Here is a 115,343-nt window from a genome sequence, read left to right as displayed (position 1 = left end):
CGCCCTCATCTCGGTCTTGGGTCAACAGGTCACCGATGGACGCCCCCAGCGGACGAGTGACAATGTATGCGATCCAAAATGCAAGTACAGCATTGAGTTTCAGGCCGAAGTGAGCGGCAGCCACTACGGCGATCACGACGCCGAACAACAATGCAGACTTCGCATATCCCAGGTCCACCTGTTCGGCAATCAAGTCTCCTGCCGCCGTTCCGAGTGAAAATGTGAACAGGATGGCGAACCAGTAGAACGCTTCGCGCTTCGGTGTGCGAATGCTGTGGATGGACAACGTCCGCTCACTGGCAAACCAGATCCCGAACGTAGCGGCCAGCGCAACCGCAAAGATTCCCGTACTCACTTCGAGAGGTACACCGAGATTGTCGGTCAGAATGTCGGTGATGAGCGTTCCGACTACGCTGATCAGAACTACCACCAGCCAATAGATCCACGGTACATACTGTTTCCGCGTGAACTGGATGATCAGCGCGATGACCAAGACCACCGAAGTCAATGCAGCGGTGCCGATCAGCCCGATGCCGAGATCCGCGTTGAGTGAATCCGCGGCAGTCTCCCCCACCGTCGTGCCCAAAATCTTGATCAGCCAGAAGTACAGTGTGACCTCTGGGACCTTGCTCGCCATTTCACGCGTGAACGCCATGTCGGCCAGCGTGGCACGCGGTTGTTGAAAGGAAGCTGAGAACGTTCGCCGCGATTGCGCCGGAGAGTACAGACTGGACGTCATGGAGCATCTTGCCTCGTCGATACTGCACCCGTCCCGGTGGAGCGTGCGCGCTCGGTCGACCGTGGCATCGACGCTCGTGATCGCCTTCTGCCTGGTGATCGCCGGGCTTGCACTGGTTTTCGTACTGGCGAACTCCCTGCATCTGTCCGCACTGAACAGCTCCGAAGCTCGCGCCACGCAGTTGGTCCAGCAACTGAACGGAAAGAGCCCGGCAGATCTCGACCCTTCGCTCCTGTCCACAGACAGTCAGATCGGAATCGTGCAGATCGTCGACGCCGATCACCGAATAGTCGCCCAATCACCGGGAACCGACAGCAGCCTCCTGTCCGAACGTATTCTCGGCCCTGACCAGTCGGACGCCTTCGGAAGAGTCAAGAAGTCCGACGACGAGGACTACTGGCTGATCGGGCGAGGCGCTCAGACACCGATCGGACCGGTCACCGTCTTCGTCGGCGCCGACCGCGAACCTGTTGAAACCGTGGTGACGACCGTTGCCGTTCTACTCGCCATCGTCGGACCGCTGGTACTGGGACTGGCGGCGTTTGCCACCTACCGCCTCGTCGGATCAGCCCTCGCTCCCGTGGAACGCATCCGCGCTCGGGTAGCATCGATTTCGAGTGGGCGTCAAGGTGAACGAGTGCCCGTCCCGGCGGGGAACGACGAGATAGCCCGACTGGCAACAACAATGAACGACATGCTTGCGCGTCTCGACGAGGGCGCGCTGGCTCAGCAACGGTTTGTCAGCGATGCCTCACACGAACTGCGCAGCCCATTGTCCACGATCACGACGGCTCTCGAACTAGCTCACCGGCGCCCGGATCTCCTCGACGATGCGTTGATCGAAGACGCACTACTTCCCGAGGCGCGCCGCATGCGGCAGCTGATCGAGGATCTGTTGATTCTCGCGCGCTCGGACGAAAGCGAACTCGAAAAGATCGGTACCTCCGTCGATGTCGACCTGGACGACATCTTGTTCGCCGAGAAGAAGAGGATCGACGGTTTCTCCGAGGTGGCGGTCACCGCCACCGTGGCGCCGGTTCGCGTCTCCGGAGACCCCCGAGCGTTGACACGAATGGTGCGCAACCTGGTCGACAACGCAGTACGGCACACCGAGACCCTAGTGCATCTCGAATGCTCCGAGGCGGGCCACGATGCCCATATCGTGATCGAAGATGACGGCCCCGGAATCCCTGCAGCAGAACGCGAACGAATCTTCGGGCGCTTCGTCCGCCTCGATCAGCCACGGTCGAGGCAGGGAGGTGGGTCCGGACTTGGACTTGCCATCGCGTCGGAAATCGTTGCGGCGCATCGCGGAACGATCACCGTCAGTGAGAGAGCGGGTGGCGGAAGTCGATTCGAGGTGACAATTCCGGTACCGAACGGATGAAGATCAGGCGGTCCCGACAAACCGGTACCCGACACCTCGGACGGTCTCGATGCTGTGAGTTCCGAACGGCAGGTCGACCTTCTTACGTAGGTAACCGATATAGACCTCGACGATGTTCTCGTCACCCTCGTAATTGGTGTCCCACACGGACCGAACGATCTCGGTCTTCGTGACCACAACTCCGTTGTTGCGCATCAAGAACTCGAGCACGCTGTACTCCCGTGGCGTCAAGGTCAATTCGTTTCCCGCTCGGCTGACCAGATGTTTAGCCGGGTCGAGAGACAGGTCGCCTACGGTGAGTATCGCCGGACGTTGCGGAGCGCCACGACGCACCAATGCGCGCAGCCGAGCGAGAAGCACGACAAACGAGAAAGGCTTGACCAGGTAGTCGTCGGCACCGAGGTCGAAAGCATCGGCGAGGTCGTATTCACCGTCCTTCGCCGACAGCATCAGGATCGGCGTCCAGATCTCCCGGGCGCGTAGGTCCCGAACGATGTCGTATCCGTGTTTGCCAGGCAACATGATGTCGAGGACGATCACGTCGAATTCCTCGCTGCTGGCCGTCGCGAATCCGTCCTCTCCGTTGTGCTCAACGGCGGCCACGAACCCCTCGGCGACTAATCCCCGCCGGATCGTCTCGGCCAGGCGCACTTCGTCTTCGACCACCAGTACTCGCACCACCGGCCCCGTTTCGTCGACACACAGTTGTTCGGATGCACCCAGTAGAGCAGACGGTTGGCCCAAGACCGAGTTCCGTTCAGCGTTTCTTCAGCTTCGGCTCGTCACACTGCATTCATGCCTGCAACTGTGTCGACCGTGCGAAACGTGGTCACCGAAGTCCTGACCGAGAGCACCACCGCGGAAATTGCGGTTGCCGCGATGGTGGTTGCCGCTGCGCTATTCGTATTCGGTTCAATCTATCGAGCTTCCAGCGTTCGGTCTACGGTCCTCCGCGCTTGTGGACTCGTGCTCGCACTGGTGACGCTCTCGATCCAGGTGTATCGAGGCGGGTGGTTGACGAGCTTCGACGGACCGGTGACCGATTGTATGGTCGATCACCGGAGCGGCACCCTTGATCAGATCGCAGTGGCAGTAACAGATCTCGGCAGTCCCCTCGTCACCGCACTTCTGGGGATCGCGTGCGGTGTGCTCATCTCGTGGCGAGCGCGTTCGGTAGTTCCAGGCTTGATCGTGATCGGAACCGTTGGCGGTGCAGCGGTCGGCAGCACGGTCATCAAGGCACTGGTCGGTCGCGAACGTCCGCCGACCAACATCCAAGTTCTCCTCGAGACCGACCACTCGTTCCCGTCTGGTCACGTCACCGGCACCGCTGCGCTGTTCGGCATCGTCGTCCTCGTGCTGAGCGCGCATGCCACACCCGCCGTCAAGAAACTGCTGATGCTCGTCGCCGCGACAGTCACAATCGTCGTAGCCCTGACTCGCCTGTATTTGGGAGTTCACTGGCTCACCGATGTCATCGCCGGGGCCATTCTCGCGACGCTTGCGGTCACCGCGGGCGGCGCCGTCTTCCGGTTCGTCGAAGGCCGCTCCAAGACGACCGACCGCACTTCCTCTGCCTCTCGCGATCGGGCGCTCGTATGACGCTCGCACTCACCAGCGGAATTCTGAACCCCGATACCCTGCTCTCCACGTTCGGTCTGATCGGTTTGCTTGGGGCGGTATTCATCGAAACCGGTCTTCTGTTCGGGTTTTTTCTTCCCGGCGATTCGCTCTTGTTCACAGCTGGTGTCCTCGTCGCACAGGAGCAGCCATTCATTCCGCTATGGGTTCTCCTCGTGACCATCCCCATCGTCGCTGTGATCGGCGACCAATGTGGCTACCTTGTCGGACGCGCAGCGGGCCCTGCGGTTTTCGATCGACCTGGAGCCAAGCGGCTTGGTCCCGATCAACTTGCGCGGGCAGAAGCATTCTTCGAGAAGCACGGACCTCGTACCGTCGTCCTTGCGCGATTTGTTCCCGTCATCCGAACCATCACCCCAGTAATGGCGGGTACTTCACGGATGCCGTATCGAACCTTCCTGACATACAACGTCATCGGAGGACTCGCTTGGGGAGTTCTCGTTCCGGTACTCGGCTACATGCTCGGAGGAATCGAGTTCGTTCGCGCCCACATCGAAATTATCCTCATCGCTGTCGTCGTCGTCTCGATTCTGCCTATCGCTGTGAATTACTTGCGCTCTCTGCGAGTACCGACCATCCAGGCTGAACAAATCGAGATTCCCGAGTAATTACTGCCGCTGCAGTGAGCTCTGCAGAACTTTCAGCACTTCACGAGCCGCAGTCGGCCCGGTATTGAGGTAGAAGACGTCGTCGTCGACAGCAACGGCGTGGTTGGCAACAACACCATGTAGCTGCGCCCACAACGGCGCGTTCGTCAACGTCGCCGGGTCCCCGCCCTGCACTCCGTAGAAGATCCAATCAGCGTCCGCCACGTTCAACTCCTCCTCACTGATGTCTCGGGAAGTGTCGTCGAACTGCTGCGATTCCGGACGGGTCAGGCCGGCATCCTGGGCGATACTGCCGGTGAACGAAGGAACACCGAAGATGCGCAGCCGATTTCCGTTCTGGCGGGTGAACGACACCGTCGGCGGCGACGAGAGGGAAGCACCGAGGGTTGCAGCATCCGCATTGAAGGTGTCCAGTAGTGCCGTCGCCTGCTGTGTCTTGCCGATTCCGTCCGCAACGAGCAGGAAGTCCTGCTTCCAGAAGACACCGGTCCCCTGCGTTGCCACCGTGGGTGCGATTGCCGAAAGCTGGTCGTACAGCGAATCAGCATCCTTCCCTGCAACATTCATCAAGATCAGGTCTGGATCGAGCTTGACGATCGCTTCGAAGTTCGGTGTGAAGCGCCCACCTGCGTCGACGACATCACTTAGCTGAGTTCGGAATTCGGGGTATGCGGCCAACAGGTACGGCGGCACCAGATCCGCACCGTCACCACGCGTCGAACCTGCCGGCACGACACCGAGCGACAGGAGCGCATCGGCCTGTCCGGTCGAGATCACCACAACCTTCTGCGGCTGTGATTCGATCGTGGTGTCCCCTTTGAAGTGTGAGACGGTGCGGGGAAATTCGCCGTCCGACTTCCCGCTCCCCATGCCGGCCGGGACTTCTCGCGGAGCGACAAACGCAGAGTCGGTCGGCGCCGACGCTCGGATCTCAGTATCTGCGGTCGAGGCGTCCTCACTCGAGCAGCCACTGAGAATCGCCACCAAGGCCAGTGCGCCGATCAGCAGTGCACTGCGTGACTTCTTTCGAAAATTCATGATCGTGTCCCGTACGTCGTGATGCATGACAGAGTCGTCCTCCGTCACGGTTAGGTGACCCTACCCTTTGGGGAACTGTAAACTATATCTGTGTCAGATACAGTTCCAGGGCGCGGATCAGACGGGATTGATCGCTACTCTGATCGCGTGCCCACCGCAGAAGAAACATCGAGATCAGTCATCGCTGCGGCCTTCGAATTACGTCGGGCGCTGCGCGAATACATGGACGCATCGGGCACCGACGCGACGTTGCCCGAGGCACAATCCGAAGTACTTCACGATGTTGCGCACCATCCAGGCACTCGCATCGGGGCTGTCGCAGATCGCCTCTCCAGACGCCCGAACACCGTCAGCACACTGGTGCGCACACTCTCCGACAAAGACCTGATCGAGCGACGGCCAGATCCCACCGACGGCCGAGTGAGCACGCTTTACGTGAAGGACGAGCGAAGCGCGCGACGGGACCGTCGGTCCGAACTACGCATCGGTGTCCTCGCCGAAGAACTGGAGTCCCTCGACGAGGGCGACCTCGACACATTGTCCGCTGCCATCGACATCCTCGACCGAGTCAATCGAGCATTGCGAGATCACGCACCGCGGTGACGCTGCTCAGGTGACTTTTCCGCTCTTCTCGTAGACGTCGGCAAAACGCTTCATCTGCTCCGTGATGCCCGTCAGGCTGTACCCCGTACGAAGTTCGACCGACGCAACCTGACCCGAAACCACAGCCGGAAGCCTGGTGAAAGTCGGCGAATTGAGCTCCGGTGCATCCGACCAAGTCGGCGGAATCAGGAGGAGATCAGCCGGAAAGACGCCCGGCTCTTCCCAACTCGCCGACGCCCAGAAACCGTCCTCGCTGTCGAGTTTCGCAAATTCGACACCCATCGTTTCGAGAATACTTCCGAGCGGAGTCCATCCAGGCACCGCGTAGTCAAGGCTCGACTCCAACGGAATCACGTATGCAACAGAGATATTCGACCGCGAAGTGGCCAAGTCGCGCACCCGATCACCGAGCGCACTCAACTCTTCCCGCTTCGCCGCGTAGACCGGCGAGGCGTCGGTGCCGCCGATACCCTGGACCAACGAACTGAAGCTGTCCAGCGCCGCTTGCGCCCCGTCGGTGATCTTGACGCCGGCAATGGGGGCAACCTCTTCGACGCGAGCGATATCGTCACCCCAGATGCTGCCGAAGTTTCCACCGTTGTACGAACTCCAGATGTCGATGACGAGATCCGGGTCCACTGCCAGGAGTTTCTCGGCACTGATATCTGTGTCAGTCTCGCTGACATGGGCGATTCCGCTGAAGTCGAATGCATTCAACGTGGATTCGTCGAGCCTGGAGAATCCGATGATGCCGACCGGAACGACGCCGTATTCGAGTAGTACCGGCGCGGTGTCCGCCGTCGCCACAATGCGTTCAGGGACCTTGTCGAGCGAAATCTGCTGCCCACGCGCATCTACATACGTCCACGCTTCACCGTCGGACTTCGTGTCGGTCGTCGAGGTGCCACACGCTGCCAGCACCGTCGAAAGTGCCACTGCCACAGCCATGAAGATGGCCCTGCTACCGCGTTGGGAACGCGGCGCAACAAAATCGTTCACTTCTGCCCCATGCTGTCGAGCGGGTTTCGGGAGAACCCTGAACCCGGAAAGTAAAGTAAGCCTCGCCTACATGGCTAACGGTAGAGCGGATCAGGAGTTGACGCAATCGCGGAGTTTTGTCAAAGAATGTCGAAATCCGATCAGCGGTCCGCGTTCTTTCGAAATGCCATCGGCGTGACACCTGTGGACTGCTTGAAGGCGGCGACGAAACTGCTGGGCGTCGAGTATCCGATCTGCTCTGCCACATCGGCCACCGCAATGCCTTGGCCGAGCAGGGACATCGCCACGTTCATCCGAAGCAGTACGCGCCACTGGCCGAAACTGACGCCGGTATCTACTTTGAATCGACGAGCCAAAGTGCTGGTACTGACACCGATCTCGTTCGCCCAGTCTTCGAAACTGCGTGGATCGTCCGGTTGGGACAACAGGTCGCGCGCAATCCGGCCGACCGGCCCCGAATCGGGAATCTTCATCGCTCCGCGCTCGTCGCCGGGAACAACGAGGTCGAAGAACACTCGCTCGGCGCTGCGCCTCGCATCGTCCGTCATCTCGCGAGCACTCAGATGAAGAAACAACTCGTACAGAAGCGGCGTGCCGTGCACCGCAACCGGGTGATCACCGAGCGAAGGTCCCTGCCCTACAGCGCAATACACGGTCAAGAATTTCGCACCCGCGGCAACGCGCACCGAGTGCCGAACCAGTGCCGGTATCCACAGCCCTCTGCCCGGCAGCAACGTCCACATCTGAGCGCCTGAGCGTACAACCACAATGCCGGAACGAGGAAACAGAATCTCGTTCGATCGGTGTGCGTGGGTTTCCCACGTCACCGGCTGATCAGCACTCGACGCACCACCCCACAGAACCAAATCCTCGGGCTCGTCGTCCAATTCGTGTTCGGGTACCACCAACTCGTCGTTCGACGGCACGCCCCACCGGAGCCAGTCACCGTCGATCTCGGATTTTGTCCGCCTCACGTCCACATCCCTGGATCGAGCGTCGTCTGTCCAGGTGACTGTAACCGCTACCCACGCCGAACAGGTGCGGTGGAAGTCGATCCCACCGCACCTGACCGCGAGTTGCCGCTCTAGTTCATGTCGTTCGCAATGATGTTCTCGATATTCCGTTCGGCCAGAGCGGTGATGGTGACAAACGGGTTGACTCCGACGTTGCCCGGAACGAGGGATCCGTCCATGACGTACAGACCCGGGTACTCCGGCAGACGACCGTAGCCGTCTGTCGCCTTGCCGAGCACACAACCGCCGAGGGGGTGGTACGTCAGCTGGTCGCCCCACGTCTGCGTCGGGCCGAAGAGGTCGGTCCGGTAGATCGTGCCTTCCTTCTTGTTGATCTTGTCGAAGAGCTTCTTCGCCATGTCGATCGACGGCTGGTTCTGCGAGCGCTGCCAGTTCAAGCCGACTTTGCCTGTTGCCGAGTTGAATTGGAACTGCGCACGTTGCGGATTCTTGGCAATCGCCAAGTACAGGCTGACCCACAGTTCCGTGCCGGCCGGGAAGGGTGCGATTTCCGCAAATACGGGAGCGGATGTGTCGGCCCAGTTGTCGATACCCATCACGGGGATCGCCGACTGCTTCGCACCGGTGGCATCCCACATGTGATTGGCGCGGCCCACCATCACGTTGCCGTTGTGACCCCATTCCTGTCCAACTGCACCCGGCAAATTCGCCAGCTGCCCTTGCGCTTTCATCGCGACCAGGAGCTTGCTGGTCCCGATACTGCCGGCCGCGAAGAAGACCTTGTCCGCCGTCACTGTCTTGGTGCCGACGGTATTGCCCTGCTCGTTGATCTGGTTCATCACCACTTGATAGCCACCGCCGGTCGCGGCCGGGGCAACCGAGGTCACGACGTGCAGAGCTGAAATGGTGAGCTTGCCGGTGGCGGATGCCGCAGCGAGGTACGTCTTGTCCAGAGATTTCTTTCCGGCATTGTTGCCGTAGATGACCTCACTGACCAGAGCGGACTTGGTGACCTGGCCGGCAGCTTCCTGCTTCATGTAGTTGAAGTCGTAGACATTCGGCACGAACGTTGTTGTGTAACCGGATCTCTCAGCGGTCTTTCGCCCCGTCCGCGCGAACTTGTAGTACTCGGTCGATTCGAACCAGGCCGGGTCGATGTTGTTGACTCCGAGCGCAGCGTTCGCGCGCGGGAAATACGTCGAGTACATCTCGTTGGAATCGACACCGGGCAGGATCTCTTCGAAATAGTTGCGCTTGGGTGTGACGGCCATACCGCCGTTGACCAGCGACCCACCGCCGACCCCTCGGCCCTGGTAGACCTTGATCCCGCCGAAGTCCTCGGCGTCGAGAACACCGACGTAGCGGCTGATGTTCTTGTCCACCGAGCCGCCGGAGAAGTGTGAAACCGGTTGAACTGTACGGTCTCTGAGCCAGAAGGACCGGCCGTCGGGCGAGAGCATCGGGCAGAAGATCTTGCCGTCGGACCCTGGTGTGGTCCACGACTTCCCCATTTCGACCATGTGTGTGTCGATGCCGGCCTGCGTCAACCGAAGTGCCGCAACGGCCCCGCCGTATCCGCTCCCGATCACAAGCGCGGGGACACGGTCTCCGTCGTTCAATGCTCGCCTGGGCGCAGCGGCCGCCGTAGTCCACGAGGACGAGAGCGCAGCGGCGCCCACAGCTAATCCTGTTGCTGCCAAGAAGTTTCTACGCGAGAGCGTGGAATTGGTACGTGCGTGCCGTTCGTTGGATCCAGCGCGAATGCTCAAGTGTGCCCTTCTCTTTCCGTGACCCCCGCGCTGAGATATACCGGGAGAAACCGAACGAGAAGTCCATACTCGTGGGTAACTTCGAGGAACCGTTGATTTTCCACGAAAAGGGCCGATGAACAGAAAGTTCACCGGCCCTCCGAAAGAACGAGTCAGGGAATTGAGATGCGACCTTCGACGGCGCCGAGTCCGATGTCCTTGCGGAAATGACCGCCGGGAAGCTTGACGTCGGCGATCTTTGCGTAGGCGTCGTCACGAGCTTCGGTCAGATCCTTGCCCACTCCGACAACACTCAGCACACGTCCACCGGCCGAGACGACGGCTCCGTCTTCACGCTTCTTGGTACCGGCGTGCAGGACTCCGTCGGCGTCTGCTCCGGTGATCACGTCGCCGGTGCGCGGGGTTGCCGGGTAGTTCTCGGCAGCAATCACGACCGTGACGGCGGAACCGTCGCGCCACTGCAACGGGCCGACCGAATCGAGGGTTCCGGTCGAGGCTGCATTGAGTAGACCGCCGAGCGGCGTTTCGAGGAGAGCAAGCACGGCCTGAGTTTCGGGGTCACCGAACCGGCAGTTGAATTCGACCACGGCCGGGCCGTCGACGCCGATCGCGAGACCAGCGTAGAGAAGGCCGGAGAAGCTGCTACCGCGCGCCACCAACTCGGCAGCGACGGGCTTGACCACGTCGTCGACGATCTGCGTGATCATCTCGTCGGGCAGCCACGGCAACGGTGTGTATGCGCCCATGCCGCCGGTGTTGGGTCCGGAATCTCCGTCGCCGACGCGCTTGTGGTCCTGCGCCGGGAGCAGAGGGATCACGGTTTCGCCGTCGACGAGGCAGAAGAGCGAAACTTCCGGACCGTCGAGGAAGGACTCGAGGAGCACCGGGTGTCCGGTCTCGAGCAGTTCAGCGGCGTGATCGCGCGCGGCGAGACGATCCGTCGTGACGACAACACCCTTGCCTGCAGCCAGTCCGTCGTCCTTGACCACCCAGTTCGGTCCGAAGCGGTCGAGCGCGTCGTCGAGCTTTGCCGGATTGTCGACGATCTCGCTGTGTGCGGTCTTGACGCCGGCGACAGCCATCACGTCCTTGGCGAAAGCTTTCGAGCCCTCGATGCGGGCGGCGTCGGCCGACGGCCCGAAGCAGGCGATACCTGCTGCGCGCACCGCATCTGCGACACCGAGAACCAGGGGAACCTCGGGTCCGATGACGACGAGGTCGGCCTCGACTTTCTTGGCCAGCGCGGTAACCGCGTCACCCGAAGCAACGTCGACGGGATGCTGCTCGGCGATTTTTGCGATCCCGGCATTGCCAGGCGCACAGATCAGGGCCGTGACACCTGGATCGCGAGCAAGAGAGAGAAGGAGGGCATGTTCACGGGCTCCGGAGCCGATTACTAGTACGCGCACGGGGAACAGACTACGGCCCGCGGTAACAGCGCTCTCGGAGTGCTACGGGTGGGGCCAAGGTCGCAGGGTTCGGCCTTTGTGCGAAATATCCGTTTCGAGATGAGATCATATGAATACCTGAATAGGTGAACAGATGTTTTCGGACACCTGTCCACCGAGGAAAGGACTCCCGTGAAACTCCACAAACCAGGCGTTCTGACGCTCACCGCAACCGCCGCAATCGGCGCACTTCTGATCACGTCGTGCAGTAGCCCGACTGGCACCAACTCTTCGGGCAACAACGACGGCCTGGTCTTGGCCGACGGCTACGAACTGGGCGGCTACAACCCGGTCGCAGGCTTCGGCGCTGCCGGTGAAGCCAAGATGTACGACGGTCTCGTCCGGCTCACCGGCGGCACCGGCATGCCTGGATTCGAGCCGTCTTTGGCCGCGGAGATGCCGACGGCCAACGCCGACGCGACAGTCTGGACGGTCAAACTCCGTGACGGGGTCACCTTCTCCGACGGATCGACCTTCGATGCCGCCGACGTGGTTGCCACGTACCAGGCGATCCTCGATCCCGCTTCCGCCTCGGAGGCACGGTCGTCGTACGACATGATCAGCGATGTCGTGGCCGTCGACGACAGCACAGTCGAGTTTCGCCTCGCCTACTCGTATGCGCCGTTGCTGACGAAGATGCTGATCGGCATGGTTCCGTCGGAGTCCCTCGCGACACCCGGGCTCGCCGCCGAGTCACCGTTGAACACTGCGCCCGTCGGTACGGGTCCGTACACACTCGTCGACCTCTCACCGGATCGAGCGGTCTTCGAGGCGAACGAGAACTACTGGGACGGAGCGCCGGAGATCAAGAAGCTGACTCTTCTCTACGTTCCCGATGACAACACCCGCGCCCAACGAATGGTGTCCGGTGAGATCGACGGAACCAATCTCCCTCCACTGCTTGCCAATACGTTCTCGAGCAAAGACAACATGTCCGTGACAGCCCATCAGTCGGCAGACTGGCGCGGCCTCTCACTCCCCACGAACAATCCCGTCGCGGGCGACAAAGCCGTGCGTATGGCGCTCAACCTCGCCGCCAATCGCCAGTCGATGATCGACAACGTCCTGGGCGGACACGGCAGAGTTGCCGCCACTCCGATCCCCGAGGTCTACGGCGACTCGTACAACCCGAACGCGACCTTCGCCTACGACCCGGCCGAGGCCGAGCGAATTCTGACCGAGGCCGGCTGGATCGAAGGTGCCGACGGAATCCGTTCGAAAGACGGCCGGCGCGCGCAGTTCACGATCATGTACAACTCCGTCGACACCGTCCGACGTGATCTCGCTCAGGCATTTGCCTCCGACGCTCTCGCCGTCGGCATCGAGGTGGATCTCGAAGCGCTCTCCTGGGACCGCATAGACCCTCGCATCAACCAGGATTCGACACTTCTCGGCGGCGGAGACGAACCTTTCGACCCTGACACACAGGCGTACGACGCGCTGAACTCGAAGTACATCGCACCCGGGGTCGGCAGCATCTACGACAACGCCAGCGACTACTCCAATCCAGCAGTCGACGCAGGCTTGGAAGTAGGACGCCGCAGCCTCGATCCGGCAACGCGTGACGCCGCGTATCGCGACGTTCAGCAGGCGTACGTCGAAGATCCCGGATTTGTCATCCTCGTCTTCCTCGACCATACGTACGTATCGAAGGATTCCGACTGGCAGATGTCCGGACCGGTACTCGAGCCACACTCACACGGTGTGACCTGGGGCCCGTGGTGGTCACTGCAGACGTGGGCCCGAGGGCAATGACAGCGGTCGACGTTCGGGCAGACGCACCGACGTCGCGGGGCCACCGTGACAACTCCCGCCGAAAGGCCATCCTCACGATGGTCGGTCGGCGGGTGTTGTTCATCGTGCCCGTGATCGCCGTGGTGTCCGCGGGACTCTTTGCCGCCGCCGCGATTTCACCGTTCGATCCACTGGTCGGCTATCTCGGCACGCGATACATGACGACCAGCGACGCGGACAAAGCGTTGATCGCCGATCAGATGGGTTTCGACAACCCCTGGTACAGCACGTACTGGAATTGGCTCCAGGGTGTGTTCACCGGCGATCTCGGGATCTCCAGATCGTTCAATCAGCCTGTTTCCCAGGTTATCTCCGAGCGTCTGCCGTGGACCCTGCTGCTGGTCGGCATCTCACTCGTCATCGCGATTCTCGCCTCGCTGGCACTCGGTGTTCTCGCCGGAATCCGCAGTGGAGGATTCCTGGACAAGATCGTGTCCGGGCTGAGCGTCGTCGTTCAGGGACTTCCGCCGTTTGTCTTGTCACTGGGGGCCATCGCGCTCTTCGCTTTGACTCTTGGCTGGCTCCCGGTCGCCGGACTGACCGACGGGGGTGCCGATCCCACACCGGGACAGGTCGTCCGACACTTGGTCCTACCGGTGACGGTGCTCGCCATTTCGCAGATGCCGTGGCTCCTCCTCGCCGTCCGAGAATCCGTCGTGGGATCGAAAGGCGAAGGGTTTGTCGCGGGCGCAGTAGCGCGCGGAATCCCGACGCCGACCATTACGAAGCGCCACATACTGCCGACGTCACTGGCGCCCTTCGTGAACATCGTCGGCGTGCGATTGCCCGAGCTGATCGTCGGGGCGGTGCTGGTGGAAGAGGTCTTCAGTTGGCCGGGGATCGCCGGCGCCATCGTTTCCTCTGCCCGTGACCTCGACATGGCCCTGCTCGCATTCCTCACCGTCGGTACAACATTGACGGTGATGCTCGGCTCACTACTTGCCGACGTCCTGGTTGCAGTACTCGACCCGAGAGTGAGTACCGATGGCTGAGCGACGCTTCAAGATCGCCCTCGGCGTGCTGATCCTCGTTGCGCTGTACGCGGCGCTGGTCCCATGGTTGGCCGACGTCGACGACCGAGTCACCGACTTCTCGGCGGCCCGCCTGGCTCCATCCTTCGATCACCCGTTCGGAACGGACTCTGCGGGACGAGATCTGTTCGTGCGCATAGCTGCAGGCATTCGAACCTCACTACTCATCGCACTCGCCTGCGCGCTGCTCGCCACGGTGATCGGCGTCGCCGTCGGTACCACGGCTGGGCTGGTCGGCGGCTGGGTGGACAGGTTCGTCATGCGCGGCACCGACGCCGTCAACGCGCTCCCCCACCTGTTGCTCGGCATCGTCATCGTCGCGATGTTCCGCGGAAGCATTGCCGCCATCGTGCTTTCGATCGCACTGACCCACTGGACCCAAGTGGCCCGGATCATCCGCTCCGAGATCTTGAGTCTGCGCGAACGACCGTACATCGACGCCGCCATTCTGGCGGGGGCAAGTCGGCGTCACGTGATCATGCGCCACCTCGTGCCGGCGACGGCGCCGCAGGCCTTGATCGCGGTTGTTCTCCTCTTACCCCACGCCGTGTGGCACGAATCGACGTTGTCCTTCCTGGGTTTCGGCCTTCCCCCGCACAAGCCCAGTCTAGGAACGCTTCTCGAAGAGGCACGCAGTTCTCTGCTCCTCGGCGGTTGGTGGACGCTGGTATTCCCCGCCGCAGTCCTCGTGATCGCCACCGTCGCAGTTGCAGTCGCCGGTTCGGCCCTGCGGTCGATGCTCACTCCCCCACGACCTTCGGAGTTGCGATTGTGAACCACGGCCTACGCATCGAATCCCTCACCGTCAGGATCCCTCTACCCGGAGGATCCGTAGTCCACGCTGCGAGCGACATAGACCTCTCGGTCCCGGCCGGCACGGTGACCGCACTCGTCGGCGAATCCGGGTGCGGCAAGTCGATCGTCGCCACATCGGTCATGAACATGTTGCCGCCGACAGCTTCTCGAACTGGAACGGTCACCGTTGGCACCCCCGATCAGGAGATCGATGTCTTCTCCGGCACCGCGTTCCGGGGGCGGTATGCTGCGCTCGTTCCGCAATCTGCCGCAACACATCTCACCCCCGTTCGAACTGCGAGATCGCAACTGCAAGAAACCATCGACGCGCTCGGCAGCGATCACACCTGCGACGCCTTGGCACTTCGCGTCGGACTCGAGCCCTCGACTCTGGACTGCTACCCGCACGAACTGTCGGGTGGCATGGCGCAACGCGTCGCCATTGCCGGTGCGTTGGCCGGGAATCCGTCGGTGATCGTGGCTGACGAACCCACCGCCAATCTCGACCGCGAACTCACCGACCACGTCATGAGCCTACTTCGCGAGTGCGCGGACGCCGGGGCGGCAGTCCTGCTCATCACCCACGACCTGACATCCCTTACCCGCAGCGGCGTCGCGGATCGACTTGCCGTCATGTACGCATCACGCATCATGGAAACCGGTCCGGCTACTCTGGTGTTCCAGGATCCACTCCACGACTACACCCGAGACCTACTCGGCGCCTTACCTTCCCGCGGTTTGAATCCGATCCCCGGCTCGCCACCGCAACTGACCGATCTCCCCGACGAGTGCGTCTATCACCTACGACGCCCGGAGTCGAAACAGTCCGGTGGACCGACCGAGTTGGTAACCCTCGGCGAACGCACGTACCGAACATTGCGGAAGGTGGGCTGACATGAGTCTGCAGGCATTGGGAATCACCAGTGGGTACCACCGAAACCGACCGGTGCTCGAAAACATTTCCCTCGAGATTCCGTCGGGAAAGTTGATCGGCCTGACCGGGCCGTCGGGAACCGGAAAGTCCACACTTGCAAGAATTCTCGCCTCACTGGACGCACCATGGTCAGGTGAGGTGCGGATCGACGGATCACCTGTCGTGGGTACCAAATTCTCGGTACCTGCGGCGTTACGCGGCACGGTATCAATGCTGTTTCAGTCGCCTCGTGCATCGACCGACCCTCGGCAGACGCTCGCCTCGATCATCGGGCAACCCGGTGATATTGCCGGCAGGACAATCGATGTGGTCACGCTGGCTGCAGAAGTGGGCCTCACCCCCGATCTCTTGTCCCGCAGACCACACCAGGTCAGCGACGGCCAACTGCAGCGCGCCTGCCTCGCGAGATCGCTGGCACAACAGCCGAAATACCTCATCTGCGACGAGGCGACGGCGATGCTCGACGCTGCCACGACGGCCGCGCTCATTCGGTTGATCGAGAGTCGCGCCGCCGAAACCGACGTCGGCGTACTACTCATCAGCCATGATCGCGAATTACTCGACGCCTGCTGCGACACGGTCCACGACCTCGACGGCATTCGCGCTTAACCCTGCCTATTTCCCCCTTGACTCGAACTGATGTTCGACTATCATTAAGGGTGGGGATCGGGGGATTCAATGAGTGTCTATCTGTCGGACGTTGTTTCGGGTTCTGCGGTGGGGTTACGCGGACGGCTGTGGCAGTTGTCTGCCGCGGAGTTGCGCGCTGCTGCGGTGTCGGCGAGTGCGGAAATTCTGCGCCTGGAAGCCGTGCGTGTGGCGGTAATCGACGAGCTCTCGATGCGCCCCGATGATCAGGTGATTGCCAGCCGCGGGGTCGGTGCGTGGTTGGCGGCCAACACGATGCTGCAGGTTCGGGACGGGAAGAAGATCGCCGCGTTGGGTGCGGCGTTGCGGCCGTTTCCCGCGGTAGCAGCGAGATTCGATTGTGGGGATTGCTCGTTCGATCACGCAGTGTTGATCGTGGCGTTCTGCGAATCCCCGCCGAAGGGGATGCCGGACGAGGCGTTACCTCGCTGTATCGACCTGCTACTTGCGGCAGCCTCGGGTGTGGAGGCGACGACAACGAAGGTGCGGCACGTCATCGCGACCTTGGAGCGGCTGTTCGAATCCGATGAGATTCCACCTGCCGAAGATGTCGACCGCAACGAGCTCCGTATCGCATCGACACTCAACGGTCGCGTGGTGGTGCGAGGCGATTTCGACGCCCTCACCGGCGAAATGCTGTTATCGGCCCTGTCGAATCTGACGATGCCCACCCCAGCACCCGACGGAACTCCCGATGCCCGGTCGGCGGCGAAGCGGACCGCGGACGGGTTCACCGAACTGATCCGCCGCTACCTCGACTGCGCCAAGACCGGTACCGATGGTGGTCAGCGTCCGCATGTGAACGTGCACATCAATGCTCGGGATCTTGCCGAGCATCGGGACTGCGCCGCTGCACCTTCTGATGTGGACGACGAAGGCTCGCTCGATCTGGACCTGTCAGATCTTGATGTCGGGCACATGCCGTGGCTCGGGCCTCTGTCGGTGTCGCAGACGCGGTTGTTGGGGTGCGACTGTTTCCTCTCGACGGTGTTGCTCGACGCTCACGGCGCGCCGTTGGATGCGAAACCCGGAAAACGATTGGTCAACGCCGAACAGAGAGTGGCGTTGATCGCCCGAGACAAGGGCTGCGCCTTCCCCGGCTGCACATGCGTACCGGCGTGGACCGACGCACACCACATTAAGCACTGGGCCAACGGCGGCCCGACAGTAATGAACAACCTTGTCCTACTATGCCGTTCGCACCACCGGTTGATGCACCGCAAATCCGGGTTCGTCGGAAAATGGGAAATCAGAATGGGCGTCGACAACAAACCGTGGTTCATCCCGCCGCCCTCGATCGACCCCGGGCAGCACCCGAGGCCGGCGAACACCACCTTCAAAACCTGAGAACAGCTTCTCGGGCACAACAGAACACGGCCAGGTCCGCATCGGAAGTGCTCCTCCGATGCGGACCTGGCGTGCGCTCTTGCTGGTCAGCCCCCAACCGTCAAGTCGTAGAGGGTAACTCCGTCCACTGTTGTGGCGGTGAACTTTTCGGTCACCCACGTCGAGATAGCGGTAGCGGTGCCCTCGGCGTTCATACCGCCACCCATCCCGCCGCCGGCGATGAAGAAGTGAATCTTGCCCTCTGCAACGTACTGCTGGAACTGCACGAGCGTCGGGGACGGATCGCTGCCGTTGAACCCTCCGATAGCCATGACCGGTGATTGCGTCGCAAGCTGATAGCCCGAGGCGCTGTTGGACCCGATTGCCGCGGCTACCCACGTGAACTGGTCGGAGTTCACTTCAAGTGTGGACACAACAGCGGCTCCCGGCGTGCTGCCCTGAAGTAAACCACCAGCGCCGCCTCCCATTGCGCCTCGCGTTCCGTCAGTGGTCGATGTGGTGGTACCTGGAGCTGTTGCACCACCGGGCATCTGACCCATTCCTGCAGGCGGCGTTCCGTCCATCCGACGGTTGCCTCCATCAGCCGTGCCACCGAATCCGCCGAATCCACCGAATCCACCGCGGCCGCCGCCGGGCCCACCCATTCCACCTTCGACGCTCGGTCCGGCCGAAACTATGGAACCGGTATGCGGAGTGTTGATCGTGTCGATCGCGTAGGCAGTCGGACCCGCCAAACCGGTGAAGATCGCCGCGAGAATCACTGCCACAGCCAATCGACCTCGCGTCACTGCCGGAATCAGCAATGCCACGGCAGCGACAACGCCGACTACCAGAATGGCCCACCGGAGCCACGGTACGAATGAAGGCGAGCGTCCGAGCAGTACCCACGCCATCGCGACGGTTGCGGCCACGGACACCGCCAGAATGATGCGAACCCAGAGGACGTCACGGTGACGCCACGCCACTACGGATCCTGAACCGATCAGTGCGGCGATCGCCGGCGCCAGCGCAACGGTGTAGTAGGCGTGGAAGATTCCCGCCATGAAACTGAAGGTCAGTCCGGTCACCAACAGCCACAGGCCCCAGACGATGAACGAGGCGCGCTGTGTGTCGACGCGCGGAGCCCTGCCTCGCAGCACGATTCCAGCCACCAGAAGTATCAGTGCGGCAGGAATCAACCAGGCAATCTGCCCGCCCTGGGCAGATTCGAACAGTCGGGTAATGCCGGTACTCCCCCACATACCGCCGCCGGCTCCACCACCTGGTGCCATACCGCCTGCTGTCATGCCACCTGCTGCCTCGCCCATTCCCGGGAAACCTCCCGCAGCAGCGCCGGCCGCAGCATCACCAGCACCGCGCATTCCGCCGCCGCCGACGCTTCCGGTCTCGTTGCCGCTCAAGCGTCCGAGCCCGTTGTAACCGAGCGTCAGCTCGAGAATCGAATTGTTCTGCGAACCACCGATCCAAGGACGTGAGTCGGCCGGCCACAGTTCGACGATTGCCAACCACCATCCGGCGGAGACGATCAACCCGCCCAGTGCAGCAAACAGTTGAAGGACCCGCTTACCCAGTTTCGGCGGTCCGGCGATCAGATAGGTGAGTGCCAGTGGCGGAACCACCAACATGACCTGCAATTGCTTTGTCAGGAAACCGAATCCACAGAAGACGCCGACCAACACGAGCCAGCGGGTTCGGCCGTCCTGCACGGCGCGCATCATCGCCCACACTGCTGCGATCATCAGGAGCACCAGCAAGGCATCCGGGTTGTTGAACCGGAACATCAGCGCTGCTACGGGAGTAAGCGCCAGCACCAAACCGGCGAGGAGTCCGGCAGCGGCACCGAAGTAGCGTCGAACCGTTCCCCACAACAGCGCTACGGATCCGACCCCGAGGAGTGCCTGCGGCACCAACATCGCCCAGGAGTTGAGTCCGAAGATGCGAACCGACAGCGACATCAACCACAGGGACATGGGCGGCTTGTCGACGGTGATCGAGTTGGCAGCGTCCGAAGAACCGAAGAAGAAGGCCTTCCACGACACCGAACCTGCCTGTACCGCAGCGGCATAGAACGAGTTGGCCCATCCGGATGCACCCAGACCCCAGATGTAGGCGACTCCGGTCCCCACCAACAGCACTCCGAGCGCCCACGGTTCCCAGCGCACCCGACGCTGCGGTTCCGGCGCCGGCACCGACGCGGCGAGTCTCTCTGCAGTGGCGGTCATCGATTGGCTCCTACGGGTTGTGCGGTGCGAAACACCCAGCGCAGTGCGATGAATCGACTCACTGTGGCAACAAGATTGGCAATGACAAGTACTGCAAGCTCGACGTGTTTGGACGCATCGGGTGCCACAACGTCGAGCACGAACAACGATCCGCTGGTGAGCAGCAAGCCGAACCCGAATACGAGCAGGCCCTGCATTTGGTGACGGGCGGATCCTTCCGACCCCCGGATCCCGAAGGTGAAGGCGCGATTGGCGGCGGTGTTGAACACCGCGGTCACCAGCAATGCGACGGCATTGGCCCACTGCGCACCCATAATCGAGTGCAGTGCGAGATAGAGCAGCGCGTACGCAAGCGTAGAAATGACTCCCACCACTGCAAAGCGTGAGAGCTGCCCGACCATGCCTCGCGGAACACCCGGAACCAACGGTTCACGTCCGAAACTCGCCCTGAGCTCGGCCAGTGGGAGTGAGCCGGTCGAGAGTGCTCGCCCGACGCGCACCACACCTTTGAGGTCGGCGACTGCCGTGGCGACGATGTCTACCCGACTGTCCGGATCGTCCACCCAGTCGACGGGGACCTCGTGAATTCGCATCCCGGCCCGCTCGGCCAGCACCAACAATTCGGTGTCGAAGAACCATCCGGTGTCCTCCACCAGCGGAAGTAGTTGTCGCGCAACGTCGACGCGCATGGCTTTGAAACCACACTGAGCGTCGGAGAAGCGAGCATGCAGTGCGCTTCGGAGAATGAGGTTGTAACTACGCGAGATGAACTCACGCTTGGGGCCACGGACCACGCGGGACGAACGTGCCAACCGAGAACCGATGGCGATGTCCGAGTGCCCCGAGAGCAGCGGAGCAATCAACGGCATCAGGGCGTTGAGATCAGTCGAGAGGTCGACGTCCATGTACGCGACCACGTCCGCGTCGGAATCGCTCCACACCTGCCGCAGTGCTCGGCCGCGGCCCTTGGCATCCAGGTGCACGACCCGGACGTCGTCGAATTCTTCGGCGAGGGAACGAGCGAGCGCCAACGTACCGTCGACACTGGCGTTGTCCGCGATGGTAATTCGGGCAGAAAATGGCACCTGCGTGCGTAAATGATGGCGCAAGCGGCGCACGCACGTCTCGAGGCCCGCCTCTTCGTTGTATACCGGGACGACCACGTCCAGCACTACAGTCGTCGCGGAGAGCTCCCCTGCGTCCGTGCTGCCCGCGGTCTGCATGGCTTCTGTCGTCATGCGTCCTAGATTTGTCGGGCCGGCTCCGACGAACCTGCATCCAGCCTGGGAGTTTCCTGGCAACCGGACGCGGGCTAATCTCGGGGTATGCCTTCAGTCTTCAGCGCCATCATCAATGGGGATCTACCAGGACGTTTCGTGTGGGAGGACGACGACGTTGTCGCGTTCCTGACCATCGCACCGGTAACGCAGGGTCACGTACTTGTCGTACCGCGCGCCGAGGTCGATCAGTGGCAGGACGTAGATCCTGAACTCTTTGCCAAGGTCACCGCGGTTGCCCGCACCCTGGGTCAGGCTGTGAGGAAGGCGTTCGACGCGCCTCGGGCCGGTCTCCTCATCGCAGGTCTGGAAGTTCCGCATCTTCACGTTCACGTCTTCCCCGCATACGACATGGGGAACTTCGACATCAGTGGCGCCGACACTTCGCCGTCACCCGAATCTCTCGACGAGGCACAGACCAAACTCAAGTCGGCACTACGCGACCTCGGCTTCGAGGCAACTGTCTCGACTCGTTGATCGCGTACCTTCGACCGAATTTCGCTGGCCGATAACTGGACTCTCCGCCGCAGCCTCCAACGGAGGTTGCGGCGGTCGCATTTGTCGCTCCTACCGACCGTGACCTGCGATTGCACACCGAACAGTCCGTTTCGCGCTGTCGCGCGAGCACGAGTTTCGCTGCTACCGTGGGGCGCTGGTCCGGGACCTAGGGCCCTAAAACTAGTTCACGTGTTAACAGTCGGAGGACAAGGGAGCAATGCAGGAACGTGCCAAGATCAGTCGGCGTCAGATTCTTCGTGGCGCTGCCGATCGGTTCGAAGTCACGGGGTACGGCAGCACGAGCATGAACGACATCGTGTCCGCGGCGCAGATGACCAAGGGCGCGGTCTATTTCCACTTCTCGTCCAAAGACGAATTGGCTCAAGCTGTCATCGAAGAACAGCACCAGATCTCGATCACCGCCTTCACCGCAGTTGCAGCCACAGGCGCACCGGCACTGGAACAGCTCGTCATGGTGTGCCACGAGATGGGCCGCCAACTTGTCGCGGACCCGATTGTTCGTGCGGGAGTCCGGCTTACCCTCGAATTGGCCTCTGCCGACGGTTCGCAAGGTCCGTACCTCGCGTGGATTCGCGAGCTTCGAAAACTGGCCGACGCTGCGAAGCGCGAAGGCGATATCCGCGACGCCGTGGAGCCGGAATCTGTGGGCCGCGTGGCGATCTCGGCATTCACCGGCGTCCAACTGGTTTCGAACGTACTCACCAGGCGAAGCGATTTGAACGACCGCATCGACGAGTTGTTCACTCTCCTGTTGGCAGGCATCGTCTCCGACAAGCGCCGCGGGGATCTCGACAGCCTTGTCCGCTGCCGGCTCGAAACGTACGCCTCCTGATCTGGAGAACACCCCGACGCCCGGACGATTCGGCGTATCAGCACCGAACCGTGGGCCAACCTTCGTCGATTCGTACAAGACCCCCCGGCACCGACTCACTATCGTCAGATCCACGAATAACCCAGATATACGGATACCGACGAAAGGGCTTCTCGAATGACCGACACCGCCACGTACGTTGAGAGCGCACAGCAGGAGATCGCTGCTGTACTGGCCGAAGCGAAGACAGACGCGTTCGTCCACGCGCGCGACATCGATTCCGGCGAAGAGTTCGGCTACGGCGCTGACGAAGGTGTCATCCTCGCCTCCGTATTCAAGATTCCTGTCGTACTCCAGTACGCACGTGAAGTAGCGGCAGGCACCCTTGATCCGACCGAGCACGCCACGGTGACCGCCGAGTTCCGCTCGGGCGGCATCGGTATCGGCGGTTGCGCCGACGATGTCACCGCCAGCTGGCGAGATCTCGCTCTGCTCATGATGAGCTTCAGCGACAACGCCGCCACTGATTTCTTGTACGAGCGTCTCGGACTCGACAACATCGTCGCAACGCTGCGCGGGCTCGGTTTGGAGAAGACCAACCTGGTACGTGACTGCCGCGGTCTCTTCAAAACAGTCTACGAAGACCTCGGAGTCGACAAGGAAACCTTGCTGGAATACCCCCCGATCGAAATTCTCCGGACGATTTCCATCATGGATCCGGCCCGCTCCAACTCCAGCACTCCGCGTGAGATCACAATGTTGCTGGCTGCAATCTGGCGTGACGAAGCCGGCCCTGCTTCGGCCTGCGAAGAGGTCCGAACGATCATGAGCAAGCAGGTCTGGCCGCACCGCCTTTCATCTGGCTTCCCCGACGAGGTCACCGTCGCTGCCAAGACCGGAACGCTGGGACTGGTACGAAACGAAGCCGGCGTCGTGGTGTACCCGGACGGCAAGCGCTACGCCGTCGGTGTCTTCACCAAGTCCCACGAGCTCACCCATCGCGCCCCGAAGATCGACGCTTCCATCGGAACCGTCGGCCGCATCGCTGTCGAAGCACTCCGCAACAACAGCTGATCTGAACCCACCGACGAAAATGCGGGTCGCGCCGAGAAGCCGGCGCGACCCGCATTTTTCGGATTTCGAACTAGCGTGGACCGCGCAGACGAAGATGCACCATCAACCGGAAGCGGACGTTGGGGTCGTCGAGATCCAACGCGGCCATACCCTTCAACTTGCTGAGGCGATACCGAAAGGTGTTGGGGTGCACGTGCAATGACGCCGCGGCGTCACCGACGTCGCCGAAGGCGTTGAGCCACGCATCAAGGGTGTCGACGAACGAGGTCGCATGGGCAGCATCGTGGCTGGCGATCGCCTCGATGGGCCCGAGGTCCGAGAATCCTTCGGCTGCGGCTTCCGACGCGATCTCCAACAGAATGGCGTCGACGTGGACGCTGCTGAAAGTGGCGACGCTGCCCGACGCTCGTCCCGCCAACAACACTTCGAGGGCATGTTCGGCGTCGCGCTTCGATCGGCTCAACTGAGCCGGTCTGGTCACGACCCGGCCGATCCCGATGATCGTGTCGCCGGACGCTCCGGTGCGGTCCAGGAAATCCGAGGCCACACGGAATGCCTGCAGCTCGGCTTCTGCGGGGGAATGCCCTCGCACAGACAGCACAGCGTAGCCGGTTCCGTTGACCAATGCAGCCGCCGACTGCGAGTGGACGGCGCCGAGATGCATGGCCAGAGCGTCGGTCAGCCGCACCACGTGGGCGGCGTCGTCCGGTTTCGACGATCCCTCGAAAGACCTACGGCCCAAGGCCATCACGAGTGCGGGACCGGTCCCGAGGCCGAGGCGATTCATCGCGTCGACCGCACCGGACCCACCGTCGAGCAGGGTTGCGATCAGGTCTGCGCGCAGTCGACGCTCGGCGTCGGCGCCGCCGCGCAACCGCAACATCTGCAGCGCGATCAACCCGGCCGAATCGCGCAGTGCACGCATCCGGTCCTCGGACATCGGCTCACCGGTTGCCACCCACATGGAGCCGAGGAACTCGTCGCCGGCTCGGATGGACACGGCGATACGTCCCATTTTTGTACCGAGGGTCTCGGCAGAGACCCACACCGGATCGTCGCTGCGATAGAGCCGGTCGAAGACCCCTGCCTCTTCGAGCACTCGAATGTACTGGTCAGGAACCTGCCGCTCCAGAACGGTCGCGATACGTGGACCGTCTCCTTCTTCCTGGCGGCCGGAGAAGGCGATGACCCGTGAGCTTCGGTCCTCGATCGTGATCGGGGCATCCAAGAGTGCGCTGACGGCGTTGGCGAAGGCGAACAGATCGCCGGCCGGTCCACCTCCGCGTGAGTGGATGTGCCCGACTTCGTTTCGGGCGGAGAGCACCGAATGAAGCAGGCTTGTCAGCTGAACCCACGAAACTCCACGCGACAGAGCCAACAGGACGACACCGGAAGAGATGACGGATTCGCGGTCCGCATCGCTGACCTCGGTGGTCACCCGCGCGACCACCACGCGCACTCCGCGCTCGGCCAGGCCGGCCACGGCCTCCGCGATACGTTGACCGCCGGTGATCCCGACCAGCAGCACCATGGAGTCAGCCGTCGAGGGTGAGTCGTCGTCGGGGTCGTGAATGACCACCGAGGCGATCTCCTGGACCGCCTCCGGGGCGCCGACAACCGGATTCAGCACCGTAGTTCCCACGTCTTCGAGAAGCCGCACCAAACTGATGCGAGGTCGTACGGTGCCCACGTCTATCACTCCTTCGTCCTGTGAACGAAGTGTGTCATAGTGATTCGTCAAAGCCGATCCATACCGATCCATTCGACCGACGTGGTAATTGCTTCGAGCAGGTCAGGGATCGGTTCGACGCCGATGCCCGGTCCTTCCGGAACTTTCACGTAACCGTCGTCGAGCACGAACGGCTCAGTGATGTCTTCGGCGAAGTACCGGTCGGAGGCTGACGTATCGCCTGGTAGGACAAATCCAGGGAGCGCGGCAAGAGCGACGTTGGCGGCCCGGCCGATTCCGGTCTCGAGCATTCCGCCGCACCACACGGCAATTCCGTTGGCCTTGCAGACGTCGTGGATTCGACGCGATTCGAGATAACCGCCGACACGTCCCGGTTTGATGTTCACCACGCTGCACGCGCCGATGGCCAGCGCGTCTGCAGTGACCTTGGCGGAGGTGATCGACTCGTCGAGACAGACGGGCGTCCGCATCATCTCGGCCAACCTGGCATGGCCGCGCAGTTCCTCTTCGGGAAGCGGCTGCTCGATCAGCAGGAGGTCGAAGTCGTCGAGCCGCTGGAGATGGCGCGCGTCAGCCAAGGTGTACGCGGTGTTCGCGTCGACCTGGAGGAGTACGTCGTCGCCGAACCGCTCGCGGACTGCGCGAACCGGCTCGATGTCCCAGCCCGGTTCGATTTTCAGTTTGATGCGTAGGTATCCGGCGTCGAGGAAGTCGCCCACCTCGTCGAGCAGTTCGTCGATCGAATTCTTGATACCCACCGAAACACCCGCGGGTACCCGATCGACCACTGCGCCGAGATACGAGGACATGCTCGTCCCGGCGGCGCGCAATTCGGCGTCGAGGAAGGCGGTTTCCAGGGCAGCTTTGGCCATCGGGTGCCCGGCGAACTGTTCCATCGTCGCGCTCAGTGCGTGCACGTCGGGATCGGTGAGTTCACCCAGAGACGGAATCAGGAACTTGCGAAGGACTTCGGCGGCGCCGTCCGTGTATTCGGAGCAGTAGCGAGGATCGGACATCGCTACGCACTCGCCCCAGCCCTCCGACTCCGAGGTGACGACCTTGACGAACAACACGTCCTTGGTGGTCTCCGTGCCGAACGAGGTTCGAAACGGCGCCTTCAACGGCATTGCTGCCCGGCGTAATTCAACTCCGTCGATCTTCACGATGTAACCTCCGCTGTTGTCCTGCCTGCCTGTGTTCCCGGCGCACGGTCCAGCACGTACTTTCCGGTTCTGGTAACTGCGAGAACCACTCCGTTCTCGGCGAGCACGCCCCCGAGAGTTTCGCGGACGGCCAGTCGCCAATCGTTCGCCGCCACCGGGTCCGACTTGCGCAGTGCGTACACGTCATTCGGTGTAGCCACCGTGACGAAACGATTCTTCGTCGACTTCAACACGGGCAGGCCGGCTTCGGAGACGGACAGCAGTTCGCTCGCCCCCAAGGACTCGGGAGTCGGGACTTCTCCCGAACCGGCGACGACGTCGGAAACCTTGCTGCTACCGATCTCCCAGTCGATCAACAACCGGTCGCTGTCTGCGCCGCCGTTGAGACTGTCGTTCATCGGCGCGTAGAAACGCGGCAGATACTGGACCGGAAACGCACCGAGTTTCGAGACGTTGAAATAGGCATTGCGCGCGACGAGCGGGTCGAAAGTCCACCGCACGTGGAGGATTCCCCGTTCCAGTGCCCACGCCCGCTGGAACAGTTTCAACGCCAGGCCGATGTGCCCGTTCTGCACGTTCGGGAGAATCCCCGTGATGTGAGAATGCAACGAACGATGTTGTGGCTCTTCGAAGAAGGCGACCGAGCCACCGATCAGGTCTCCGCCACGAAAAGCACCGGCGACGTAATTACCGGAGTGCGAGAGTGCTTTCATCATGTCCCGGTGTACGGGCGGATTTCCGCTCTCCGGCTGCCATACCTTCTCGAACAAGCCGAATACCTGTTCCAACTCGGCATGCCCGGTGACGGTTTCGATGGTCACACACGCAAGCAGAGCGGCCTGTTCGGCTTGGCTGATCGCCTGACGCATCCGCGAAGGCGAAACACCTCCCACCGGTTGAGCAATCTTGCGTTGGACATTGTTCGGCGACGTCATCGTCACAGTCCTCCCTCCAGGACTCGAGTCACCAGACCGGCCAGCAACGTGGCGCGCGGGATCATCTGATCTATCTCTACGTGTTCTGTGGCTGCATGGGCCCCACCGCCGACGGCACCGAGGCCGTCCAACGTCGGGGTTCCGACTGCAGCGGTGAAGTTTCCGTCCGAGGCACCGCCGACGGCGCAGTCGCGCAGCATCCCCAACCCGCTCTCACTGCTGACCTGATGAGCGAGAAAGTACAGCTTCTCCGACGACGCGGATTCCAGGGGCCCACGGTTGGGTCCTCCGGTCACCGAAATTCGACTTTCGGCCAGCACCGGCACCAGCGCGCGGATCGAACGATCGATGCGTTCCTGTTCCTTCGCCGACCACATTCGAACGTCACACCACAGTTGTGCTTGCGCTGCAACGGTATTGGTGGTGGTTCCGCCACTGATCACCGACGGCACCACCGATGTTCCCGCCGACGGATCCGCGAGCTCCACAACCGCCTGAATCTGATGCGCCAGTTCCACGACAGCGTTCACACCTCGCTCCGGTTCCAATCCGGCGTGCGCAGCGCGTCCCTCGATGTCGACGCAGTACAGCGACATACCCTTGCGCGCGGTCTTCACCGCGCCGTCGGCGGCGGCCTCGAGGACCAACACAGCGTCGACCTGACGCGCTTGCTCCTCGATCAGTGCGCGCGAGGTCGGGGAGCCGATCTCCTCGTCGGAATTGAGGAGCACGACCACTCCGTCGAGCGACGGAAGCGATGCGAGCGCATGAAAGAGCTGGACGATGCCGGCCTTCATGTCGAAGACTCCGGGTCCGGTGGCGATGTTGTCGGTGACCGACCAGGGCAACTCCGCGAGCGTTCCGAGCGGCCAGACAGTGTCGAAATGGCCCAGGAGCATCACCTTCGGTTCCGTGCCGAAGGACCAACGCAAGTGCTGACGACCGTCGATGCGAATACGTTCCGGTGCGCTCCCGAGATGGCGTTCACCGATCTCGGCCACCACGTCCGCACATGCATCGACTGCGCTGAGGTCGGAACTGGGCGACTCGGCGGTTACCAGTGCCGCCAGGTCCGCCACCATTGTCTTCTTGTCCACTCCGACGCTCTCCTGTCACCGACTTGCAACTTCGCAAGTTCAGCTTGGTCGAACCACCCCGGTCGGATCTTGTCGAAGACTCCTGTCCTTCGGGCCGGGATTCGTCGTGTGCCACGAACGGCTGTCTGTAATAGGCAGCCGTGTCATGAAGCAGGTGTGTCAGGTTCCGATCTCGGTTCGAGCGGCTAACAGCTCGGGGAAGAAGCTCAACTCCAACGCACGTTGCAGGAACCCGGCACCACCACTCGATCCGCCGGTCCCCTTCTTCATGCCGATCACGCGCAGCACCGTCCGAAGGTGCCGGAACCGCCACAACTGGAAGCTCTCCTCGAGGTCGACCAACTCCTCGAATGCCTCGTACGCCGTCCAGTGCTGTTCGACGTTTTCGTAGATCGCCTTGACCAGCGGAATCAACTCGTCGTTGCGCACGTAGGGCGCGCTGACGTCTCGTTCGAGAGCCGACGCCGGAACGTCGTAGCCCTGCCTGGACAGGTATCGCCAGAACTCGTCGTACAGTGTCGGCTCCCCGAGCAGGGTCTCCAACAATCGATGGGCGGACGGATCCGATTCGAACACCTTCAGCATGCCGGCGTTCTTGTTTCCGAGCACGAATTCCACGGCGCGGTACTGGTACGACTGGAACCCCGACGAGTTGCCGAGAACGCCTCTGAACTCCGCGTACTCCGCCGGCGTCAGTGTCGCCAACACCGACCACTGCTCAGTCAGTGTGGCCTGAATGTGTTTGACGCGCGCGATGCGCTTGAAAGCGACCCGGATGTCGTCGGCAGCTATAGCTGCTCTGGCCGCCCGTATCTCGTGGAGAAACAGCTTGAGCCACAACTCGCTGGTCTGGTGCTGAATGATGAACAAGAGTTCGTCGTGGTGCTCCGGATCGCTCACCGGATGCTGCGAATCCAGGAGTGTATCGAGTCCGAGGTAGGCCCCGTAACTCATCTTCTCGGAAAAATCGGTGACGACGTCGTCTTCGATCTTTCGTGTGCCGTCCGTTGCCGACATCTTCGGTCTCCTTCTCAGAATTTCGCCGGGGTCTGCGGAACGATCATGGCCACCAATGCGGCAGCGCTCGTCGCTCCGACCAGGACTCCGAACGCAGCCATGTACGAGAACTGGTCCACCATCCATCCCATCACGAGCGGCGTGACGAAACCGGCGAACTGACCACAACCGTTGATCAAACCCATTCCGGAACCGAGGAATTCGGCAGGAAGTGCCCTCAACGGCATCGCGAAGATCGACATCGAACACAGACCGCTGATTCCTAGAGCCAAGGTCTCGTAGAACGTGAACATCGCCACGGTGTCGGCGGTGGTCATCAGGAACAACAGGACTGCCGACGTGGCCATACACGGAACCAGAAGAATCCGGGCCCGGTCGTGGAAGTACTTGTCCACCAATCGCCCGCCCAGAATCGTGGCCAAAGCCGTGACGATGAAGGGGATCGCGGCGAAGATCCCCGTGTCGATCAGCGAGAACCCCTTGTCGTTGAGCAGATAACTCGGCACCCAGGTCATCAGCCCGTACGCGGACATGTTGCTCAGACAGAACAGAATCGCAAACTTCCAGACGGACGCGGACTTGAACACCGCGGCGCGCGAGTGAGCACTCGCCAGCGGTTGCAGCGCAGCCTCGGGATCTTCCGAGATCTTCGTGTCCAACGGTGCCGGCAGCACCAACCACACCACCGTGCCGATCGCGGCGCCGACGATCGCCACCAGCCAGAACGCGTCACGCCACCCCACCGCCATGAGAACCGGTGCGATGATCAGCGGTGCGACGCCAGGGCCGAGATTGTTGGCGCCGAGCATGAAACCCATCGCGGTTGCTCTGGTTTTCGGACGCGTCCGCTCTGCCAACGCCTTGAACGACGCAGCCGGAAAGAGCCCCTGGCTGATGCCGAACATCGCACGCATGACCATCAGCGAGACGAGACCCCACGCGAACCCTGTCAATGCGGTGAACACCGACCACAGGATCAAAGCCACGATCAACAGTGGCCGGGGTCCGTAGCGGTCGGCCAGCATGCCGCCGGGGACCTGCCCGAGCATGTAGAAGATCGCGAAGACCGAGACTACTCCGCCCAACTGTGTACTGCTGAGGGAGAATTCGTCGCCGATCATCGGAAGCGCAAGCCCGATCATCACACGATCCACCATGTCGATCAACCAGATCGTACTGAGCAGTCCGACCGTAACGGTGGTTGTGCGTCGAATCGACTTGTTGTCCATCATTGTTCGAACCGCTCCACCACTTGTGTGCGATGGTTCTTCGACTGTGACGCGTTCCGCCTTCATCAAGCCTCCCGGATTGTCTTGTGCCGCATGGACTAGAACATTGAAAGCCTGATGAAGTGTGACAGCGAACACGTCTACCGCATTGGTTCGTCCCACCAATACCCGAAGCAACGTTTGGTCGATCGGAACATGTTCTGCCCCAACAGATGACAAATGCCGCCGACACACACGGTGTCGGCGGCATTCGAGGTCGAGTCGTTACTGCATTACGTGCGATTGGCGACTGCCACGATCGTCGAGACGCCTGCGGCCGCGAGCCGAGCATTGACAGTGATCAGACCGAGAATGTCGTCGACGCTGCCGAGTGTGTGCGAAATCGTACGATCCGAAATCCGTCGCGAGCCGGGAACAGCCTCGGCCAGTTCAGCTCCCGTGGTGGTGGGGTGAACGATCTCGAGGGTCCATTCGTCACGCAGCTCGACCGGCTTCAGTGTGTCGGCCTTGCGCACTGCACGCTCGGCGCCTGCTCGGATCTGCTCGCACGCCAGCGACGGCGGCAGCGAATTGGTTGCCGACCAACCGTGCGCCTTCTTCACCTCGACGGTCTCCGTGGTCGGCGAGGCCGCGTCCACCAGGCCGCAGATGATGTCGTCACCCGTCACCAGGCCGACGGGAACGCCTTGCGTCGCAGCGTAGAGAGTGTTGACGTCGGTCTCGGAGACGGACTTACCGTCGAGGCGGACGTCCGCGAACAAACTCGAGAACGTGTGAGCCAGGACGCCGGGGCCACCGGCGGGTGCGTGGTAGCCGACGAACAGGGCGACGTCGTGATCGGACGTCAGTCCCTCCGCCATGCACTGCATCTTCGGTGTTCCGAAGATCAGACGCGCCCGTGGATCCAGGTCGGCGTGAAGCAGATTGTCCATCGTTCCGTGGCTGTCGTTGACCAGGACGCTCGTCGCACCGGCGTCGAACGCACCGGCGATCGCAGCATTGGTCTCGGCGGTCATGAGCATCTGCGCACGGTGGTAGCCGCCACCGCCGCGGATCGTCTGATCGAGCGTCGCGATACCCGCGATACCCTCCATGTCCACCGAAATATAGACGTGCATTCCTGTCCTCCATCGATCTCAATCGGCTGAATTGATAACTTCGCTTTCACCTTCACACTCGAGCGCATCCGTTTCTTGTCCGCTCGAACGGTGAGTCGGCCTCCATTTGGGACGTTCACACCAGAATCCGATACCCGAGCCGTGAAACCATCGGGACATTCGCCGGGCCAGGCGGTTCGACCAACGACAGGAGTGCAGCGCTGATGCAGGTCCACGACATCGTGTTCACCGGCGGCCGCGTCGTCGATCCCGCATCGGGAACCGACGACGTTCGGGGCATCGCGATCACCGGCGGCAAGGTCTCGGCGTGGGGTCACGACGCGATCGAAGCCCGGCAAACGATCGACGTGACCGGTCAGGTGATCTGCCCCGGATTCATCGACCTGCACAGCCACGGACAGGAAATCGCCGAGCAGCGACTTCAGGCGTTGGACGGAGTCACCACGGCCCTCGAACTGGAAGCCGGTGTCATTCCTGTCGCGAAAGCATATGCGCGGGCCGGCGCCGAGGGCCGCCCGATCAACTACGGCTACGCGACGTCGTGGGCTCACGCCCGAATGATCGAACTCTCGGGAGCCGATCCCGACGGCGACATCAGAACGCTCCTGCACCATCTCGGTTCCCCGAGCTGGCAGGGCGAACCATCTGCCTCGCAGCGTGCACACATTCTCGAACTTCTCGAAAACGATCTGGCCGCAGGCGCTCTCGGTATCGGAGTGGTGGTCGGGTACGCCCCGAAATCCGATCCGACCGAGTACTTGCAGGTGGCGAATCTCGCGGCCCGCGCCGGTGTTCCCACCTACACCCATGCGCGCCCGCTCATCTCGGCCGATCCGTCGAGCCCGGTGGACGGTGCCGTCGAAATCGCCTGTGCAGCAGCCGAAACCGGCGCACACATGCACTACTGCCACGTCAACAGCACCTCGGGAATGCACGTCGACCATGCACTGTCGGTGGTGGCACAAGTTCAGGCTGCCGGATCACGCGTCACGACGGAGGCGTATCCGTACGGTTCCGGGTCGACGGCCGTCGGCGCTGCGTTTCTCGATCCCGACAAACTTCATCTGATGAATCTGACACCACGATCGCTGACATTCGTACCCACCGGTGAACGTATCGCGGACCGCAAACAGCTGGAACACCTTCGGGCAACCGACCCCGGTGGACTGGTGCTGGTGGAGTTCCTCGACGAGAACGACACCGTGCAGCGTGAGTTCCTCGAAAGGGCGATGACTTTCGACCGCGCCGCCATCGCGAGCGACGCGATGCCACTGACCTGGCCTGGCCGTTCGTCTGCCGATGCATTGCAGTGGCCGTTGCCGGAGAAGGCACTCGGCCATCCCCGCGGCGCCGGTACCTATGCGCGTGCGATTCGCACCCTGTACCGCGAGCGCCAACTGCTGTCGCTGTCGGAGATCATCGCGCGCTGCTCGTTGATCCCCGCGCAGATTCTGGAGGAGTCGGTTCCCTCGATGGCGTCGAAAGGTCGGATCAGCCCCGGTAGCGACGCGGACATCCTCGTTTTCGACCCCGAGCGGATCACCGACAACGCCACCTACATCGACGGCACTCGCCCCTCCACCGGAATCAGCCGCGTGCTCGTCGGCGGAGTACCCGTCGTCGAAGGCGGTGCCGTGGTCGAGGACGCGTTGCCCGGTCGTCCGGTACGCCGCTCGTAGCCCGATTACGTTCTGACCTGCATAGTTCTGACAGAAAGTCACTACACATGAACACTTCGTCTGCAATCAACGGCACAATCGATGCCATGACGGATTTCGCGAACCCCCCGATCGGTTGGCAGCACAAGGCATTCGGCACCGACCTCGAAGGTCGCGACGGCTCCGACCTCGAGCCACTGGCGATCTCTGCACTCGACGGCAACCTCCTACTACCCGTGATGACACTCAATCGTGCAGCGATCGAGCACAACGTCGACCTCATGGCGCAGTTCTGTTCCGATCACGACGTGGATCTGGCGCCCCACGCGAAGACCACGATGAGCCCCGAACTGGTTCGTCGCCAACTCGACGCCGGTGCTTGGGCGATGACGGCGGCAACCGTTGCGCAGGCACGCATTCTGCGTGAATTCGGTGTGGACACGATCATCATCGCCAGCCAGGTTCTCGATCCCGCCGGCATTCGGTGGATCTGCGACGCTCAGGCCACCGACCCTGATTTCTTCGTCACCACCCTCGTCGACTCCGTCGAGAGCGTCCGGCTGATGGAACAGTTGATAGCGAAAGTATCACCGGCCAGCCGTATCCGGGTTCTCGTCGAACTCGGATACGACAGCGGACGCGCGGGTGCTCGCACTGTCGAGCAAGCTCTCGACGTTGCACGTGCGGCGGCGCAGGCTCCTTCGTTGACAGTCACCGGAGTCGAGGGATTCGAGGGCATGATGCCCGGAGCCTCGGTGGCCGCCCGTCGCATTTCCGTCGATTCATATCTCAAATCCGCGCGGGTGTTCACGGAAATCTGTGTCGCCGAGAACCTGTTCGAGAACAACTCCGCGAAGGCTCCCAGGCCACTGGTCACGTTCGGCGGCAGCGCTTTCCACGATCTTGTGGTGCGCGAGCTGGCCGGCCGCTGGGCACTCGACAACGGTGTACGCGTCGTCCTGCGCAGCGGTTGCTACATCACCCACGATCACGGTCTCTATGCCGAGACTTCGCCGTGGGCGGATGGTCCGCGAACCCTGCAGGGAGCCGCTGAGGTCTGGGGCGTAGTGCTCTCCATACCTGAGCCCGGCCGCGCGATCCTGGGCTTCGGTCGTCGCGACGTCGGATCCGACGCAGGCTTCCCCATAGTCCTGTGGCGCCGACGCGACGGATCCAACCGATCGGCGCGAGAGCTGACGATCACCGCCCTCAACGACCAGCACGCGTACGTCGACGTTCCAGCTGACTTCGACGTGAAGGTCGGCGATCTGCTCGGTTGCGGAATCTCGCACCCCTGCACCACGTTCGACAAGTGGTCACTGATTCCCGAGGTGGACTCGGACTACCGCGTCGTCGGTACGGTGCACACCTACTTCTGAGAGACCGGTTTCGGTAGTTCCTCGTCAGTCGTCCTTCGAATCACGCGGCAATTCGACGCGGAACGTCGTCCCTTGCCCGAGGGCCGTCTCGACGCTGACGGTTCCGGCGTGCGCGGCAACCAAGGCCGAAACAATGGACAAGCCGAGACCGGCGCCTCCGGTCTCGCGGGTGCGAGAGGTGTCCGCGCGGTAGAAACGCTCGAAGATCCGCGCGGCATCCTCTTCACTCAGGCCCTGACCGGTATCCGAAACCTCGACCACCGCGGAGTTCCCGGTTGTACCGACACGAACTGTGACCTGTGCATCCGACGGCGTGTGTTTGATCGCGTTGCCCACCAGATTGGCGACTACCTGACGCAGTCTGGCCTCGTCGCCGTGCACCTCGGGTAGGCCTGGGCCGCCGGTCATCTGCAGTTTGACGATTCGATCCGGTGCGATCGCTCGCGCCGCCTGTACCGAATCCGCCGCAACTGCAAGCAGATCTACCGGCTTGTTCTCGAGCGGTCGCTGTTCGTCGAGTCTGGCCAGCATGAGTAGGTCCTCGACCAGAAGACCCATCCTCGACGCCTCGCCCTCGATTCGGTTCATCAGCGTTGCCGTATCCGTCATCGCGCCTTGGCGATACAACTCGGCGAATCCACGGATAGTCGTCAAGGGTGTGCGCAACTCGTGGCTGGCGTCGCCGACAAATCTACGCATCTTCTCCTCGGAACGCCGTGCTGATTCCTCCGAAGCCTCGGTCGCAGCAAATGCGTGTTGAATCTGCGCGAGCATTCCGTTGAGTGCCACGGACAATCGGCCGACTTCGGTGCGGTCGTCACGCTCCGGAACTCGTCGATGAAGGTCGCCGGCGGCAATGGCAGCGGCGGTTTCCTCCACCTCGACCAGGGGACGCAGGCTCCGGCGAACGACGAAATACGCTCCGCCGCCGAGGATCAGCAGAACAACCAGACCGATGCCGAGTTGCAGCCCGACCAAGTCGTCGACGGTCTGCTCGTTATCCGTCAGTCGCACACCGATAGTCGTGGTCGTGCCTTCGCGGACCGTCGTGAGAACTCGCCAGTTCACGTCGGAACCATCGCTCGATCCGACGGTGATCGGACCGTTGGTGGAATCTTTGGACAGGTCGGGTTCGGTGGTCGTCGACTTGTCGTTCAGGACGATCACCCGACCGTCCGGGGTCACTGTCCGGACGAAGAAGGGGCTGGGTGGGCGGGTGCCCGGGCCGACGTCACTGGGCGGCTGTAGATCTCTTGTGTGCGGCTTTGCCCAACCGTCGACCGCCTCGTACAGCGTTTTGTCGGTTCGCTGGGTCAGTGAATTCTCGAGCGCCGAAGTGACCGCCACGCCCGACGCCAACAACCCCAGCGCCGCCAACACCAGCAAGGCCGCAACCAGGGTGAAGCGCAGCGGCAGTGAGTGGAGACGGAAACGACCCCGCTTCGGAAGCTGATCGTTTTCCGCGGCGGCGATCATTGCCGCGGTTCACGCATCACGTAGCCGACCCCACGCAACGTGTGGATCAGCGGCGTCTCCCCCGTATCCACCTTGCGACGTAGGTAGGACACGTAGGACTCGACAACTCCGACCTCCCCGCCGAAATCGTAGTTCCAGACATGGTCGAGAATCCGAGGCTTGCTGAGAACAGTCCCGGCGTTGACCATGAAGTATCGGAGCAATGTGAACTCGGTGGGCGAGAGTGCAACCAGTTCGCCCTTCTTCCAGACCTCGCGGGTGTCGTCGTCGAGTTCGATGTCGGCGAACTTCACCCGCGGCGACTGCTCCGGCGCGACACCGCGGCCGGCGCGGCGCAGGATGACCCGCAACCTCGTCACGACCTCTTCGAGGCTGAACGGCTTGGTCACGTAGTCGTCCGCGCCGAGGGTCAGGCCGCTGATCTTGTCGTCGAGCGAATCCTTCGCCGTCAGAAACAGGACCGGTGCGTCCACACCGTCGGCACGGAGGCGTCGAAGCAGACCGAAGCCGTCCATCCCGGGCATCATGACGTCGAGAACAATCGCGTCGGGACGGAATGTCCGTGCGACGTCCAGGCCTTGGGCGCCGCTCGATGCAGTTGCCACCTCGAAGCCCTGGAACCGGAGGCTCACGGAGAGCAACTCCACGATGGTGGGTTCGTCGTCGACGACGAGGATGCGGGCTTCAGGGGTCTTGTCGGTCACGAGAACTATCTTCTCCCCTGCCACTGGATTCTCGCTGTATGTTCCCTGGGAGCTTCCTGTGAACGGCTGGGTGCAGGTGAATGGCCGGGTGCAGGTGAAATGCTGGGGGGCAGGCCCACGAACCGGAAGGATGCGGCATGTCACTACCTCCACTGTGGAACATGGAATGCTTGACCTGGCGTATTCCTCTGTTCACCAACAACTCCGATCCCGGCGAGGATCCCGGCTTCGCGGCGCCGGAGTCTTGGGCACAAGCCCTCGCGGCTGTTGCCCAAGATCTGCGTTGCCTGCGATTCGGACCTGAAGTTGTTGTCGATCGTCTGATCTGGGAATTTTCGATAAACAGCGACTACAACGTCACGATCGGCTGGCAAGGCGCACGTGACATCAGCGGATTCAGCTACTTCAACGCACTGTCGATGGATACTGAATTCGCGGACGCTGCGGTGTGGGTCGCCGATATCGTTCAGACCAAATTGGCCGGATACGACTTCGTTCAGTGGCCGAGCCGAGGGCGCCATCTGCTTCTTCCTCGACTTCGAGACGGGGAACCGGTGTGGATGGATCCGCACGGCGATGTGACGATCAGTCGTATCGGCGAGTTGTGCGAAAATTCGACGAATTATGCAGCAACGTAGCCCAGTTCAAATCGCTCAGCTCTACGGTTCGGTGGCGTCCGCGCTGGTCGGCGGTGTGGTGGCCGCGTACGCAGTGGCCGAGTCTCGAGTTGACGACTTCTCGTTCTCCGACGGCCTCACCTCGGTGGTGATCACGCCGCAGTGGGCGGGAGCAACCGCCGCTGTGGTTGCGGCGGTCGGTGTTGCGCTACTACATCGCTGGGGACGTGGCGGACTCGCGACCGTCTTCGCTGCAGTTGGCGCCCTCGTCATCGCGCTACCTGCATTCGTCCCTGTCTCCGCCTCGATATCGGTGACCCTGAACGCAATGGGAGCCGGCATTTTCCTCGCGGCGGCGGCATATCCGACGAAGAGTCACCGCGCAGCACAAATTGCTCTCGCACTCGGGGTGACCGCGACGACCCTGTACTTCGGCGCCGCAGACTTGTGGCGCGATCGCGTCGCCAGGTGGTCGCTCACACTTCCGGGCGATTCCTACCCCGCGCCGTCCACGGTTCCCGTCTGGATCCTGCTCGCTGCAACCCTTCTCGTGGGTGGAGTCGCCGCAGTCGCACGACCGCCTCAGGAGCCTGGCGACATCGACACACGCCTGGTGACGCTGGGAGTTGTTCTGCCCCTGGCATTCACGGCTCTCTATGTGTCGTTGGGCTCGACGTCGACATCACCTGGGTCCTGGGTGACTGCAGTGGCGATCGCGGTTGCCGTAACGGTCGCGCTGGCTTGGCGCTTGTCGCCACACGACGACCGTTTCATACTCGTCGGACTGGCAGTCAGCGCGGTTTCAATCAGCACGACCCGCTTTTCGTCCGACTGGACTTGGGCGATGCCCGCGGGCGCTGCTGCCCTGGCGCTCGGTGTCGTCGTCGGCTGGAAAAGACCGATGCCCCAACTCGGGCTGGGACTCCTTGGCGTGACCGCACTCTCGGGATTGTCGGACAGCCCCCTGACCACGGTTTCGTACGTCGTTGTCCTGCCGCTCGCATTGGGATTGGCCGTCACGTCTTGCCTGCCTGTTGCCGTCGGTGCAGTCTCCAGCGGGGCGGTACTGCCCTTCACTCTTACGCTGTTCTCGGTTTCAGCGACCTTCTTGGAGCCGGCCGCGCAAGATTTCGGGTGGTCGAACGGTCCGCTCGTCGAACACGGCCCTGTCACGGTGAACACGCCGATTCCTCTGGCTGTTCTCACTGCAACGGCGACGATCGTGGTGGCCATGGTGGCCATCCATTTGAAGCGGGTTCGACCGGCGGTGGTGACCTAAATCGCCACCTGATCAGGTCGTAGCGCAGAATTCTGTTGCTATGGTTGGTTGGTCAACGACGACATCCGGACGAGCGCACCGTACCCGGCCAGCGAAAAGACGGTGCCTTGGGAGTTGTTCACCATGGCATGGATCGTGCTCGTCATTTCCGGACTATTCGAAGCTGTCTGGGCTACCGCACTCGGCAAGTCCGACGGATTCAGCAAAATGTCCCCCACCGTCGTCTTCATCCTCGGCCTGATCGTCAGTATGGCGGGCCTCGCGTATGCAATGCGCACCCTTCCCATCGGGACTGCGTACGCGGTCTGGGTCGGCATCGGCGCCGCCCTGACCGTCGGATATGCGATGGTCACCGGCGCGGAGTCCACGTCGATCGTCAAGATTCTGCTGATCCTGGGAATCGTCGGTTGTGTCGTCGGCCTGAAGGTCCTTCACTGACCGGCGATCCAGGTGAGTGTTTGTGTGTTACCGGTTACAGTTAACGCATGAAACTGCTGGAGATGCTCACGCTTCCCCTACGTGCGGGCATTGCAGCCGCAGAGATCAGTTTGGGGATCGCCGAGCTGACGGTGACGACAGTTCGTATCGCCGTCAGTAATACCGGTGCTGTGACGGCGGGCGCTGCCACCTTGGCGAGCCCCCGCGGACCCATGCAGATGATCCAGCAGTTGTCATCGCTTACTGCAGACGATCGGCCCATCGGGCAGGCCTTGGCCCCCGGTGGGCCGCTCGACCGGCTGCTCTCACCTGGTGGTCCGGTCGACAAACTGACTGCACCCGACGGCACACTCGAACGACTACTCGCTCCCGGCGGACCACTCGAAAGACTTCTGGCCCCGGGCGGACCGTTGGATCGAGTGCTCGCCGAGAACGGCGCTTTGGAGCGGTTGCTCGCCCCGGACGGACTCCTCGACCGAATGATGGCCGAGGACGGCCCACTGGAACGCCTGACAGCACAGGACGGTGCCGTCGAACGCCTGACTGCCAAGGACGGCGTCATCGATCGCGCACTTGCCGAGAACGGCATCCTCGAAACACTCTTGGCGGAGAACGGTGCCTTCGAACGGCTCATCGCCGAAGGCGGCCCGCTTGACCAGATCGTTGCACTGTCCGACACCTTGACTTCGCTTGCGCCCAACCTCGAGCGCATGAGCGCGAGCATCGAGGTACTTCAGGAAACAGTCGGAATCCTCAGTGCTGCAGTCGGTCCACTCGGAGAACTGGCCGGCAAGCTTCCCAATCGATGGCTCAAGAGCCGAAGCGATCGCCCAGGGCCGGACCTTCCGATCGAATCGGCATAACAAACGGTTACTCGCCGATTACGCGGTCAGTTGTTGATCACGATATTGAGATTGATGATGATTCCGCCGAAAGTCAGGATCGTGTTGGCCAAGCCGACCGTCATTCCACTGTTCAGAGCCGTGATCAGTCCGTTCATCGTCGTATCCCCTTCACTGTCTACGGGTTACGCGTACAAGATTGTGCGCTGGCGCTGACAATAGGCCAAGTTCGCGACCTGCGCGCCATTGCGGAGAAAACTTGTACTTCGGTCGCAGTTTTCACGTTAACTGTTGCAGGACAACATAATTCCGAAGTTGGCGCACTACCCGCTAATGGCCGAATCAAACATCACGATTGGGCATACGTGGCGCGCCCCACATAACCGTCCGGCCCATCAGGCACTTGTCCACCGAAACAGAGTGCACAACAGTTAGTCCGGTGCAACAATGAGACGAATCGGACATGCCTGCGACGTGATGGGGAAGGGTGGTTGAGACAATGACGGCGCCGCGCATTGCCAGAGAACACCGCGCCCCTGCCGGGGGCCGAAATTCCGCTGCGCAAGACAGCTTGGACGCTGCCTCGGACGCCTTGCAATCGCTCTACGCACACCTCGATCCGCATGCCCAGGCAGAGCAATTCCTCGAACAGGTCTGCAAGCATGCCGTCGATCTCATCGCCGACGCCGACATGGCCGGCATTGCCATCGGGGGTTCGGATTCGACGTTTCGAACCGTAGCCGCCACCCACCAACTTGTTCGTACCGTCGACTCGATCCAATTCCGACTGGATTACGGACCGAGCGTGACGTCGTCACGCACCGGCACGGTTGTACGCGCACATGCCAGCGAAGCCCACAGCCGGTGGCCTCAATTCGCAAGCGCGGCAAAGGCAGTCGGCGCCGTCAGCTTCTTGTCGATGCCGCTACCCGGTAGAGATCGCCCGCTCGGAACTCTTAATCTCTACAGCCACGACCTCCGAGGTTTCACCGGAGCCGACGCGGCATTGCTCCAACTCTTCGCCGTCACCTCGGCCTACGCGCTGCACAGCTCGCAGCGCCTCGACATGGCCAGAAAGCACGCGATGGACCTCGAGCGTGCACTCGAATCGCGAGGCGTCATCGAACAGGCCAAGGGCATCATCATGGGCACCCACCGCGTCGACGCCGACCGAGCCTTCCGCATCCTCATCCAGGACTCGCAGCGAAGCAACGTCAAACTGCGAGTGATTGCCCAGCAGTACATCGACGGCGCGATCGACCCGCGCCAGGCTTCGAACAAGCCTGAGACCAACTGAACCTGGCAGGCAGCCGAGAGACCTGGCAAACACAGCGTCTCGGCAAACGCAGCGTCTCGGCAAACGCAGCACCCGAGCAAACACAGAGGCACCCACCAAATCTTCGGTGAGTGCCTCTGAGTTTCGGAGCCTCCTGTCGGGATTGAACCGACGACCTTTCGCTTACAAGGCGAGTGCTCTACCACTGAGCTAAGGAGGCGAAGACCGACGCGTTGCCGCGACTGACTTTGCGGAGCCATCATATCCAAGCCGTCACGGTGGCCGCGCCCGGGTCACGTTAGATAGCGTGGGCCCCATGCGCAACTCCCACTCCGCCCCCTGATGGCGAAATTCACCGAAGTACTCACACGCCTGACGGGAAACCGGCAAGCCACCGTCGACACGGTCACGTCGGCTCCCGCGCCGCTTCAACCGATCGACCTGACAGACGACGCCGTCGTCGCAGAGGTCCTGGACCTCGCGGTTCGAGTCGGCGAAGTCCTCCTCGCATCCGGAACCGCGGCCATGGACACCGCTGAGCAGGTGCAGTTCATCGCCGCCACGTACGGCCTTGCCCAGTGTGACGTCGACGTCACGTACAACTCGATTGTGCTCTCTGCCTATCGCGGTCCGACGCGACCGCCGGCGAGCACGATGCGCATCGTCCACTACCGGTCGATGGACTTCACGCGACTGGCGGCTGTCGACCGTCTGACGCGTCGCATCCGCCGTGAGGCGATCACCCCGGACCAAGCGCACGACGCTCTCACAGCCATCACGACGGCGCCGCACCCGTACAACCGGTGGACCGCGACAATGGCCTGGGCGGCGATGGCGGCTTCGGTCTCCGTCCTGCTCGGGGGCGGGTTCCTCGTTGCCACAGTCGCGTTCTTGACGACGATGGTGATCGACCGCGTCAACCGTGTGCTGAACCGGTTCGGGCTGCCGTTCTTCTTCCAGCAAGTTGTCGGTGGTCTCATCGCGGCTGCACCCGCTGCCACGCTCTATACATTTCAGGACCAGCTGGGGATCAGTATCCGGCCGTCGTTGGTCATCGCGGCCGGAGTTGTCGTCCTACTGTCCGGGCTGTCGTTGGTGGGCTCGGTTCAGGACGCGATCATGGGTGCACCCATTACAGCTGTCGCTCGGTTCTTCGAAGTGGTGATGATGACGGGCGGCATCATCGCGGGTGTCGCAATCTCACTGCGGATGACCGGGATGTTGGGTTCGACGCTTCCACCGATCAACGTCGAAGTATCGACCATCACCCAGTTGCCGATCCTCATGCTTTCCGGCGCCTGTGCGTCGGTCTTCTATGCACTCGCCTGCTACGCCGAGCGTCGTGCACTCACCGCGGCGTTCCTGGGCGGTGCGGCAGGCAGTGGTGTGTCGATCTTCGTGCAGACACTCGACGTCGGCCCCGTGATCGCGGCCGCGATCGCAGCGACCGTCGTCGGCCTTGCCGGCGGTCTGATGGCTCGCCGCGCACTGACGCCTCCGCTGGTTGTCGCGGTCGCAGGCATCACTCCGCTGCTCCCCGGTCTTTCGCTGTACCGAGGCCTGTACGCGCTGCTCAACGACCAGGTACTGATCGGGCTGACCGCCTTGCTGTCGGCCTTCGGTATCGGCTGCGCCCTCGCCGCGGGCGTGACGCTCGGCGAATGGGGAGCGCGGACGCTTCGTCGTCCGCGGATTCTGATGCGCGTGGACTCGCTACGTCGACCGATGGTCCGCAAGCGAAGGCGTCGAGTTCCCGTCACCGAGAAGTAAGCGTCGTTCAAGCAGAAAGAGCTGGGCACCTGACGGTGCCCAGCTCTTTTCTGTTCACTCGGAGGTTGCCGAGCGGTGAGAGAATCAGCTCTCGACTGCGTGCTTTCCGCCGGCAGCCTGATCGGCTTCCATGGCTTCGCGCAGGCTCTTCGGACGCATGTCGGTCCAGTTCGCCTCGACGTATTCGAGGCACGCCTTGCGGCTGTCTTCACCGAACACCACGCGCCAGCCGGCGGGGACCTCGGAAAACGTGGGCCACAGCGAGTGCTGGTCCTCGTCGTTCACCAGCACGTAGAAGCGGCCGTCTTCGTCATCGAAAGGGTTAGTGCTCATCTCGCCTCACTCGTTACGTACGTGTCTTGTGCGCCCAGACTAGCAAGCGCACCAGTTCGGTTCTGGTGGCTCAGTACCGACGCCAGAATCTCCCCCGCCCGCACTGCCACGTTCGACAGCAGCGACGACGTCAATCCGTGAGTCTGTTCTGTCCCACCCTGCAGATAGATACCGCCTGTCACGTCCTCCGTTACAGCCAGTCGATAATCCCGACTGACGTTACGCGGAACGGACGAATCCGGCACGAGTTCACCCAACAAATTGTCCAGCGGTGCCGGGGTGAAACCGGTGGCCAGAATGAGTGCGTCGCACGAGAGCGTGTCGGTCAAGCCGTCGAGATTGCTACGAACAGCCAGTTCGATGCCGGATTCGGTCTCCACGGCACTCGTGATCTCCGAGGCCCGGCGCATGAACAGTCGCCGCGGCCCGCGGACCATCTCCTGGTATTCGGTGGCATAGAGCTTGTTGATCAGTTCGATGTCGACGACCGAGTAATTGGTACTGCGGTGCAAATCGAGAAGTCGACGTCGTTCCGCGGCGTCGGCGCCGTGCAGTTGGTCGACGGCTTCGGGATCGAAGATGCGATTTGCGTAGGGGCTGTCGTCTGCCGGGCTGTAGCCGTAGCGGGCAAAAACACTGTGGACTTCGGCGTTCGGGTAGTTCGCATGCAGGTAGTCGACGATCTCCGCGGCACTCTGACCGGCGCCGAGAACGACGAACCTGTTGTGCACGGGCTCTGGCATTGCTTCGAGGTGGAAGAGGAACTGGTGATTGTGGAAGCACCGGGACGACGGCGTTGCCCACTCCGGGATCCGCTCTTTCAGTCCGGCGCCGACGACGATGTTGCGCGCGATCACCGTTTCACCGTCGGCCGTGCGAACCGCAAAGCGATCCACCGCGCCGTCGGAATTCCTGATGCCCTCGACCCCGTCGACGGTCGTACCGAACTGCACGTCCGCGTCGACTCGTCGAGCTGCCCAGCACAGGTAGTCGTTGAACTCGTGGCGCGTGGGAAAGAAGGTCTGGTGGTTGACGAAGTCGACCAGACGCCCCTGCTCGAACAGATACGAGAAGAAGCTGTATCCACTCTGCGGGTTGCGGAACGTCACCAGGTCCTTCGGAAACGCGATCTGCATCGTGGCACCGTCGAGCAGCATCCCGGGATGCCACGCGAACTGAGACTGCTTTTCGAAGAATCGCGCGTTCACCCGATCAACGGCTGCACAATTTGCATTGTGTTCTTCGACAGCGATGGCCAACGCAAGGTTGGCCGGACCGAACCCGACGCCGACGATGTCGACCACTGCGGGTTCGGCGCTGGAGTCTCTCGGTGATTCACTCATTACAGGTAGTCCATCCCCGACGGGACGACCTGGTACGGCCGCCAATCGATGTCCCGAAGTAAGTAGCAAAGGCTACCCTTAATGAGGTGAGGGTATCAACACTGCGAGCCCCCGTATAGCGGTCCACCCCGCGGAGGGATGCGACGTATGTCATAGTTTCGCCCCCTCGCTCACGTCATCGCCTTCGACGAGCGCCGCAGCCTCGATCACGTCGACCAGCTGACCTGCCCATTCACGGACCGCGCCCGCATCGACGCGGTCGGCACGGAACCCGAGAGTTGCAAAAACAGGCCCTTCGCCGACCGGCTCGTAAAAACTCAACGTCAGATCCGCATCGGGCACTCCCACCGGAATCGGTACGAGAGAACCGAAGTCGCCGAGCCCGTCCAAATCGGCCTGTTGGTGATGGATCACCATCACCTGAGGTCTCATGGACGCCGGATTACCCAGTGCCTGCTCGACATACACATATGAGACGTCCTGATTGCTCAGCGCTTCCAGATTGTTTTCCCGGATGCGAGCCAGCAATTCTGCAAACGTCGGACTACCGGACGTATCCGTGCGCAGGAGAACAACATTGAAGAACGATCCGATCATCGGTTCAAGACGGGGATCCGACCTGCCCGCAACCAATGAACCGATGGGAAGATCGGTACCCGCGCCGGCCTTCGTGAGAACGCTGGCCAGTGCGGCCTGCAGGACCATGAACATACTAGTGCCGGTGCGCGCAGCCAGGGTGTCGATTTTGGCGTGCAGATCCGCGTCGATGTCGACAGCGACCACGTCACCTCGCGGCTCCGAGTCACCTTCCGGCAACGGAAGATTCACACTGGTCGGTATTCCGTCGAGCGCATCCTGCCAGCACGCAAGTTGCTTCGACGCACGACTGGTGCCATCAGAGGGGTCACCCAACAGCTCATCGGACCACACGGTGTAGTCGGCGTACGTCAACGCCAACTCGTCCCAGATCGGTTGATCTCCCTGCGACCTGGCCGCATAGGCCGAGACCAGATCTCCCAGCAAGGGCACAACGGACCACTCGTCGACGGCAATGTAGTGCATGACGAGAAGCAGTGTCCGAGAGCCGTCTTCACCGAGCACCAGATGAACCCGCAATGGCGATTGCTCACGCAGATCCATCGGAAGTTGAGCCAGTTCGAACACCACTCGACCCACATCGCCGGCGCCGACATCGACCACATCGACAGTCGGCCGCACCGATTCTCTTGCCACGACGATGCCGTCGACCTCGACGAAGGTTGTCCGCAGTGGTTCGTGCCGCGACGTCACATCGTCCAAGGCGTGCCCGAGAATCTCCGGATCGATCTTCGATTTCAGGGTCAGCGCCAGAGCGTGGCTTGCTTGCGGGTGCTCGCCGGCCGAGCGGAACAACTCCCACTGACGACGTTGCGGCGCAGACAGACCCATCGTCTCCGGACGTTTCACCGCCGGCGCCAGGATCGGACGCCCACCTTCCGAACGCGCAACGACGGCGGCCAACTCCGCAACACTCGGCGCGTCGAATACGTCGCGAATACTGACGTCCACGCCGAACGCTTCGCGAATGCGACCGACCAGTTTCATCGATGCCATCGAATGCCCACCGAGTTCGAAGAAACTGTCGTGGACTCCGACGCTCGGGAGTTGCAGTATCTCCGCGAAGGCAGCCGCGACCGTGGACTCCACCGCCGTGCGAGGAGCAACATCACCCGCCAGCTCCGACCAGTCCGGGGCAGGCAGCGCCTTACGGTCGAGCTTTCCGTTGGGCGTCAGCGGCAGCGGACCGTCAAGGGCGACAACCAAGGTCGGAACCATGTAGTCGGGCAACGACACTGCCGCGAGGTTCCGCACTGCCGTCGTGTCGACGACAACACCGGGTTCCGGTGACACATACCCGACCAGGCGCGTGATTTCGCCCTGTCGATCCGCGACGGCCGTCGCCTGCTTCACCGACGGATGGGCACTGAGTGCGCCTATGATTTCACCCAATTCGATTCGGAAACCACGGATCTTGACCTGATCGTCCACGCGGCCGAGGAAGTCGATGTTCCCGTCCGAGCGCCATCGCGCGCGGTCCCCGGTGCGGTACATACGATCGCCCGCGCCGAAGGGATCTGCGATGAATCTCTGTGCCGTCAGATCGAATCGGCCCAAGTACCCTCTGGCCAGGCCGCGGCCTGCAATGTACAGCTCGCCGGATACTCCCGGCGGAACCGGACGCAGTTGATCGTCGAGCACATACGCCTGTTCGTTGGGATCGGGGATTCCGATGGGCACAGCACCGTTCCAACCGGGCTCCGCCTGCCACAGTGTGTTGTTCACCGTGGCTTCGGTGAGGCCGTACGCGGCAAGCAAATTCAGCCGTTCCGCCCATCGCCCGATCAGCTCCGGCGGCACCGTTTCGGTTCCGACCAACACCGTGCAACCCTGCGGTACTTCGCATCCTGCCGGCAGGGCGGCCAGCAACGAGGGAGGGATGATTGCGTGGGTCACGCGATTGCTCGTCATGAAATCCGTGAGCGCCGGACCGGCAACGCGGGCGTTCTGCGGCACGATCACCAGGGTGCTGCTCGTGCACAGAGCCATGGCCAACTCGAATACCGCAACGTCGAAGCCGACCGAAGCGAACTGCATCACCACCGAACCCGGTACCAGTCGCATCCGAACTTCGGCTGTGGCAACAAGGCTCGGGATACCGTCATGGGACAGGACAGCTCCCTTCGGCTTGCCGGTCGATCCCGAGGTGTAGATGACGTACGCCGCGTGGCTGACGCCGACTGGTGGCCTGGGGGTCTCGACGATCACTGCCTCGTCCAGTTCCCTCCGGATCAACGGATCGTCCAGGAGGATTCGCTCGACACCGACCACATCGTCGATTCGGGAACTCTCCTCGGAGGTGGACAGCAGTAGCGAGGCGCGGGAATCGGTGAGCATGTACGTGATGCGTTCGCTCGGGTGACTCAAGTCCAGGGGAAGATACGCTGCCCCCAGCTTGAGCACGGCGAGGACCGACGCGACCATCTCCACCGACCGCGGGACGGCAAGTCCCACCACGTCTTCGACCGACACTCCGCGGCGATACAGCAGACCGGCTATCCGGTCACACTGCTCGGAGAGCTCGCGGTAGGTGACTTGCCCCGCCTCGTCGCGCACAGCGATCGCCTCGGGTGTAGCAGCGACCCCACGCGCAAAAGCGTCGTAGAACGTCTCTTCCGGCACGTCGACGGCGGTGTCGTTGAACGAGGTGACAACCTGTTCGAGTTCGCCTGGCAAGAAGATGTCGATGTCACCGATCTCGATGTCGGCCGATTCCACGACTGCCGCGATCACCGATTCCAATCGATTCGAAATTCGCTGTGCGGTTTCGCGATCGAAGAGGTCGCTGCCGTATTCGAGCCGGATATCGATGCAGCCTTCGTCGCCGAGATACTCGGTGAAGTTGAAGACCAGATCGAACTTGGCCGTGTACTCCTCGAGTTCGAACGGATCCCCGCCCATCTCCTCGCGGCTGTGATAGCCGACCATGACCTGGAACAGCGGGTTGCGTGCCAAAGTACGCGACGGGTTAAGACGCTCCACCACAGTTTCGAACGGAACGTCGGCGTTTGCGAAGGCCTCGAGATCTCCCTCGCGAACACGATCCACCAACTCCCGGAACGTCGGGTTACCCGACGTATCCGTGCGAAGCACAATGGTATTGACGAAGAAGCCGACGAGTTCGTCGAGCCCCTGTTCACTACGTCCGGCCACGGGAGCCCCGAGCGGAAGGTCTTCTCCCGCTCCGAGCGCGGTCAGCAACGCCGCCGACGCCGCGTGCAAAACCATGAACATCGAACTCTGGCTCTCGCGCGCCAGATCTCGCAGTGCAGCAGTCGTCTCCACGCCCAACCGTGTCACCACTGCACCACCGGAGAAACTCGGTCTGGCCGGTCGGCTCCGGTCGGCGGGGAGCAGCAGTTCTTCCGGGGCTCCGTCCAAACTTTTCGCCCAGAAGTCCAACTGCGTACTCAGGACGCTCGACGGATCGTCGGCGCTGCCCAGCAATTCCCGTTGCCACAGGGTGTAATCCGCGTACTGAACGGGAAGCGGTTCGAAAGCTGGTTCTTCGCCCTGAATTCGAGAGGAGTAGGCAGACATCAGATCCCGAAGGAACGGGCGATCGGACCATTCGTCGGTGGTGATGTGATGCAGGACGATCACGACGACTACGGCATCGTCTACCCGGATCAGGCGTGCGCGGATCGGAATCTCGTTCGACAGGTCGAACGGACGACCCACTACCACTGCAACTTCGCCGGCGATGTCGGATTCCGCTGAAGGAACTGTCTCGAGATGAACTGTCTCGACCGGAACCGTCGCCGATTGGAGAATGATCTGTTCCGGTGTTCCGTCCACCAACCGGAACACCGTGCGCAACGATTCGTGTCGTTCCACGACGTCATCCAGCGCCGCCGCGAACACATCCGCGTCCAGAGCACCGTCCAGGCGGAGCACGATCGGGAAGTTGTAGGCCGCGGAGCTCTCCTCCATCTGTCCGATCAGCCACAATCTCTGTTGAGCGGCAGAAAGAGGAAGGTGATCCGGTCGAGGCTTCGCCACCAGCACCGGTCGCGTCGATCCCTGCTCGGCCACAATACGTTCCGCGAGTTCCGCGACAGTCGGCGCTTCGAAGAGATCACGCATGGTCAGACTGTTGGGAATGGCGATCCGCGTCCGACTGATCAGTTTGGTGGCCAGAAGCGAGTGGCCACCGAGGTCGAAGAAGTTGTCGTCGACACCGATACTGTCCACGTCCAGCACGTCCGAGAAGAGTTCGCACAGGACCTCTTCCGTGTGGTTCCGGGGCGCGATCGCTGTCCCACTCCGCTCCCCCAGCACCGAATCGGCCGTGGGCAGCGCCTTGACGTCGAGCTTTCCGTTGACAGTCATCGGTAGTGTCTCCACTTCGATCACCACAGCCGGAACCATGTAGTCGGGTAGGAGAACTCGTGCTCGCGCACGGTAATCGTGCGCGACGCCCAGGCGCACCGGTGTCACGTAACCGACGAGCCTCTTGACTCCACCCGCCCCGACGTCGACCACCACCGCTGCTTGACGCACGTGTTCGTCGGATTCGAGAACGGAGACGATTTCGCTCGGCTCGATCCGATGACCTCGGATCTTCACCTGGTCGTCGGTGCGGCCGAGGAAGTCCAGGTTGCCGTCACCGCGTCGCCGCACCAGATCGCCCGTGCGGTACATGCGTTCTCCGGTCCCGGCAGGATCGGCGACGAAGCGCTCGCACGTCAGCGCGAAGCGTCCGAGGTAGCCGCGAGCCAAACCGGCTCCGGCAATGTACAGTTCGCCGGCAACTCCGTCGGGAACCGGACGCAGCCAGCCGTCGAGAATGTGCGCAGTCGTGTTCCAGATCGGCTTGCCGACGGTCGGGGTGTCACTGTCGGACGTTCCGCCGCCGAGGGTGTTGATCGTGTATTCCGTCGGTCCGTAGAGGTTGTAACCCACGGTTCCTTCGGTCTCGCGCAGCTTGTTCCACACCGAATCCGGAACGGCTTCACCCCCGAGCAGGACAAGCGGCGGGCGGTGTTGTCCCACACCGTCGTCGAGAAGTCCGCTCTCGATCAGGTGCGTCGCGTAGGTCGGCGTCACGTTGACGACGTCGATGTCCTGTGCGTCGCAGTACGCAACCAACGCCTCGGCGTCACGACGCAGATCCTCGTCGCAGATGTGCACCTCGTGGCCTTCCACAAGCCACAGCAGTTCCTCCCACGACATGTCGAAGGCGAAGGACACGGTGTGCGCGATCCGCAGGCGTCGGCCCGCCGCGGCGATCGCCGGTTCGAAGATCGCCTCGCGGTGGTTGAACTGCATGTTCGTCAGGCCGCGGTAACCGGTGACCACGCCCTTGGGCTTGCCGGTCGAACCGGAGGTGTAGATGACGTACGCGGGGTGGTCGAGTCGATGCGGTGTCCCCGGGGCGAATGCTCCGAGTTCCGACGCGGAGAGCGCCCGCGCCGAGATCGTCAGTCTCCTTGCCGCTGTGTCCGGCTCGTCGATCACGATAGTGCGGACGTCCGCTCCTTCGAACTTCGATGCGGCGGCAACGGTCGTCAGCAACACGACAGGATGCGCGTCGTCGATCATCACGGCCAACCGCTCGGCGGGGTGGTCGAGTTCGAGGGGCAGGTAGGCGGCACCGGTCCGCAGTACGGCGAAGAGGGCGACGACCATGTCCACCGACCGTGGTAGACCGAGAGCCACGATCTTTTCCGGGCCGGCACCGCAGTTGATCAGCAACCGCGCCATCCGGTTGATCTCGCCGTCGAGATCGGCGTAGGTCATCCGGCGCTTCCCGAACACGAGTGCAGTGTCGTTCGGTTGCGCCGACGCCGCCTCTTCGAACAGGTCGGCAATGGTGCGCTCCGGCAACTCTCGGCTCTGCGTCTGTTGCGCCACTGCGGGAACCGGTGTCGCAACGACCGAACCTGTCATGTCCTGCGACCAACTCTGCAACAGTTCGACGAAGTGACCCAGTAGGTCCTCGGCTCGACGCGCGGTCACCAGATGCGGATGGAACTCGAACTTGACGTTGACGGTGGTGCCCGGTGTGACCACGACGGTCAGCGGATAGTGCGTGTGATCGATGCTGTCGCTGCCACTGACGTCGTGGGCGGCATTAAGGGCGTCTACTTGCTTCTCGTCCACGAAGTTCTGCAGGACTATCAGCACATCGAACAGTTGACGATGCTCGGAGACACGTTGGATCGATGCCAAGCCGAGGTAGTCGTACGGCATCAGCGAGAGACGATCCGCCTGCGTGCGACGAAGAAGTTCCTCGACGCTCTCGTTCGGATTCAATTGCAGCCGAACGGGAACCGTGTTGAGGAACATTCCCACCACGGTGTCGATTCCCGGCACCTCGGGTGGCCTTCCGGCAACGGTGGAGCCGAATACGACGTCCTGTCGACCGGTGGCCGACGCCAGCACCAGGGCCAGCGCTGCGTTCAGTACCGTGTTGAACGTGACGCCGGACGCGGCAGCGCGCTCACGCAATGCACGCGAAAGCGATTCCGACAGAACCACATCACGGCGATCCGGAAGCTGACGTTCGGCGCCCGGCGCCGGCTCGGCAACAAGCGTCGGCTCTTCGAGTCCCGCCAGCGCTCCGCGCCACGCCTCGTCGGCGGCTGCACCGTCGCGGCCGGCCAACCAGGCAAGGTACGTCTCGAACGACCCCTCGGGTTCGCCGAAGGCGCTGTCGTCGCCACCGGTGTCGTAAAGCGCCAGAAGCTGGCTGACGACAAGGCCGTTGGACCAGCCGTCCCACAGCAGGAACTGCCTGTTGATCACCAGGCGATCGTGTCCGCCAGGCAGATGCAGCACGCTCATACGCCACAGCGGCGGCGCGGTCAGGTCGAATGGAGTCACTCTGTCTTGGGCAGCAATGCCGTCGGCGCGCTCACGCGCAGTCGAGTCGTCCAGTTCACGGAGATCGTGGACGGCAACCGGAACGTCGAGTCCCGCGCTGAAGAACTGCACCGGCTCGTTCAGACCTTCGCTCACGAATCCCGCACGCAGGGTGGGATTTCGTCGTTGAAGTGTCCGGGCGGCCGCAGCCAACCTGTCTACATCGAGCATGTGTCCGAAGTCCATCGAGAACTGCGCCGTGTAAATGTCCCCGCCAGCGCTGTCACCGCTGTCTGAGTATCCGGCCTGGAAGTACAGGCCCTCTTGCAAGGGTGAGAGCGGGAGGATGCTGCTGACGCCCGCCGGGCTCGCGTCGGCTATCGCGTCGATCTCGGCCTGACTCAGGTCGAGCAACCCCACATCGGACGGAGTCAGGATGGGAGGCCCGTCGTGCTCCGCAGCCGCGATCGACAGATCACCGAGCGCCGAAACCCAGCCGTCGGACAGTGCCCGCGCGTCCTCCTCGGACAAATCTTCACTTGCCCAGGCAAAGTCGGCGCGAAGCTCCGAATCCACACTGACGACATTGACGATCAGCCGGTACGGCCCTCCCATGTCCGCGTCGGGATCGGTGGACATGGCTTCGGATTCGCCTGCCAAGGACCATGCGGTCGATCCAGCAGCCGCCGAACGTCCGAGGTAGTTGAACAGGACCTGAGATTCCGATCGCCCCGCCAATGTCGCTGCCGTGCGGGCGTTCACGTACCGCAACATTCCGTAGCCGATACCGCCGTCCGGTGCACTGCGCAGGCTCTCCTTCACCCCGCGCAGTGTGGCTACCGGGTCGGTCCCGGCGTGCAGTCGCGTGGGCGCGATGGTGGTGAACCAGCCGACTGTTCGCGACAGATCGGTTCCCGGTACCAATTCCTCGCGGCCGTGCCTTTCGAGATCGACCAGAAGTTCACGCTCGCTACGGCCGGTGGAACGACGCCAGCGATCGACGGACATCGTCAGTGCTGCCAGCAGAACGTCCGTTCCCTCCGCACCCACCAGTGCCGCAACCGATCCAAGTGCCGCCTCGGAGATTGCTCGGTCCACCGTGACCGTGCGCCTCGAGCCTCCGGATACAACGGCATAGCCCTCGACACCGGGAATCAGATGCGCTCCCGGAGCGGTCACCGTCAGCCAGTGATCGAGTTCGGCAAATCGATGAGCCGAGTGGGCGTGTTCGGCCACCGTGCGGGAGAAGGTGCGCAGCGAAGTTCCGACACCATCGAGTGCGGCGGGCTCTCCGGCCTCGACCGCCACCCAGGCCATCGCCAAGTCCTCGAGCAGGGTTCCCCAGGACACGCCGTCCACGACCAGGTGATGCGCAACTATGGCGAGCCGCCCGAGATTCTCGGCACCACAATCGAACCAGACCACCGAGATCATCCGCCCAGCAGACGGATCCAATCGACTGGTCGCTGTTTCGGAGTGCTCAGTGACGAGTGTTCGCAGCTCGGCGTCGCCCAGTCCCCGCGCGTCGACTCGTTCGACGATGTCCGCTGCCCGGACGCTGCCGGGTTCCTGCACCCGCGCCGACCACATTCCGCGGTCGTGTCGGATCAAGGTTTGCCGAAGTCCGTCGTGGTGATCGAGTACGGCCTGCAACGCGCCGGTGATCGATTCGAGAGATGTTGCCGGAGAATGGATCAGAACTGACTGATTGAAGCGATCGGTATTGCCCGTCCATTCGGACAAGCGGTGGACCACCGGCAGCGGAACCAGATCACCCACGCCGATGTCGGTCGTGACAGTAGTTGCCGAGGTGACAACATCACCCACTGCTGCGGCGATCGCAGCGGGAGTACGCAATTCGAAGATCTGCCGCGGGGTCAGTACTACCGAATCCCGACGAGCCAGGTTGACCAGTCGGATCGCCAGAATACTGTCGCCGCCCAGCGTGAAGAAGTCGTCGCGCACCCCGACTCGGGGCAGTCCGAGAACCGTCGCGAAATGCCCGGCGAGGAGGTCTGCAACACCCGAAGAGACACCTCCCACCGTTTCGCCCACCTGTGCCGCGAAATCCGGGGCAGGCAAGGCCTTCCGGTCGAGCTTGCCGCTCGGACTCAGCGGCAGTGACTCCAGCCGCACGAAGGCGCTGGGCACCATGAACTCCGGAAGCACCGACAACAACTGCCCTCGCACCGCAGCTTCGTCAACGTCTCCGACCAGGTAGGCAATCACCTGTGCGCGGTTACTCGGACCGTCGGAGCGGACGATCACGGCACTTGCGACGACTCCGGGGCACAGCGCCAACTGAGCTTCGATTTCACCGAGTTCGATGCGGAATCCACGAACCTTCACCTGCTCGTCGACGCGGCCGAGGTACTCGAGAACTTCGTCGGCATTCCAACGCACGATGTCACCGGTCCGGTACATCCGCGAGCCGGCATGTCCGTACGGGTTCGCCACAAATCTCTCGGAGGTCAATCCCCCACGTCCGTGGTAGCCACGCGCCAGTTGTGGCCCTGCCAGATACAGCTCACCGGTGGCACCGGCCGGAACGTTCTGAAGATACGGATCGAGAACGAACAGTCCTGTGTTGGCGGCGGGTGCGCCGATCGGGACGCTGACGGCGTCGGCCGGAGTGTCCTGCACCGACGGCTGCCAACTGACGTCGACTGCAGCTTCGGTGGGGCCGTAAAGGTTGTCCACCAGAGCATTCGGCAGGATGTCCGCGACCTTGCGTGCAACGTGAACGGGCAGTGCCTCACCGCTGCAGTTGACGATTTCGAGGGACGTGCACAGTGCCGCTTTCGGCTCCGCGAGAAACACTTCGAGCATCGACGGAACAAAATGCACTCGGGTCACGGACTGTTCGACGATGACGTCGGCCAGATAGCCCGGGTCCTTGTGCCCGTCCGGCTCGGCCATCACCAGAGTTGCGCCCACCAGGAACGGCCAGAAGAATTCGGGGACGGAGACGTCGAAACTCGACGGGGTCTTCTGCAGCATCCGGTCAGAGGTGTCCATCGGACGTATCTGCTGCGCCCAGAGCAATCGGTTGACCACCCCCTCGTGCGTGACCACAACACCTTTGGGGCGACCGGTCGAACCCGAGGTGTAGATCATGTACGCGGCATCCGCGGGCGATCCCGGAACACTCAGCGGATCGGCGGGGAACTGCGCGGACTCCGATACCGTCACCCGCGGAACCGAACCCGAATCGAGTGAAGAATCCTCCGACACCACGACGCACACCGGATCTGCGTCGCCCAGCATGTACGTCAGCCGCTCCGCCGGATAGCCGGTGTCGAGGGGAACGTATGCTCCCCCGGCCTTTCCGATGCCGAGTATCGCGACCATCAGCTCGATCGAGCGCGGCAAGGCAACGGCCACCAACGATTCGCGTCCGACGCCCCGTTCGCGCAGCAGGTGTGCAAAACGATCGGCGCGAGAGTGAAGTTCGGCGTAGGTCAACACCTCGTCGCGGAAGATCACAGCGGTGGCTTCGGGCGCGCGCTCAGCTTGCTCCCGCAGCAGCTCGGTCAGCGTTGCACGCGGCTGGTCCAAGCCCGTGCCGACGCTCCCCGGCTGGGCGGGTGCCAGCGCGATCCGGCCGATCACCTGTTCGAGATCGCGGGAAAGCTCTGTGAGCACGACTGCGAGAGCTTCGGCCAGCGCCTTCGCGGCGTTGCCGTCCACCTGAGCGGCGTCGTACTTCAGCTCCAACGCCAACCGATCGCCGGGGACGACGATCAGCGTCAGTGGGTAGGCCGGTCGCTCGTCGAACCGAATTCCCGTCAGTCGCACCGAATCCGTGGGATCAGCGATTGCCGTGTCACCGAGGGGATAGTTCTCGAACACGACCAGTGATTCGAAGTTCTGCTCCAGTCCGCCGGTCCGTCGCAGTTCGGGCAGCCCCACGTACTGATGGTCGAGGAGTTCCGATTGTTCTTCCTGCCAGCGAGAAAGTGCTTGCGAGGCAGGCTCCGCCGGGTCGAAGCGCAATCGGGCCGGCACAGTGTTGATGAACAGGCCCACCATGGTCTCGATACCGGGTAGGTCGCCGCCGCGCCCCGATACGGTCGAGCCGAACAGCACGTCCGTTCGGCCGGCCATTCGGCCGAGCACCAATCCCCAGGCGCCATGCACCAGTGTGCTCAGCGTCAGTCCGTGTGAGCGTCCGTTGGTCGTCAGTGCGCGGGTGTCACTGTCGGTCAGTTCGACCCGAGTTGCGCGGATTCCGCTGCTGCCGGCACTCGGGGCGGGCAGTTCGACGGCGGGACCGGGAGAGTTCAGTGCCTTCTTCCACACTGCTGCCGAAGCCTCGTGATCGTGACCGGCCAGCCATTCGAGATAGCTGCGGTACCGCGCCGGCGCCGGGAACACGACGCCGGAATCGCCGACGCTGTACGACGCCATCAGTTCCCGCAGCATCACCGGGACCGACCATCCATCTGCAACCGCGTGGTGAATCGACTGCAGCAGAAGATATTTCTCCGAAGCTGCACGGACAAGCGTGTAACGGACGAGTGGCGGTTGCGCGAGGTCGAACCCACGCGCACGGTCGGCGGAGAGCAGTTCATCGACATCGGCGCCGGCCACCTCGACTACCGCCATCTCCACGACAGCGCTCGGGTGCACCACCTGCACCACCCGGCCGTCACCCAGGACCGAGAATCCGGTGCGCAGCGCCTCATGCCGATCGACGACGGATTGAAGCGCACGGTGCAGCGCCGCACTGTCCACGGCGCCGGTCAGCTCCACAACCTGTTGCACGACATACTGATCCGCCCCCGGATCGGCAAACGCCGAATGGAAGTAGATCCCTTCCTGCAGCGGAGTGAGTGGGAGAATCTCTTCAGCCTTCGGCAACTCGTCCACATCTGCCTGAGCGAGCGCCACCAGAGGGTAGTCCGAGGGTGTGGCTCCGCCGAAGGCTGCGAGTCCGGACACGGCCTTGAGCGAGTCCAGCCACAGCCGCGCAAACCTGTCGATGTCGCTGCGCAGGAAGATGTTCGACGCCCAGGTCAGAGTGGCTCGCAGGCGTGGTCCACCGGCGGCGTCCTCGGCTACGACGTCGACAGACAACGCGTGTCCCAGCGGCATGGACGGATCGGCAGCGCCGTCCATCGACACCGGGAACCAGTCCCCCTTCGCCGCGGCCGTGCGTCCCAGATAGTTGAGCACCACCTCGGGCGCCGCGAAACTACGCAACTGATCCGAGCCGCCGAGGTATCGCAATGCTCCGTACCCGAAGCCGGCGTTCGGAACCCGTCGAAGTTGCTCCTTGACGCTCTTGAGAACCCCCGCCAGATCGTCGGTCGCGTCGAGATCCGGAGCGGCTGTGCCGATCTCGAGCGCAACCGGGAACACCGTGGTGAACCATCCGACAGTTCGTGTCAGGTCCACGTGCGCAGCGCTGTCGCCGCGAACGATGTCTTCGTCGCGTCCGTGCCCCTCCAGGTCGATCGTCACCGATCCGGCCCCGCTCCAACGGGTCAGCGCCACGGCAAGTGCGGTGACCAGCACTTCGCTCACATCGGCCCCGAACGCCCGTGGGACACTGCCCAACAGCTGTTCTGCAAATTCTGGAGGTAGGGTGATCGACCGCGCCGCAGCGGTGCGCGCGATGTCGATCGCCGGGTCGAGTGCCCGACGCCCGAGACGCGACTGTTGTGCGGCCGTCACCGAGTCCCAGAATTCGATCTCGGTGTCCAGTCGCCCTGCTCCGACCGCTTCTGAAACGAGTTCGGCGTATCTCCTCACCGACGTGCCGACCGGAGCAAGTTCGGGTTCGTCGCCATTCATCGCTGCGATGCCGGCGCGCGCGAGGTCCTCGAGAATGATGCGCCAGGAGACTCCGTCGACCACTGCGTGGTGGACGACCAGCAACAGTCGTCCGGGACCGGTCACGGTGCGGAACAGAACAGCACTGACCATCGTGCCGGCGGCCGGACTCAGACGACCGACGGCTCGCTCGGTCTCGGCGAGGATCAACGGTCCGCATTCTTCGAGAGGTGCCGGCAGTGCACAGGTCTCGAAGACCACAGCCGCTTCGTTTGCCTCCGGAACAAGCAGCGTTCCTTCGGAAGTCAACGTCGCACGAAGTGCATCGTGGCGCGCCACCAGGGCGTCGAGCGCCGCCTGGACATGCTCGGACGTCAAGGCTGACGGGGTCTGAATCAGCGCACGCTGGTGGAAGGTTCGTACTGCATCCGACACTCCGAGAACCCTGGCGGCAATCGGCGTCGTGGCTACGTGGCCGATCGGGTGGTCCGCGTGGTCGACGATCTCAGCCGTTCGGTCGGACTGGGCACGCGCCATGGCCTCTGCAGTGCGCAGTTGGAACACCTCGCGTGGACTGATCGACAAACCGGCCGCACGAGCTGCGGTCACGAGTGAGATCGCGACGATGCTGTCGCCGCCCAGTGCAAAGAAGTCGTCGGTCACGCCGACCGAATCGAGTCCGACTGCCGACGCGATCAACGTGCAGAATTGTTGTTCTACTTCGTTTCTCGCGGCGACATGCGCACTCAGTTCGGCGAGATCGGGCTCGGGAAGTGCGCGGCGGTCGAGTTTGCCGTTGGCCGTGAGCGGAAACTCGTCGAGGACGGTGACGGTGGTCGGGACCATGTAGTCGGGGAGCTTGCTCGCCGCCCACTCGCGAATGTCCCGTGAGTCGATCGCGAGGTTCGTCCCCGATGCTGCACTCACGTAAGCGGCGAGATACTTTGCGCCTGTGGGTGCTTGACGCACCAGAACTGCCACGTGACGCACTTGGGGGTGCGAGATCACGGCGGCTTCGACATCCTCGAGTTCGAGACGCATGCCACGGATCTTCACCTGGTTGTCCGTGCGTCCGAGGAAGTCGAGGGTGCCGTCCGCGGTCCATCGGGCCAAGTCACCGGTGCGATACATCCGCGATCCGGCCAGATCACCGGAAACAAAGGGATCCGCGACAAAACGAGACGCGGTCAATGCCGACGCACCCACGTATCCGCGGCCCAGCAGGAAGCCCGCCGCATAGAGTTCGCCGCCGGTGCCGACCGGAACCGGTTGCAGGTCGCCGTCCAATACGTACAGGCGAGTGTTGGGGTTCGGGCGCCCGATGGATGTGGCAATTCGTTCCGCATCCTCGCGGTAGATCACATGGGAGACACCGATGGTCGCTTCCGCCGGCCCGTAGCCGTGATACAGCGTCGTGGACAGTTGGGCGCGGAACCGATCGAAGAGTTCAGGCGTGAGAACCTCACCGCCGCACCACACGTGCTTCAACGAATCGAGCTGATCAGTCCCGTTCGCCAGGTCCAGAAGGATGTCGAGCATCGACGAAACGAGGTAGACGAAGGTGACCGATTCTCCGGCAATCAGGTCGAGCAGGTATTGCGGGTCGCGCTCCCCCTCGGGCTTCGCGATCACCAATCGACCGCCGGATACGAGCGGGAGCAGGATCTCGTTGATCGAGATGTCGAACGAGAGTGGAGCTTTGAACAGAGAGGCATCGCCGGACCCGAACCCGAGAATCCGCTCCCGCTGCCACAGCAACCTTGCACAGATTGCCTCGTGGCGGATCATGGCGCCCTTCGGACGACCGGTCGAACCGGACGTGAAGATGACATACGCCAGTTGGGCACCGTGAATACGGACGTCGGGTGTCATGACCTCGGACAGGCGCGAAGGCCCGTCCTCGTACGCCCACGCGGAGAGATCGACCGGAACGGAGTCGTCAGCGCCGTCGGAGGTGAGCACCAGTGTGGCACCGGCATCGGCGAGCACTGATTCGCGGCGCTCTGCGGGCCACGACGGATCCAGCGGCACGAAAGCGCCACCGGCGCACATGGCGGCCAACAACCCCACCACCATCTCGGCGGATCTCGGAAGCCCTATTGCCACAACGGTTTCGGATGCAGCACCGCGAGAGATCAAGTGTGCGGCGAGCTGCGACACCCGAGATTCGAGTTCGCCGTAGGTCAGCCGGACGTCGCCGTCGACCACGGCGACGGCGTCCCGATCGGCGGAGAAGCTGCTACGCAACAAATCCGGCACCGTCGTGACGGGCTGCGGCTCTGCAGTGTCGTTCCACCCGTGGAGCACGAGTTCACGCTCGGCCGGCGCCATGGGGTCGAGTGCCGAGATCGGAAGCTGCGGCTCGGCTACAAATCGATCGAGGAACTGTTCGATTCTGGCGGTGTGATCAGCCAGTTCGCGATCGAATCCGAACGGAGCGCGGACGTCGATCTCGATCGGTTCCCCGTCCTGACCCCCACGCACACTCAGATCCAGGTCGCCGACCCGCCCGGTTACCGAATTACGCACGCGCACCGGGCAACCGCCGAAGGTGACAGTGTGCTCGAACATCATCGAGTTGATGCCGGGGCCGAAGACCTGACGGTCGGGATCGATCGACCGAATGTCGCGAGCGAGATCCTCGCCCCGGTACCGCCCGTGTTTGAGAATCGAGATCAGGGCGGTGTCGAGACGAGTTGCCAACTGGCCGATGGTTTCCGAGCGTTCGACTCGAATACTCAGCGGCAAAATCGTCGACGCCATCGAGGGGGTGCGACGCATGTCGCGGCCCACCCGAGCTGCCATCGGCACCGAGACGACGACGTCGTGCTGTCCGGTGGTGCGCGCAATGTACGCGATCAGCGCGGCCATGGGCAGGCGAGTTCGTCGAATCCCGGCGTCGGCCGCATAGCGATAGAGCTGCGCTGCGCGATCGGCATCGAGCGTGAGCATCGCCGAGATCGGCGGCAGCGAATCGTCCACCTGCCCATGCAGAATGCGCGTCGCTTCCGGTCCTGCTTCAACTCGCTCCACCCAGTACTGACGGTCGAGCAAGAACCGTGGAGAGTTTCGATATTCCAGATCGGCTGCAACCATCGCACCGAGTGGCCACAGCGGTGCGGCAGTCTCGAGATTCGGATCGTCGTATCGTTCGGCGACGTCAGCGACGATGAGCGAGATGCCGTACCCGTCGACCACACTGTGGTGATAGCGCTGGTACCAGATGACTCGATCGTCGGCGGTCAGCAGAAGTACCTGGCGGAAAAGCAGATCGTCCGGACCGAAGACCCGAGCCATGTCGGTGTCCATCCACAATTGCGCTGCCGAATCGGGATCCGGCTCGCCCCGAAGGTCGAGTACTTCCACGTCCCAGTGCGCCTCCGGAATCGGCACCTGAATCAGCCGGTTGTCGGGATCCACCTGAAAGTGCACGAACAGCGCTTCGACGCGGCCGACGGTGGCCTTGATCGCCGCTGCCGCGCGCTCGACGTCGATCGTGCCGTCGACCTCGACAACCAGTCCGATGTTGTAGACCGGGCTGTTCGGATCGACGTTCTGAGCAACCCACACTTCACGCTGAGCGGCCGTCGCCGGGAGCGCTGCGTCCAGATGGCCACCGCCCGATACGGCCGGGTGAGCTACCTGAGAGTGGTCAGACATCGAGAATCCGATCATCGTCGTTCATGCTCATCGAACGACGAACACCCTCGCCAGTTTAGGGTAGGCTACCCAGGAACGTGAAGGTGCACTCCCGCCCTGGTCAGACCTGTTCCCACGGACCGAATTCGAGCAGAACGTCGATTGCCGTCTTACCGTCCTGTGGCCGAACCACGTGTTCGAGTGCGTAGACCCTCGATCCCTCCGCTGCCCTGGCGAGATCGGAAATACCGGGCAGAATGGTCGGTTCGGGTGGGCCGCCCACCCCACGGTGGAAGTTCTCGATGGAATGCCCCAGATAGAGGACGCGTCCGCCGGGAGCAACCCACTGCCCGACGCGCTTGAGCGTTTCGGCCAACTCGTCGACCTCGAGGTGCATAAAGCTGACCAAGACCAGGTCGACCGAACCTTCCGGTTGCCACGTGGTCGCATCGCCGACCCGCCAGTCGACGGCCTTGTCCCGGTCACTCGCCCGTGCCAGATCGATCGCCACCGACGAGTAGTCGACCGCGGTCACCGACCAACCCTGCCCGGCCATCCACCGCGCATGACGTCCGTCGCCGCAGGCCAGATCGATCGCGGTGCCCGGCCTCAGGTCGGCAATTCTTGTTGCGACGGTTCCCGCCGGGTCCACTCCCCACGGCTCCGTCACCGCTCGGTATCGCTCGTCCCAGTCCTGTGCGTCCACGATCGCTCTCCCCATATCCGTATCACCGAAGTTCGTTCCACCGTCACTGATCAGACGGCGCCCCCAGCAGCATAGAGAATCTTCGGAAGTGACAATCGGATACCCCTAGGGGTATACAAGTGACAGTCAGGAATACCCCCACCCGTATCAGGAGTGAAGATGTCAGCGACCAGAACTGTCACCGTGGACCCACCCGACCAAGCCGACGGCATACTCGCGCGACTCGGTCGATCGATGGCGGCGCACACCCGTCTGGTCGTCGGCGTCTGGTTGATCGCGCTGGTTGCACTCGGCGCCGCAGCGCCCAGTGTCTTCACCTCCCTGGCCGGCGCGGGTTGGCAGGCAAACGGATCCGAGTCGGTGCAGGTTCGCGAGTTGGCCGAGCAGCATTTCGGCGGAAACTCCTCCGCCGCAGTGCAGGTGGTCGTTCACTCGAATTCTCTACCCATCACCGATCCGTCAATGCAGCAAACTCTGGCCGCGGCAACCGAAATCTTTGCCACAGACCCTCGTTTCGGCGAAGTGATCGCCCCACAGCCCGGCATGACCATCAGCCCGGACGGACATACCGGCATCATGATCGCGGGCGCCAATGCGAATACCGACGACATGGTGCGCGCAGTAGACGAACTCGGCAAGAAACTCACGGCACTGTCCACGGACACGATCGAGGTGTACCCCACCGGCGCGTCGGCGTTGTGGAGCGATTTCAACAAGGCCAATCACGAAGCGATGATCAAGGCCGAAATGATGTCGTGGCCCGTCACTCTCGCGATCATGGTGTTGGCCTTCGGATCGCTGGTTGCCGCGGGACTCCCGCTACTGCTGACCCTTGCGGGCCTGGTCGCTTCGGCGGGCGGACTCGTGATCCTCAACGAGATCACGCCGATTTCCGTGTGGGCCATGAACTTCGCGATGATGTTCGCCCTCGCGCTCGGTATCGACTACGCACTCTTCCTCGTCGCCAGGTTCCGAGAAGCACTGCGAACCGATCCAGATCCGCGAGCTGCCGTGGCCCAGACGATGGACACCGCCGGCAAAGCAATTGTCCTCTCCGGCCTCACAGTTCTGGTCAGTTTGTCTGCGGTTCTTCTCGTTCCGGCTCCCGCCGTACGCACGATGGCTGTCGGCATCATGCTCGCCGTGATCTTCGTTCTCGCCGCAACCCTCACCCTGCTACCCGCCGTGCTCGGCAGGATCGGCGTCAAGGTCAACGGCGGTTCGCTACCGTACGCAAAGCGCCAGCAGCACCGCTCCTCGATGTTCGCAGCCTGGGCGTCGCTGCTGCACAAGCACCCGTGGCCCTTCGGCGTCGGCGCCCTGCTCATCCTGATCGCACTCGTCGTGCCGGTCTTCGGACTGAAGGTGGCAATGCCCTCCATCGCCGTGGTTCCCGAGGACGCCCCGGTTCGCCAGGGCTACGAACTGGTGCAGCAGCAATTCGGTGACGGCGCTCCCGGAATGTTGCAGATCGTCACATCCGCAGACGATGCAGCAGACACCTCGCGAGTTGCCATGAACGTCGACGGCGTGGCCATGGTCACTCCGGCGCAGCACGCAGCCGACGGATCTGATCTGGTTATGCTGCAAGCAGTTCCCACTGTCGACCCATCGGATCCTGCAATGGAAACCATCCTTGCGAACCTTCGGTCGCAGCTACCGGAATCAGCGCTCGTCGGCGGCGCTCCGGCCGAAAATCTCGACCTTCAGCAGGCGTTGAACGACTACCTGCCCATCGTCGTGGTCGTGATTCTGATGCTCGGATTCCTGTTGCTGCTGATCGCTCTTCAGGCACCTCTGATCGCCTTGATCGGCACGCTGGTCAGCCTACTGTCCACTGGGGCCGCGTTCGGAATCGCGAAGCTGATCTTCCAGGACGGTCACGGATCCGGCCTGCTCGGTTTCGATCCCCAGGGATTTCTGAACGGGTGGGGTCCGGTCTTCTTCTTCGCCATGATCTTTGCCATCGCGATGGACTACACCGTGTTCCTGCTCTCGAGCGCAAAGGAGCACTACGAACGGACGGGCGACCCCGAGATCGCACACATCGACGGCCTCGCGCATTCGGGTCGGGTCATCGCGGCGGCGGCAGCGGTGATGGTTGCGGTCTTCTTCACTTTCGCACTCGCAGATCCGCTGCCGCCCAAGGAGATGGGAATCATCCTCGGTGTGGCTGTGCTCCTGGACGCGGTGCTCGTCCGCTTGGTGCTCTTGCCCGTACTCCTGCGTCTCACCGGCCGGGCAGCCTGGTGGGCACCGGCATGGCTACGACGCATCCTGCCGAACATCAGCTTCTCGCATGGCTGACCGTGTACCCGACATCACTGTTGAATTGATACCCCCAGGGGTATCATGGAGACAACGGAAATCGAAGCCGAAGACATCGAAACCAACGAACAGGAGCGGGCAATGACAACCCCCACGGAACCGATAGCGATCACAACCAGGGTCACCGGAACTTTCGACGACGTCGTCACTCGCACACGTGCCGCACTCGCCGAGCAGGGCTTCGGCATCCTGACCGAGATCGACATGCAGGCAACCCTCAAGGCGAAGCTGGACGAGGACATGGAAAAGTACCTGATCCTGGGTGCCTGTAATCCGCCGCTGGCCCATCGGGCAGTCTCGGTGGATCGTCAGATCGGCCTCCTGCTGCCGTGCAACGTCGTCGTCCGCGAAGATACGACCACCGAGAACTCGTTCTTCGTCGAAGCGATGAATCCCGCTCTCATGGTTCAGGTTTCCGGCGAACCAGGCCTGGAGTCCGTGGCGGCCGACGCAGCCGTCAAGTTGCGCGCGGCAGTCACCTCGATCATCTGACACCACAGTCGGATCAAGCACTGGATCAAACACAGACATGCCCCCAGGGGTACCCTCGGTCGCAGCACGAACACTCGAGAAGGGGGCCACCATGACCGGCGACGAAGAGAGCATTTCGCTCGTATTGAACAGACTGCGGCGTGCTCACGGCCAACTTGCCGGGGTCATCTCGATGATCGAGAACGGCCGCGACTGCAAGGACGTCGTCACGCAGCTCGCAGCCGTGTCCAAAGCGCTGGACCGAGCAGGGTTCAAGATCGTCGCTTCCGGGCTGCGTGAATGCCTCACCGGTGAAAGCGCCGAAGGTCAGGAACCGATGACCGAGGCCGAACTCGAGAAGCTGTTCCTGGCACTGGCATGAAACAAGAGGAAGGGCCTGACCCGCAGGTAGCGGATCAGGCCCTTTCTCGCGTGCGAAAGAACTGCGAAAGAACTACTTCGCCAGGAAGTCGATCAGCACCTTGTTCACGGCTTCCGGACGCTCGAGGTATCCGTAGTGCCCGGCGTCGGGAATCTCTTCGTACGACGCCGTCGCGATGCAATCCGCCACCTCGCGGGAGAGGTAAGGCGGGATCATGCGGTCGTCGGCGAACGCGACGGACAGGCACGGGCGCATGATCGACTTGTACTCGTTACGTCGATCGAAAGCACGGTCCATGCCGAGCTGCGCGCGAACACCCGGTGACGTTGCGCCGCCGGTGAACTCGAAGATGTCCATCCAGTCGCGCGCGGAGTGATCGTCGGCCAGCGTGGCCGGCGAGAGGTTCATCACCGCCGTCACCGCGGCGCGGTACTTGGCCGGCAGGGCGACGCCGCTGTCGAACAACTGACGCTCACCCTCGGTCAGAACCTGCTGGAAATGATCCATCCGAGCGTGGCCGGCGAGGAACACTGCTTTGCGAACCAGATCCGGCCTGGCGAGCGTCAGTTCCTGCGCGACCCGGGCACCCATCGAGGTTCCGATGACATGGGCCGGGCCGCCGCCGAGATGCTCGATCAGTCCGGCGGTGTCCGCAACCATGTCGGGCATCGTGATGCCGCCGAGGCTCTCGCCGGACGGTGCGATTCCGCGGTTGTCGAAGGTGGCGACGCGATAGCCGGCGGCCACCAATGCCGGAGTCTGGTGCAGATCCCAGACGCGGCCGGGGCTACCGGTCCCCATGATGAGCACCACCAGATCTCCATCACCCTTGACCTGGTAATTGATGGGGATTCCGTTGATTGTGGCGACCGTCATGTCAGCCTTCCTCCTCGTACGTGTGATCAACAATTTTGGTTGGATAGCCTAAGCTGATGGGCGGTCGTGTGACCGCCAACCCCAGCCCATGCTCGTCCAGGAGGACCCCCGTTGAGAGTCGCTACGCTCGGATACCAAACCTGGGGCCACCGTACCCTGCAGGCCTTGATCGACTCCGATCACGAGGTCGTGCTGGCAATCACACACCCGAAGAGTGAGCACGTCTACGAACAGATGTGGGCGGACTCGGTTGCAGATCTGGCGGCCGAGAACGGTGTACCCGTTCACGTGGCGAACAAGCCTGACGACGCCTTCAAGGCCGCGCTGGCCGAAGCTGCTCCCGACATCATCGTCGCCAACAACTGGCGCACCTGGCTACCGGCGGAAGTCTTCGACGCGCCCAAGTACGGCACCCTCAACATCCACGATTCGCTGCTGCCCAAGTACACGGGGTTCTCCCCGCTCATCTGGGCCTTGATCAACGGTGAAGAAGAAGTCGGCCTCACGGCGCACCTGATGGACGAGGAACTCGACGCGGGCGATATCGTCCTGCAGCGTTCGACGACGGTCGGCCCCGCGGACACCGTCACCGATCTGTTCCACCGCACGATCGACATGATCGGCCCCATCACACTCGACGCACTGGATCTGATCGCATCCGGGCGGACCGACTGGACGCCGCAAGACCGCTCGCAGGCCACCTTCTTCCACAAGCGTGCACCGCAGGACAGCCACGTCGACTGGTCCTGGCCGGCCGAGGTCATCGAGCGTTTCGTCCGGGCACAGTCCGATCCGTACCCCAACGCTTTCGCGGAGTTCAAAGGCCAGCGCATCCGCATCCTGAAGGCGTCCGTCTCACGCGGGCACTACGGCGGAACCCCCGGCCGAGTCTTCATCCAGGAAGACGACGGCATGGTGATCGTCGCGGGCCCCGACGCGTGGTCGGGCAAGAACAAGGGACTGCGAATCGAGCGCATCCGACTCGACGACGGCAGTGAGTACACCGCCGCCGAGTTCTTCCCCCACGGCGGCGGGTACCTCACCTGATCGTCTGAACGCCCTCAGTCGCGACCCTCCCAGGCCGCCCACAGTTGCGCGTAACGCCCGCCCGCGGACACCAGTTCGCGGTGCGGGCCTTCTTCCACGATCTGCCCGTGCTCGAGCACGATCACTCGGTCGGCGCCCGCGGCTTGGGTAAGCCGGTGTGCGACAACCAGAGTGGTACGCCCCTCGGTAGCGGCTTCGGCAGTCGCTTCCAGTTCCCGTGCTCCGGCGCTACCGGCCTCCGCTGTCGCTTCGTCCAGTACAGCGACGGCAGGGTCGGCCAATACCAGTCTCGCCAAGGCCAACTGCTGCGCCTGCGCTGCCGTCATCTCGTGCCCGCCCTCGCCCACGACGGTCAGCATTCCCTCGTCGAGAGCCTCAACCCACTCGTGCGCGCCGACGGTCCGCAGCGCAGCGGCAACGTCCTCGTCCGAGGATTCGGGAGCGGCCAATCTCAGATCCTCGATCAGGGGCCCGGCAAAGACGTGGACCTCCTGACTCACGATCGCGATGTGGCGTCGTAGGTCGTCGAGGTCGGCAAGCGGGACACCGCCGATCGACACGCGCCCCGACGTCGGAGTGATCGAACCGGCAGCGATCGCAGCAAGCGTCGTCTTTCCGGCTCCGGTCGAACCGACGAGCGCCACCCGCTCCCCCGCTCGCAGGCTGAGCGTCACTCCGTGAAGTACCTCGTGACCGCCGTCGTAGCTGTGTCTGATGTCGTCCAGACGAAGGGAGCCGTCGGTCGGAACGGAACCCGTATCCGTCGAACGTTCCGTTTCGGGGATCTCGACAACGCCGACCAGCCTCGCGAGGCTGGCGCCGGCGGACTGCACTTCGTCGAAGGTGTAGAGCAGTGAGCCGATCGGGTTGAACAGGCGATGGAACAGCAGTGCAGCCGTCGTCGTCTGACCGACTGTCACGACGTCCTCACGAACCAGCAGGAATCCGACGACGAGGATCATGGACAGACCCACGAATTCGGCGCGGTTACCGCGACCGGCGAATCTCGTGAACAGGCCGAACACTCCGACGGCCAGATCACGCGCTTTTGCCGACGCTGCATCGATCTGACTGAGATGTTCCTTCTCGAGGCTGTACGCGCGCACCGTCTTGGCACCCTGGAGGCTACTGATCAGCGCCTGTGAACGAGCGCCCATCGCAACTCGCTCGGCAGCGTAAATGGGAGCCGATCGCGGCAGGTACCACTTGAGCGCCAGCGCGTACATCGGCAGCGCGACCATTCCGGCGAGGCCGAGTCGCCAGTCGAGACCCAGCATGGTCACCATGCTCAGAGCCACGAGCAGAACGGCCGCGATCATGCCGGGAACCACGTCGGACACAGCCTTGGCGATCACCGACACGTCGTCGCCGACTCGTGAGAGCAGATCACCCTTTCCGACCTTCTCGACGGTCTGGATCGGCAGGCGCAACGCCCGGTCCACGGTTCGCTCGCGCAGATCCGCCAGGATCGTCTCACCGAGTCGCTTGATCAGATAGGCAGCCACACCTGTGAACACACCGCCCACGATTGCGGCGGCGGCGATGATCACGACCACCCCGACGATCGTCGATGTGGGCGCGTTGTCCCGGACCCGGTCGACCAGGACACCGAAGACGTAAATCGGCACCAAGGCCATCGCCGACGCCGAAGCCGCGACGATCAGGACCAGCAGGCTCTGCATCCGGTGTTCGGCCAGCGCTGCCCGCAACCACTTCCAGGTCTGGCGACCACTCGCGATCGGCAGCAACTCGCGCTCTGTCACCTTCTCTGCGGCCGGCATATCGGTTGTCATGTCCGTGGCCGTCACCGCAGCACCGCTCCTCGGTAGTTCGCGTCGCCGCGAGAGAGTTCGGAATGTGTGCCGATCGAGGCAATCACTCCGTCGTTCAACACGATCACTCGATCCGTCACGGCCAGAAGAGCTGGGCTACTGGTGATCAATACCGTCGTGTGGATGCCACCGGCACCCTCGTGCCGCAGTTCCGCGATTCCTTCGGCGATCGACGCCTCGGTCACCGCGTCGACCGCCGTAGTCGGATCGTGCAGGACCATCACGGGCGCCTTTGCCACCAATGCGCGTGCAAGGGCGACGCGTTGACGCTGGCCTCCCGACAAGCTCGCGCCTCGATCGGTCACCTCGAGGTCGAGGCCGTCCGGATGTGCGTCGACGACATCAGCCGCCGCAGAGGCGGTCAAAGCGCTCTGGATTTCGAGAACAGCGGCATCACCGGCGCCCGCGGTGACATTCGACGCGAGGGACCCGGAGAACAGATCGGTGATGTGCGGCTCCACCAGCACTGTGCGACGCGCCAATCGCAAGTCCATGTCGGACAGGCTGATTCCGCCCACTCGGACCACGCCGCGGTACGCATCCTGCGGCAGCTGCCCGGACAGGACGGCGACAAGAGCGTCGGCGTCCTGCGGTTGATAAGCCACGACACCCAGCAGTTCTCCGGCAGGCAGGTGCAGATCGATGCCCTTGAGAGACTTGTACTCGACGGCGTCGAGGGTCAGGTCGGTACCTTCGAGCTCGGTCTGCGAACCCGCCCCCCGCAGCGGCTCCGCGTCCAAGACCAGTGCCAGACGATCCGACGACGCCCTCGCCACCGCGAAGTATCCGGGAATCGACGCGAGCAATCCGAGCGGTTCGATGATGAACTGCGCGAGCCCCACCACGGTGATCAGTTCACCGACCGTGATCCGGCCCTGCAGCGCGAAGTAACCCGCGAAGCCGGCAACACCGACTGCGAGCAACGCACTGATGGTCGCGGCAACACCGGTGTAGACACCGGTGGCCTTCGCCGTGCCGATCGTCGACGCGAGCGCCTGCCGGCTGACCGTGCGGTAGCGCGCCGACGCGGTCTTCTCACCGCCGATACCGCGCAGCGGACGCAGTCCACTGACCAGATCCGTAGCCATCGCCGACGCCCGAGCGATCGACGCCTGCTGACCGGTGGCCCGCGACGTGATGAGCGGCGCCGCCAGTTGCAGCAGACCGAGAATGACCGGAGTACCGATCAGAACGGCCAGTCCCAGCCACAGATCGATCCACACCAACGCCACCGCCGACGCCACCGCAGCGGTCAGGGCCGCCGCGGCACGGGGGACGATGTCCGCGATCCACGAAGTCTGTTCGGCGTCCGACGTAGAGACCGTCAGCAATTCGCCCGATCGCAAATCAGTACGCACCCCGCGTGGATCGAGGACGCGGTGCGCCACCTCGAGCCGGAGGCGATGAGCCTCCTGCTGCATCGCGGTGACGATGAACCGGGCGCCGAAACGCCACGCGGCCGTCAGAACGAGAAACAGAGCCGCGAGACCGAGGATCGAGACGACCAAGGCCGTGGTGTCCGAAGTCTCCACCGCACGGTCGATGATCACACCGATGGAGATCGGCACCGCCGTCTCGGTGAGTTGGTGCAGACAGACCAGGGCAGTGCCGATAGCGAGCGGGCCACGGTTGCGGACCAGGACGCGTCGCAAAATCGCAGCACCGCTGTGATTGCCACTCTCCGGCTCGTCCGAGTCGACGGTCACACTCGAGGGGGTCGAACTCATGGAACTCCAAGCATCGATGGAAGCGATAAAGTTGAGTACAGAGATAAGTAAGTCGACCCTAATACATGAGCAACTAGCGTCGACACGCCCAGTTCTCATAGAGTCGCGAGTAAGAATCATTGCTTGCGCCGTGCAGGCAAGCACGAGAGGAACATGATGGCTGAGAACACGACCGTCGAAACCGAGATCGCGGACGAGGAAATCGAGACCGTCGCCGAGGAAACAGCGCGCATGGCGCAGCGCGTTGTCGCTGCCTACGCAGAAGATGCCGACGAGTGCAGGATGCTGCTCTCGATGCTCGGTATCTCCCCCGCCGCCAAGCTCGACTGAATCTTTCCCTCACCGACCGAGAAGGAACCACGTGCCTGTCAGTCCGGATTCGACCAGTTCAACCCTTTCTGACAGCGCACCTGCTTCTTCGACCGGTGACACCGTGTCCGGGCAGGCCGAGTTCGTCGTCGTAGCGAACCGCCTGCCCGTCGACTTGGAACGACTTCCCGACGGCACCACCCGCTGGAAGCGGAGCCCCGGTGGATTGGTCACTGCCCTCGAGCCGATCCTGCGCAGCAATCAGGGCGCCTGGGTGGGCTGGGCCGGCGTCCCGGACGCAGACCTCGACCCGATCGTCGAAGACGGACTCGAGCTCTACCCTGTGCCGCTGAGCGCCGAGGAGATCAACGAGTACTACGAGGGATTCTCCAACGCCACCCTCTGGCCGCTCTATCACGACGTCATCGTCAAACCCGAGTATCACCGTGAATGGTGGAACGCCTACGTCGAGGTGAACCGGCGGTTCGCCGAAGCCACTTCCAAAGCAGCGGCACAGGGCGCGACCGTCTGGATCCAGGACTACCAGCTGCAGTTGGTACCGAAGATGCTGCGGATGCTTCGTCCCGACCTCACCATCGGATTCTTCCTGCACATTCCGTTCCCCCCGGTCGAGCTGTTCATGCAGATGCCCTGGCGCACCGAGATCGTCGAAGGCCTCCTGGGCGCCGACCTCATCGGCTTCCATCTTCCCGGCGGCGCACAGAACTTCCTTTACCTGGCGAGACGCCTTGCCGGGCAGCAGACTTCACGCGGAACCGTCGGCGTGCGCTCCAAACTCGGTGTGGTGCAAGTAGGTTTCCGCAGCGTCCGCGTCGGCGCCTTCCCCATCTCCATCGACTCCGGCAAGCTCGACGAACTCTCGCGTACCAAGACAATTCGGGACCGCGCCAAGCAGATTCGCAAAGAACTCGGAAACCCCAAGCACATCATGCTGGGTGTCGACCGCCTCGACTACACCAAGGGCATCGACGTCAGGCTCGCCGCACTCCACGAACTTCTCATGGAGAAGCGCATCGATCCCGCCGACACCGTCATGGTGCAGTTGGCGACCCCGAGCCGCGAACGCGTCGAAAGCTACGTACAGATGCGCGGAGACATCGAGCAGAAGGTCTCCCGAATCAACGGCGAGTTCAGCGAAGTCGGCCGCCCCGTCGTCCATTACATCCATCGGCCGATCCCACGCGACGAACTGGTCGCGTTCTTCGTCGCTGCCGATCTCATGCTCGTCACGCCGCTGCGTGACGGTATGAACCTGGTCGCGAAGGAATACGTCGCCTGCCGCAGTGATCTGGGTGGCGCTTTGCTGCTCAGCGAATTCACCGGTGCTGCAGCAGAACTCCGCCAGGCATTCCTGTGCAATCCCCACGACCTCGACGACGTCAAGGATTCGATGGAGAAGGCCCTCAATCAACCGCGAGAGGACGGCCGTCGCCACATGCGAGCATTGCGTCGTCAGGTCCTGACGCACGACGTCGACCGCTGGGCACGTTCGTTCCTCGATGCGCTCGCGCACGGCGGCGCAGCAGGCCCGGCGCTGATCGCCCCGGCCGAATCCGGAGAGCACTAGGCCAGTGCAAACAGGCTGGAGCCGAGGAGATCAAATCTCCTCGGCTCCAGCCTGTTTCATGTCCGGATCCAGCCTTCGTGTGTCTGATCAGAAGGGTTGGACGTTGTTCACGAGCCAACGCCCGTCCTGCTTCTCCAGACTCATCTTGACGCGACTGCCACTGGCGACGGCTTCGGGCGACTCCGAAGACGTGGTGATCTGATTGAGGAACAGCATCGTCGTCGCACTGTCGGCCTCGGCGTCGAGAACCGCGGCGCCCTGCACGACCACCTGAACGGTCAGTGACTTTTCCTTGGCGCCCGGAATGATCACCGATTCGATCAGATTGGTGAACGTGCCCTGGAAATCACCCGTCAAACCATCTGTGGCCGCATGCAACTGCTGGTCGACGTTGTTGTAGTCGTACTGGAACATCGCTACCGCTTGATCGGAAGAAGCCTGCGCCACTTCGTCTCTGGTCTGGTCGATCGCTGCGGTGTCACGCGTTCCGTCCGGGCCGAAGTAGAGATACGCCGACACTGCCGCCAGCGCGATGGCCACTGCACTGATCACACACAGAACGATGGCGAGCAGTGAGACGCGCTTGGCCTTCTCTGGGACTTCTTCTGGGGTCATGGCACAAACTCCACATTCGAGGCACGCAACTGCCCGTCGACGTCGCACATGGTGATTCGGAGTCGGTAGTTGCGTTCGGCGGGCGCTTCGTCACCGTTCTTCTGCATTGCTCGCACCGCGACAAGGGAAGTCCCGCAATCGCCGTCAGACTTCTCGAACCCGGCCTCGAGCACCTCACCGTCGGTCTGAACTCCGGCCTGCCCGAGGACGTTGACAAACGAATCCTTACGACCGTCGAACTGCGACTTGAACTCGTCGGTGGTGCCGGCGAGGAACTTGTCGAGGTCGGCGGCCGCTGTATCCGCATGCAGCGTCGTCAGATTCAGTGCGGTGGTCCGGGCTCCGGCCACGTAGCGCGCTCGGTCCTCGTCGGCATTGGACGCCTTGTTTCGATCGACGAGGAGAAACACCGTCAGGGCAGCAAGAGCAATGGCGATCACCGAAGCAACGGCGATCCCGACTACCAGCCCGGCCTTGGGCTTGGACTTGGGCTTGTGCTCGGAACGAGCAGGAGTGGTGAAACTTTCGCCGGCCGTGGCGGTTTCCGAGCCACTGCTGACGACCTTCTCAGGCGGAGTATCGGTCTTGCCCAGAGAAACTGGGACCGCCGACTTCTGTTCAGCCGGCTTCTGTTCGGCTGCCTTCTGTTCGGCTGCCTTCTGTTCGGTCGGCTTCTGTTCGGCTGGTTTCTTTTCGGTGGGCACTACTACGGCGGCAGCGTCTGCATCCGCACCCGTGGGTCCGGCGCTGCGAGACGCGCGACGGCGCACCCGCTGCCCGGCCTGTGGATCTTCGTCTGTCATCAACCCTGCTGACCCTTCATGAACTGTTCGAGACTGACGTCGCCGCCACCGAGGTTCGGTTGCGAGTACGTCCTTCCGTCCGGCCCGATGTACTTGCCTGTAATCGGATCGTACCGACGCGCCGAGACCGAAGGCGTCGACGTGTACGAGCTCGGGGTCGCGGTTATCGGTTCCGGCGGCCCGGATTGCGGGTTGGTGCCCATCGGTACGTAGCCGGAACGACACTGCTCGACCGTCGGCGCACGACGTCCCGGATACTCCTCGCAGGGAAGGTTTCTCGCGCCGCGCACCGCGATCGGCGAATCCTGGGCAACCTGGCAGAACAGATCCGACGGCGTCTCGATCGGTGATTCGTCCTTCGGACTACGCCACTGGTCTCCGGGTAGGAATCCCGTTGTGCACGGCGGCGGGTCGTTGACCTCCATGTGGAAGTCCACCAGCGCGCCGTCCGCAGCCGGACCGGAGCCTGCCACCGTGACCAGCGCTGCGGCCAGCGGCGGGTAGATGACCAGAATCTGCTCGATCGCGTTGTTGTAGATCACCCCGACCTGTCCGACGGACACCAGGTTCGCCAGCAGGATCGGCAATGTCGGCTGCAAGTCTTGCAGAAGAGTATTCGCCTCCGCGGCAGCTGCCGGGCCCTTCTGGATGACGGCACGCAGGTCTGGGTCGCTGGCTCGGAGCTGGTCGGTGAACGTCACCAGATTGCTTGTCCAGGAACGGATGGCGTCGCTGCTGACCACCTGAGTGTCCAGGAGTGGACCGGCTTGCTCGATCAACGTCTTGGTCGCGTCGGAGTTGTTGTTCGCCTCCTCGACGAACAGCCGGGCCGAGTCGATCAGCTTCTGCAGATCCGGGCCGGCACCGTTGAACGCCTTGAAGGATTCGTCGATGACGGTCTTGAGTTTGGTGTCGGAAATGCTCTGCAGCAACACATCTGCCTGGTCGAGCATCGCGCCGACATCCTGCGGGATGCTGGTTCGGTCTTCGGGAATCACCGATCCGTTCTCGAGATGACCGTCCACCACGATCGCACCGGAACTGTCGGTGTGCGGAATCAGATCGACAAACTGCTCGCCGATCGCCGACACACTCTTGACTGCTGCGTCGACGTCCGAGGGCACCTTGACGCCACTCTCGAGAGACAGACGCGCGTTCACTCCCGTCTCCGAGAGCTCCACCGCGTTCACGACGCCGATGGTCTGACCGCGGTAGGTGACGTTCGAGTTCTTGTACAGTCCACCGGTGGCGGGCAATTCGACGGTGACGTCGTACCGGCCGATACCGACCATCGCGGGAACACGCACGTACTGAGTGGCCATCACGATCAATCCGACGACCGTCAAGACGGCGAAGATGATGAGCTGGATGCGGACGAACTTTGTGAGCATCATGGTGCCGGTGCCCCCTGAGGAAGTCCTGGAATGTTGATCGGCGGAAGTCCCGGAATCTGAATGGTATTCGGATCCGCTGCCGGAGTCTGTCCTGCGGGAGCCTGTCCGGCAGGGGCCTGTGCGGGCGGTGCGGCAGGCTTGAGCGGATCGCTCAACGGGTTGCCTGTCTGTCCGGCCAGCCCAGCCTGCTTACCCAAAACGCCTTCCGGTCCGGAGAGCGTTCCGGCCAACGGAGTTCCGGTGAGGAAGTTCGCGTCCAGTCGGGGCAGCGAGATGTCGATGGTCATCGCCAGGTTGGCGTAGTCACCGCGAATGACGTTGTCGATTCCGTTCTGTGGGAACGGGAACGTCAGGAGGACTCCGAGAACCTGGGTGAGGGCATTACCCGAATCCGCCAACGCTTTCAGAGTCGGCGACAGCGCGCGAACATTGGTCGCGAAATCGTCACCGCTCTCCTGGATGACGCGGCTCGCCACCTCGCTGAGACCACCGAGGGAGGTCAGGGCGTTGGTGATGTCCTGACGCTGAGCGACAAGAACCTCGAGTGCCGGCGGAATACCTTCGAGCGCTTTGTTCAGGGTGTCGTGCTGGGCCTGGACCGTCGAGGACAGTCGATCGAGTCCCTCCATCGCCGAGACGATGTCGCCTCGTTGCTTGTCCAGGCTGCCGACCAGCTGATCGAGCTGAGGCAGGAGGTCGCGAACGGAATCTTCACGCCCACCGAGGGCGGCGTTGAGTTCCTTCGTGATGTCCTGGACCTGAGCGAGACCGCCGCCGTTGAGTACCACCGACAGCGACGACAGCGTCTGTTCCGTCGTCGGGTAAGCGCCTGCCCGCTCGATCGGAATCAGGTCGCCGGCTTCGAGTCGGCCCTCGGGCTCCTCCCCTACCGGCGGCGCCAACTCGATGTGCTGAGAGCCGAGCAAGCTGGTCTGACCGATTTTTGCCGTCGCATTGGCCGGCAACTGAACCTCGGGGTTGAGTGACACCGTCACCAGAGCGTGCCAGCCTTGAACCTCGATGTTCGAGACGCTTCCCACTGCGACGTCATCCACCCGGACGGGCGAATTCTGCGACAGCGTAGTCACGTTCGGCATCTCGATCTGAACCTCGTACGCACCTTCGCCCCGGCCCTGAGTGCCTGGCATCGGCACCGAGTTGAGGCCGTTCCATTCACAACCGCTGGCGCCGAGAGCCACTGCTGTGGCCAACACGGCAACCGTCGTCTTGCGAGCTACCCGCATCAGTTCCCTCCGCCCATGTTGAAGAGTTCGGCGAGATCCTTGGGAACACTCGTCATGGGAGCACCTGACATCGGTCCTGCGACGGTTTCCGGCTGATTCTGACTTGCTGCTTGCAATCCCGGTTCGGTGTAGACGATCTGATCCGGGAAAGCCTGCACGCCCGCGACCGGGTTGAACAGGAATCCGGGGTAGTTGCCGATCATCGTGCTGAGCACCGGGCCGAGGTACTGCTTGCACAGATCGGCACTGTTCTGGGAGTTACCACTGTCGATGCCTTCGATGGAACCACAGATCCACTGGATCGGATTCTTGAAGTTACTCAGTGCAATTGCGCCGGTCATGCTGCCCTGCGCCGGCTTGTAGATCTGGTAGAAGTTGGCCAGCGAGGTCGGTCCGGAGTGCAGAACCTGCTCGATCTCGGGGCGCTTGTCCGTCAGTACCTGAGTGGCATCGGCCAGACGCGCGACCGATTCGCTCAGTCCCTCGCTGTTGTCCTTGACGAACCGCTGAACGTCGCCCACCGCCAGGTCGAGATCGCTCAGTGCGGTGCCCAACTCGTCGGAGCTGCTCGCGAGAACGCTTGTCACCGAAGCGAGATGACCACTGAACTGCACGATCTGCTCGTTGCTCGAGGACAATGCAGTGACGAACGCCTGCAGGTTCCGAATGGTGGAGAACAAGTCGGTCCGGCCTTCGGACAGCGTGTGCATCGTGGCGGAAAGTTCGCGCAGCGTCGACCGAATGGACTCGCCGTTGCCGTCGAGATTCGTTCCCACGGTGTCGATGAATCGTCCGAGGGAGCCCTGATCGTCCAGACCTTCCGGTCCGAGTGCGTCCGACAGTTTGGTGAGCTCGGTCTTGATCTCGTCCCACTCCACCGGTACGGCGGTGCGCTCGATCGGAATCTCGCCGCCGTTGGGCATCTGCTCACCGCCGGAATACACCGGGGTCAATTGCACGAAACGTGCGGACACCAGGCTTTGAGCAACGATGAGCGCCTTGGCATCTGCCGGAACGTCCACGCCCGAGTCGATCTTCATCTCGACGTAGGTGTCCCGATCACGCGGTTCGATCTTGGTCACCTTGCCGACGTTGACACCGAGCACCCGCACGACGTCACCCTCGTAGAGACCGGTGGTCGAGACGAAGTGCGCGGAGATCTTGGTCTTGCCCAGGCCTGGGATGAAGAGGTATGCCGCTCCGGCCACGAGCAGAGCGACCAGCACACCCGCGCCGATCAGCACCCACTTCTTGCGTGAGTTGGTGGAGCCTTGTGAGTCCCGTGAATCCAATGTCTCGGTCATTCTCCCGGCCCCCTGATCGTCGGAGGAAGACCGGGGAAGAAGTCTTCCAGGTCGCCCGGGACCTGCTCGGGCGCGACGCTGGTGTCCACCAGGGTCTTCCACCAGTTACTCGGCAGAATGTTGATGATGAAGGCGTCGAAGAACGGGCCGCTGGCCACGGTCTCACCGAGCGCGGTGATGTACGGTCCGAGGCCGTCGAGCGCCCCGGCGATGTTGTCCTTGTTCTGCTGAAGAACCTCGGCGACGGAATTCAGCTTCTCGAGGGTCGGCCCCATCTGAGCCTCGTTCTCCTGCACAAGCGCTGACAGTTGACGTGAGACTGCGCCGGTGTTGACGATCAGTTCGCTGATCGCGTCACGCCGCAAGCTGAGTTCGGCAAACAGCTTGTTGCCGTCAACCAGCAACGAATCGATCTGACCGCTTCTGTCGGAGAGGATCTTGGTGACATCTTCGGCCCGCGAGAGCAATTGGAGCAGGCTTTCGTCGCGCGAGTTGATGCTCTGCGAGAGCCTCGTCATTCCGTCCAATGCGGTGCGGAGTTCCGGCGGGGTATCGGCCAGCGTGTCCGAGATCGCGTTGAGCGAATCGTTGATCTGTTCCGTGTCGAGTTCGGACACCGTGGTCCCGAGGTCGCCGAGCGCGTCGTTGAGCGAGTACGGGGAGTTGGTGCGTTCGATCGGAATCGGCGTATCCGTACGCAACAGTCCGGATCCTTCCGGCCGTACCGCCAAGGACTTTCGGCCGAGCACCGTGTTGGTCTTGATGTCGGCAGCCGTCTGCTCGCCCAGGGCGACACCGTCTTGAACGGTGAAAGTGACCAGTACCTTCTGGTCGTCGAGTTCGACGTCGCTGACCTTGCCGACATTCACGCCGGCCATGGTCACGTTGTCGCCGGCGACCAAGCCGCCGGCATCTTGGAAGTACGCCGAGTAGCGAATGCCGCCGTTGATGAACTGGAGTTGATCGTATTGAAGTGCGGCACCGACGGTTGCCACCGCCAGTACGAGACCGATGACACCGATCTGTACAGGATTGCGTTCACGGGTAGGGGTCATGAGACTTTTGCGCACCTTCCCGTGTCCTGGACTGCCGTGGGCAAGATGATCGTCGTTCCGTCAGGTCCGGAGAACTTGAAAGTGTTGGCGCACAGATAGAACTGGAAGAACGCTCCGTACGTGCCCACTCGGATCAGCTTCCGGTAGTCGGACGGCAGACGACCGAGAGCGGTGTTGATGTCGTCCTTGCCGAGGTCCAGCTGCGTCATCGTTCGGTTGGTCTCTCCGATCAGGGTCTGGATGTCCGGACGTGTCGCCTGCAGCAACGACGCGAGATCTCCGGTAGCACCGGCGATCTCGGTGATCGAGTTACCGATCGGGCCACTGTCCTTCGCCAAGCCGCTGACCAACTGCTGGAGCTGATCGATCGTGGTGGAGAACTGATCACCCTTGTCGTTGATCGTGCCGAGTACGTCGTTGAGGTTGGTGATGACGTCCCCGATCAGCTGATCTCGGTCCGCCAGCGTATTGGTGAACGAACTGGTGTTTCCCAGAAGCGAAACCAACGTCCCGCCCTGGCCTTGGAGTACCTGGAGCAAAGCCCCGGAGAGGTCGTTGACCTGCTGGGGATCGAGTGAACGCAGCAGGGGCTTGAACCCCCCGAGCAGCAGGTCCAGATCGAGAGCGGGTGAGGTCTGGTCTACCGGAATGGATCCACCCGACGGAAGCGTCTCGGTGGAACCGGCGCCCTCGAGCAGTTCCATGTAGCGATCGCCCACCAGGTTCTCGTAGCGCACAGTCGCTTTGGTGCTCTTCATCAGCGAGTACTGGGTGTCGACGTCGAACTCGACCTCGGCCTGGTTGGAGTCACCGATGGACACTCCGGTCACCGACCCGACCGGAACACCGGCGATACGTACCTTGTCGCCGGACTTGAGGCCCGAGACATCCGAGAAGGTGGCGTGAAATCCGTTGCTGCTGCTGAAACGCACCTGACTGAAAACGATCGCCAGTCCGGCGAAGATGACCGCCATGACGACGGTGAAAATCAGCAGCTTGACCGTGGTCGGTCTCATCACTTCCCGTCTTCCTGCTCGTAGGAGTCACCGAAGAGGTACTGGAAAATGGTCGGCACGGTGACGCGCAGTTCGGTGTTGGGAACGAAGGGCACGTTGCCGGTGTTGGTGACTGCGAACGGGGCATGCCCGTCGACCTTCGGATCGAATTCGGGCAGACCGTAACAATTGGGTCCGCCGGAGGCCGCGACCCTGGGGAGAGATTGCGGGTTCTGGTACGCCTCGGCGCCGTACATGAAGCTCGCGCTGAGCATGAGCGCCGCTTTGTCGCCGGTGCCGGCCAGTGGCTCGAACTTGATCCGGCCGTCGTTCAAGCCGACGATGAAGCACGTCAGACCCGACGAGTACTTGTCGAGGAGGGTCGTCGTCGCGGTCAGAGTGCCGAGGGCGGTGGTCAGGTTCTGCTCGTTGTCGGTCAACAAGGCGTTGCCGGTGTTCGCGAGGCCGGTGACGTTGAGCAGCAGCAGGTCGAGGTTCGCCTGTTCCGCCACGATCGATCCGCTTGTCGCGGTGGCGTTGTCGAGGATGCGCATCAGATCCGGCGCCACGTCGGCGTACAGGTTGGTGACATCGGCGGCTCCGACCAAGTCTTCCTGTAGCTGCGGCAGAACCGGATTCATCTTCTTCAGGTAGGTGTCACCGAGCTCGAGAACCTCGCCCAGCGACTCGCCGCGCCCGTTGAGCGCAGTGGAGATCGCGCCGAGCGTGGCGTTGAGCTTCTCCGGTTCGATCTTCGCGAGTACGTCCGAAAGATGTTCGAAGACACTGTTGAACTCGACGGTGACGCTGTCCGAGGCGATGACGGCACCCTCCTGGATCGGCTGGGTCGAGGGATCGTCGGGAATCACGATGTTGACGTACTTCGCACCGAACACCGTGGTGGTCTTGATTTCCACCCGGGCATTCGACGGAATCTTCGACATCTGCCCCGGATCCATCGCCAACTTCAGGTTTGCCTGGTCGCCGACGAGTGAGATCGATTCGACGCGGCCGACCTGCACTCCGCGCAGCTTCACCTTGGCATTCGGTTCCATGACCAGGCCGGCGCGTGAGGACGTCACGGTGATGGGCGTGCTCTTGGTGAACCCACCCGAGAACATGGTCAGGGCAACGGCAACGATCGCCACGAGTCCGAGGACCAGGCCGGCTGCGGCCAACTTCTTGTGCCATCTGGGTACGGTCATCGCTTGCCCGCCTATCCCGACAGGTTGAAGTTGCCGGACCCGCCGTAGATGGCGAGTGAGATGAGCAGGGTGACCGTGACGACCGCGATCAACGAGGCGCGCACTGCGTTACCCACCGCGACGCCGACGCCCACCGGGCCACCGGTTGCGTTGAAGCCGTAGTAGGTGTGGATGAGCATGACGGCCAGCGCCATGACTATCGCCTGAGCGAACGACCACAGTATGTCCGTGGGTATCAGGAAGGTCGTGAAGTAGTGGTCGTACACACCGCCGGACTGGTTGTAGAGGAACACCGTCGCAAAGCGGCTGGCGACGAACGACGCGATCACCGCCAGTGAGTACAGCGGGATGATGGCGATCATGCCGGCCATGACGCGGGTGCTGACCAGATACGGAATCGACGGGATCGCCATCGTCTCCAGGGCGTCGATCTCTTCCGATACGCGCATTGCACCGAGCTGCGCGGTGGAACCGGCGCCGATGGTCGCGGCGAGGCCGATTCCGGCGATGACCGGCGCCGCGATGCGAACGTTGATGAAGGCGGCGAAGAAGCCCGTCAGTGCTTCCACACCGATGTTGCCGAGCGAGCTGTAGCCCTGAACGGCGATGGTTCCACCGGTGAACAGTGTCAGGAAGCCGACGATCACGACTGTGCCACCGATGACGGCGAGGGCGCCTGTACCCATGCTGATCTCGGCGATAAGTCGCAGAGTTTCACGCGGATAGCGCATCAGCGCTTTGGGAGCGTGACCGAGAGCCTTCGCGAAGAACAGCGCTTGATCACCGATGCTGTCGATACCGCGAGAGATCGATCCGATCTGTCGACGTGTGCGCGGGAAGCGTCCCGCTGCGGCCAACGCCATCAGATCTCCTCCCGTCCGTCGTTTGTCGTTCTGTCCACTTCGGTCTCTCCGACTGCCGTGTGCCTCATCCGGCCGTCAACTTGATACCGATGGTCGTGATGAGCACGTTGACGACGAAGAGCGCCATGAATGCGAACACGACGGTCTGGTTGACCGCGTCCCCGACGCTCTTGGCGCCACCCTTGACGTTGAGTCCGAGGTAGGCCGCAACCAGGCCGGCGATCATGCCGAACAGTCCGGCTTTGACCATGGAGAGCATGAGCTCACCGAATCCGGTGAGCAGCGTGATGCCGTTGACGAAGGCGCCGGGGTTAACGTCCTGGATGAACACGGAGAAGACGAAACCGCCGAGGATGCCGATGGTGCAGACAAGTCCGTTGAGGAGAAGTGCCACTCCTGTCGACGCGAGCACCCGGGGAACGACCAACCGGTGGATCGGATTGATACCGAGCACCTTCATGGCGTCGATCTCTTCGCGAATGGTTCGGGCCGAGAGGTCCGCGCAGATGGCGGTCGCTCCGGCGCCGGCGACGATCAGCACGGTGACGATGGGGCCGACCTGCGTGACGGTACCGAGGGCAGCTCCGGCGCCACTGAGGTCGGCTGCACCGATCTCGCGCAAGAGAATGTTGATGGTGAAGCTGACCAGCACCGTGAACGGGATTGCGACCAGCACCGTCGGCACCATCGAGACTCGGGCCACGAACCAGGCCTGATCGATGAACTCTTGACGCTGGAAGGGGCGGGAGAAGACTGCCCGCAAGGTTTGGGCGGACATCTGAAAAAAGCCACCGACCGCTCGTAATGGCACCTCGACGAGGTCTACCATTCGCCCTCCTCGTCCTTGGTTGCCGCAGTACTGTCTGTTCTCATAGTCCAGCCCCCGACAGCTTGTGACTCAGGTCATATTAACTAGAACGTGTTCACCTGTCAAAAACAAGTGTCCAACTCTAAGAAGTAGCCTCGCGGCGCCGAACCGAAACCCGAAGATTCAGAACGAGGAAAGCATCCCTTTTTGGTGGGATTGTCGCCGAAATATCCTGGAAATTAATACTTTTGACTGATCCGCACTTCTCGGCCCCTGGACCGAAATTCGGCTTTCGATACTTGCTCCGGCCGCCGGGTCGATGCGATATCGCACCGCTCACGGGAATGCAAAATTGGAACACAGTCCAGTTTTTTCGAGACCGTTGGTCTCATTGCAGAACGCAGGCAGAGCGCCGCGCCCACCGACTCGTGAACACGCTATTTCTACCAAGAACTGGACACGTAGAGCCGTTTATGTGCGAACAACGGCTCTACGTGTCGCGGACGCTGATCAGCCCAGCGCCCTGCGCGCCGATCAGCCCATCGCCCTGCGCACTAATCAGCCCAGCGCCCGCAGGGCCGCTGACGCCGAGAACATCTTTGCCGGGTCACGGTCTGCGAAGTAGTCACCCATCACCGCGGACAGGGCTTCCGGAGACCAGGAATCTCCGTCTGCGTCGAACCTCTGCTCGACGACGGGCGCCGCCATCAGCGCAACCATCGGGCCGTACACCACGAATACCTGGCCGTTGACGGCGTCGGCCGCCGGTGACGCCAGGTACGAAACGAGCGACGCCACATGCTCGGGTGAGAGCGGATCGATACCGTCGGTCGGTGCGTCACCGAACACGCCTTCGGTCATCGACGTCCTCGCCCGCGGGCAGATCGCGTTGGCGCGAACGCCGTAGCGCGAGAGCCCACGTGCGGCCGACAACGTCAGCGCCGTGATTCCGGCTTTTGCAGCGCCGTAGTTGGGCTGCCCTTCCGGTCCGAGGAGGCCCGCCTCCGAAGAGGTGTTGACGATGCGCCCGTACACCGGCGCACCGGCTTCCTTGGATTTCGCCCGCCAGTAGGCAGCGGCGTTGCGGCACAAGAGGAAATGGCCTCGAAGGTGAACCTCGAGTACCAGATCCCAGTCTTCGTCGGACATGTTGAACAGCATCCGGTCACGCACGACACCGGCATTGTTGACGACGATGTCGACACTGCCGAACTGCCCCTGCGCTGCTTCCATCAGTGCATCCGCAGTAGAACGCTCACCGACGTTGCCTGCCACGAATTCCACCTTGGCGCCGAGGCCGCGGATCTCCTCGAGCGTTGCTTCGACGGCCTCGTTCGGTGCCAGGTCGTTGACGACCAACGACGCACCGGCCTTCGCCAGACCGATGGCCTCGAACTTTCCGAGCCCCGATCCGGCACCGGTCACGATGGCGACCTTGCCTTCGAGACTGGTTTCTGGGCTGTTCACAGCATTCATCGAAGCGCTCTCCCGGTTCTCTGCGGTCGTGTGTCGAGTTACCCGGCTCGATTGCCGTGACCCACGAGTTCGCAACTTTAGAACGTGTTCTTGTTTTGGGCAACCATCGTCACGGATGTTCGGTCAGCGCCGCGCGCGGGCATTGAGCGATCGCGGAACGGACATCCTCCCAGCGATCCTCCGGCGGGCGCACAGAACTGATCACGAGCTCCTCGTTGTCGTCGAGGTCGAAAATATCGGGTGCGATCCCGACGCACACACCGTTTGCCTCGCAACGGTCCAGATCAACCCTGACCTCCATGGCGATTCCTCTTCTCTACTCACAACTGCTGACTCGAACACGGATACGAAACGAGTGCCGCAGGGCTGTGCCGCACACCGTTCCTGGCGATAACACTAGAACCTGTTTCAGTCGTGTGCAATGATTCGAAAAAGTACCGAGAACGGACGTCGAACGATCCGCCGGAGACGGCGAGGGCGCCCCTTGTCGCCGATGTACGCATCGATAGAACCTGTGTCAATCGAATGGTTGGCGCTTTGATTCGTATCTCTATGGAGAGGTAACCATGCACATCACCTACACCCCTGAGCAGCAACAGCTCCAGGAGGAGTTGCGTGCCTACTTCGCACAACTGATGACTCCCGAGCGGCGTGAAGCACTCGCCGCCACGACGGGTGAGTACGGCGAAGGCAATGTGTACCGCGAAGTCGTCGCGCAGATGGGCCAGGACGGCTGGCTCACCCTGGGTTGGCCGAAAGAGTACGGCGGACAGGAACGCTCCGCGATGGACCAGCTGATCTTCACCGACGAAGCTGCCATCGCCGGGGCGCCCGTGCCGTTCCTGACGATCAACTCCGTAGCACCCACAATCATGCATTTCGGTACGGACGAGCAGAAGGCCTTTTTCCTGCCCAAGATCTCCCGCGGTGAGCTGCACTTCGCGATCGGGTACTCCGAGCCCGAGGCCGGTACCGACCTGGCGTCGCTGCGCACGTCGGCCGTCCGCGACGGTGACGACTACGTCATCAACGGGCAGAAGATGTGGACCAGCCTGATCCAGTACGCCGACTACGTGTGGTTGGCGTGCCGAACCGATTCGGAAGCCAAGAAGCACAAGGGAATCAGCATGCTGATCGTCCCCACCACGGCAGAAGGCTTCTCCTACACCCCGGTGCACACCATGGCCGGCCCCGACACCAGTGCTACCTACTACCAGGACGTGCGGGTCCCGGCGTCGTCGATAGTCGGTCAGGAACACGGCGGCTGGGCACTGATCACCAATCAGCTCAACCACGAGCGCGTTGCCCTCACCTCGGCCGGACCGATTCTCACCGCGCAGCGTGAGGTCCGCGAGTGGGCACAGAACACCAAACTGCCCGACGGCCGACGCATGATCGACCAGGAATGGGTGCAGATCAATCTGGCTCGCGTGCATGCCAAGGCCGAGTACCTGAAGTTGATGAACTGGGAAATCGCCTCCGCAACCGATCACGCTCCCGGCCCCGAAGCGGCGTCCGCCAACAAGGTCTTCGGTACCGAATTCGCCACCGAGGCTTACCGCTTGCTGATGGAGATCCTCGGATCCTCCGCCACGATCAGGCAGAACTCCCCCGGCGCTCTTCTGCGCGGCCGCATCGAACGTATGCATCGTTCTTCGCTGATCCTGACGTTCGGCGGCGGTACCAACGAAGTGCAACGCGACATCATCGGAATGACAGCTCTGCGGCTTCCCGCATCGAAGCGATAAGGACCCACGATCATGGAATTCACCCTTACCGAGGCCCAGCAGGACCTGTCCGGACTGACACGATCCGTCGTCACCGAACTGGTGACCAACGACCGCCTTCGTGAACTCGACGCCGCCGAAGACCGTTTCGACGCCATCTTGTGGAACGCTCTGGCCTCGGCCGGCGTTCTCGGCGCGGCGCTGCCGGAGTCGGTCGGCGGAGACGGATTCGGTGTCCTCGAGCAGTGCAGCATCCTCGCCGAACTCGGACGCGGCGTCGCAGCCGTTCCGTTCCTGACGTCCATCGTCGGATCCGCCGCAGCGATAGCTGAATTCGGCTCGGACAAGCAGCGAGACGAATGGGCAAGCGCTGCCGCCGCCGGCGAGAAGATACTCACCGCGGCCCTCGCCGAGGAATACAACGACGACCCGGCCCACCCGATCACGCGTGCGGAGAAGACGGCCGACGGTTGGCGGATCGACGGTGCCAAGATCACCGTCGACAGTGCCCCGCTCGCAGATCTTTTCCTGGTCCCCGCGATCACCGAGGACGGTGTCGCGGTCTTCCTCGTCGAACCTTCGGACGCAGGCGTGAGCGTCACCAGGCAGTCGACCACCGATTTCTCGAGTGCGGGTCTCGTCGAATTCGATTCGGTGCAGATCCCGGCCGATCGTGTTCTCGGCTCGGTTGCCCAGGGATCCGACATCGCAGCATGGATCGTCGAACGAATCCAACTCGGTTCGAGCGCCTACCAGTACGGGGTGCTCGATCAAGCGCTGAAGCTGACCGCCGAATACGCCGCCGAGCGTGTGCAGTTCGGTCGACCGATCGGTAGTTTCCAGGCTGTCGCCCAGCGCCTCGCCGACGGGTACATCGACGTCAAGGGCGTTCGTCTGACGCTGTGGGCTGCCGCGTGGCGACTGAGCGAAGGACTTCCGTCCGACGGCGCTGTACAGACGGCCAAGTTCTGGGCTGCAGATGCGGGACACCGCGTCGGGCACACTGCGGTTCACGTTCACGGCGGTGTGGGTCTGGACGAGGACCACCCGGTTCACCGCTACTTCCTCGCTGCCAAGCATCACGAGTTCCTGCTCGGCAGCGCCACCGATCAGCTACGGGCACTGGGCAGGGAACTCGCCGCAGTCCCTGCCTGAGCGAGTCCCACCGAGTGGAAATCCAAGACCTGGTCCGAGACGAATCGATGATGATGCAGCTATGAGTCAGAGCCCCACTGTTTCCGATCTACTCCTCGGAGTCAGCGAGATCGACGACCGCGGCATCCGTTTCGAGGACCAGGTCATCTCCTGGCGCGAGCACGTTCAACGCTCGTTCGATCGAGCAGCGCTGCTGGACACGCTGCTCGATCGAACGCGCCCCAGGCATTTCGGTCTTCTGATGGAGAACGTCCCCGAGTTCTCACTACTGCTCGGCGCGGCATCGTTCTCGGGTTCGGTTGCAGCCGGACTGAACACGACCAGGCGCGGACCGGCACTGGCGCGGGACATTGCGCTCTCCGACTGCCAGGTGATCTTCACCGAGAACAACCAGGCACACCTTCTCGACGACGTCGATCTCGGCAACGTCCGGGTGATCAACGTGGATTCTCCGGCCTGGTCGGAGTTGTTGGCACCCTTCGCCGATACGCCGGCCTACGCGTCGACGGCGCAGCCCGACGATCTGTTGATGCTCATCTTCACCTCCGGAACCAGCGGTGATCCCAAAGCGGTTCGCTGCACGCACCACAAGTTGGCCTCGCCTGGGGTCATGCTTGGCGATCGCTTCGGCCTCGGCGCCGACGACGTCGTCTACATGGCGATGCCCATGTTCCATTCCAACGCCATGATGGCGGCGTGGACGGTCGCGCTGCACGCTCGCGCGGGAATTGCCATGCGACGCAAGTTCTCCGCTTCAGGTTTTCTGCCCGACGTTCACAAGTACGGGATCACGTACTCCAACTACGTCGGAAAGCCGTTGTCCTTCATCGCGTCCACCCCCGAGGTGCCGAACGAGCGGGACAACACCTTGAAGATCATGTACGGCAACGAGGGTTCGGCTCCCGCCGTCGCCACCTTCGTCCGACGTTTCGACGCCCGCGTCATCGACGGATTCGGTTCCACCGAGGGCGGCATTTCGATCTCCGCCGCACCGGTTCCGCGGACCGGCGCCCTCGGACTGCTCCCGGACGGGGTCAAGATTCTTGATCCCGAGACCGGCGCACCCTGCCCGCCTGCAGTCTTCGACGCCGACGGCCGGATCACCAACGCCGACGAGGCAACCGGTGAATTGGTCAACGTCACCGGTCCAGGCACGTTCGCCGGGTACTACAAGAACCCGGAAGCCGACGCCGAGCGAATGCGCAACGGCCAGTATTGGAGTGGCGATCTGGCGTACACGGATGTCGACGGCTACGTCTACTTCGCGGGGCGCAGTTCCGGTTGGCTACGAGTGGACGGCGAGAACATCGGCGCCGCACCCATCGAACGCTCCCTGGTCGGTTACCCGGGCTTCGCGCAGGTTTCCGTGTACGCGGTCCCCGACAGCGACGTCGGCGACCGCGTCATGGCGTCGGTGATTCCGGTCGGCGACGTCGACAATTTCGACCCGGTCGCGGTGGCCGAATACATCGATTCCCGGCCGGAACTCGGGCCGAAGCAGAAGCCGACCTTGATCCGCGTCTGCAGTGAGTTCCCGCGAACGGCAACGTTCAAGGTGGTCACCCGAACGCTGAGCGCCGAACGCTGGAACACCTCCGATCCGGTGTGGATCCGCCGGCGCGGTGAAGCCGACTTCCAATTGCTCACTCCCGAAATGGCACTCGGCCTCGAGAAGACGCGAGAGTCGGTCTAACCCGATCGGTCAGTAGTGCTGAGCAAGCGGTTTGTGCGCCGACACCGTTTTGTAGAACTCGGTGAGCCGAAGCTGTGATGCCGCTGCCTCGTCGATTACCACCGTCGCGTGTGGATGCAGTTGGAGGACCGATGCCGGGCACACCGCGGCCAGAGGCCCCTCGACGGCAGCGGCAATCGCAGCGGCCTTGTGCTCGCCGGTCGCGATCATCACCAGATGATTTGCTTCGCAGATAGTTCCGAGGCCCTGGGTGATCACGTGCCGTGGTACGTCGCCCGGGCTGTCGAAGAACCGGGCGTTGTCGGTTCGAGTCTGTTCGGTCAGCGTCTTGACCCGGGTCCTCGAATTCAGCGAGGACGTCGGTTCGTTGAAACCGATGTGACCGTTGCCGCCGATGCCCAGAAGTTGAACGTCCACCGGACCATTCGACGCAATCGCACGGTCGTAAGCTGCCGCGGCGGCAAATGGATCCGGTGCGGTTCCGTCGGGGCTGAATACTCTTGCCGCGTCCAGGTCCAGGTGATTCACCAGCTCGGTGCGGATCACCTGGGCATACGACTCAGGGTGGTCTGCGGGTAGGCCGACGTACTCGTCCAACAGGAATGCCTGCAGGCCGGCGAAACTCAACCCGTCGTCGCGGTGTCGACGCGCGAGTTCGCGGTACACCGAGAGCGGTGACGATCCTGTCGCCAGGCCCAAAGTCCTTGCGCCTGAATGCACCGCGTGCTCGAAGATATCGGCAACAACAGTGCCGGCCGCCTCTGCACTGTCGACAATGACAATTTCCATCGGTTGATTCCTCAGCTTTCGGTGTAGTTCGTGAGCCAGGTTCCAGCGGCCATGACGGCGCGGGTTTCGAGTTCGGGACCGGTGACGATCAGATCGGCGCGGCAACCCGGCACGAGATCGCCGACAATTCCGGCCAGCCCTACCAGCGAAGCAGGCGTTGATGTCGCTGCGATGACAGCCGAAAGCAGATCGACGCCTGCGTGATTGACCGCCCGGCGGACTATGTCCATCAACCGACTCGTCCCGCCGGCGATGGCCGTCTCACCCTGGCCGGCCAGCCGCGCCACGCCACCGACAACGTCGACGTCGAGGGGTCCGAGTGGGTAGCGTCCGTCGGGCATTCCCGCCGCAGCCATCGCGTCGGAGACCAACGCGATCTGATGCGGACCGACCAGGTCGAACACCGTCGCCACCGTCTCGTCGGCCAGATGTACTCCGTCCCCGACCAACTCGACCACCATCTGTCCTTTCGCGGCCGCGGCAAGACATGCCGCCACGGCGCCGGGAGCGCGATGATGCATCGGAGCCATACCGTTGAACAGGTGAGTGGCACTGAGCGGTGCATGCGCCGAGTGCGCGATCGAACGTGTCGCGATCGGGTTGGACGCATCCGTGTGTCCGATACTCACGACGGCCCCGTGACGCTCCAGCAACGAGGCAAGTTCGTCGAAGTGTGCTGTCTCGGGAGCGATCGTCATCGAGCGGATGTGCCCGCGGCCGGCTTCGAGCAGCGACTCCAGCAAGGCAGGGTCGCCATCGAGGATGCTGTCGGGATCCTGGGCGCCGCAGCGCAGTACCGAGAGGAACGGACCTTCCAGGTGAATCCCGGCCAACGTGCCCTTGTCCACCAGTGTCGCCAGGAGTTCGATGCGACTGCGCAGAATCTGCGGCGGCGCGGAGACGAGAGAGCCGATCACCGAGGTTGTGCCGTTCGTCCGATGATGATCGGCGGCCACGGTTGATCCGACCTCGTCCGCCTCGGGGAAACCGAAACCACCGGCGCCGTGGCAGTGAACGTCCACGAGTCCCGGGATGATCGTTGTTCCCGGCGCTGCTCGCTCGGGTATCGGGTCGGTTCGCTGTGAAGCTGGTCCGGCCCACACCACACGATCACCGGAGATCTCGACGACTCCGTCCGAAAGAAGTCGACCACCGGTCACCAACTGTCCACGAAGAATCACGACATCACCTGCGGTACCACGGGGACCTCGGTATCCGCGATCGACAACTCGCGAAGCACTGCGTCCGCAAGCACGTAGTGCCCGTGCTCGTTCGGATGGAACGCGTCGGCCAGGAGTGCCGGTGGTGGACCCTCGGGAGAATGGGCCGACCACTGTGCGTAGTGGTCGACGAACACCACGCGCGTCGAGACTGCTACTTGCCGCGCAACCTCGACGTACCGAACCAACCCCGCTCGGGTGGGAGCGTTCTCGACGTCGATCGGTGGCGGCGTCTGCAGAATCGGCACCGCACCGATCGCTCGCGTCCGGAAGATCGTGTCCGAGAGATCGTCTCGAAACCGATCCAGTCCTTCTTCTCCGTCCAAGGCGTCATTCGTTCCGAGCATGATCAACACCACCGAGGGTTCGAACACTTCGATGCGGTGCGCGAAACCCGCACGCACATCGGAGGATCGGTTGCCGCTGACTCCGGTGTTGACCAGGATGTGGTTGAACAAGGAGAGTTCACCACGGATGCGCTCGGCGCAGTGTTCGACGTAGCTTCGGTGGCCGTCGGTGTGCGTCAATCCCTGAGTGATGCTGTCGCCGGTGAAGACCCACCGGATCGGCGTCGAGGAGTCGCCGAGCAAAGCCTCGAGTCGAATCCGTTCAGCAGTCGTGGACTTCAGAGCCTTCGACATCGGGGTCATCCCCCCTGCCTTTCAGCGCCCGATACTGCCGCTGCGAACTTCGACGTGATGAACGCCGGATCCGTGATTGCAGTTCCGACAACCACCGAGTCTGCACCCAGGGCGATGGCGCGTGCCGCATCCTCCGGGCTGTGGTAGCGCCCTTCGGCGATGAGGATCGCATCTGGAAGTGACTGCCGCAGTTCGGAGATCAGCTCCAGGTCCGGACCTGCCAGCCGTCTGCTGTTCTCCGTGTATCCAGCCAGTGTGCTGGAGATGATGTCGGCGCCCGCCGCGGCGGCAGCGATGCCGTCCTCGAGTGTTCCACAGTCGGCCATGACGAGGCCGCCGCGATCATGGACCGCGGCGACGGTGTCGGCAAACGTCAGCCCGTCCGGACGTGGCCGCAGTGTGGCATCGGCAGCCACGATCTGCGCACCCGAGTCCACGACTTCGAGAGCTGATTCCCTTGTCGGCGTGATGAACACACCTTCCGTGCCGATTTTCGTCAAACCGATCACCGGCACCTTCACGGCAGACACGACTGCGGCTACATCCGGGGTTCCACCCACACCGCCGCAGCGGATCGCCACTGCTCCGCCGTCGACCGCGGCGCGGGCCATCCTCTCGATGGTCCCGGTGTCACGTAAGGCATGGCCGTGTCCGGCCTGACAGGACACGATCAGCTTTCCGCTGATGATCGTGAGCAACTCTTCGACAGTCACGGTGTTACCTCGATTCGTGTTGCGGCGGCCAGGAGCGCAGCACCGACGAGCGGCGCATCGGTGCCCAAACGGGCAGGAAGAATGGCAGTTTCGGTTATGGGACCCATCGCTTCCACCCGGAAAGCGGATGTCAGAGGCGACAGAAGGTCCGCTCCGATCTGAGCTGCGCCGCCGCCGACGACGATCACCTCGGGATCGAATGCGGTGGCGACCCCGGCCAGAACGCGACCCAGCAGAGTACCGGCGTCGGTGATCACGGCACGGGCGATCGGATCGCCGGAGTGCATGAGTGCCACTACTTTCTGCAACGGTTGAGTGGGCGTACCCGTCCGCGCCGCATACTCGGCTGCCATCGCCGGGCCGGACGCGACTGCCTCGAGGTGGTCGGTTCGGCCGCAACCGCAACCTATCGCCCCGGAGACCGGAACCAGCAGATGGGCAAGCTCTCCGGCTGTTCCGTGGGCACCGTGGTACAACTGTCCGCCCACGGTCAACGCCCCGCCGATTCCAGTGCCGATGGAGACGAACAGTGCAGAGGTTCGACCACGACCGGCGCCGATCATGTTCTCGCCGTGCGCCATCGCGCGCACGTCGTTGTCCACCGTCACCGGCAGACCTGAGTGTGCCTCGAGTTCGCCGCGAACCTCGGCGCCACTCCATCCGGACAGAATGTCGGAGGCGAAGACGACGCGGCCACGCACCCGATCGATGATTCCCGGTGCACCGACTCCGATTCCGGCTACCGTGTGATCTGCCCTCAGGCAATCGACCAACGCAGTGGCGGTCCCGAGAACGGATTCCCTACCCGCTGTCGGTGTTGCCGCACGAACGGTGTCGATCACGTCTCCGTCGGACGTCACCACCGCAGCAGCCACTTTGGTGCCGCCGATGTCGATACCGATCCATCGCTTCTGCCCAGATGTCATGTCAGAGGAGCCCGGCCTGTTCCAGAACGACCTTGATCGTTGCGGTCTCGGACTCGTCGAGCGAGAGCATCGGGGCGCACATCATATTGCCGGTGATGACGCCGCGCAGGGCCAGAGCCGTCTTGAACGCGCCCAGACCCGCGGCACCGGCGCTGACGCGACCCGGCGTCGGCGCCTCGACGATGGAGAACAGATCGGTGAGTCGATCCTGTTCGGCCTTCGCCGCGGCCCAGTCTCCTGCCTGCGCAGCGCGCCACAGTCGCACGTAGCCGTGCGGGTCCACGTTGGCCAGGCCGGGTACAGCGCCCGAGGCACCCATCAGCAGGCATCCGTCGACGACTACCTCGTGCCCGGTGAAGACGGCGAAGTTCTCGAGCCCGGCCGACTGACGAAGCAACATACGGAAACTGACGTCGTCGCCGCTCGAGTCCTTCACGCCGGCGATGACTCCCTCGCGGCCGAGCTCGACCAGCATGGCCGGGTTGAGCTTGCTGTGGACGCGAACCGGAACGTCGTAGGCGAACAGCGGAAGATCCACTGCGGCATGGATGGAGCGGAAATGTGTTGCTGTCTCGGCTGCGTCGGTGATCGCGTAGAAGGGCGCCGTCGCGACGATGGCATCCGCACCCGCTTCGCGCGCCTGCCCGGCGACGGCAATGACCCGGTTGGTGGTCATGTCGTTCACTCCGACGAGGACCGGTACCTGGCCGCCGACGTGACCGATGGCCGTCTGCACCACCTGGGCACGCTGAGCGTCGGTGAGGTAACCGACCTCGCCCGAGGAACCGAGGACGAACAAGCCGTCGACTCCGGCTTCGATCTGCAGTGAGAGCAGACGTTCGAGGGACTTGGTGTCGACCTCGCCCTCGAGCGTCAGGGGTGTGACGATCGGCGGGACGATTCCGCTGAAGGTAGTGGTTTCCGTGCTCATGGGGTCTCCATATGTTGGTTGTCGGATTGAGTTGTGGGTGCGGCTGTCAGGGAGAAACGGAGACCGGCTGACCACTCGAGGCGGACAGATAGGCAGCATCGATCACGCGCATCGACGCGCGGGCGTCTGCCACGGTGTAGTCGGGTGCGGTCCGTGTGGGAAGTCGATCGAGCACGTGAGAGAGAAAGCTCGACACCGCGTTGTCGGAACCGAAGCCGCCGATGGGTAGTGCGGTCACGTCTCCCGAGGATGCGAAGTGGGTCACCGCGGGTTTGTCGTCGTCGGAACTCGCGTATCCGTGGGAGCCGAGGACCCGAACCGTCGCGGTATTCGCGCCGAAACCCGGTGCTGCGGGGATTCTTCCGACGGTCACCGTCGCGGTGACGCCGTTTTCCAGGGCGAACGAGATCAACGCCGTGTCTTCGACGCCGAACTGCTGGTGGGCCCCGCCGTACAGTGTGCTCGTCTCGGCGTACACCTCGGTGACGTCCAGGCCGGTGAGGTACCTGAGGTAGTCGGCGGCGTAACCGGCGAAGTTCATAACTTCTCCCCCGCCGGACAGCGCGGGATCCACCACCAGTTCGGGACGCTCCACCGAGGTGGCGAAATGTGTTCCGCTTGCGAGGAACTCGATGTCCACGTGGCGCGGCAGCCCGAGGTTCCCGGCATCGATCCAGCGGCGCAGTCGCCGTAACGCAGGTGAATGAGTGCGGTTCACCACCGTACAGATTCGTCCGTTCGACCGTGCGGCTTGCTGAACCGCCGCTGCCTCCGCCTCGTCGATGCCCACCGGCTTGTCCACGAGGACGTCGAGTCCCGCGTTCAATGCGGCAATCGCAAGCCGTGCATGCCTGGTCGGCTCACTGCAGATGATCGCCAGGTCTATCCGTTCGGGGTCGAGCAGCTCGCCGAGTTCGTCGATCCACTCGATGTCTGCGGCCTTTGCCATCGCGATTCCGTCCTCACGAATCCAATCGGGGACCGAGGATTCGTCGGAGGCCCCGACCAGGCTCACTCGAGGATCGGAACGCAACAGGTCCGCATAGGAGCCGGCATGCCTGACGCCGCTGACAAATCCGACGCGGATCGAACCGGTGCCGGTCATTGGTTTTCTCCGATCGAGACAGCGCGGCCGGTGTCGAGCGATTGCTGGGCAGCGACGGCAGTCGCGAGAGCTGCACGCACCTGCCAGTTCTCGACTATCGGGGTCGCGGAACCGTCGAGAGTGGCGATCCAGTGGCGCATCTGATGCGCCATCGCATCTTCGATCGACGACGGCGGCGCGTTGGTCGTGTCCGTCATCAGTCCCGGGTCGTCTCCGGTGTCGTGCGCAAGTGTGCCGGAAGTTCCGGACACCACGATCCGGCGCACCATCTTTCCCGATTGTGGTAGTGCGTACGCTAATTCGATGAGTGCCAGTGATCCGTCCTCGAAGCGGACAGTCAGATGGAAGCTGTCGTGCACGGGCATCCCCGCCGCGAAAGTCGGAAAACTACGAGCGAACACGCGGATCGGACGACGACCGATCAGCCACGTCACCAAATCGAGTGCGTGAGTTCCGTTGTGAACGGGGTGACCACCCGAGCGGGCCTTGTCGTGTTGCCAGCCTCGCCAACCTCCGGGCCAGACGTGCCCGGTGTACCAACTGAGGTGGATCAACCGGGGGTCGCCGATGGCGCCTCGAGCAACCGAGTTTCCGATCGAGGTGATCGACGGCTGGAACCGTACGGTCTGTCCGACCATCAGTGAGGTGCCGCGACCTTCGGTGGCCTCGACCATGGCGTCGAAGTCCGCGACTGTCAGCGCGGCCGGCTTCTCCACGTGCACATGCTTTCCCGCGCGGCCGGCGGCGATCGTCACCGGCGCGTGGTCGGGAGTGGCCCCGACGACGTTGACCGCGTGGACCGTCGGGTCTGCAAGAATCTTCGCCAGATCGGTACTGGCCTTCGCGCCTGGAGCCAACGCCGCGACCGATGCCGCCCGGTCCATGTCACTGCCGAATACGTAGGCGAGCTCGACCGACGGAATGCGCGCCAGAGCGCTGACGTGGTCCCGCGCGATTCCTCCGCTGCCGATGACGGCTACGCGCACGGTCACTTCGCACGTCCCGACAACGCTGCCGGTTCGCCGCCACCGGGTCGTACCTGTTCGGCGACGACGAGTGCGCGTTCGCGTGCGTATGTCAACGGTGAGTGGGGATCAGCCTCGCCGTCGAGAACTGCTGCCATCTCGTCGATTTCGTGGCGAATCGCAGCCTGCATCCACAGCGAGGATCCTCCGTTGCCCGAGTTGTACTTCTGCGTCCTGCTGGCGGAGTCGATCAAGGATTGATTCTCGGCGTCGACGTCGAAGATCGGCCACGACTCTTCGACCTGTCCCCCGCGCAGTCGGCTGACCCGGCCGGTGTGGAAGTCCGCGTGGACCGAGCCTTCGGCGGCATTGACCGTCAGCTCCCAGGACGAGGTGTGTGAACGCGTGGAGATGGTGTGTCTGCCGATCGCGCCGCCGGCAAACGAGACCACAGTGTTGCGGAAGCCGTCATCCGCCGTGGCGATGCTCGACACGGCAGTCACCTCGCCGCCGAGCCAGCACATCAGGTCCAGTTCGTGAATTTCGTGAGTCAGTTCTCCACCTGTTCGACTCTTGTCGAGCTTCCACCACTGTGGATCTGCGCCGCCGGTGTCGATCCATCGTGAGCGCGACGTTTCGATGGCAGCGACCTCCCCGAGTTCCCCCGAAGTCAGCAGGTCCGCCAGCCGTCGTACACCCGGCATCATCCGCATGATGTGCCCGACCATCAACGGTGAAGCGCTCGCGCCGGCGCTCGCGATCATGTTGTGCGCATCGACCAGTTCGACGGCGAGTGGCTTTTCGACAAAAACTGCCTTGCCGTGTTCGAGTGCTGCGATGGCAGGTTCTGCGTGCGCGTGATTGGGCGTCGCGACGACAACGAGGTCCACGTCCGGGTGGGCAGCCACCGCGTCGTGATCGTCTGTCGGGATTGCCGCGAACTCCGCGGCGACGTCCTTTGCCCGCTCGAAGTCGCGGTCACACAGCATCGCCAGTTCGAAACGTGGATGGGCAGCAAGCTCGCGAGCGAGGGAACTACCGAAGAATCCGCAACCGACCACACCGACTTTGTATCGGGTCATGAAGTCTCCAAAGATTGGATGAGGGATGTCCTATGTTATACGGCCAGCGCCATCGGCCGTCAATTCGAGGTCGGTAACACAGTCTTCATCTATGCAGTTAGAGGCAGTATTTCCGCGTCGAAACCCGCCGAAAGACGAAGTTGGGCGACGCGAGTTCAGAAGATTCTCTAGACGCTTTCTGATCCACAATGTAAGTTACGCAACATCGGACGTCGAACATAGGACATCCCCTATCCACTCCCCTTGATGTCCCGCTCCCCGCCTTGGAGGCCGCCTTGAAGAACGAACGACCGCTGAGCTCCGCGTTCACCCGCCGAGACCTGTTCCGGTACACCGGGCTGTTGGGAGCTGCAGCAGGTATCACCGCGACTCTCGCAGCCTGTGGCGGTGGCCCGTCGTCGACCTCGGTTGTCGGCGGTTCCGCGAGCACCGGCGATCTGACCACCGCCATCGGATACGGAAACGACCAGAGCTTCGACCCGATGCAGACTGCATCCGGTTTCCTCATGGCAGCCGTCAACCACGTCTACGAGGGCTTGCTCGAAAACGATCCCGGCACCGGTGAGACGTATGCGGCGCTCGCACAGGCAGTCCCGACCGACGCCACCGCCTCGAGCTGGACCATGAAGATCCGCGAAGGCGCAACCTGGCACGACGGCACTCCCGTCACCTCGGACGACGTCGTCTTCACCTTCGATCGCATCCTCGATCCGCAGCAGAATGTACTGATCCGCTCCTTCTTCTCCTCCTGGTTGCAGTCCGTCACCAAGGTCGACGACCAGACGGTGACCCTGAACTTCAACTACCCGTTCAGCGCTGCCGCACAGCGTCTCTCGATCGCCAAGATCATGCCCAAGCACGTCTTCGACGGGCATTGGGACGAGGCCAAGTCCGGGGCGCTCGTCGTCGGTTCCGGTCCGTACAAGCTCAAGAGCCATACTCCCAAGAGCAACACCGCTTTCGAGGCTTTCGAGGCGTACAACGGGCCGCGTCCGGCCAACTTCGCGACCATGAACTGGCTGTCCATCGTCGACACCTCCTCACGCATCGCACGAGTCTCGGGTAACAATGCCGGTGCACAACTCGCCGACAACATTCCTGTCGCCAACGTCCCCACCCTCACCTCCGGTGGGCGCACCGTCGAGGGCAACCCGGGCATGAACCTCATGTACCTGCTCTTCGACACCACCCAGGCGCCGTTCGACGACGTTCGCGTTCGCCAGGCGATGTTCTACGCGATCAACACCCCGAAGATGATCGAGATCGCCCTCGGTGGCAAGGCAGCACCGGCCTCGAGCTACCTGTACGAGCGCAACCCCGACTACGCGCGAGCGTCGACGGTCTACTCCTACGATCCGGACAAGGCGCGCTCGCTCCTCGCTGCCGCCGGCGTCAGTGGTCTCGACCTGACGCTGCTCTCCACCAACGTCAGCTGGCTGGCCGACTGCTTGCCGACCATCAAAGAGTCTTGGGATGCAGTCGGATTCAACACGACGCTCGAACCGCAGGACACCAGCGCCATGGTCAGCAAGCTCAACAGCGGCCAGAAGTTCCAGATCGCCGCCGGTACGTCCAACCCGCAGGCATTCGGCAGCGACGTCGACCTGCTGGTCCGTTACACGTACAGCAAGGGCGGCCTGTGGACGAAGACCTACGCCAAGTGGGACGACACCCCCGAGGCGCAGAAGATCTACGCCACCATGGACGAGGCCACCCGCGAGACCGACCCGGCCAAGCGCAGCACCCTCGTGCAGTCGTACCTGAACCAGATCGCCGAAAACGCTGTCTACTACCCGGTCCTCCATCAGGAACTACTGACGGCGTGGGATCCGAAGAAGATCGCCGACGTCACTCCGCTGCCGTACCCCGGCGTCAACTTGCTTCAGGCGAAGCCGGCCTGACACCCGTGCGCTCGGCCGTTTCCCACAACTGAGAGATCCCCCGATGGCAAGAGTCCTCCCCATGCTGATCAGGCGATTACTGATACTGATCCCCCTGATCCTCGGCATCATCGCTTTCGTCTTCATCGTGATGCAGTTCGCGCCTACCGATCCCGCAACCGCGGCGTTCAACGGCGGCAACCCGACTGCGGAGCAGTTGCAGCAGTTCAAAGAAGAGAACGGACTGCTCGATCCGCTTCCGCTGCAATACGTTCACTTCGTGACCGATCTGGTCAGCGGCAACATGGGCGACAGTCTGATTTCCGGTACCCCGGTGTTGGATTCGATCTCCACCGCTCTGCCACTGACCATTCAGCTCACGGTTCTCGGACTGGTGATCGCCGTCGTGCTCTCACTGATCTTCGGTGTCACCAGTGCACTGTTCCGCGATCGTTGGCCGGATCAGGTCATCCGAGTGATCTCACTCGGTGGTGTGGCTGCACCGTCATTCTGGTTGGCACTGCTGATGATTCAGTATCTGGCCGTCCAGCTCGGATGGTTCCCCACCGGTGGCTACGTCAATCCGAGCGACTCCGTCACCGACTGGCTCTGGTACATGGCACTCCCCGCCCTGTCCCTGTCACTGCCCGTCGCAGCACAACTCACGCGCATCATCCGTACGTCCATGGTCGAAGAGTTGGACAAGGACTACGTCCGAACCGCGATCGGCAGCGGCCTGCCCTATCACGTGGTGATCGGCCGAAACGTGTTGCGTAACGCGCTGATCAACCCGCTCACCGTCCTGGGTCTACGGGTCGGATACCTCCTCGGTGGCGCTGTGGTCATCGAGCAGATCTTCGGCCTGCCCGGCATGGGTCAGCTGATGATCAACGGCGTCACCAACGGTGACCCCGCAGTCGTTCAGGGTGTTGTCATCGTCATCGCGGTCGGCTTCGTCATCGTCAACCTCGCCGTCGACATCCTCTACCTGCTCGTCAATCCACGACTTCGGAGCGCAGCATGATGAGAAGAAAACTCACCGAGAAGCTTTCGCGACCCGGCATCACCTTTTCTCGCTTCCCCCTCTCGGCGTGGCTCTCGATGGCCGTTCTCGCGATCATCGTGCTCGCCTGCCTGTTCGCGCCGCTGATCACGCAGTACACACCGCTCGAACAGGCGGTCGGTTCCTCCGGCCCCAGCTCCGCACACTGGTTCGGACAGGACAGTCTCGGCCGAGATCTGTTCAGCCGCTTGCTCTACGGCGGACGCTGGTCACTGACCATCGGTCTCGGTTCCACTTTCCTCGCACTGTGCGCCGGCGCTCTCATCGGATCGGTGGCCGCAACGAGCCGAAAAGGCGTCGACGAGACCATCATGCGTGTGCTCGACGTGGTCATGGCGTTCCCGGGCATCGCGCTCGCTGCCGTACTCGTCGCAGCATTCGGTGGTTCCATCCCGGTTCTGATCGTCACTATCGCGTTCCTCTACACGCCGATGGTTGCCCGCGTCGTTCGGGCGAACGTTCTCGCTCAGTACGGCGAGGATTACGTCGCGGCCGAAAAGGTCATCGGCGCAAGAACTTCGCACATCGTCGTCAAGCACGTCGTGGCCAACTGTGCTGCGCCCGTTCTCGTCTTCTGCACTGTCATGGTCGCCGACGCCATCGTGCTCGAGGCCAGCCTGTCGTTCATCGGCGCCGGTGTCCGTCCCCCGGATCCGTCGTGGGGATCGGTGATCGCCGACGGCAAGAACATGGTCCTTCTCGGTGGTTGGTGGGCAACGGTGTTCCCCGGACTGCTCATTCTGCTGACGGTGCTCTCCCTCAACGTGCTCGCCGAGGGGCTCACCGACGCGATGGCCGACCCGAGCCTGAAGAAGACCAAGAAGACGCCCTCTGCACTGGAAGCAGCGCAGACCGCCGCAGCGGAGGAGACCTCCAACGAACTCGTTCTGGAGGACGAAGCGGCACTGAGCGCCGACAGCTCGGAGTTGTCCGACGACTTCGCCGACCCGAGCGTCGTGAAAGATGTTCTCGAGCCGGCCGCGGAGCCGACGCCTCTCGAAACTCACCTGAAGATCCTGGCGGAAACCGAGCGCTCTCGCACGGATCGTCTTGTGTACGAGGGCGATGCAGCGCCACTCCTCGAGGTCCGCAATCTCACGATCCGGTTCCCGGAACGCTACGGAGACACGGCGATCGTCGACAACGTGAGCTTCACCGTCCGCCCGAACGAGACGATGGCGCTCGTCGGCGAGTCCGGTTGCGGAAAGTCGCTCACCTCGCTGGCGATCATGGGCCTGCTACCCAAGACGGCAGTGGTGACCGGCGAGATCCTGTTCGACGGAGTCAACGTCCTCGAGCTGAACAACCGGGAGCGAAACAAGCTGCGCGGGCACGACATGGCCATGATCTACCAGGATGCGCTGAGTTCGCTCAATCCCGCGATGCTGATCCGCGCCCAGTTCAAGCAGCTCACCAAGCGTGGCGGTACCCGCACGGCCGAGGAATTGCTCGAACTCGTCGGACTCGATCCGGTACGCACTCTCGCCAGCTACCCGCACGAGTTGTCCGGTGGTCAGCGTCAGCGCGTTCTGATCGCCATGTCGCTCACCCGCAGTCCGCGGTTGATCGTCGCGGACGAGCCCACCACCGCTCTCGACGTCACCGTCCAGGCCCAGGTCGTGGACTTGCTCAACGACCTTCGGGAAAAGCTGGGATTTGCGATGGTCTTCGTCAGCCACGACTTGGCACTGGTTGCCTCGCTGGCCCACAAGATCACGGTGATGTATGCCGGTCAGGTCGTCGAGTCGGCCCCGACAAGCGATCTGCTCGTCGATCCCCGCCACGAATACACCCAGGGCCTTCTCGGTGCCGTTCTCTCGATCGAGGACGAAGCGCCGCGACTGCATCAGATTCAGGGAACTGTGCCCTCACCCGGAAGCTTCGCGCCGGGAGACCGTTTCGCCGAGCGTTCCACTCGCCCGGACTCCGATCCCCTGCGAAAGCCGGAGATGGTCCGTATCGACGGGACCGAGCATTGGTTCGCCAACCAGTCCGCGACTCCCGCACATGCAGAATCGGAATTGGAGAGCGTGCGATGACTACAGCTGAAGCACCCATCCTGGAACTGAAGAACATTCACGTCGTCCACAAGACCCGTTCGGGATCACTTTTCAAACCCGGCACGGTTCACGCGGTCAACGATGTCAGTATCGACGTACGACGAGGGACGACGATCGGCATCGTGGGCGAGTCGGGTTGTGGCAAGTCCACTCTGGCGAAAGTCATGGTCGGACTGCAGAAACCGACGTCGGGCGACGTGGTCTTCCGCGGCCGAAGCGCTCTGACCCGGTCGGCGGGCGTTCGCAAGGAGTTCGGGCGGGCGATCTCGATTGTCTTCCAAGATCCGGCTACCGCACTCAATCCGCGAATGACGGTGGCCGACATCCTCACCGATCCACTCGACGTCCACGGCATCGGCAACCGCGCGAGCCGGACCGCCCGAGTTCGCGAGCTGGTCGGTTTGGTCGGGCTCCCCCAATCTGCACTCGAAGTCATCCCGAGCCAGATCTCCGGCGGTCAGCGTCAACGTGTCGCGATCGCACGTGCACTCGCGCTCGAACCTGACGTCATCGTGGCCGACGAGCCGACGTCGGCTCTCGACGTCTCGGTGCGCGCGCAGATCCTGAACCTGCTCAGCGACATCAAGGCTCGGTTGGGGCTCGGCATGGTGTTCATCTCGCACGACATACAGACGGTGCGGTACGTCGCCGACACCATCGTCGTCATGAACGCCGGGCGGATCGTCGAGCAGGGAACGGCGCAGGAAGTATTCGACAACCCGTCGGATCCGTATACGGCCAAACTGCTGGGTGCGGCGCCCAGTCTCCTGCAACGCACCGTTGACGTGGGTTGACCAATGGAGCGGATGACCGGACATAGGATGAAGGACGTTCGTATCAGAAAAGGGGAATCGATGTCTGTCCGGAGTGGCACACAGGGCGCTCGTTTCAGCGCGCAAAACCGCATGCGCGCACTTCAGACGGACATCATGAACTTGATCCTCGAACGCAGACTCTCCCCCGGCGACCCGATGCCCACCGAGGCCGAACTGTCCGAGGAATTGGGAATCGGCCGGAACACGCTCCGGGAGGCGCTCAAGGTTCTGCAGGCCTTGGGCGTCGTCGAAATCCGTCACGGCTTCGGAATGTTCGTCGCCCCGAGCAACTTCGACGCTCTCGCCGACGGTCTGACCTTCCGTGGCCGGTTGTCCTTGCAGGGCACCGGGCACGAGGCGATGGAATTGGTCGATATTCGTCAAGCACTCGAGACCGGACTGATCGGTGCGGCGATGGCCGAGATGACGTCGGCCGACCATGCTGACCTCGACGAACTCGTCACCGGCATGGAGGTCCGTGCCGCCGCCGGGAAGAACTTCTCCGACATCGACGCGACCTTTCACTCCCGCCTGTACTCCCCGCTCGACAACCAGGTCCTCGCTCAGTTGATGGACGTCTTCTGGCAGGTGTACAGCGAGATCCAGCAGGCCATCGGGCATTCGGATACGCCACTGATCGACATCGCGTCGAAGCATCGTGCGATTCTCGACGCGATCCGTACGGGTGATGCAGTCGAGGCGGCGCACACTCTCGATGTGCACTTCGGTGGCCTGCGCGAGCGGATCGCCAGTCTTCATGCGTCCGAAGCGCAGTAATCTCGAAACACGTGATTTTGCTCCGCTGTCTCACCATCGCGCCCGTTCTTCCGGCAAAATTACGGGTATGAAGAACCCGAACCTGACGCCTTCGCGCGTTCTCGCAGTTGTCCTCGCTGCCGCCTTGGTCATTTTCGTGATCGCACGTCGCCGCGACGACGGCGTTCTCAGCCGCGGAGAATGGTTGTCGGACAGCGTCGGACCGGACGACCTCGCCGGCTGAAACGACGTATGCCCTCGACCGAAACTCGGCCGAGGGCATACGTACGTGTCATCTACTACTTCATCGAATCCAGTCGGGTTCGCGCGTCCTCGAACCCTGACACCAGCTCGGCCATGACCTCGGCGACCGGGCGGATTTCGTTCATCCGTCCCACGATCTGACCGACGGGCATTGCCACAACTTCCGGGTTCTCCGATGCAGCGATTCTCTGATGAGCGTCGCTGACCAGTAGGTTCTGCAGCGGCATCGGCAAGGGCGCCGGTGCTCCCGGGTTCGACCAGGCTTCCGTCCACTTGGTCTTGAGCAACCGAGCGGGCTTACCCGAGTAGATGCGCGAACGTACGGTGTCGGCCGACGTCGCGCCCAACAGTGCACGCTGAATAGCGGACGGGCCTTCGCCCGATGCACTGCCGAGTTTGTATTCGGACGTGGTGAGCCAGTACGAGCCCATCCACACTCCGGACGCACCGAGCGCGAGTGCAGCAGCCACCTGACGGCCGCTGCCGATACCGCCGGCAGCCAGCACGGCAGCCGAATCGCCGAGTGCATCAACGATTTCCGGAACCAGAACCATCGACGCAATCTCGCCGGTGTGACCGCCGGCCTCGTAGCCCTGCGCAATCACGATGTCGACGCCGTTCTCGACGTGACGACGTGCATGCTCGACGGCGCCGGCCAGTGCTGCCACCGGCACGCCCTTCTCGTGTGCCTGATCGATCACGTCCTTCGGGGGCGATCCCAGTGCATTCGCGATCAACGCAATCCGATGTCCCAGAGCAACATCGACGTGAGATCGCGCCACCGAGTGAAGCCATCCCAGTACGCCGGTCGCATGTTCGACGTCGTCGGAAAGCGGCGGCACACCCAACTCGTCGAGTGTGCGATTGACGAAGGCGCGGTGCTCCTCCGGAATGAGCTTGTCGAGGTCGACGGCGCCGCCCTCGGTCGGCACCTTGGCCGGCATGACGATGTCGACGCCGTACGGCTTACCGTCGGTGTTCTCGTCCATCCACGTCAGTGCGGCTTCGAGCTCTTCCGGGTCGTTGAACCGGACGCAACCGAGAACACCAAGACCGCCCGCGCGACTGATGGCGGCCGCGACGTGCTCGGAGGGAGTGAATCCGAAGATCGGGTATTCGATGCCGAACTTGTCGGCGAGATCCGAACGCATCAGGCTTCCACGCTTTCTGCCGGTGACGCCACAGGAGCGCCGTTTCCGTTGTGATCGTCAGCCTCGCGCGATTCCGTCTCGGCTTTCGCCCAGCGGTAGTCGGGCTTGCCTGCCGGGTTGCGCTTGATCTGGTCCACGAACCACACGCTGCGCGGAACCTTGTATCCGGCAATCTCTTTGCGCGCTGCGGTGGCGATGTCGTGCAGCGTCGGCGACGTGCCTTCGCGTACCTGAACCACTGCGGCAACGCGCTGACCGAACCGGTCGTCGGGGATACCGACCACCAGCACGTCGAAGATGTCCGGGTGCGCCTTCAAAGCGCCCTCGACCTCTTCCGGGTACACCTTCTCGCCGCCGCTGTTGATGGACACCGAACCGCGGCCGAGCATCGTGACTGTGCCGTCGGCTTCGACCTGCGCGTAGTCGCCGGGGATCGAGTAACGAACACCGTTGATCGTGCGGAAGGTTTCGGCCGTCTTGACCTCGTCCTTGTAGTAACCGAGCGGGATGTTGCCCCTGCGAGCGAGCATGCCGCGCTTGCCCGAACCGGGCTCGACCTCGTTACCGTCATCGTCGAGAACCGTTGTGGAGGCGTCGATCTTGACCGTCGGACCGCCAGTGTGCTTCTGCCCCTTGCTCAATACTGCCAGTCCGCCGAAGCCGGTCTCGGACGCGCCGATGGAGTCCGTCAGCAGGCGGTTGGGCAGCAGTTCGAGGAACTGCTCCTGGATGCTCGGCGAGAAGAGGGCAGCACTGCTGGCCATCACGTAGAGCGTCGAAAGATCGTACGGCTCACCGGTCTCCGGGTTTCCGGCGATCAGTGCGTCGAGCATCGGGCGGCCCATTGCATCGCCCGTGATGAAGATCAGGTTGACCTTGTGCTTGTCGATGTTCTGCCACACCTCGTGGGCGTCGAACTCCGGGTGCATCAAACAGGTTCCGCCGCCGAAGAGGCTGTGGAACACCGCCGACTGGGAGCCGCCGTGAATCATCGGGGGGATCGGGTAGCGGATCATGCTCGGGTTGGCAGCGCCGACCTTCGCCATCTCGTACTCGTCCTCGACCGGAACTCCGGTGACGAAGTTGATGCCGCCGCCGAGCACACGCCACCAGTCCTCGTGACGCCACATGACGCCCTTGGGGCTACCGGTCGTGCCGCCGGTGTAGAGCATGAAGATGTCGTCGTTGCTGCGATCTTCGAAATCGCGCTCACCCGAACTCTGCGCGAGTGCGTCCTCGTAGCCGATGCCGAAAGCACTGAAGTCCAGATCGGTGCCGTCCTCGACCACGATGACGGATTTGACCTTGGGAGTGTTCGGCAGGACGTTCGCGACCTTGTCCGAGTAGCGGCGCTCGTGAATGAGCGCAACCATGTCGGAGTTGTCGAAGATGTACTGCAACTCGTTCTCGACGTACCGGTAATTGATGTTGACCATCACGGCCCGGATTTTGAAAACGGCGACCATGGCCTCGATCGCCTCGATGACGTTCCGGCAGTAGATGCCGACCTTGTCACCCGGCTGAACGCCATGTTCACGCAGGTAGTGACCGAGGCGATTCGCCCGGTCCTCCAACTGCGCATAAGTCGACTCGCGATTGTCCGAGACCAGCGCAACGCGGTCCGGAACGAGGTCGATTGCGTGCTCTACGAAGTCTGCGATGTTAAGGGCCACGAGATCAAAGTAGAACGTGTTACCGTTTCTGGCAAGACCCAATTTGAGAGCCAGCTCACAGACCCGCCAGGAGCCATCAGTGTCCACTTCGACGACCGAAAAATCAGACATTTCGGAAACCGCGCCGCATTGCCTCGTGGAGAAGCGCGGTCACGTCCTCATCGTGACCATGAACCGCCCCGAGCGTAAGAACGCCATCACCGGCGAGATGATGGCGATCATGGTCGATGCCTGGGACCAGGTCGACAACGACCCCGAGATCCGCGTCGCCATCCTCACCGGTGCGGGCGGCGACTTCTGCGCCGGCGCCGACCTCAAGAACATGTCCGCCAAGCCGCCGGGAGATTCCTTCGCGGGCGGTGGAGTCGACATGTCCAAGATCGAAGGCCTTCTCAAGGGTCGTCGGTTGACCAAGCCGCTGATCGCCGCCGTCGAGGGTGCAGCCATCGCCGGCGGAACCGAAATCCTGCAGGGCACCGACATCCGCGTTGCGGGTGAGAGCGCCAAGTTCGGCGTCTCCGAAGCCAAGTGGGGGCTCTTCCCGCTCGGCGGTTCCGCAGTGCGCCTGGTGCGACAGATTCCGTACACGATCGCAGCCGACATCCTGCTCACCGGCCGTCACATCAAGGCTCCGGAGGCCAAGGAGATCGGACTCATCGGCCACGTCGTCCCGGACGGCCAAGCACTCGACAAGGCACTCGAGCTCGCCGACCTGATCAGTGCCAACGGCCCTCTCGCCGTCCAGGCGATCCTCAAGACCATCCGCGACACCGAGGGCATGCACGAGGAAGAGGCCTTCCAGATCGACGCGCAGCTGGGCATGAAGGTGTTCATGAGCGCCGACGCCAAGGAGGGCCCGCGGGCTTTCGGCGAGAAGCGAGCGCCCCAGTTCAAGGGCGTCTGACCCACCCCTTCCCTCCCCCTTCTCGGTGCGCCCTCTCGGTCCCACCCACCCCCTTTCCGAGCGAACGTACCTTTCGGCGCCTTCAGTGCGCCGAAAGGCACTTTCACTCAGCCGGTTTCGTCCAATTTCACCCATCTCGACCTCGCGAACACCTGCGGCCGGGGACGTGACTGCGCCAATCTGTAGTGCGCACGCAGGTCCTCGATCACGCGATCAGGGTCCGTTCGCAGTGCACTGGGCACCGTCGGTAACACGATGATTCCCGCATTCTGCATACGCGTCCGGCGTTCCACCGTGCGCTTGTAGTCCGTCGGCGCGGCATGCCATTCCAAGGAGTCGATGTCCCACGCGAAGGCAACCGAATCGATCCATCCGTCCGGAATTGCGATGAAGTCCCCCTTCGCATCCCGGATCTCATGGTTGAACAACATTTCCGGCAGTCCACTCCGCTGCCAGAGTTTTCGCGCGTGAACCTCAGGCACCGAGTGGACGTTCGCGTTCACTTCGCGCAACACGACGCGAGGTAGCGCGGAACCCCGACTGCTACCAGCGTCGAGTTCCTTCGCAAGTTCGCGCACCGAGACGTCGCCGCGCTGAACAGCCTCAGCGATGAGTGCCCGTGCGGGGTCGAGGGCCTTGCACCGCCTCGCAGCGTCGAGTAGCGCTCGCGGCAGCGGCGCACAGCGCAGACTGTTCCGAATCTCCGGCTCAGGCAATCGAACAGTGCGCTCTACCGTGACGAATCCGACCGATTGAACTCGACGGTCGATGGGGATGAGCACCTGCACATCCCCCGCATGCGTTCGATATCCGTACTCCGACATGGCAGATCGCCCAGTCAGCAGGGACTCGTCACCGCTCAACATGAGCGCCGCGATCGAGCGTTGACGTGGCGTCGGTTGACCGTTCCTGAGCAGGATGACCCCCGGCAATATGCGCTGCCACGGTCCACCCACCCGACACCGGGTGTGCACTGCGGAGTTGGACACGCCCAATCGCGCCAACTCCGCCGTTCGGATCACTCCGCTTCGACTGACGCGGTATATCGCGTCCAGATCATCGCCCCACGTTCCACGCCGCATGGTTGCAGCATGACTCGAGCAGCAGCGCGGGCCCCCGCGCCGACCTGGGGTTTCGGTGTGCCTGTGGATAACTTTGGGCGAGCGAACGGCACGTTGAGCGCCTCAGATGCGCTGAACGTGCCGTTCGCTCGAAAAAAAAGGGGGGTACCGCTCGAGAAACGGCAGGCCCCGCTCAACCACCCACCGCGGCCGCGAGCTCTCGCACATGGTCGGCGTCGCGGCAGGTCACCAGCAGCATCGTGACTCCGGCTTCCTCCCAACGCTTCACGTCGGCGCGCACCTCGTCGACGTTGCCGATGATCATGGTCTCGGTGACCATTTCGTCGGGGACGACGGCAGCGGCTTCGTCCTTGCGGCCCGACATGAAGAGACGGCCGATCTCGTCGACCTCCTGCTCGTAACCCATCCGCTTGTAGACCTGCGCGTGAAAGTTCAACTCCGGGGCGCCCATTCCGCCGACGTAGAGGGCGGTCATCGGCTTGAGAGCGGCGATGGCAGCGGCGCGATCGTCGGTCACGATGACCTGACACGTGGCGGCCACCTCGAAGTCTTCGCGGCTACGACGGGCCCCGGCGCGCGCGAACCCTTCGTCGAGCCACTTGTTGTACATCGGGGCCAGGCGCGGGGTGTAGTAGATCGCCAGCCAGCCGTCGGCGATTTCGCCGGCGAGCGCGACGTTCTTCGGCCCTTCGGCGCCGAGCCAGATCGGGATGTCTGCACGCAAGGGGTGCGTAATGGCCTTGAGCGGCTTGCCAAGTCCCGAACTGCCCGGTCCCGCATACGGTAGAGGGTAGTGCGGTCCGGGGCTGGTGACGGGCGCTTCACGGGCAAGAACCTGGCGCACGATCGAGACGTATTCGCGAGTGCGAGCCAGCGGCTTCTCGAACGGCTGGCCGTACCAACCTTCGACGACCTGCGGGCCGGATACGCCGAGCCCGAGGATCGTTCGCCCACCGTTGAGGTGATCGAGAGTGAGCGCGTGCATGGCACAGCTGGTCGGTGTTCGCGCCGAAATCTGTACGACGGAAGTACCGAGCCGAACCGTCTCGGTGCGCGATCCCCACCAGGCGAGCGGGGTGAAAGCGTCCGAGCCCCACGACTCCGCCGCGAAGACCGCGTCGAATCCCGCACCTTCGGCGGCTCCGATCAGTTCCGGGGCGTTCGCCGGCGGCTGTGCGCCCCAGTATCCGAGTTGCAACCCAAGCTTCATCGCACGCCTCCACATTGCCGGTGATCAGAAGTGACTCTTGCCACAATCTCTAGAACCTGTTCTACTCGATCTTGTGACCATCGGAAAGAGCGGGGTGGCCGACAAGCCCCTGAGCGCACCATTGAATCTCCATTTCGACTACACCAGATCGACGGGACCGACCATCGGCGCGTTCGTGACTGCCCTGCGTGATCGCAAGGTGATCGGCGCCCGTGGGTCGAACGGTCGTGTCTTCGTGCCGCCACCGGAATTCGATCCGGACACGGCCGAACCACTGACCGACTTCGTCGGGGTATCCGACGGCGGAACGGTCGTGAGTTGGACGTGGATGCCCGAACCCATCGAGGGGCAACCCCTGACGAAACCCTTCGCGTGGGCCCTGATCAAGCTCGACGGCGCGGACACGTCCATGCTCCACGCGGTCGACGTCGACTCCCCCGACGACATCAGCACCGGCCTGCGGGTCCGTGCTCGCTGGGCGTCGGAGCGGATCGGGCAGATCAAGGACATCGAGTGCTTCGAACCAGGTGAGAGCGAAAATGGAATCGCGACAGTCGATTCCAACGCCGATCCTGTCACCATGATCACGACCCCCGTCGACCTGCACTTCATGCATTCCGCTTCGGCAGAGGAGAGTTTCTACCTCCGTGGTCTCGCAGAGGGCAAGCTGATCGGTGGTCGCAGCGGACCCGAGGACAAGATCTACATCCCTCCGCGCGGCGCCAATCCCACCAACGGGAAGCCGACGAGCGAGCAGATCGAACTGCCGGACAAGGGAATTGTCACCACCTTCTGCATCGTCAACGTCCCGTTCCTCGGGCAGCGGATCAAACCTCCCTACGTTGCCGCCTACGTGCTCCTCGACGGGGCCGACATTCCGTTCCTGCACCTGATCCTCGAATGTGATGCCGCGGACGTACGGATGGGCATGCGGGTCGAAGCCAAGTGGAAGCCTCGCGAAGAGTGGGGTTACACCCTCGAGAACATCGAATACTTCCGGCCGACAGGTGAACCCGACGCCGAGTACTCCACCTTCCAACACCACCTGTGAGGCTCCTGAAATGACTTCTGCAGACATCGCAGTCGTGGGCTTTGCTCAGGCACCCCACGTCCGCGAAACCAACGGCACCACCAACGGCGTCGAGATGCTCGTCCCGTGCTTCCAGCAGCTCTACAGCGATCTGGGAATCACCAAGTCCGACATCGGCTTCTGGTGCTCCGGATCTTCCGACTACCTGGCCGGACGTGCGTTCTCCTTCATCTCGGCCATCGACTCCATCGGAGCGGTACCGCCGATCAACGAATCTCACGTCGAGATGGACGCCGCGTGGGCGTTCTACGAAGCGTGGATCAAGATCTTGACCGGCGAGGTCGAGACCGCGCTGGTGTACGGCTTCGGCAAATCCTCCGCCGGGCACCTGCGCAAGATCCTGTCCATGCAGCTCGATCCGTACCTCGTCACTCCGCTGTGGCCAGACTCCGTCTCGATCGCCGGACTTCAAGCCCGGCTCGGACTCGACGCGGGTAAATGGACGCAAGAGGACATGGCGGAGGTTGCCGCTCGCAGCCGTCGCCACGCGCTGAGCAATCCGAAGGCTCAGCTCGCAGGCGAGGTCGACATCGAGGCCCTGCTTGCAAGTCCATTCCTTGCAGATCCGTTGCGCGCACACGATTGTGCGCCCATCACCGACGGCGCGGCAGCAATCGTCCTGGCCTCGGGCACCCGTGCGCGAGACCTGTGCGAGCGGCCGGCGTGGATCACCGGACTCGAGCATCGCATCGACTCGCCCAACCTGGGTGCACGTGACCTGACGACGTCGCCGTCCACTACGTCGGCAGCCAAGGCGGCAACGGGCGGCGAGGTCGGCAACATCGACGTCGCCGAACTGCATGCCCCGTTCACTCACCAGGAATTGATCCTGAAGGAAGCGATCGGTCTGACCGACGCCACCACGATCAACCCGTCCGGCGGTCCGCTCAGCGGCAACCCGCTGTTCGCCGGTGGTCTGGAACGAATCGGCCACGCCGCCAAGGCAATCTTCGACGGTCAGGCGAATCGCGCGCTGGCTCATGCAACAAGCGGCCCTGTGCTGCAGCAGAACCTGGTAGCAGTCTTGGAGGGACGAAACTGATGGCCGGAACGCCTCAACTCGCGGCCGTGCTCGGCACCGGCCAAACTCACTACGTCGCAAAGCGTCACGACGTCTCGATGGCGGGCATGGTCCGAGAAGCCATCGACGCCGCCATGGTCGACGCCAACGTCGGCTGGGACGACATCGACGCCGTCGTCATCGGAAAGGCCCCCGACTTGTTCGAGGGTTCGATGATGCCGGAACTCGCCATGTCGGATGCCCTGGGCGCCAACGGAAAGCCGCTGCTGCGTGTTCACACAGCCGGCTCGGTAGGCGGTTCGACGGCCATCGTTGCCTCCAGCCTGGTCAAATCCGGTGTCCACAAGCGGGTTCTGACGGTTTCCTGGGAGAAGCAGTCCGAGTCGAACGCGATGTGGGCCCTGTCCGTACCTGTTCCGTTCAATATGCCCGTCGGCGCCGGTGCCGGTGGATACTTCGCCCCGCACGTCCGTTCGTACATTCGTCGATCGAACGCACCGGAGCACATCGGTTACCTCGTCGCGGTGAAGGATCGGCTCAACGGCAGCCTCAATCCTTATGCGCATCTGCGACAGCCGGACATCACTTTCGAATCGGTGCAGGCATCTCAGATGCTCTGGGACCCGATCCGCTACGACGAAACCTGCCCGTCCTCGGACGGCGCTTGCGCGCTGGTGATCGGCAACGAAGAAGCCGCCGCACAGGTGGAGGCCGAGGGTCGTTCCGTCGCCTGGATCCACGCCACAGCGATGCGCACCGAGCCGACGTTCTACGCCGGACGCGATCAGGTCAATCCGCAGGCCGGACGCGATGCCGCGGCCGCACTGTGGAAGTCCGCGGGAATCACCGATCCGCTGAACGAGATCGACTGCGCCGAAATCTATGTCCCCTTCTCGTGGTTCGAGCCGATGTGGCTCGAGAACCTCGGCTTCGCGGAGGAAGGCCAGGGCTGGAAACTGACCGAGGCCGGCGAAACCGCGATCGGCGGAAAGCTCCCGGTCAATGCCTCTGGCGGTGTTCTCTCCTCCAACCCGATCGGCGCCTCGGGCATGATCCGTTTCGCCGAGTCCGCGATGCAGGTCATGCGACGCGCCGGTGACCACCAGGTGGCCGACGCTCGCAAGGCTCTCGGCCATGCGTACGGCGGTGGCTCGCAGTACTTCTCGATGTGGGTCGTCGGTTCCGAACGTCCCACCACGTAACAGCAGCAAACACGCCGATCAGGAAGAGGCCGAAGATGAAGTACACCGTCGGGGTTGCCATGAACCCCTTGGACCAGTTAGCCGGCATTGCTAAAACTGCCGAGGAATGCGGCTTTTCGTCGATCGCTCTCCCCGATTCACTGTTCTTCATGGAAACGCAGGCGGCGGATTACCCGTACACCCCGGATGGGTCTCGGATGTGGAATGCCGAGACCCCCTGGGTCGATCCGCTGATCGCCGCGGCCGCAATGGGCGCGGTGACCGAGAAGATCGAGTTCTACACCCAGGTACTCAAGCTTGGTAGCCGCAATCCGGTCCTGCTCGCGCGGCAGGTCGGATCGGTAGCGGCACTGACGAACAACCGCTTCGGCTTCGGCGTCGGAATCGGTTGGGCTCCGGAAGAGTTCGAGTGGTGCGGCGCGCCGTACAAGCGTCGCGGCGCCCGCGTGGACGAGATGATCGACGTCCTCAAACTGATTCTCGGCGGCGGCATGGTCGAGTATCACGGCGAGTTCTTCGATTTCGATCGCCTGCAGATGAGTCCGGCTCCCACCAAGCCGGTTCCGTTCTACGTCGGCGGCCACACCGAGGTCGCACTCAAACGTGCTGCGCGCGTGAGCGACGGTTGGACGTCGGCAATGATCAAGTTCGACGATCTTGTCGGTGTCATCGCAAGACTGCGCGAACTGCGCGCCGAGTACGGACGCGAGAACGAGCCGTTCGAAATCCAGACGGTATGCATCGACCGTTTCGGCAAGGACGGCTACGCCGAACTCGAAGACGCCGGCGTCACGGACATCATCACCGTGCCTTGGGTTTTCGACGGAATCGGATTCGATGCCCCACTGGAGGCAAAGCAGGATTCGATGCGCAAGTTCGCCGAGCAGTACATCAACTGAGGAGCCGCGATGAGTGACGAACACCCCGCCCGCGTCGCGGGTAACGCTTCGCGCGCCGCAGCGAGTGGCAAGAACAAGGAAGCCTGGCTGGACCTCTTCGCCGAGGACGGTTGGGTGGAGGATCCGGTCGGGCCGTCGGGCTTCGATCCCGAAGGCAAAGGGCATCACGGGCGCGAAGCGATCTCCAAGTTCTACGACATGACGATCGCGAACGCGGACAAGCTCGAATTTCTGATCGACGATTCCCTGGTGTGCGGCAACGAGAACGTCAACATCGGCAAGATCCGGACCACCATCGGCGGCTCGATCATCGACGCCGAAGGCGTGTTCGTCTACCGGGTGAACGACGCCGGCCAGATCGCGTCGCTTCGAGCATTCTGGGAAGTGGATCGTGCGATGAAGACGGCACGCAAAGCCTGAGAACCCACAGTACGAGCGCGGCCCCGGTCATCGAC

Annotated in this window: 92 protein-coding genes, 1 tRNA gene and 1 riboswitch (1 of these 94 running past the window's edge); of the genes, 42 read left to right on the top strand and 51 right to left on the bottom strand. The window is 62.8% G+C overall.

Going from position 1 to position 115,343, the window contains the following annotated elements; translation table 11 throughout:
• On the bottom strand, window positions 1-655 hold the 5' portion of the coding sequence (locus ACFQ6Y_RS16385; RefSeq protein ID WP_378634564.1) for a hypothetical protein. It extends 155 nt beyond the left edge of the window; only the first 655 of its 810 coding nucleotides appear in the window; its start codon is at window positions 653-655; its stop codon lies beyond the left edge, outside the window.
• Between the two features lie 82 nt (window positions 656-737).
• Between ACFQ6Y_RS16385 and ACFQ6Y_RS16380 the strand changes: the two genes are divergently transcribed.
• A complete protein-coding gene (locus tag ACFQ6Y_RS16380; protein WP_378634560.1) occupies window positions 738-2,126 on the top strand; it encodes a sensor histidine kinase in 1,389 nt (462 codons plus the stop codon).
• A 3-nt stretch (window positions 2,127-2,129) separates the two neighbouring features.
• On the opposite strand, the gene ACFQ6Y_RS16375 is transcribed toward ACFQ6Y_RS16380, so the two are convergent.
• On the bottom strand, window positions 2,130-2,804 hold the full coding sequence (locus ACFQ6Y_RS16375) for a response regulator transcription factor (RefSeq protein ID WP_378635673.1): 675 nt from the start codon (window positions 2,802-2,804) through the stop codon (window positions 2,130-2,132).
• A 117-nt stretch (window positions 2,805-2,921) separates the two neighbouring features.
• On the opposite strand from ACFQ6Y_RS16375, the gene ACFQ6Y_RS16370 reads away from it, so the two are divergent.
• Window positions 2,922-3,728 carry a phosphatase PAP2 family protein gene (locus tag ACFQ6Y_RS16370; RefSeq protein ID WP_378634556.1) on the top strand — a complete coding sequence of 269 codons (807 nt, stop codon included), beginning with the start codon at window positions 2,922-2,924 and terminating at the stop codon, window positions 3,726-3,728.
• Window positions 3,725-4,375: a DedA family protein gene (locus tag ACFQ6Y_RS16365; RefSeq protein ID WP_378634552.1), complete on the top strand. Its 651-nt coding sequence runs from the start codon at window positions 3,725-3,727 to the stop codon at window positions 4,373-4,375. Before ACFQ6Y_RS16370 ends, ACFQ6Y_RS16365 begins: the two co-directional genes overlap by 4 nt.
• On the opposite strand, the gene ACFQ6Y_RS16360 is transcribed toward ACFQ6Y_RS16365, so the two are convergent.
• Window positions 4,376-5,413 carry an ABC transporter substrate-binding protein gene (locus ACFQ6Y_RS16360; RefSeq protein ID WP_378634547.1) on the bottom strand — a complete coding sequence of 346 codons (1,038 nt, stop codon included), beginning with the start codon at window positions 5,411-5,413 and terminating at the stop codon, window positions 4,376-4,378. It lies immediately after the preceding gene.
• A gap of 147 nt (window positions 5,414-5,560) precedes the next feature.
• Here ACFQ6Y_RS16360 and ACFQ6Y_RS16355 point away from each other — a divergent pair, with 147 nt between their 5' ends.
• Complete coding sequence (locus ACFQ6Y_RS16355) at window positions 5,561-6,016, top strand: MarR family winged helix-turn-helix transcriptional regulator (RefSeq protein WP_378634543.1); 456 nt, start codon at window positions 5,561-5,563, stop codon at window positions 6,014-6,016.
• A 6-nt stretch (window positions 6,017-6,022) separates the two neighbouring features.
• On the opposite strand, the gene ACFQ6Y_RS16350 is transcribed toward ACFQ6Y_RS16355, so the two are convergent.
• The 4 genes from ACFQ6Y_RS16350 to purD form a co-directional block, all read right to left on the bottom strand.
• Entirely contained in the window at window positions 6,023-7,015 is a 993-nt protein-coding gene (locus ACFQ6Y_RS16350) for an ABC transporter substrate-binding protein (protein WP_378547672.1), read from the bottom strand.
• Window positions 7,016-7,155: 140 nt separating this feature from the next.
• Window positions 7,156-7,989: a helix-turn-helix domain-containing protein gene (locus tag ACFQ6Y_RS16345; protein WP_378634539.1), complete on the bottom strand. Its 834-nt coding sequence runs from the start codon at window positions 7,987-7,989 to the stop codon at window positions 7,156-7,158.
• A 110-nt stretch (window positions 7,990-8,099) separates the two neighbouring features.
• Complete coding sequence (locus tag ACFQ6Y_RS16340) at window positions 8,100-9,668, bottom strand: GMC oxidoreductase (RefSeq protein WP_007734403.1); 1,569 nt, start codon at window positions 9,666-9,668, stop codon at window positions 8,100-8,102.
• 242 nt (window positions 9,669-9,910) lie between these two features.
• Window positions 9,911-11,167 (bottom strand): phosphoribosylamine--glycine ligase, encoded by a 1,257-nt coding sequence (gene purD / locus ACFQ6Y_RS16335; RefSeq protein WP_378535317.1) that lies wholly within the window; start codon window positions 11,165-11,167, stop codon window positions 9,911-9,913.
• A 171-nt stretch (window positions 11,168-11,338) separates the two neighbouring features.
• Here purD and ACFQ6Y_RS16330 point away from each other — a divergent pair, with 171 nt between their 5' ends.
• From ACFQ6Y_RS16330 to ACFQ6Y_RS16305, 6 genes are all read left to right on the top strand, one after another.
• Window positions 11,339-12,961, top strand: coding sequence for an ABC transporter substrate-binding protein (locus ACFQ6Y_RS16330; protein WP_378634534.1), 1,623 nt, complete (start codon window positions 11,339-11,341; stop codon window positions 12,959-12,961).
• Window positions 12,958-13,992: an ABC transporter permease gene (locus tag ACFQ6Y_RS16325; protein ID WP_378635650.1), complete on the top strand. Its 1,035-nt coding sequence runs from the start codon at window positions 12,958-12,960 to the stop codon at window positions 13,990-13,992. The genes ACFQ6Y_RS16330 and ACFQ6Y_RS16325 overlap by 4 nt, the downstream gene beginning before the upstream one ends.
• The gene (locus ACFQ6Y_RS16320; protein ID WP_050655415.1) at window positions 13,985-14,806 is read left to right on the top strand and encodes an ABC transporter permease; all 822 of its coding nucleotides are present in this window, start codon (window positions 13,985-13,987) and stop codon (window positions 14,804-14,806) included. Before ACFQ6Y_RS16325 ends, ACFQ6Y_RS16320 begins: the two co-directional genes overlap by 8 nt.
• Window positions 14,803-15,720, top strand: a complete 918-nt coding sequence (locus ACFQ6Y_RS16315; protein WP_378634531.1) for an oligopeptide/dipeptide ABC transporter ATP-binding protein — start codon at window positions 14,803-14,805, stop codon at window positions 15,718-15,720. The genes ACFQ6Y_RS16320 and ACFQ6Y_RS16315 overlap by 4 nt, the downstream gene beginning before the upstream one ends.
• Before the next feature lies 1 nt (window position 15,721).
• Complete coding sequence (locus ACFQ6Y_RS16310) at window positions 15,722-16,369, top strand: ABC transporter ATP-binding protein (protein ID WP_378634528.1); 648 nt, start codon at window positions 15,722-15,724, stop codon at window positions 16,367-16,369.
• A gap of 69 nt (window positions 16,370-16,438) precedes the next feature.
• The gene (locus ACFQ6Y_RS16305; RefSeq protein ID WP_378634524.1) at window positions 16,439-17,755 is read left to right on the top strand and encodes a DUF222 domain-containing protein; all 1,317 of its coding nucleotides are present in this window, start codon (window positions 16,439-16,441) and stop codon (window positions 17,753-17,755) included.
• 86 nt (window positions 17,756-17,841) lie between these two features.
• Here ACFQ6Y_RS16305 and ACFQ6Y_RS16300 read toward each other — a convergent pair whose 3' ends face one another.
• On the bottom strand, window positions 17,842-19,977 hold the full coding sequence (locus ACFQ6Y_RS16300) for an ArnT family glycosyltransferase (protein WP_378634521.1): 2,136 nt from the start codon (window positions 19,975-19,977) through the stop codon (window positions 17,842-17,844).
• On the bottom strand, window positions 19,974-21,215 hold the full coding sequence (locus ACFQ6Y_RS16295) for a glycosyltransferase (RefSeq protein ID WP_378535297.1): 1,242 nt from the start codon (window positions 21,213-21,215) through the stop codon (window positions 19,974-19,976). The genes ACFQ6Y_RS16300 and ACFQ6Y_RS16295 overlap by 4 nt, the downstream gene beginning before the upstream one ends.
• An 87-nt stretch (window positions 21,216-21,302) precedes the next feature.
• Between ACFQ6Y_RS16295 and ACFQ6Y_RS16290 the strand changes: the two genes are divergently transcribed.
• From ACFQ6Y_RS16290 to ACFQ6Y_RS16280, 3 genes are all read left to right on the top strand, one after another.
• Entirely contained in the window at window positions 21,303-21,731 is a 429-nt protein-coding gene (locus tag ACFQ6Y_RS16290) for an HIT family protein (RefSeq protein ID WP_019747035.1), read from the top strand.
• A 238-nt stretch (window positions 21,732-21,969) separates the two neighbouring features.
• Window positions 21,970-22,605, top strand: coding sequence for a ScbR family autoregulator-binding transcription factor (locus tag ACFQ6Y_RS16285; RefSeq protein ID WP_378634518.1), 636 nt, complete (start codon window positions 21,970-21,972; stop codon window positions 22,603-22,605).
• A gap of 156 nt (window positions 22,606-22,761) precedes the next feature.
• Entirely contained in the window at window positions 22,762-23,658 is an 897-nt protein-coding gene (locus ACFQ6Y_RS16280; RefSeq protein WP_378535290.1) for a serine hydrolase, read from the top strand.
• A 70-nt stretch (window positions 23,659-23,728) separates the two neighbouring features.
• Here the strand turns inward: ACFQ6Y_RS16280 and ACFQ6Y_RS16275 are convergent, their stop codons facing one another.
• From ACFQ6Y_RS16275 to ACFQ6Y_RS16245, 7 genes are all read right to left on the bottom strand, one after another.
• Window positions 23,729-25,348, bottom strand: coding sequence for a PucR family transcriptional regulator (locus ACFQ6Y_RS16275; RefSeq protein ID WP_378634515.1), 1,620 nt, complete (start codon window positions 25,346-25,348; stop codon window positions 23,729-23,731).
• Window positions 25,349-25,395: 47 nt separating this feature from the next.
• The gene (menC, locus tag ACFQ6Y_RS16270) at window positions 25,396-26,511 is read right to left on the bottom strand and encodes an o-succinylbenzoate synthase (RefSeq protein WP_378634511.1); all 1,116 of its coding nucleotides are present in this window, start codon (window positions 26,509-26,511) and stop codon (window positions 25,396-25,398) included.
• The gene (locus ACFQ6Y_RS16265; protein ID WP_378634507.1) at window positions 26,508-27,446 is read right to left on the bottom strand and encodes a GNAT family N-acetyltransferase; all 939 of its coding nucleotides are present in this window, start codon (window positions 27,444-27,446) and stop codon (window positions 26,508-26,510) included. Before ACFQ6Y_RS16265 ends, menC begins: the two co-directional genes overlap by 4 nt.
• Window positions 27,447-27,448: 2 nt before the next feature.
• Window positions 27,449-28,543: a M20 family metallopeptidase gene (locus tag ACFQ6Y_RS16260; protein ID WP_378634502.1), complete on the bottom strand. Its 1,095-nt coding sequence runs from the start codon at window positions 28,541-28,543 to the stop codon at window positions 27,449-27,451.
• 159 nt (window positions 28,544-28,702) lie between these two features.
• Window positions 28,703-29,560: a tryptophan 2,3-dioxygenase gene (locus ACFQ6Y_RS16255; RefSeq protein WP_378547714.1), complete on the bottom strand. Its 858-nt coding sequence runs from the start codon at window positions 29,558-29,560 to the stop codon at window positions 28,703-28,705.
• 14 nt (window positions 29,561-29,574) lie between these two features.
• Window positions 29,575-30,792: an MFS transporter gene (locus ACFQ6Y_RS16250; protein ID WP_378634499.1), complete on the bottom strand. Its 1,218-nt coding sequence runs from the start codon at window positions 30,790-30,792 to the stop codon at window positions 29,575-29,577.
• Between the two features lie 269 nt (window positions 30,793-31,061).
• On the bottom strand, window positions 31,062-31,907 hold the full coding sequence (locus ACFQ6Y_RS16245) for a M55 family metallopeptidase (RefSeq protein ID WP_007734371.1): 846 nt from the start codon (window positions 31,905-31,907) through the stop codon (window positions 31,062-31,064).
• A 203-nt stretch (window positions 31,908-32,110) separates the two neighbouring features.
• On the opposite strand from ACFQ6Y_RS16245, the gene ACFQ6Y_RS16240 reads away from it, so the two are divergent.
• Window positions 32,111-33,586, top strand: coding sequence for an amidohydrolase family protein (locus ACFQ6Y_RS16240; RefSeq protein WP_378634494.1), 1,476 nt, complete (start codon window positions 32,111-32,113; stop codon window positions 33,584-33,586).
• A 47-nt stretch (window positions 33,587-33,633) separates the two neighbouring features.
• Entirely contained in the window at window positions 33,634-34,944 is a 1,311-nt protein-coding gene (locus ACFQ6Y_RS16235) for an alanine racemase (protein WP_378634490.1), read from the top strand.
• A gap of 24 nt (window positions 34,945-34,968) precedes the next feature.
• On the opposite strand, the gene ACFQ6Y_RS16230 is transcribed toward ACFQ6Y_RS16235, so the two are convergent.
• A complete protein-coding gene (locus tag ACFQ6Y_RS16230; RefSeq protein ID WP_378634485.1) occupies window positions 34,969-36,420 on the bottom strand; it encodes a sensor histidine kinase in 1,452 nt (483 codons plus the stop codon).
• On the bottom strand, window positions 36,417-37,124 hold the full coding sequence (locus ACFQ6Y_RS16225; protein WP_003945656.1) for a response regulator transcription factor: 708 nt from the start codon (window positions 37,122-37,124) through the stop codon (window positions 36,417-36,419). The genes ACFQ6Y_RS16230 and ACFQ6Y_RS16225 overlap by 4 nt, the downstream gene beginning before the upstream one ends.
• Window positions 37,125-37,261: 137 nt before the next feature.
• On the opposite strand from ACFQ6Y_RS16225, the gene ACFQ6Y_RS16220 reads away from it, so the two are divergent.
• The 5 genes from ACFQ6Y_RS16220 (at window position 37,262) to ACFQ6Y_RS16200 (ending at window position 41,597) form a co-directional block, all read left to right on the top strand.
• A complete protein-coding gene (locus ACFQ6Y_RS16220) occupies window positions 37,262-37,762 on the top strand; it encodes a hypothetical protein (protein WP_378547732.1) in 501 nt (166 codons plus the stop codon).
• Complete coding sequence (locus tag ACFQ6Y_RS16215; RefSeq protein WP_378634479.1) at window positions 37,749-39,020, top strand: hypothetical protein; 1,272 nt, start codon at window positions 37,749-37,751, stop codon at window positions 39,018-39,020. The genes ACFQ6Y_RS16220 and ACFQ6Y_RS16215 overlap by 14 nt, the downstream gene beginning before the upstream one ends.
• 46 nt (window positions 39,021-39,066) lie before the next feature.
• Window positions 39,067-39,129: riboswitch (guanidine-III (ykkC-III) riboswitch) on the top strand.
• A gap of 14 nt (window positions 39,130-39,143) precedes the next feature.
• Entirely contained in the window at window positions 39,144-39,458 is a 315-nt protein-coding gene (locus tag ACFQ6Y_RS16210) for a multidrug efflux SMR transporter (RefSeq protein WP_230815099.1), read from the top strand.
• 47 nt (window positions 39,459-39,505) lie between these two features.
• A complete protein-coding gene (locus ACFQ6Y_RS16205; RefSeq protein WP_230814902.1) occupies window positions 39,506-40,321 on the top strand; it encodes an ABC transporter in 816 nt (271 codons plus the stop codon).
• A gap of 478 nt (window positions 40,322-40,799) precedes the next feature.
• Complete coding sequence (locus tag ACFQ6Y_RS16200; RefSeq protein WP_378547738.1) at window positions 40,800-41,597, top strand: ANTAR domain-containing protein; 798 nt, start codon at window positions 40,800-40,802, stop codon at window positions 41,595-41,597.
• A gap of 127 nt (window positions 41,598-41,724) precedes the next feature.
• On the opposite strand, the gene ACFQ6Y_RS16195 is transcribed toward ACFQ6Y_RS16200, so the two are convergent.
• Window positions 41,725-41,796: transfer RNA gene (locus ACFQ6Y_RS16195), tRNA-Thr, on the bottom strand.
• A 122-nt stretch (window positions 41,797-41,918) separates the two neighbouring features.
• On the opposite strand from ACFQ6Y_RS16195, the gene ACFQ6Y_RS16190 reads away from it, so the two are divergent.
• Window positions 41,919-43,346: a threonine/serine exporter ThrE family protein gene (locus ACFQ6Y_RS16190; protein WP_007734361.1), complete on the top strand. Its 1,428-nt coding sequence runs from the start codon at window positions 41,919-41,921 to the stop codon at window positions 43,344-43,346.
• Between the two features lie 84 nt (window positions 43,347-43,430).
• Here ACFQ6Y_RS16190 and ACFQ6Y_RS16185 read toward each other — a convergent pair whose 3' ends face one another.
• The 4 genes from ACFQ6Y_RS16185 to ACFQ6Y_RS16170 form a co-directional block, all read right to left on the bottom strand.
• A complete protein-coding gene (locus ACFQ6Y_RS16185) occupies window positions 43,431-43,679 on the bottom strand; it encodes an MbtH family protein (protein ID WP_003945538.1) in 249 nt (82 codons plus the stop codon).
• The gene (locus ACFQ6Y_RS16180) at window positions 43,676-45,022 is read right to left on the bottom strand and encodes a lysine N(6)-hydroxylase/L-ornithine N(5)-oxygenase family protein (protein WP_378535266.1); all 1,347 of its coding nucleotides are present in this window, start codon (window positions 45,020-45,022) and stop codon (window positions 43,676-43,678) included. The genes ACFQ6Y_RS16185 and ACFQ6Y_RS16180 overlap by 4 nt, the downstream gene beginning before the upstream one ends.
• 150 nt (window positions 45,023-45,172) lie before the next feature.
• Window positions 45,173-61,864, bottom strand: coding sequence for an amino acid adenylation domain-containing protein (locus ACFQ6Y_RS16175; protein ID WP_378634476.1), 16,692 nt, complete (start codon window positions 61,862-61,864; stop codon window positions 45,173-45,175).
• A 100-nt stretch (window positions 61,865-61,964) separates the two neighbouring features.
• Window positions 61,965-62,549: a class I SAM-dependent methyltransferase gene (locus ACFQ6Y_RS16170; RefSeq protein ID WP_378547747.1), complete on the bottom strand. Its 585-nt coding sequence runs from the start codon at window positions 62,547-62,549 to the stop codon at window positions 61,965-61,967.
• Between the two features lie 159 nt (window positions 62,550-62,708).
• Here ACFQ6Y_RS16170 and ACFQ6Y_RS16165 point away from each other — a divergent pair, with 159 nt between their 5' ends.
• The 3 genes from ACFQ6Y_RS16165 to ACFQ6Y_RS16155 all read left to right on the top strand — a co-directional run bounded on the left by ACFQ6Y_RS16165 (window position 62,709) and on the right by ACFQ6Y_RS16155 (window position 65,730).
• Window positions 62,709-64,856 (top strand): MMPL family transporter, encoded by a 2,148-nt coding sequence (locus ACFQ6Y_RS16165; RefSeq protein ID WP_378634464.1) that lies wholly within the window; start codon window positions 62,709-62,711, stop codon window positions 64,854-64,856.
• A 102-nt stretch (window positions 64,857-64,958) separates the two neighbouring features.
• Entirely contained in the window at window positions 64,959-65,369 is a 411-nt protein-coding gene (locus ACFQ6Y_RS16160; protein WP_378547835.1) for a DUF302 domain-containing protein, read from the top strand.
• A gap of 91 nt (window positions 65,370-65,460) precedes the next feature.
• Complete coding sequence (locus ACFQ6Y_RS16155; protein ID WP_230814895.1) at window positions 65,461-65,730, top strand: metal-sensitive transcriptional regulator; 270 nt, start codon at window positions 65,461-65,463, stop codon at window positions 65,728-65,730.
• Between the two features lie 72 nt (window positions 65,731-65,802).
• On the opposite strand, the gene ACFQ6Y_RS16150 is transcribed toward ACFQ6Y_RS16155, so the two are convergent.
• The gene (locus ACFQ6Y_RS16150; RefSeq protein WP_283306994.1) at window positions 65,803-66,606 is read right to left on the bottom strand and encodes an alpha/beta fold hydrolase; all 804 of its coding nucleotides are present in this window, start codon (window positions 66,604-66,606) and stop codon (window positions 65,803-65,805) included.
• Window positions 66,607-66,717: 111 nt separating this feature from the next.
• Here ACFQ6Y_RS16150 and ACFQ6Y_RS16145 point away from each other — a divergent pair, with 111 nt between their 5' ends.
• Window positions 66,718-67,653, top strand: a complete 936-nt coding sequence (locus ACFQ6Y_RS16145) for a methionyl-tRNA formyltransferase (protein ID WP_230814893.1) — start codon at window positions 66,718-66,720, stop codon at window positions 67,651-67,653.
• Between the two features lie 14 nt (window positions 67,654-67,667).
• Here ACFQ6Y_RS16145 and ACFQ6Y_RS16140 read toward each other — a convergent pair whose 3' ends face one another.
• A complete protein-coding gene (locus ACFQ6Y_RS16140; RefSeq protein ID WP_378547838.1) occupies window positions 67,668-69,434 on the bottom strand; it encodes an ABC transporter ATP-binding protein in 1,767 nt (588 codons plus the stop codon).
• Between the two features lie 23 nt (window positions 69,435-69,457).
• The gene (locus ACFQ6Y_RS16135; protein WP_378634462.1) at window positions 69,458-71,212 is read right to left on the bottom strand and encodes an ABC transporter ATP-binding protein; all 1,755 of its coding nucleotides are present in this window, start codon (window positions 71,210-71,212) and stop codon (window positions 69,458-69,460) included.
• Window positions 71,213-71,368: 156 nt separating this feature from the next.
• On the opposite strand from ACFQ6Y_RS16135, the gene ACFQ6Y_RS16130 reads away from it, so the two are divergent.
• Both ACFQ6Y_RS16130 and ACFQ6Y_RS16125 read left to right on the top strand, forming a co-directional pair.
• A complete protein-coding gene (locus tag ACFQ6Y_RS16130; RefSeq protein ID WP_214886961.1) occupies window positions 71,369-71,542 on the top strand; it encodes a hypothetical protein in 174 nt (57 codons plus the stop codon).
• 103 nt (window positions 71,543-71,645) lie between these two features.
• A complete protein-coding gene (locus ACFQ6Y_RS16125; protein WP_378547841.1) occupies window positions 71,646-73,109 on the top strand; it encodes a trehalose-6-phosphate synthase in 1,464 nt (487 codons plus the stop codon).
• 87 nt (window positions 73,110-73,196) lie between these two features.
• On the opposite strand, the gene ACFQ6Y_RS16120 is transcribed toward ACFQ6Y_RS16125, so the two are convergent.
• The 12 genes from ACFQ6Y_RS16120 to ACFQ6Y_RS16065 form a co-directional block, all read right to left on the bottom strand.
• Window positions 73,197-73,724, bottom strand: coding sequence for a twin-arginine translocation pathway signal (locus ACFQ6Y_RS16120; RefSeq protein ID WP_378634460.1), 528 nt, complete (start codon window positions 73,722-73,724; stop codon window positions 73,197-73,199).
• Complete coding sequence (locus tag ACFQ6Y_RS16115) at window positions 73,721-74,527, bottom strand: hypothetical protein (protein ID WP_378634457.1); 807 nt, start codon at window positions 74,525-74,527, stop codon at window positions 73,721-73,723. Before ACFQ6Y_RS16115 ends, ACFQ6Y_RS16120 begins: the two co-directional genes overlap by 4 nt.
• Window positions 74,527-75,921 (bottom strand): MCE family protein, encoded by a 1,395-nt coding sequence (locus tag ACFQ6Y_RS16110; RefSeq protein ID WP_378547763.1) that lies wholly within the window; start codon window positions 75,919-75,921, stop codon window positions 74,527-74,529. Before ACFQ6Y_RS16110 ends, ACFQ6Y_RS16115 begins: the two co-directional genes overlap by 1 nt.
• Window positions 75,918-77,165 (bottom strand): MCE family protein, encoded by a 1,248-nt coding sequence (locus tag ACFQ6Y_RS16105; RefSeq protein WP_378634454.1) that lies wholly within the window; start codon window positions 77,163-77,165, stop codon window positions 75,918-75,920. The genes ACFQ6Y_RS16110 and ACFQ6Y_RS16105 overlap by 4 nt, the downstream gene beginning before the upstream one ends.
• On the bottom strand, window positions 77,165-78,469 hold the full coding sequence (locus ACFQ6Y_RS16100; RefSeq protein ID WP_378448971.1) for an MCE family protein: 1,305 nt from the start codon (window positions 78,467-78,469) through the stop codon (window positions 77,165-77,167). The genes ACFQ6Y_RS16105 and ACFQ6Y_RS16100 overlap by 1 nt, the downstream gene beginning before the upstream one ends.
• Window positions 78,466-79,524 carry an MCE family protein gene (locus tag ACFQ6Y_RS16095; protein WP_378535244.1) on the bottom strand — a complete coding sequence of 353 codons (1,059 nt, stop codon included), beginning with the start codon at window positions 79,522-79,524 and terminating at the stop codon, window positions 78,466-78,468. The genes ACFQ6Y_RS16100 and ACFQ6Y_RS16095 overlap by 4 nt, the downstream gene beginning before the upstream one ends.
• Window positions 79,521-80,540, bottom strand: coding sequence for an MCE family protein (locus tag ACFQ6Y_RS16090; RefSeq protein ID WP_283307096.1), 1,020 nt, complete (start codon window positions 80,538-80,540; stop codon window positions 79,521-79,523). The genes ACFQ6Y_RS16095 and ACFQ6Y_RS16090 overlap by 4 nt, the downstream gene beginning before the upstream one ends.
• The gene (locus ACFQ6Y_RS16085) at window positions 80,540-81,724 is read right to left on the bottom strand and encodes an MCE family protein (RefSeq protein WP_378634449.1); all 1,185 of its coding nucleotides are present in this window, start codon (window positions 81,722-81,724) and stop codon (window positions 80,540-80,542) included. The genes ACFQ6Y_RS16090 and ACFQ6Y_RS16085 overlap by 1 nt, the downstream gene beginning before the upstream one ends.
• Window positions 81,725-81,735: 11 nt before the next feature.
• Window positions 81,736-82,587 (bottom strand): ABC transporter permease, encoded by an 852-nt coding sequence (locus ACFQ6Y_RS16080; protein ID WP_283307006.1) that lies wholly within the window; start codon window positions 82,585-82,587, stop codon window positions 81,736-81,738.
• 64 nt (window positions 82,588-82,651) lie between these two features.
• The gene (locus tag ACFQ6Y_RS16075) at window positions 82,652-83,416 is read right to left on the bottom strand and encodes an ABC transporter permease (protein WP_003945687.1); all 765 of its coding nucleotides are present in this window, start codon (window positions 83,414-83,416) and stop codon (window positions 82,652-82,654) included.
• Between the two features lie 537 nt (window positions 83,417-83,953).
• Window positions 83,954-84,871 (bottom strand): 3-oxoacyl-ACP reductase, encoded by a 918-nt coding sequence (locus ACFQ6Y_RS16070; RefSeq protein ID WP_317551499.1) that lies wholly within the window; start codon window positions 84,869-84,871, stop codon window positions 83,954-83,956.
• Window positions 84,872-84,980: 109 nt separating this feature from the next.
• Window positions 84,981-85,172 (bottom strand): ferredoxin, encoded by a 192-nt coding sequence (locus tag ACFQ6Y_RS16065; RefSeq protein ID WP_007734330.1) that lies wholly within the window; start codon window positions 85,170-85,172, stop codon window positions 84,981-84,983.
• A 265-nt stretch (window positions 85,173-85,437) separates the two neighbouring features.
• On the opposite strand from ACFQ6Y_RS16065, the gene ACFQ6Y_RS16060 reads away from it, so the two are divergent.
• From ACFQ6Y_RS16060 to ACFQ6Y_RS16050, 3 genes are all read left to right on the top strand, one after another.
• Window positions 85,438-86,619, top strand: coding sequence for an acyl-CoA dehydrogenase family protein (locus ACFQ6Y_RS16060; protein ID WP_378535242.1), 1,182 nt, complete (start codon window positions 85,438-85,440; stop codon window positions 86,617-86,619).
• A 12-nt stretch (window positions 86,620-86,631) separates the two neighbouring features.
• Entirely contained in the window at window positions 86,632-87,753 is a 1,122-nt protein-coding gene (locus ACFQ6Y_RS16055; RefSeq protein WP_378634442.1) for an acyl-CoA dehydrogenase family protein, read from the top strand.
• A 61-nt stretch (window positions 87,754-87,814) separates the two neighbouring features.
• Window positions 87,815-89,446, top strand: a complete 1,632-nt coding sequence (locus ACFQ6Y_RS16050; protein ID WP_378634438.1) for a long-chain-fatty-acid--CoA ligase — start codon at window positions 87,815-87,817, stop codon at window positions 89,444-89,446.
• Between the two features lie 9 nt (window positions 89,447-89,455).
• On the opposite strand, the gene nagB is transcribed toward ACFQ6Y_RS16050, so the two are convergent.
• The 9 genes from nagB to ACFQ6Y_RS16005 are packed head-to-tail and all read right to left on the bottom strand — an operon-like array spanning window position 89,456 to window position 97,818.
• Window positions 89,456-90,235: a glucosamine-6-phosphate deaminase gene (gene nagB / locus ACFQ6Y_RS16045; protein ID WP_378634434.1), complete on the bottom strand. Its 780-nt coding sequence runs from the start codon at window positions 90,233-90,235 to the stop codon at window positions 89,456-89,458.
• Between the two features lie 11 nt (window positions 90,236-90,246).
• Window positions 90,247-91,416 carry an N-acetylglucosamine-6-phosphate deacetylase gene (locus tag ACFQ6Y_RS16040; protein WP_378634430.1) on the bottom strand — a complete coding sequence of 390 codons (1,170 nt, stop codon included), beginning with the start codon at window positions 91,414-91,416 and terminating at the stop codon, window positions 90,247-90,249.
• A complete protein-coding gene (locus tag ACFQ6Y_RS16035; RefSeq protein ID WP_378547784.1) occupies window positions 91,413-92,096 on the bottom strand; it encodes an SGNH/GDSL hydrolase family protein in 684 nt (227 codons plus the stop codon). The genes ACFQ6Y_RS16040 and ACFQ6Y_RS16035 overlap by 4 nt, the downstream gene beginning before the upstream one ends.
• Window positions 92,097-92,101: 5 nt before the next feature.
• Window positions 92,102-92,809 carry an N-acetylmannosamine-6-phosphate 2-epimerase gene (locus ACFQ6Y_RS16030; protein WP_378634427.1) on the bottom strand — a complete coding sequence of 236 codons (708 nt, stop codon included), beginning with the start codon at window positions 92,807-92,809 and terminating at the stop codon, window positions 92,102-92,104.
• A complete protein-coding gene (locus ACFQ6Y_RS16025; RefSeq protein WP_378634423.1) occupies window positions 92,806-93,735 on the bottom strand; it encodes an ROK family protein in 930 nt (309 codons plus the stop codon). Before ACFQ6Y_RS16025 ends, ACFQ6Y_RS16030 begins: the two co-directional genes overlap by 4 nt.
• Before the next feature lies 1 nt (window position 93,736).
• Window positions 93,737-94,666: a dihydrodipicolinate synthase family protein gene (locus ACFQ6Y_RS16020; RefSeq protein WP_378634418.1), complete on the bottom strand. Its 930-nt coding sequence runs from the start codon at window positions 94,664-94,666 to the stop codon at window positions 93,737-93,739.
• A 46-nt stretch (window positions 94,667-94,712) separates the two neighbouring features.
• A complete protein-coding gene (locus tag ACFQ6Y_RS16015; RefSeq protein WP_378634414.1) occupies window positions 94,713-95,771 on the bottom strand; it encodes a Gfo/Idh/MocA family protein in 1,059 nt (352 codons plus the stop codon).
• Window positions 95,768-96,763 (bottom strand): Gfo/Idh/MocA family protein, encoded by a 996-nt coding sequence (locus ACFQ6Y_RS16010; protein WP_378634410.1) that lies wholly within the window; start codon window positions 96,761-96,763, stop codon window positions 95,768-95,770. The genes ACFQ6Y_RS16015 and ACFQ6Y_RS16010 overlap by 4 nt, the downstream gene beginning before the upstream one ends.
• Window positions 96,760-97,818, bottom strand: a complete 1,059-nt coding sequence (locus ACFQ6Y_RS16005; RefSeq protein WP_378634407.1) for a Gfo/Idh/MocA family protein — start codon at window positions 97,816-97,818, stop codon at window positions 96,760-96,762. Before ACFQ6Y_RS16005 ends, ACFQ6Y_RS16010 begins: the two co-directional genes overlap by 4 nt.
• Window positions 97,819-98,093: 275 nt before the next feature.
• Between ACFQ6Y_RS16005 and ACFQ6Y_RS16000 the strand changes: the two genes are divergently transcribed.
• The 6 genes from ACFQ6Y_RS16000 (at window position 98,094) to ACFQ6Y_RS15975 (ending at window position 104,636) form a co-directional block, all read left to right on the top strand.
• The gene (locus ACFQ6Y_RS16000; RefSeq protein WP_378448958.1) at window positions 98,094-99,719 is read left to right on the top strand and encodes an ABC transporter substrate-binding protein; all 1,626 of its coding nucleotides are present in this window, start codon (window positions 98,094-98,096) and stop codon (window positions 99,717-99,719) included.
• Between the two features lie 43 nt (window positions 99,720-99,762).
• Complete coding sequence (locus tag ACFQ6Y_RS15995; protein WP_378535219.1) at window positions 99,763-100,722, top strand: ABC transporter permease; 960 nt, start codon at window positions 99,763-99,765, stop codon at window positions 100,720-100,722.
• Window positions 100,722-102,800, top strand: a complete 2,079-nt coding sequence (locus ACFQ6Y_RS15990; RefSeq protein ID WP_378635647.1) for a dipeptide/oligopeptide/nickel ABC transporter permease/ATP-binding protein — start codon at window positions 100,722-100,724, stop codon at window positions 102,798-102,800. Before ACFQ6Y_RS15995 ends, ACFQ6Y_RS15990 begins: the two co-directional genes overlap by 1 nt.
• A complete protein-coding gene (locus ACFQ6Y_RS15985; protein WP_378634403.1) occupies window positions 102,797-103,615 on the top strand; it encodes an ABC transporter ATP-binding protein in 819 nt (272 codons plus the stop codon). Before ACFQ6Y_RS15990 ends, ACFQ6Y_RS15985 begins: the two co-directional genes overlap by 4 nt.
• 60 nt (window positions 103,616-103,675) lie before the next feature.
• A complete protein-coding gene (locus tag ACFQ6Y_RS15980; RefSeq protein ID WP_007734278.1) occupies window positions 103,676-104,413 on the top strand; it encodes a FadR/GntR family transcriptional regulator in 738 nt (245 codons plus the stop codon).
• A gap of 67 nt (window positions 104,414-104,480) precedes the next feature.
• Complete coding sequence (locus tag ACFQ6Y_RS15975; RefSeq protein WP_230814877.1) at window positions 104,481-104,636, top strand: hypothetical protein; 156 nt, start codon at window positions 104,481-104,483, stop codon at window positions 104,634-104,636.
• 55 nt (window positions 104,637-104,691) lie between these two features.
• Here the strand turns inward: ACFQ6Y_RS15975 and ACFQ6Y_RS15970 are convergent, their stop codons facing one another.
• Both ACFQ6Y_RS15970 and ACFQ6Y_RS15965 read right to left on the bottom strand, forming a co-directional pair.
• Window positions 104,692-105,807 carry a nitronate monooxygenase family protein gene (locus tag ACFQ6Y_RS15970; protein WP_003945863.1) on the bottom strand — a complete coding sequence of 372 codons (1,116 nt, stop codon included), beginning with the start codon at window positions 105,805-105,807 and terminating at the stop codon, window positions 104,692-104,694.
• Window positions 105,807-107,480: an acyl-CoA synthetase gene (locus ACFQ6Y_RS15965; protein ID WP_317828340.1), complete on the bottom strand. Its 1,674-nt coding sequence runs from the start codon at window positions 107,478-107,480 to the stop codon at window positions 105,807-105,809. The genes ACFQ6Y_RS15970 and ACFQ6Y_RS15965 overlap by 1 nt, the downstream gene beginning before the upstream one ends.
• Before the next feature lie 79 nt (window positions 107,481-107,559).
• Between ACFQ6Y_RS15965 and ACFQ6Y_RS15960 the strand changes: the two genes are divergently transcribed.
• Entirely contained in the window at window positions 107,560-108,384 is an 825-nt protein-coding gene (locus ACFQ6Y_RS15960; protein ID WP_007734275.1) for a crotonase/enoyl-CoA hydratase family protein, read from the top strand.
• 107 nt (window positions 108,385-108,491) lie between these two features.
• On the opposite strand, the gene ACFQ6Y_RS15955 is transcribed toward ACFQ6Y_RS15960, so the two are convergent.
• Both ACFQ6Y_RS15955 and ACFQ6Y_RS15950 read right to left on the bottom strand, forming a co-directional pair.
• A complete protein-coding gene (locus ACFQ6Y_RS15955) occupies window positions 108,492-109,466 on the bottom strand; it encodes a hypothetical protein (protein ID WP_378634398.1) in 975 nt (324 codons plus the stop codon).
• Between the two features lie 172 nt (window positions 109,467-109,638).
• The gene (locus ACFQ6Y_RS15950; RefSeq protein WP_378634394.1) at window positions 109,639-110,676 is read right to left on the bottom strand and encodes an LLM class F420-dependent oxidoreductase; all 1,038 of its coding nucleotides are present in this window, start codon (window positions 110,674-110,676) and stop codon (window positions 109,639-109,641) included.
• Window positions 110,677-110,749: 73 nt separating this feature from the next.
• Here ACFQ6Y_RS15950 and ACFQ6Y_RS15945 point away from each other — a divergent pair, with 73 nt between their 5' ends.
• From ACFQ6Y_RS15945 to ACFQ6Y_RS15925, 5 genes are read left to right on the top strand one after another with little or no spacing between them, the layout of a single operon-like run.
• Window positions 110,750-111,727 carry a Zn-ribbon domain-containing OB-fold protein gene (locus ACFQ6Y_RS15945; protein ID WP_378535208.1) on the top strand — a complete coding sequence of 326 codons (978 nt, stop codon included), beginning with the start codon at window positions 110,750-110,752 and terminating at the stop codon, window positions 111,725-111,727.
• A gap of 10 nt (window positions 111,728-111,737) precedes the next feature.
• Window positions 111,738-112,808 (top strand): thiolase domain-containing protein, encoded by a 1,071-nt coding sequence (locus ACFQ6Y_RS15940; RefSeq protein WP_317551508.1) that lies wholly within the window; start codon window positions 111,738-111,740, stop codon window positions 112,806-112,808.
• Window positions 112,808-113,989: a thiolase domain-containing protein gene (locus ACFQ6Y_RS15935; protein WP_378535206.1), complete on the top strand. Its 1,182-nt coding sequence runs from the start codon at window positions 112,808-112,810 to the stop codon at window positions 113,987-113,989. The genes ACFQ6Y_RS15940 and ACFQ6Y_RS15935 overlap by 1 nt, the downstream gene beginning before the upstream one ends.
• Before the next feature lie 35 nt (window positions 113,990-114,024).
• Window positions 114,025-114,888: a TIGR03619 family F420-dependent LLM class oxidoreductase gene (locus tag ACFQ6Y_RS15930; RefSeq protein ID WP_378535204.1), complete on the top strand. Its 864-nt coding sequence runs from the start codon at window positions 114,025-114,027 to the stop codon at window positions 114,886-114,888.
• 9 nt (window positions 114,889-114,897) lie between these two features.
• Window positions 114,898-115,308, top strand: a complete 411-nt coding sequence (locus ACFQ6Y_RS15925) for a nuclear transport factor 2 family protein (protein WP_378535202.1) — start codon at window positions 114,898-114,900, stop codon at window positions 115,306-115,308.
• Window positions 115,309-115,343: the final 35 nt, after the last annotated feature.

It is taken from the genome of Rhodococcus sp. NPDC056516 (assembly GCF_042794655.1).
Classification (GTDB): domain Bacteria; phylum Actinomycetota; class Actinomycetes; order Mycobacteriales; family Mycobacteriaceae; genus Rhodococcus_F.
This window is presented reverse-complemented; position numbering and strand designations above follow the sequence as displayed.

Bases quoted from the DNA above. Each gene is read 5' to 3' on its own strand.
- ACFQ6Y_RS16380 (WP_378634560.1), top strand. From the start codon at position 738: ATGGAGCATCTTGCCTCGTCGATACTGCACCCGTCCCGGTGGAGCGTG.
- ACFQ6Y_RS16370 (WP_378634556.1), top strand. From the start codon at position 2,922: ATGCCTGCAACTGTGTCGACCGTGCGAAACGTGGTCACCGAAGTCCTG.
- ACFQ6Y_RS16365 (WP_378634552.1), top strand. From the start codon at position 3,725: ATGACGCTCGCACTCACCAGCGGAATTCTGAACCCCGATACCCTGCTC.
- ACFQ6Y_RS16360 (WP_378634547.1), bottom strand. From the start codon at position 5,413: ATGAATTTTCGAAAGAAGTCACGCAGTGCACTGCTGATCGGCGCACTG.
- ACFQ6Y_RS16325 (WP_378635650.1), top strand. From the start codon at position 12,958: ATGACAGCGGTCGACGTTCGGGCAGACGCACCGACGTCGCGGGGCCAC.
- ACFQ6Y_RS16320 (WP_050655415.1), top strand. From the start codon at position 13,985: ATGGCTGAGCGACGCTTCAAGATCGCCCTCGGCGTGCTGATCCTCGTT.
- ACFQ6Y_RS16310 (WP_378634528.1), top strand. From the start codon at position 15,722: ATGAGTCTGCAGGCATTGGGAATCACCAGTGGGTACCACCGAAACCGA.
- ACFQ6Y_RS16305 (WP_378634524.1), top strand. From the start codon at position 16,439: ATGAGTGTCTATCTGTCGGACGTTGTTTCGGGTTCTGCGGTGGGGTTA.
- ACFQ6Y_RS16300 (WP_378634521.1), bottom strand. From the start codon at position 19,977: ATGACCGCCACTGCAGAGAGACTCGCCGCGTCGGTGCCGGCGCCGGAA.
- ACFQ6Y_RS16295 (WP_378535297.1), bottom strand. From the start codon at position 21,215: ATGACGACAGAAGCCATGCAGACCGCGGGCAGCACGGACGCAGGGGAG.
- ACFQ6Y_RS16290 (WP_019747035.1), top strand. From the start codon at position 21,303: ATGCCTTCAGTCTTCAGCGCCATCATCAATGGGGATCTACCAGGACGT.
- ACFQ6Y_RS16285 (WP_378634518.1), top strand. From the start codon at position 21,970: ATGCAGGAACGTGCCAAGATCAGTCGGCGTCAGATTCTTCGTGGCGCT.
- ACFQ6Y_RS16280 (WP_378535290.1), top strand. From the start codon at position 22,762: ATGACCGACACCGCCACGTACGTTGAGAGCGCACAGCAGGAGATCGCT.
- ACFQ6Y_RS16265 (WP_378634507.1), bottom strand. From the start codon at position 27,446: ATGACGTCGCCGAACAATGTCCAACGCAAGATTGCTCAACCGGTGGGA.
- ACFQ6Y_RS16255 (WP_378547714.1), bottom strand. From the start codon at position 29,560: ATGTCGGCAACGGACGGCACACGAAAGATCGAAGACGACGTCGTCACC.
- ACFQ6Y_RS16250 (WP_378634499.1), bottom strand. From the start codon at position 30,792: ATGATGGACAACAAGTCGATTCGACGCACAACCACCGTTACGGTCGGA.
- ACFQ6Y_RS16245 (WP_007734371.1), bottom strand. From the start codon at position 31,907: ATGCACGTCTATATTTCGGTGGACATGGAGGGTATCGCGGGTATCGCG.
- ACFQ6Y_RS16240 (WP_378634494.1), top strand. From the start codon at position 32,111: ATGCAGGTCCACGACATCGTGTTCACCGGCGGCCGCGTCGTCGATCCC.
- ACFQ6Y_RS16235 (WP_378634490.1), top strand. From the start codon at position 33,634: ATGAACACTTCGTCTGCAATCAACGGCACAATCGATGCCATGACGGAT.
- ACFQ6Y_RS16230 (WP_378634485.1), bottom strand. From the start codon at position 36,420: ATGATCGCCGCCGCGGAAAACGATCAGCTTCCGAAGCGGGGTCGTTTC.
- ACFQ6Y_RS16220 (WP_378547732.1), top strand. From the start codon at position 37,262: ATGTCACTACCTCCACTGTGGAACATGGAATGCTTGACCTGGCGTATT.
- ACFQ6Y_RS16215 (WP_378634479.1), top strand. From the start codon at position 37,749: ATGCAGCAACGTAGCCCAGTTCAAATCGCTCAGCTCTACGGTTCGGTG.
- ACFQ6Y_RS16210 (WP_230815099.1), top strand. From the start codon at position 39,144: ATGGCATGGATCGTGCTCGTCATTTCCGGACTATTCGAAGCTGTCTGG.
- ACFQ6Y_RS16205 (WP_230814902.1), top strand. From the start codon at position 39,506: ATGAAACTGCTGGAGATGCTCACGCTTCCCCTACGTGCGGGCATTGCA.
- ACFQ6Y_RS16200 (WP_378547738.1), top strand. From the start codon at position 40,800: ATGACGGCGCCGCGCATTGCCAGAGAACACCGCGCCCCTGCCGGGGGC.
- ACFQ6Y_RS16190 (WP_007734361.1), top strand. From the start codon at position 41,919: ATGGCGAAATTCACCGAAGTACTCACACGCCTGACGGGAAACCGGCAA.
- ACFQ6Y_RS16185 (WP_003945538.1), bottom strand. From the start codon at position 43,679: ATGAGCACTAACCCTTTCGATGACGAAGACGGCCGCTTCTACGTGCTG.
- ACFQ6Y_RS16180 (WP_378535266.1), bottom strand. From the start codon at position 45,022: ATGAGTGAATCACCGAGAGACTCCAGCGCCGAACCCGCAGTGGTCGAC.
- ACFQ6Y_RS16175 (WP_378634476.1), bottom strand. From the start codon at position 61,864: ATGTCTGACCACTCTCAGGTAGCTCACCCGGCCGTATCGGGCGGTGGC.
- ACFQ6Y_RS16165 (WP_378634464.1), top strand. From the start codon at position 62,709: ATGTCAGCGACCAGAACTGTCACCGTGGACCCACCCGACCAAGCCGAC.
- ACFQ6Y_RS16160 (WP_378547835.1), top strand. From the start codon at position 64,959: ATGACAACCCCCACGGAACCGATAGCGATCACAACCAGGGTCACCGGA.
- ACFQ6Y_RS16155 (WP_230814895.1), top strand. From the start codon at position 65,461: ATGACCGGCGACGAAGAGAGCATTTCGCTCGTATTGAACAGACTGCGG.
- ACFQ6Y_RS16150 (WP_283306994.1), bottom strand. From the start codon at position 66,606: ATGACGGTCGCCACAATCAACGGAATCCCCATCAATTACCAGGTCAAG.
- ACFQ6Y_RS16140 (WP_378547838.1), bottom strand. From the start codon at position 69,434: ATGCCGGCCGCAGAGAAGGTGACAGAGCGCGAGTTGCTGCCGATCGCG.
- ACFQ6Y_RS16135 (WP_378634462.1), bottom strand. From the start codon at position 71,212: ATGAGTTCGACCCCCTCGAGTGTGACCGTCGACTCGGACGAGCCGGAG.
- ACFQ6Y_RS16130 (WP_214886961.1), top strand. From the start codon at position 71,369: ATGGCTGAGAACACGACCGTCGAAACCGAGATCGCGGACGAGGAAATC.
- ACFQ6Y_RS16120 (WP_378634460.1), bottom strand. From the start codon at position 73,724: ATGACCCCAGAAGAAGTCCCAGAGAAGGCCAAGCGCGTCTCACTGCTC.
- ACFQ6Y_RS16115 (WP_378634457.1), bottom strand. From the start codon at position 74,527: ATGACAGACGAAGATCCACAGGCCGGGCAGCGGGTGCGCCGTCGCGCG.
- ACFQ6Y_RS16110 (WP_378547763.1), bottom strand. From the start codon at position 75,921: ATGATGCTCACAAAGTTCGTCCGCATCCAGCTCATCATCTTCGCCGTC.
- ACFQ6Y_RS16105 (WP_378634454.1), bottom strand. From the start codon at position 77,165: ATGCGGGTAGCTCGCAAGACGACGGTTGCCGTGTTGGCCACAGCAGTG.
- ACFQ6Y_RS16100 (WP_378448971.1), bottom strand. From the start codon at position 78,469: ATGACCGAGACATTGGATTCACGGGACTCACAAGGCTCCACCAACTCA.
- ACFQ6Y_RS16095 (WP_378535244.1), bottom strand. From the start codon at position 79,524: ATGACCCCTACCCGTGAACGCAATCCTGTACAGATCGGTGTCATCGGT.
- ACFQ6Y_RS16090 (WP_283307096.1), bottom strand. From the start codon at position 80,540: ATGAGACCGACCACGGTCAAGCTGCTGATTTTCACCGTCGTCATGGCG.
- ACFQ6Y_RS16085 (WP_378634449.1), bottom strand. From the start codon at position 81,724: ATGACCGTACCCAGATGGCACAAGAAGTTGGCCGCAGCCGGCCTGGTC.
- ACFQ6Y_RS16080 (WP_283307006.1), bottom strand. From the start codon at position 82,587: ATGGCGTTGGCCGCAGCGGGACGCTTCCCGCGCACACGTCGACAGATC.
- ACFQ6Y_RS16075 (WP_003945687.1), bottom strand. From the start codon at position 83,416: ATGGTAGACCTCGTCGAGGTGCCATTACGAGCGGTCGGTGGCTTTTTT.
- ACFQ6Y_RS16070 (WP_317551499.1), bottom strand. From the start codon at position 84,871: ATGAATGCTGTGAACAGCCCAGAAACCAGTCTCGAAGGCAAGGTCGCC.
- ACFQ6Y_RS16065 (WP_007734330.1), bottom strand. From the start codon at position 85,172: ATGGAGGTCAGGGTTGATCTGGACCGTTGCGAGGCAAACGGTGTGTGC.
- ACFQ6Y_RS16060 (WP_378535242.1), top strand. From the start codon at position 85,438: ATGCACATCACCTACACCCCTGAGCAGCAACAGCTCCAGGAGGAGTTG.
- ACFQ6Y_RS16055 (WP_378634442.1), top strand. From the start codon at position 86,632: ATGGAATTCACCCTTACCGAGGCCCAGCAGGACCTGTCCGGACTGACA.
- ACFQ6Y_RS16050 (WP_378634438.1), top strand. From the start codon at position 87,815: ATGAGTCAGAGCCCCACTGTTTCCGATCTACTCCTCGGAGTCAGCGAG.
- nagB (WP_378634434.1), bottom strand. From the start codon at position 90,235: ATGGAAATTGTCATTGTCGACAGTGCAGAGGCGGCCGGCACTGTTGTT.
- ACFQ6Y_RS16035 (WP_378547784.1), bottom strand. From the start codon at position 92,096: ATGTCGAAGGCTCTGAAGTCCACGACTGCTGAACGGATTCGACTCGAG.
- ACFQ6Y_RS16025 (WP_378634423.1), bottom strand. From the start codon at position 93,735: ATGACATCTGGGCAGAAGCGATGGATCGGTATCGACATCGGCGGCACC.
- ACFQ6Y_RS16020 (WP_378634418.1), bottom strand. From the start codon at position 94,666: ATGAGCACGGAAACCACTACCTTCAGCGGAATCGTCCCGCCGATCGTC.
- ACFQ6Y_RS16015 (WP_378634414.1), bottom strand. From the start codon at position 95,771: ATGACCGGCACCGGTTCGATCCGCGTCGGATTTGTCAGCGGCGTCAGG.
- ACFQ6Y_RS16005 (WP_378634407.1), bottom strand. From the start codon at position 97,818: ATGACCCGATACAAAGTCGGTGTGGTCGGTTGCGGATTCTTCGGTAGT.
- ACFQ6Y_RS15995 (WP_378535219.1), top strand. From the start codon at position 99,763: ATGGCAAGAGTCCTCCCCATGCTGATCAGGCGATTACTGATACTGATC.
- ACFQ6Y_RS15990 (WP_378635647.1), top strand. From the start codon at position 100,722: ATGAGAAGAAAACTCACCGAGAAGCTTTCGCGACCCGGCATCACCTTT.
- ACFQ6Y_RS15985 (WP_378634403.1), top strand. From the start codon at position 102,797: ATGACTACAGCTGAAGCACCCATCCTGGAACTGAAGAACATTCACGTC.
- ACFQ6Y_RS15980 (WP_007734278.1), top strand. From the start codon at position 103,676: ATGTCTGTCCGGAGTGGCACACAGGGCGCTCGTTTCAGCGCGCAAAAC.
- ACFQ6Y_RS15975 (WP_230814877.1), top strand. From the start codon at position 104,481: ATGAAGAACCCGAACCTGACGCCTTCGCGCGTTCTCGCAGTTGTCCTC.
- ACFQ6Y_RS15970 (WP_003945863.1), bottom strand. From the start codon at position 105,807: ATGCGTTCGGATCTCGCCGACAAGTTCGGCATCGAATACCCGATCTTC.
- ACFQ6Y_RS15955 (WP_378634398.1), bottom strand. From the start codon at position 109,466: ATGCGGCGTGGAACGTGGGGCGATGATCTGGACGCGATATACCGCGTC.
- ACFQ6Y_RS15950 (WP_378634394.1), bottom strand. From the start codon at position 110,676: ATGAAGCTTGGGTTGCAACTCGGATACTGGGGCGCACAGCCGCCGGCG.
- ACFQ6Y_RS15940 (WP_317551508.1), top strand. From the start codon at position 111,738: ATGACTTCTGCAGACATCGCAGTCGTGGGCTTTGCTCAGGCACCCCAC.
- ACFQ6Y_RS15935 (WP_378535206.1), top strand. From the start codon at position 112,808: ATGGCCGGAACGCCTCAACTCGCGGCCGTGCTCGGCACCGGCCAAACT.
- ACFQ6Y_RS15930 (WP_378535204.1), top strand. From the start codon at position 114,025: ATGAAGTACACCGTCGGGGTTGCCATGAACCCCTTGGACCAGTTAGCC.
- ACFQ6Y_RS15925 (WP_378535202.1), top strand. From the start codon at position 114,898: ATGAGTGACGAACACCCCGCCCGCGTCGCGGGTAACGCTTCGCGCGCC.